This is a genomic window from Streptomyces sp. NPDC037203 (assembly GCF_055605065.1).
Window position 1 is genome coordinate 173,015 of the sequence record NZ_JBVJUC010000012.1, and the last position, 86,294, is coordinate 259,308.

An 86,294-nucleotide genomic window follows, 5' to 3' on the forward strand; every position below is an offset into this window, starting at 1 on the left:
GTCGGGGAGGTAGGCCAGCAGGTGGTGCGCGGGTTCGTCGACGGCGGCCAGCTTGACGTAGCGCAGCCGCAGGTCGCCGGCCTCCTGGTGGCGGAAGTGGCGGACCGCGGGCTGGAACCCGGTGGTCTCCCTGCGGTCGTACCAGCGCGCCGCGTCCGGGTCCGCCAGCAGTTCGGTGACGATCTCCGCGTATCGCCCGTCGTCCGGATGACGGGCCGCCTGCGCCCGGAACTGCCCCAGCAGCGCCCGTGCCTCGCCCTCCCAGTCGGCCAGCAGGCTCCGGGCGGGCGCCCAGCGGAAGACCAGCCACAGGAGGTTGCGCCGCTTGGCGGGCAGTCTGCCGGGGTCGGTCAGCAGCGCCGCGTAGCCGCGGTTCCAGGCCAGCAGGTCCCAGTGCGGGTCGAGCACCACGGCCGGGTTCGGGTCCAGGGTGCGCACCAGGGTCAGCAGGTTGCGTGAGACCCAGGTGGGCGTCCGCGCGGCGGCCGGCGCCTCCTCGGCGAAGGCCAGCACATGAGCGGTCTCGGCCGCGTCCAGCCGCAAGGCGCGGGCCACCGCCCGCAGCACCTGTTCCGAGGTGCGCACCCTGCCCTGTTCCAGCCACGCGTACCAGGAGGCGCTGATGCCCGCGAGTTCCGCGACCTCCCCGCGCCGCAGACCCGGAGTGCGGCGGCGGGACGAGCCGGGCAGCCCGAGCTGGCTGGGCGACAGCCGTTCCCGGCGGGAACGCAGGAAGGCGCCCAGCTCCTGGCGGGGTGTGCGTCCGCCGGACGGCTCCCCGGTCGCTGCTCCGTACGGCCGTCCCATCCGCCCCGTCCCCTCGCCCTCACCGCCGCTCACGTGCGCGTGCGTCCCGTGCCCCTCCAGCCAAGCCCGCCGCCGGCGGCGCGGACGCCGGACAGGCTGTCAGTGATGGTAATCGGCTGACGGATCCGGACACGTCCGGCCGGTGGTGAGCTGGAGGCACCCGCTGGAGCTGCCGGACGGCAGCAGGAAGGAGTGCTCTCATGACCGCCACCACCCCGGACCCCGTTCCGGGGACGCCACCGGCACCCGCTCCGGCCCGGTCCGGGGACGACGTGCTGCCGGGGCGGGCCCTGTGGTTGCTGCGGGCCGCCGGATTCGTCAGCAACTTCGACCGCTTCTGCATCGCCCCCATGCTGGTGCTGATCGGCCGTCAGCTCGGTGAGCCACTGCCCACGGTGGTCCTGGCGGCCAGCGGCTACTACCTGGCGTACGGGCTGATGCAGCCGGTGTGGGGGCTGGCCAGCGACCGCGTCGGCCGGGTGCGGGTGATGCGGATCTCGCTGGCGGGGGCGGCGCTGGCGGCGTTCGGCTCGGCGCTGGCGACCGGCGGACCGGAGTTGATCGCTGCCCGCGCGGTGGCCGGGGCATTCTTCGCGGCCTCCATCGCCGCCTCGCTGACCTACGTCGGCGACGTCGTCCCGGTCGCGCTGCGGCAACGCCCGCTGAGCGAGCTGATGACGGCGTTCGCGCTGGGCACGGCGGTGGCCACCGTGGTGGCGGGGGCTCTGGCGCACTGGGTGAGCTGGCGGCTGGTCTTCGCCCTGCCCGGACTGCTCGCCACCTACCTCGCGGTGGAGTTGCGGCGGTTGCCGGAGCCTCCCCGCGAACGCGCGGCGTCACTTCTCGCGCCGTTCCGCGTGGTGATGGCATCGCGCTGGCAGTGGTTCGTGATGGCGGTGGCCATGTTGGAAGGGGCCGTGCTGCTGGGCTTCCTCACCTACCTGGCGCCGGCGCTGGAGGCCCACGGTGTACCGACGGCGCTGGCGGGTGCGGTCTCCGCGCTGTACGGCGTGGGCTCGATGACGGCTGCCCAGGTGGTCAAGCGGCTGGTGGGCCGGTGGACTCCGGTACGGCTGATCGTGGTGGGCGGTGCGCAGATGGCGGTGGCGTATCTCGTCGCCGCGGGCAGTCAGTCGCCTCAAGCCCTCGTGGTGACGGCGCTGCTGCTGGGCGGCGGCTGGTCGTTCATGCACTCCACCATCCAGTCGTGGGCGACGGCCTTGTCGCCGACCGCACGGGCCACCGGCGTGGCGATGTTCGGCGTCGCCCTCTACGTCGGCAGCGCGGTCGCCAGCGGACTGGCCTCGGGCGCCGCCCAGGCCCACCACTACCGGCCGATGTTCCTGCTGGCCGCGGTCCTCGCGGTACCCCTGACCGCGGCGGCGGCCGTCGGCCGCGCGCGGTACCGCTGAAGCCCCGGCGGTGCGGTCCCCCGTACCGCACCGCCGGCAGCCGGCCCCGCCCCTCACCCCACCGACCGGCCCCCCGTCCGGTCCGGGGCGGAGGCGGGGCCCGTGCTGATCGGCTCGTCCCTCATGCGGGTGCCGACCTCGAAAGCACCTGGCGCACCTACCAGATCGAGTGGCAGCCCACGAACATCGTGTGGGCGGTCGACGGCACCACCGTCCGCACGGTGACCCGCGACGGGGCCGGTGGCGCATACCAGTGCCGGCCCTCCGTTCGGCGGCGTCCCGACACCCGGCGCCGTCACGGAGGCGGGGAGAGCGCAGTGGGCGTGTCTGCGTCGAGGGCAGCGGCGCGCAGGGCGGCTGCCACGCGGGTGACCGGCTCACTCGGCGGCTGAGGGAGACGGGCCAGGAGCAGCCGCCGTTGTTCCCGAGGGCCGCCGCGGACGGGGAGGATGCGTACGCCCGGCGGTGCGGCCGGGGCGAGGGCGGCAGGCACGGTCGTCAGTCCCAGACCGGCCGCGACGAGGTGGAGCTTGGCGAGCCAGTCACGCGCGGTGTGCGCGATGTCGGGCCGCTCGTCCAGGCCCGGCCACACACCCATCAGCCGGTCCTCGCCCGAGGAGGAGCCTGCGATCCAGCGCTGCCCGCGCAGGTCGGCCACGTCGACGAAGTCGCCGCGGGCGAGCGGGTGAGTGGCGGGCACCGCCAGACGCAGGGCCCGTTCGGTGAGAGTCTGCAGAGCGAGCGGCGGCGTCTCCGTGTCCGGCGGTCTGAACGGCGGCGCGGAGCCGAGCAGGGCCAGATCGAGACTGCCGGCCCGCAGGGCGCGCACCAGCGCCGGCGTGCTTCCCTCCCGGCCGACGACGTGCAGGTCGGGGTCTGTCCGGCGGAGGGCGGCCAGGGCCCGCGGCACCAGCACCGCGCCCGCGCTGGGGAACCATCCCAGGCGGACGGTCCCGGTCTGACCGGGCAGGCCGGACAGCTCGCGGGCGGTCGCTTCGATCTGGTCGAGCACGATCGTGGCGCGGTTCATGACGACGCGGCCGGCCGCGGTGAGCCGTACTCCCTGGCGCCGCCGCTCCAGCAACGCGGCACCCGCCGCCTGTTCGATCGCCGCGATCTGCCGGGACACCGCCGACTGCGTGTAGCCCAGCGAGGCGGCGGCCGCCGTGAAGGTTCCCTGCTCGGCTACGGCGCGGAAGACACGCAGGGCGGTCAACGACACATCCGTGAAATCCATGACGTTTACGCATACCAGATGTTCGGAACTTTCGTTGGACTCATGGATCGCGGGTTCCTAGCGTGACGTGCATGAATGCTTCGCGTATCGCCCTGGTCACGGGCGCCAACCAGGGACTCGGCCGCGCCCTCGTCGAAGGACTGGCGGCCCGCATGAACCCGGACGACCTCGTCCTGCTCACCGGCCGGAACCCCCGGAGAGTGGCGGACGCCGCACGCGAGGTCACGGAACTGCCCGGCACGCGTGCCCGAGTCGAGGGCCGGGTCCTGGACGTCACCGACACCGATGCCATCGCCCGTCTCGCCGAAGAGGTCCGGGTCGGGTTCGGCGGGGTGGACATCGTGGTCTCCAACGCGGTCGCCCGCCTGTTGCCCGATGAGCCGCAGGCGGAGCGGGCTGATGAGTTCATCGACGTCTCCAACGTCGCCACCCATGCGGTGCTGCGCTCTTTCGGCCCTGTCCTGCGGCCCGGCGGCCGGCTGCTCGTCGTGGCCAGCAGCCTGGGTACCCTCGGCCACCTCAGCCCGAGGCTGCACCACCTGTTCGACGGCGCGAGCCTCGATCAGGTCGAGTACGCCGTGGAGTCCTGGCGCAGCGCCCTCCACAGCGGCACCGCGCGGGAGGCGGGCTGGCCCGTCTGGCTGAATGTGCCCTCGAAGGTGGCCCAGGTCGCCGCCGTCCGCGCGGTCGCCGCCGACCGCCGCGAACGCGACCTCGCCTCCGGCACTCTGGTCGCGGCCGTGTGCCCCGGCATGGTCGACACCGCCACCTCGCGCCCCTGGTTCAGCGACTACCGCCAGGCCCAGTCGCCGGCCCGGGCCGCCGAGGCCGTACTCGACCTGATCTTCGCCGACCACGTCGACCCCGCCCTGTACGGCGAGCTGGTCCGCTTCGGCAAGGCCCTGCCCTGGCGCGGCGGCACGCCCCCGGTCGAACAGGACCGGATGCTCACCCCCTGACACCACCGTGACACCACCCCGTTCACTCGCTTCGCAGCACACCACCGGGAGTTCGCTTCATGGGTCCCATCACCACCCCCTTCGGTTTCTCCAGCACCGCGGCCGAAGTCTCGCAAGGCATCGACCTGACCGGCCGCCGCGCGGTGGTCACCGGTGCCTCCTCCGGCCTCGGCGCCGAGACGGCACGGGCCCTGGCCGCCACGGGCGCGGCTGTGACCCTTGCCGTCCGGGATGTCACGGCGGGCAAGCGCGTCGCCGGGGACATCACCGAGTCAACCGGCAATGAGGAGGTGCATGTCGCGCACCTGGACGTGGCCAGTCCCGCGTCCGTCGCCGCCTTCACCGCCGCGTGGCGGGGCCCGCTGCACGTCCTGGTGAACAACGCGGGTGTCATGGCCTGCCCCGAGCAGTACACCGAACAGGGCTGGGAATGGCAGTTCGCCACCAATCACCTCGGCCATTTCGCCCTCGCCACCGGCCTGCACGGCGCGCTGGCCGCCGACGGCAACGCGCGCATCGTCGTGGTGAGTTCGACGGGCCATCAGCGGTCACCCATCGTGTGGGACGACGTCGACTTCGCCTTCCGCCCCTACGACCCGTGGCTCGCCTACGGCCAGTCCAAGACCGCCAACGTCCTCTTCGCGGTCGAAGCCACCCGCCGCTGGGCCGGTGACAACATCACCGCCAACGCCCTCATGCCCGGCGCCATCTACACGAACCTGCAGCGTCACACCGGGGGACGGGGCAGCGGCAGGGTCCCCGCTCACTTGATCAAGACCGTCGAGCAGGGCGCGGCCACCTCCGTCCTCCTCGCCACCTCACCTCTCCTCGAAGGCGTCGGCGGCCGCTACTTCGTCGACTGCAACGAGACCGAGGTCGTCGACCGCCGCTCCGGCACCCTGCACGGCGTCGCCCGGTACGCCGTCGACCCGGACAACGCCCGACGCCTGTGGACCCTGTCGCAGGAACTCCTCGCCCGCACGTGCTGAGCAGCCGGCCGGACGAGTGCCGCGGGCCCTCCCCGCGGCGCTCGCCCGGAGGGGAAGCCGTCGGCAGCGTCCCGACGTGCGGTCTCTAGCGACGCGGTTGGGTGCGCAGTCCGTCGAGGACCAGCGCGAGCATCCGCGGTGCCCGGTCTTCGGGGCCGGATGCGGCGCGCCAGAGTGCGCCGGTGAGCTGGAGGAAGTCGCCGGGGTCGGCGTCCGGGCGGATGCTTCCGTCCTTCTTGCCGGCGTCGAGCAGCCGGGTGATAGGTGGGGCACGGTGCCGACGGTGCGGGTGACCTCGTCCTGGTAGACGGCCAGGACCAGCGCCTCGCGGGTGGGCGTCCGAACGGACCACGGGACCTCACCTTGCTAAGCGGAGAGCTCTCCACTACGGTATCCGGAGAGCTCTCCGCTTACTTTAGAGGGGCATCATGCGTTACATCAAGCTCGGCACCACCGGCCTGGACGTCTCACCGATCGCGATCGGGGCCATGACCTACGGCGAGCCCGACCGGGGCCATCCCGTCTGGTCGAAGGGCGAGGAGGAGGCGCGCCCGCTCATCAGGCACGCGCTGGAGGCGGGGATCAACTTCTTCGACACCGCGAACCTGTATTCGTACGGATCGAGCGAGGAGATCCTCGGCCGCGCACTCAAGGACTTCGCCGACCGCGACGAGGTGGTGATCGCCACCAAGCTCCGGCACCCCATGCGGCCCGGTCCCAACGGCCGTGGTCTGTCACGGAAGGCGGTCATGACCGAGGTCGACCACTCGCTGCGCCGGCTCGGCACGGACTACATCGACCTCTACCAGATCCACCGCAACGACCACGCCACCCCCTGGGAGGAGACGCTGGAGGCGCTCAGCGACCTCGTGCAGGCCGGCAAGGTCCGCTACCTCGGCGCCTCGTCCATGCACGCCTGGGAGTTCGCGAAGGCGCTGCACCTGCAGAGGCAGCACGGCTGGGCGCGGTTCGTGTCGATGCAGGACCACTACAACCTGCTCGCCCGCGAGGAGGAGCGGGAGATGATCCCGCTGTGCCTGGACGAGGGCATCGGCACGATCGTCTGGTCGCCGCTGGCCCGCGGCCGTCTCGCCCGCGCATGGGACGACGCCCGCTCGACGGCACGCTCCGAGACGGACGGCGCGTACGCGGACATGCTCTACTCGCCCGAACAGGAGGCGTCCAACCGCGCCATCATCGACGCGGTCGGGCAGGTCGCGGACGCCCACGGCGTCAGCCGCGCGCAGATCGCGCTCGCCTGGCTGCGCCGCCAGCCGGTCGTCACCGCACCCCTGGTCGGCGCCGGTTCCATCCGCCAGATCGACGAGGCCGTGGCCTCCCTCGACGTCGAGCTCACCGATGACGAGGTGCGCGCCCTGGAGGCGCCGTACACGCCGCGGTACGACTGGCAGGGCGTCTCCGACGAGGCCGAACTGGAGGCCATCCGCCGGCGCGTTCCCGGCATGGCCCTTTCATGAACCCCATCGTCCGCTCCGGCGCGGTCGCCCGCGCCGGAGCCCTCCTGATCCTTCTCGGCCCGCTGGTGTCCTGGCTCGCCGAGTTCATCACCGCCGCCGCATGGCAGAACCCGCCGTACTCGCCCCAGTACAACTGGGTCAGTCACCTCGGCCTGACCGGCCCGGCGCAGACCGCGTTCGGCCAGGTCGCGAACTCTCCCCTCGGCGCGGTCATGGACACCGGCTGGGTGATCTACGGCATCCTCCTGATCGTCGGCGCGTTCCTCGTGTTCGACCCGCGCAAGGGCCCCCGCCCGACCGGGATCCTGACCCTCGCCGTCCTCTCCGGCGTCGGAGTCTCGCTCGTCGGCATCTTCCAGGGCTCCCACGCCAACGTCGACAACGGCCTGATCGCGTTCCACACCGCCGGCGCGCAGGGCGTCATGCTCGCCGGCAATCCTCTCTCGGGAGGCTGGAACGGCGGCCCTTGTCGCGGCCGTAGTCGCCGGGCCGGGCGTTGTTGAGGCCAGGGGCGTATCCGCCGAACCAGAGCTGTTCGACCGCGGCACCGTCGCCGAGGTGCTCGTAGAGCACCTGGTGGCAGAAGCGGCCCTTCCCGTCCTTGAGCGGCCAGGCCCCGCCGCACCGCGCGCAAGGGGCCCTCACCCGCCGCGCTCTGCTCGACGCGGCCGCCGAGCTCCTCGACCTCGACGGCCCCGAAGCCGTCACCCTGCGCGAGATCGGCGCGCGGGCAGGCGTGACGCGGGAGCGCCATTCCGGCACTTCATGGGCAAGGTCAGCCTGCTGGATGCCGTCGCGACCGAGAGCTGGGAACGGATCGGCGACCAGATACATGCCCTGCGGGCCGACCCGGCCCTGCCGGCCTCCGGGAAGCTGTGCGGCGCTCTCCGCGCCCTCATCGGCTTCGGCCGGGACCAGCCGAACAGGTACCAGTTGTTGTTCGACCGGCCCGGGCACGGTCCGGGACAGCGCGGTGAAGGGCTCGACCCGTCATGCGCCAGCTCTGCGGGCCGGAGAGTGACCCCGCCGCAGCCGTCCACGCCTCAGAGCGCTTTCAGGACGAGTTCCTGGCCATCGTCGCCGCCCTCGTAGGGGAGCGGAACGCACGCCACTACGGAGCCCTGCTACTGGCTGGCGCCCACGGCATCGCAGACATGGAACTCAGCGGCCGCCTCGGCGAGGACACGTGGCGCACCACCGCCGACGAGCTCGTCGACACCCTCGTCTGCCTGGTCGCGGGCACTGGCGAAACGACATAGCCACGCCCAACTCCCACTCCAGCGGGCACGAGGCAGAGTCGGTGGCCGCAACTGATGAAGACCGCCCGCGCCCACGGCGCAGTCGGCCTCGCGCCAGCCGGTGCGGGGCTCTCTCTGCGTGCGCCGACACGGACCGCCCGCCGCAACGCGCGAGGCTCCCGCGCCGCCGAGAAAGGTTCGGGTCTCAACTCGCCGGTGCGGGAGCTAGTCGGTCGACCATCCTGCCGCACCCGGCCTGCCCCGCGCCCTGGTCACGTGAGCCATAATGCTCATTGACTCGCGCGGCGGTCGTCCGGTGCACATCCGTCGGCACTGCCCATGGCTACGTCACGGTCGTCGCCGACCGGGCTCGAACCCGGCTTCGTCCTCGTGGACGGGAGCTTGCCCGAACGCTCAGGAGTCGTGGATCTCGCCTGTCCCGCCGAAACGTGCCGAGAGAGGGTCAGTTGGAGTAGTAGGGGGTCAGCTCCCAGGAGTTGCCGCCTTCGTCCTCCATGCAGGCGAAGCCCACGATCGTCCCGTGGGCCTGCAGGGCGTTGCCCCAGTTGGTGCACTCCTGGAGGGGGCCCTTGCCCGGGATGTCCGCGCCCTGCCACACCGCCGCCTGAGCCATGCCGGTGGCAATGCCGGAGAACGCCAGGACGCCGGCACCGACGATTGCAGCCTTCTTGAGGTTCTTGCGCATTCTTTGCTCCAATTCCATCTGTGGGCACGTGCGCCGAATGGGCACACGGCCGCCGAACAGGGGGCCACGAGCTACCACGCGACACGCCTCGCGCCCGCTGCGGTCACGTCTCCGCGACCGCACAACACACTGGTGCGCTAAGGGGGTTACCCGAGGCATCTGCAGTTGATCACACCGGAACCCTCCAGTCCCAGGAGCCGCAAGGGCTTGTTACACACCCCTGACAAGCTGCGGGAGAACAACCCCGCAGTCCCGGGGCCGTGTTACCGGAGCCGGGGCATGCGCACGCTCCCGTGCTCGCGGAGGGGATGGCGGGGCACACTTCCTCGTGCCCCGCCATCCCCTCCGCGAGCGCCACGCCCTCCCTTATTCACGGCGCTGTTTCTCGGACCTCTGTCTGCGAGTGGGGTGTTGGGGGCAAGGTGACTGCAGGGGACGTAGGATTGACGAACGCGGAGTAGAAGCGGCTGGAGTCGGTGCTTGGGTCCGGTGCCGCTGGGCCCGGACGTCGAAGGACCCAGGCCGCCCAACGCGTTCCGGGGTCCTGTCGCCGGTCTCACCGCCGCCGCTCAGCTGTCGTCAGATGCACTGCACCCACGCGATCGGCTGGCCCTCCCTGGTGCGGCCCCAGAGCGGTTCCTCCATCGAGGTCTCGTGCCCGTCGGGCAGGACGCAGATCCGTCCCCAGCGGCCGTGCTTACCCGGACGGATCCCGTTGAGCCGGGCCGCGTCGCCCTCCGCCAAGCCCTGGTCGTAGCGGTCTTGCAAGGGCTGAAGGCGGGCCCGTAGCTTCCCAAGCTGAGAGCGCTAGTCCGATTCTCGTCACCCGCTCCAGAGAAAACCCCAGGTCAGCGGCCTGGGGCTTGTTCGTTGTTAGTCCAATTCGGGGGTGGCGTGCCCTCTGCGTGCCCTAAGTCAAGGCGGAATGGGCACAGAAGTTCCTGATCAGCCATCTCCAGGGAACATACCGATGCGTTGTCGGAGCACATGTTCAGACGAAGGCCGCTTTGGCGTACGACGGTTACCGAACCGAGTGATCAAGTTGGAGGCTCCGTTCGACTCAGGCCGTTAAAGATCAAGCTAGGCGCTCCAGTCGGGGGAGTATCGGTGACGCGATCGCGGATCACGACCAAGCTCTCTTCCGGGGATTGCCGAGGGGGCACTCGCCCGCATCCGAGCCAGGGCCGTTGACGGGGCACACCCACCCTCGTAGGGAGGTGACGATGTCGGTGGTCAGCCGGGAGCTGAGGGCTTCGACGTTGTCGAGGGGGTAGGTGTGAGTGCCTGGAAAGAGGCGCGGGGTGGCCGGTTGGCCACTGATGTCGTTCCAGCCGGCCAACGCCTCCGGGGAGATGACGGGGTCGTCCGCGCCCCCGTAGAGGGCGAGTTGGGTGTCCAGCGGTGGGCCTTGGTGAGGCGGGAATTGCAGGGCGAGCAGAAGATCGGCGAGCATCGGAATCCACGCGTTGATCAGCGCTCTGGGGTCGTGGCCGGCGTGGTCGGGCAGGCGGCCGAAGAGCTTCTCGATTCCCTCTCGGCCGCCGAGCAGGACGTCCGGCGCCTTTGCGGCGAAGTCGGGGTGGTGGGGGGCGGCCATGGCGGACAGGGCGAGGAGGGTAGGCGGGCGATGCCCCTGCCTCATGAGGCATTTGACGGTCTCATAGGCGATGAGTGACCCCACGCTGTGACCGAACACGGCATAGGGGTGGCCGTTGTCGCCCTGGCGGATGCGTTCTGCGAGGTGTTGTCCGAGGCGGTGCGGATCGGTGTGCACCGGCATGCCGGTGGCGCGTCCGCGTCCGGGCAGCTGCAGAGCGTGCACACTGACGGTGGCCGGCAGGTAGGGGATGAACGCTTGGAAGTAGGGGGCGCTCATCCCTGCGGGCGGCATGCAGTAAAGGCGAAGGAGGTGTTCGTCGCCGGTAGCCGGGTGCAGGGCGACGAAGTCCGGTTGGTCCAAGGCGGTGTCGAGACGGACCGAACCGTCCGACGGACCGGGGGCGTTCATGCGTGTTCACTCCGCTCTGGGACGGCGACCGCCTCGACACGGTCGGGGAAAGCTGGCTGCCGGATGCGTTGCAGGGCCCGCTTGGCGATGTCGGGGAGGTGGGCGGCGCCCATCAGTTCCAGGGTGGGAATGTCGCAGCCGAGGTGTTGGCGCAGCGCCGTGGAGAGTTCCAGGAACATCAGGGAGTCGATGCCGAGCAGGTCCAGACGGCAGGTGCGGTCGAGGCGGTCCACGGGGGTGTGCAGGACCGCGGCGGCGAGCTCCGCGATCTTGTCCTCGATCAAGACGATGGCCTCCCCGTCGCTCAGTGTGGCCAGTTCACTGCGCAAGGTGGTGAGACTGTCGGTGCTTTCATGCCGCTGTCGGAGCAGTGCGCCGGTCCTGGGCGCCTTAAGACGGGGCAGGACGCGGCTGATGCTGTCCCAGTCGAAGCGGCCCACTGCAACCACGGGCCCCGTGCGCGTGTCGAGAAGCCGGTCGAGCGTGGCGAGCGCGTCGGTGGCGGTGACGGGAGCCATGCCGTAGGAGGCCATTTCGTCGATGCGTGCGGTGCGGTGGACGTAACCGGCGTCTGCGATGACACCCCACTGGACGGCGAGGGCGGGGCTGCCACATCGGTGCCGGGCTCGGATCAGCGCCTCCATCGCGGCGTTGGCGGCGACGTAGGAGGCTTGCTGAATGTTGCCGTCGAGGGCGGCCACTGAACTGTAGGCGACGAAGAAGTCCGGATCGTGTCCCCCGGCGAGGGCGTCGAGTGCGTGGAGTCCGGTGATCTTGGGTGCGAGGACGGTTTCCACCTGAGTGTCGGTGGAGTCGGCCAAAGGAGCGTCGGCGAGGACCATGGCGGCGTGCACGACACCGCCCAGGCGCCGTTCCTGCAGAGCGGTGTGCACGGGATCGAGGGCGCCGGGCCGGGTGATGTCGGCGCAGTGCACGGTGACCTCGGCTCCCGCGGCGCGCAGTTCGTCAAGCAATTTCGCGGCGCCGGGCGTCCGGTTCCCTCGGCGTCCGACGAGATGGAGGTGACGGGCGCCGCGTGCGGCGAAGTGGCGGGCGGTGGCGGCCCCGTATCCTGCGAGGCCACCGGTGATGACGTAAGCGGCGTCGGCGTCGAGTGCGCTCGTGGGCTCGGAGCGGACGACCGGCGGTGGGGCGTCGAAGCTGATGACGATCTTCCCGATGTGCCGGCCGCTGTTCAGCAGACCGAAGGCCTCGCCGAAGCGGTGCGCGGGGAACGTGTGATGGGGCACCGGCCTCCAGTGGCCGGTGGTGACGGCTTCGCCGAGCCTCGTGAAGTGACGCCGCATCATAGGCGTTTGCCGATCGTGCAGGTCCAGCGTGTCCACTCCGAACAGCGAGACGTTGCGGGCCGACGGAGCAGCGGGCAGTGGATCGCCCCGCTCCATGTCCCCTCCGAGTTCGACGAAGCGCCCCTGCGGGGCGAGCAGGTGCAGGCTGCGCAGGCGGGCCTCGCCGGACAGGGAGTTGAGGACGACATCGACGCCGTGGCCGTCGGTCAGGTCTGCGATCTGCTCGGCGAAGTCCAGGGTGCGCGAGTCCAGCACGTGCTCGACACCCAGCAGGCGCAGCAGGCTCCGTTTGGCGGGGGTGCCGGCCGTGGCGATGACGCGCGCGCCGGCTCGCTGTGCGAGTTGCACGGCGGCCAACCCGACTCCCCCGGCGGCGGCGTGCACGAGGACGGTGTCGTCCTCGGTCAGGGCAGCACACTGCTGGAGGGCATGGTGTGCGGTGAGGAACGCGGTGGGCAGTGTGGTCGCCGCGGTGAATTCCATGGTGTCGGGCAGCGGTATGACGTGATCGCTGTGAGCGAGGACATGGGAGGCCAGGGCGGTGTGGGCCATGGTCGCGACGCGGTCGCCCGGTACGAGATGGGTGACACCGGGGCCGACTGCGGTGACGGTGCCCGCGCAGTCCAGGCCGAGGCCGAGGAATCCGTGGCGCCGGGAGGCAGGCAGGGAACTGTCACCGGTTGCGGTCAGCAGGTCGTGGTGGTTGAGTGCCGCGGCCGCGGTACGGATGAGCACCTCGCCTTCGGACGGGTGCAGCGCGGTGGTGGCGCGCCAGGCGAAGACGGGACGTCGTCCGGCGGTTTCGACGTGCAGTGCGTAATGGGGCTCGGACGCGGCTGTGACCTCACCGGCGGGCAGTGGTACGACACGGGTGGCGAAACGCCCATGCGGCGTGAGGACCACCTCGTCGTCGACGAGTTCCTCGGGATCGCCCGCTGCGGCCGCGCTGTCCTGCAGATGGTGCAGTTCGTGCAGGAGACGCTGGAATGTGTCGTCGTTGCCGGGTTCGGTCAGGGCGATACGACGTACGTTCAGTGAGGGGTGTTCGTTCGCCAGGCTTCGCGCGGCGCCCCACAGGGGTGCGCCATGCAGTGAGGGTGGCGGAGTGGGCGGCTGCTGACTGTCGGCATCGACGATCCAGACGCGCAGGCTCCCTTCGTGTGACCGCGCACTCCGGCTCCAGGCGCGGGTGAGATCACGCAGCGCGGCAAGCTGCCGTACGCCGTGCTCGGTGCGTTGCTGTGGACCCGTTCCGTCGGCTGGTTCGGCGAGGACGATCACATCGCTCACCGGTCGGGGTGCCTGGGCTCCGTCTGCCGCACCGGCCAGTTCGCGGGTCCAGGAGACTGCACCGCTTGCCCCCGCGACGTGGTGGACGCGGCCGTGAGGGCATTCGGCGAGCAGCGCTCGGGTAAGCCGCTGCGCCAGCGCGGTAGGGTCGCCGGCGTTAGGTGTGCTCACCAGCCAGGACCGCTGCGTCACGTCGTCGGTCTCCGTCGCAGCGGCGGACGACCGCCGCACGTCCGACGCGCCGGGAGGTATACGGTCCGTTGCCTTGTCGGGGACGGCGTGGGCGCCGCGCTCCGCGACGATGAGGGACACGTACGGCCGGTCCGCCGCGGTGTCGTCATATTGCCCGGTGCTCGTGAAGCCGCAGCCGGCGAGAAGGCCGGGCCAACGGTCGTAAGGCACCAGCGGGCCGTCTGGCCGGACACTCTGGTCGGTGGAGAGCCAGAAGGAGTCCAGCAGACCGAACACCGGTGCCAGAAGTTCCACGCTGTGAGTCTCCAGAGCGATCAGGTGGCCCCCGGCGGCGAGCAAGGTGGCCATGCCGCGCAAGGCGCGGGAGATGTCGCTCGTGGCATGCAGGATGTTCGCGGCGATGACGAGGTCGTAGGCACCTGGCTCGAAGCCTTGGGCCACGGGGTCGCTTCCTGCGTCCAGGACCTGGTGGACGAGGAAATCATAGGGGTGGAAGCGCTTCTTGGCGGCCGAGAAGAACGCGGGTGACACGTCCGTGAAGGTGTAGTGGACTCGCTCGGGCGGCAGGTGCGGCAGCAGGGCCGCGGTGGTGGCGCCGGTGCCCGCACCGACCTCGAGGATACGCAGCGGCCGGTCGGCGGGCCAGCCGTCGACGACGTTGCGGATCCAGCCGACGAGCGCATGGGTGTGCGGGGCGAAGAAGGTGCTGGCCTCGTAGAACCGCTGGACGAGGTTGTCGGAGTCGGAGAAGAGGAGCTCCAGAGGGTCGACGTCACCGGCGAGGACATCGGCGAGGCGGCCCCCGCACACACCGTAGGTGAGGATGGTGACGGACTGACCGGGAAAGTCCCCGAGCAGACGGCGGAACAGCTCCTCGGGGCGTGGCGCGGCCGGGATGCCCCAGGCGCCGGGCCCGGTGACGGTGAGGACGCCGTGGCTGACGGCCTGCGGCAGCAGGACGTCGAGAAGCTTCGCGTGCTTGGCCTTGACTCCTGCGTCGATGAGGTCGGCGAAACCGAACGAGGCGTGCTTCACAGTCGGGAGCAGATGGCGCACGGCCTGGGCCGTGAAGTGGGCGCAGACTTCGAGCAGACGCGGCTGGAGTGCGTCGCTGACCTGATGCAGCCGGCCCAGATGGGCGTCGTTCTGCCTCCTGACCAGTTCCGGCAGGGACCGCGCGGCAGGCAGTGGGCTCCGGCCAGGCTCGGGCTGGCCCGGCAGGGGGGCGGCACGTAGAACCTCGGTCAGGCTGCCCAACTCGTCGACGGACACGGTTTCGAAGCGTCGCAGCTCGCAGCCGAGCAGCTCCATGCACACGTCACCGTTGTCGTCACACACGGCGATGTCCCACAGGGCGTCGGAGTCGGTTGCGCGGGTGACGTGGGTGAAGCCGGACAAGGGCAGGGTCTGCCAGCTGCGGATGGTGGTGATGCGGGCGGGCAGGAACGGGGCGGGTCGGTCCGCGGTGAACATCAGCGGCAGGCAGGTCTGCAGGGCGCCGTCCACCAGCGTGGGGTGGGCGATGACTCCGGGCTCGGGCTGGACCGGCGCGGTGAACTCGTAGCGTCCCAAGGCTTCGTCCTGCCCGGTGTGCAGCTGTGTGACGGTCCGAAACGCCGGCCCGTAGTCGAGACCGGCCCGATGGGCGGCCGCGTAGTGCTCGAGGGCGCGATACTCGTGCCGCAGGCGGCGTTTCAGAGCGGCGATGTCCACGCGGGGCCGCTGTGGGCGCAGCAGGCTCCGCACGTCGGCGCGGGCGTGCTCGATCCAGTCCTGTTCACCCGTGCGGCTTCGGATGACGAGCCGGCCGTCCTGGGCAAGGCTGGTGGCGAGCTGGACGTCGTCCCCGTCCGCTGGGCCTGCCGGGTCGGCGCTCCAGCCGAGGGTCAGGGCGCGGCCGATGGACAGGCCGGTGATTTCGAGTGGTTCGTCATGTCGGCTCCGCGCGGCGGCCAGGGCCATTTCCACGAAGCCTGCGGCGGGCCAAACAACAGCGTCCGTGACCCGATGGTCCTCCATCCAAGCCAGCCGGTCGGCGTCCAGACGGTTCAGCCACGCTGATTCCGGCCCGGCTTGGCGAGGTCCGAGAAGGGGGTGGGCGCCGGCGGTGTCCTCGCCGGGGGCGTCTTCCCTCCACCAGGACGCGTCGCCGTTCCAGTGCCGCTCGCGCTGCCACGCCAGGGGCGGCAGGTCGGCCACCGCGCCGGGACGGGGAAAGTAACTGTCCCAGTCCACCGCTGCCCCGGCGGCGAGTACGCGCAGAACGGTCTGCTGCAGCGCGTCCGCAGTGGCGAACGTCCGGGACAGCGTGGGCACGATCACGCCGGGGTCGGAAGCGCCGGCGGTGGCACGTCGCAGATAGGCGGTCAGCACGGGGTGGGGGCCGATCTCGACCAGGACGTCGCAGGCGGCGTCCCCGGTTGCCAATGCGGTGGCGGCCTGGTGGAAGCGGACGGGGCGGCGGATATTGTCCCACCAGTACTTGGCGTCCAGGTCGTCCCCTGACGCGGCGCGGCCGGTCACCGTGGAGATCATCGGAATGCGGAAGGACCCGGAGGCGAGGGAGTGCAGTGCGCGGGCCAGCTGGTCGCGCACGGGGTCCATGGCGCTCGTGTGGAAGGCGTAGTCGAGGCGCAGGTCACGGAAGAAGACGCCGTCGGAATCCAGTGCGGTGCCAAGGGATGCAAGGTCCTCGTGCGAGCCGGCGAGGGTCACGTCCTGGTCGGAGTTGATCGCGGCGATCTCCACCCTGTCCTGCAGCTGAGCCTGTTCGAGGCGTTCCCTGGCGGCCTGTTCGCTCAGGCCCACCGCGGCCATGCCGCCCGAACCCGCGGTGGCGGCCTGTGCGAGGCTGCGGGCGGCGATGACGAGGCAGGCTTGGGCCCGGGTGAGGCCACCCGCACAGTACGCGGCGGCCACTTCCCCGACGCTGTGTCCCATGACGGCGTGCGGCTCGACCCCTCGGGCGGACAAGGCGGCGACCAGGCCCGCCTGGACGGCGAACAGCGTCGGCTGCGCGACTTCCGTACGGTCCCAGCGGGAGGCATCGGCGCAGGCCAGCTCGTCGCGCACTTTCCAGCCGAGCAGGGGCTCGAGTTCGTCGCTGACGGCTTGGACTTCAGCGGTGAACGCGGGGTCCTTATCGAGGAGTTCGGCTCCCATGCCCGCCCACTGCGAACCGTTTCCGCAGAAGACGAAGCCGATCCGGCCTCCGCTCACCAGGCGTTCGGTGGCAGTGGCGGCTTCGTGTCCTCGTGCTGCCCGGGTCAGAACTTCGGCGGCTTGGGTGGGGCCGGTCGCGAAGAAGGCCGTACTGTAGCGACGCCGGGTCCGTCGTCGGCATGCGGTGAAGGCGGCGTCGTACAGCGCCTCGGGTCCCTGCGACGAATCGGCGGCCATAGCGGCGAAGTGGTCCGCCCAGGACTCCAGGGTGACGGTCAGCGCCTGGCGCGTATGCGCGGAAACGATGACCGGAACCGGTCGCGCTGCCGTGCTGACGACTGTCGCGGCGGCGACGTCGCTCACCGCGGCGCTGCCGGCGGGCGGTGCGGCCAGGACGGCGTGCGCATTCGCGCCGCCTATGCCGAAGGAGTTGACGCCGATCACGACACGCCTGTCGCCGGGGAGTGGGCGGGCGGTGAGTACCGGCTGCAGACCGAGACCATCGAAGTCGATCTTCGGGTTGGGCGGATCGGCATGCAGAGTCCTCGGAATGGAACGCGACTTGATCACGACCAGCGACTTCAGGACTCCCGCCATCCCGGCCGCCGCTTCCATGTGCCCGAGATTGGACTTGATCGAACCGATGGGCAGCGGTGCGTCGGCACGGTGGCTGCCGAGCACCTCCCCCAACGCCGCGCACTCGACGGGGTCGCCGACCAGGGTGCCCGTGCCGTGCGCCTCCACATAGGACACGTCGCGCGGGTCGATGCCGGCGGCGGCGTACACACGGCGCAGCAGAGCAGCCTGGGTCCGTGAACTCGGTGCGGACAGACCCACGGTGCGGCCGTCGGAGTTGAGGGCGGTGGCCAGGATGACGGCATGCACCCGGTCGCCGTCGGCGAGCGCGGCGGCCAGAGGCTTCAGGACGAGCATCACGGCGCCCTCGGAGCGTACGAACCCGTCGGCCGCGGCGCCGAAGGGGTGGCAACGACCCGTCGGCGAGAGCACTCCGGCCTGCTCAAAGCCGACGAAGAGGCCCGGCGACAGCATCAGGTTCACCGCGCCTGCCAGGGCAAGTGGGCTGCGGCCGGTGCGCAGATGCTCGCACGCCTGGTGCAGCGCGGTCAGGCCGGAGGAGCAGGCGGTGTCCACGGCGCTCGACGGGCCGGTCAGATCCAGTTCGTAAGAAACGCGGTTGGCCGTGATCGACAGGAATCCGCCGGTCGTGGTGTAGGGATTGCTCGAACGCAGGCGGCGCGCCTGCAGGTCGGCGTAGTCGTGGGTGGAGACACCGGTGATGACGGCGGTTTCACTGCCGGCCAGGGCATGGATGTCCAGGGCGGCGTCGTCGAGGGCCTCGACCGCGCACTCGAGCAGCAGACGCTGCTGCGGGTCGATACGGGAGGCTTCCTTGGGAGTGATACCGAAGTACGAGGTGTCGAAACCGGTGACCTCCGGTTCGTGCAGGAAACCGCCCGCGACAGAGCGGAACTTGCCCGGTTTCTCCGGGCGACGGGCTCGATGGGCACTGATGTCGAAGCGGTCCGAGGGCATGGTGCCGACCAGGTCACCTCCTTCGGCCAGCACCTCGCCGAGCTGGTCCAGGCGGTGGATGCCGCCCGGCAGACGCAGGCCCACCCCGATCACCGCCACCGCATCAGCGGACACAGAGGCGGGGTCGCAGACGATGGAGGTGGGCGGAGAGGATGGACGGGGGTCAGCCATGGAGGCCTCCACGTAAGCGGTACAGGCTCGGGTTTCAGGGATGATGGTGAGGCGACAACAGGGCGTGTCGGGTCTGCGCTCAAGCGCCCGCGGAGGTGCCCGGACCTGGGCGGGCGGGCGTCCGCTCCCGGAGCTGTCAGACCGAGGTCTACCCGGTCGGCTGCACCGGCTTGCGGCCCCACACGGAAACGGCGTACATGCCGAGATCCATGAAGTCCGGATCGTCGATCAAGGACAGCGCCGCGTCCAACTCGTCTGCCAGAGGGGAGCTGTTCCGGGCCTGGAAGTCGCGGAGTTGGGCGAACGACAGGCGCCAGAACTCATCTGCGGGGCCGCCGTCACCGATCATCACCGGCTGCACCTCCGTGCCGCCCAAGGTGAAACCGCCGTCAGTCACCAAGGCTTGCAAGCGGCGGCCCAGGCGGAGATCGCTGCCCTGCGAGAGCCCAAGGGTGCGCTCGGCGACGTGCAGACCCTGACGCATCACCGGGTGGGGCAGGACATCGGCGGGTCCCATGTCGAGATCCTCGACCAGGAGGAGACCGCCGGGCCTCAGCCACTCAGCCATGACAGCCAACACTTGAGCGGGGTCCGCCAGATGACACAGGAGCATTCGGGCGTGGATCACGTCGAAGAAGCCGGCGGGAAAGCCGTCCTCGGTCACATCGTGGCAGAGGACGGTGATGCGCTCCTCGGTTGCCAAGTCCTCGAAGAAGCGGGTGTCGGTATCCGTCGCGGTGACGTCACCGCTCGGGCAGAACCGGGCCAGCATCCGGGCCACCGACCCGGCGCCTGCCCCGACTTCCAGGCAGCGGGCCGTGGCAGGCACACCTGCCTGTCTCAAGCAGTACTCGGTGAACGGGTCCCACAGGTCCTCCAGTGCACGCAGCCGACCCCACTCACCGGTCCTCTGATGGCCGAAAGCCCCGGCCTTGTAGCCGGGTGCCGCCTCGGACCGGAGCCGGCGCCGGGGCGTGGGTTCGAGTCGGGTCACGATGGGTCTCCGTAGCTCGAGTATGGAATGTGCTGGTCGCAGCCACTTCTTCTTGGCAGCTACGCGGACGCTCCCTCCCAGCGCACTGTGAGCTTGTCGTGTCTCGTGGTTACGGCCCGGAGCCTCTTGCGGTGCTCGCCCCCCCCCGCACTCGACCGCCTGCCGATCCCCCCCGGTTCTCGGTATCGGACGCGTGCGGCCGACCGTCACGCAGGGCGCGCTTCTTGCGTTTCCGGGGGCGGCCCACGATCCGCAGTAGATCATCACTGGCTCATGTGATCAACCCATACCAGAGTCAGCTGCGGGCGGTCATTCCGGCTCTCCGCGCCCTGCTCGCCGTGGATGTGGGCGCGGTCCGCGTGCTCATCGGCCCGGCGCACCCGTCTCCGCAGCGTCTCGCCGGTCGCCCCGGCATCTGCCGGGTCACCACCGGTGGGTCGCCAGCATGACCCGCCAGGAGCGGCAGGCCGCCGACGGCGCCTTGCTCGTGGAAGCCGCGGGCAGCGGCATACTTCCTCCAGGAGACGAAGTGGGGACCTGCCGCTGGGACTTCGTCTCCGCTCAACACGACCGGGTCCATTGAGTTCCGGAAGCCATGCCGGTTCATCGGGTTCGCCCCGTTTCACACAAGTTGTTGTCACGGTTCATCAACTCGCCTGTCACAGCGGCATCTTGATTCGACCCTCAGCGCAACGGGCCCTCCGGAAGCAGACATCCCCAAAAGCGACCACGGCTCGTCGGTTCGAGCGGGCCGGACAAGACCACTTCGCAGGAGTGCACATGCGTGTCAAGAAGATCTCCGCCCTCGCCGTGATCGTCGCCGCGGCCGGCCTGTCGCTGACCGCGTGCGGCGGCAGCGACGGTTCTGGCACGGCCGCGCAGAGCAGCACGTCGGCTTCCGCGAGCAGCTCCACAGGCGGCCAGGGCATCACCGGTGCTTCCTCCAGCACCACCAAAGGCAGCACGGGAACCACCACCAGCGGCAGCACCAGCGGCGGCAACACCGGCGCCGGCGGCGGCACAGGGAAGAAGGCCGCCGCCCGGACCGGGACCACCGCGTCGGGCGCCATGTGCAAGACCGAGCACCTCGGCTTCAGCGCCGCCTCCGCAGGAGTCAAGAACGAGATCGTCGTCAACCTGAAGAACACCGGCTCCGCCACCTGCAGCATGCACGGTTTCCCCGGCGTCCAGCTCCTCGGTGCCGACGGTCTGGGCGACAAAGGCCCCGACGCCGCCCGCACCGACACCACCGCACCCGCCGTCACCATCGCCCCCGGTGAGGAGACCCGCTTCCTCCTCCACTACATCCCCGACACCAGCGGCTCCGGCAAGACCTACACCAAGCTCGCCGTCACCCCGCCCAACGAAACCGTCCTCGACGTCATGGACCTCGACGGCCAAAACATCACCATCCCCGCCACCACCGGCAACGCCCCCGACGTCTACGTCGACCCCATCGGCTACCACACCGGCACCGGCAAGTGACTCCAGCGTCAGTCGGCAGGGCGGGGGCCTCGTCGGCACGTGTGCCGGCGCCGAGGATCCGCCGCGGGTCCGGGGGCGGTCCCCTCGGGTACGACGTCCTCCCGGCCCTTCCCCGGACTCGAGAAATTCGCCGCTGGGCACCGCGCTGGCGACCGCCCGTGACCGCGACCACCTCCTCGACCGCACCGAGGTGATCTTCAAGGTCATCGGCGATGTCCACCCCAACACGCACTTCCTCCTGTACGTCAAGTAGTAACCGGATGCCCGCGGTGACCAGGTGCTGTTCGGCCGGCGTACCGGCAGAACACCGTCGTGGCCAAGGCGTTCGGGCTTCCGGCCACCGCGACAGCGACCTTCCCGCGGTGCGGTCGTTGTGCCAGACGGCGGTCGTGAGGGCGAGGATGCGTTGCAGGACTCGGACGGCTACCCCGTTGGGGTGCGGCCTCGGTGCCTTTCGGGGTCGAGCTGTCCCTTGAAGGTCTCGTTGACCGATTCGATGACCTGCCGCAGTGGTTTGAACAGCTGTGATCCGGCCCGCTGCGGCTCGCCCTTGCAGGCTCGCGCGGCTTGTTCAACGGCTCCGGGCTCAGGCATCGTTCGGTGCCAGGAGCCGAAGGCGGCGCCGCGGAACGGGAGCCACAGCCCGCAACGTTCCGGCGCGGGCGCACACGACATCTTGTCCAACCCTTGTTCCCTGCATCTACGAAAAGCCCAACCGCAGTGCGGGCCGCGAAAGCCCGACCATAGAAAGCGACTCAGCCGTGAGTTCAGAAGCAGTAACTGCCAGCTCAACCGAAACGGCGCTCGACTGGGCCCGAGAGCGAGTCACAGCGTGTCTCGTCGATTTCCTCGACGACAAGATCCGACAGGCGATCAAGCTGGACCTCCCGCCGACCGTAGCCGAAATCGTCAAGGACTTCATCATTTCCGGAGGAAAGCGCATCCGGCCACTGATGTGCGTGGCCGGATGGCTGGCTGGCGGAAAAGAGGAAACGCCCGACACGCTGATCCAGGTCGCGGCGGCGCTTGAGCTCTACCAGGCATTCGCGTTGATTCATGACGACGTCATGGACAAGAGCGCCACGCGCCGGTCCCGCCCCACTGTCCACCGGGAGCTCGCCGACCGCTACACTGCCGCGTCCGACCCGCGGCACCTTGGCGAGAGCGTCGCCATCATGGTCGGTAACATGGCGCTGACATGGTCCGACGAGCTCCTCGCCGCCGCCGTTCCCGCCGAACGACAGGCCCCCCTGGCCGGCGTCATCAACGCGATGCGCGAGGAGATGCACTACGGCCAGTACCTCGATCTCACGAGCACCCTCGGCCCCATCGACGACCAGCGCACCTCGATGACGGTGATCCGCTATAAAACAGCCAAGTACACGATCGAACGTCCGCTGCACGTCGGAGCGATACTTGCCGGAGCGGGAACGGGACTGCTGGACGTTCTCAGCGATTTCGCGCTGCCGCTCGGCGACGCGTTCCAGCTGCGCGACGACGTACTCGGTCTGTACGGGAACCCGGCCACCACGGGTAAGCCGATATTCGACGACCTGCGCGAGGGAAAGCGCACTGTCGTTCTCGCGCTCGCCGCACGCGAGGCCACCACTTCGCAACGCGCGCTGCTCGAGCGTTGCGTGGGCGACAGCCGGCTGAATGAGCGGGACGCTCAAGACGCTCTCGACGTCATCGCCGCCACCGGCGCGGTCGCGACCGTGGAAAGCATGATCGCCGAGCGGTACGCGCAGGCGCTGGCCGTTCTGGACGCCGCGCCGATCCCGCCGTCATCCGCCAAGCACCTGCGGGCCCTTGCCGCGTTGTGCGTGGAGCGCGACGCCTGAGTACGCTCCTGCCCCGGCCATCCGTCTCCGGTCGGTGTCCGACGGACGGCAGCCGAATGGCGGTGCGGCGAGGCTGCCGCACCGTTGGTAACGTCCTTCGGAGCCCATCCCGAGCTTTCGCTGACTCCGCGTGAAGACGGCGGGAGACGCCCGAGCGCCGCGCCAGCCCGCGTCGTGCCGGGGAGGGCGGAAGGTCAGGGATTCGGGTAGCGGCCGGACTCGATCACCCATCGGGCATGCGCGGCGGTGAGGGACAGCATGGTGCCGGTGATCTCGGCCAGTCGCGGGGTCCGGCCTGCGTCCAGGGCGAGCAGGCTCCGCGCGTGCGCGCGCAGTTCGCGCACGCGCCCGCTGATGTGCTGCTCGACGAGTCGCTTTGCCTGGGCCTCGTCGCATCCCAAAGCGTGAGTCATGACGCTGACTTGGTTGTTGGGATTGCCCTCGACGGCTTCCCGTGCCGCTGACACGAGGTCGTTCCGCCACGCCGTGATCTCGTTGGAACACGTGGTCAGACAGTGCCACTGATAGGTGACGGACAACTCGACCGGGACCTCCTGACCACGGGTCGGCTCGACGAGGTCCCACATGAACATGCCGTTGGCCCACGGGCGCAGGTCGAAGTAGCCCGCGACAGTGGGTGCGTGGGCGTCACGGCGCAGTGTCGCTTCCCACTCCAGAGCCTCGCCGTGGCGAACCAGGTTGCGGACGAAACGGTCACGCCACGCCTCGGACATCCCGGCCGCGGTCCCTTGCCACAACGGCTCCACGGCGCGAGTGAGTGGATCACGCATCGCGGCCCTGTCACGTGTCAGAGCGTCCGCCAGCTCGCGGTACAGCCCTCTTACATCGTCTGGCCGGGCATCATGGCGATCGAAGCGGTCGTCGAGGGCGAAGAGTACGATCAGCCACCGGGCGACGGTGACTACGCGTTCGACCGGGGCGTCGTGATATATCCGGGCCGCGAGACGCGGGAAGTGAGCGCGCAGCAACGTCGGTTCGCTCTGCGGCGCGCACACCCCCTGCTCCACTGCCCAACGGTGAGCCTCCCGCTCGATCCGGGCGCAGTCCGCGTGGATCCGGTCCGGGGCGAGTCGTAGCTCCGCCCAGACGTCGTCGCTGACATGGCAAGTGGAAGCGCTCACGGCTTCTCACCCACTTCTTGTTCATGGTCTCCGCGCTGGCCGGGCCGACCCTACCAGCGGCGCGGCGCCTATCACGGCCGCTCCCCCCAGCTTGGCGTTTGTCCTCGGCGGGCTTGGTGTTCCTTGAAGGACCGCCACCAGCGGTCCACGTCCACCGGGGTCGCGGCGGTGGCCGAGCACCACAGCCAGACCGGTTTCCGGTCGCGATCGCCCTGCAGGCGCTCGACCCGCACCCGCGCCAACGTGCCGTGGAGGACGGGCAGTTCTCCGCCCGCGTGATCCAGCCAGAGCCGCAGCGGGTGAGGTCCCGACCGCGTCTACCATCTGTGCGTGCCGCCGTCGGCCAACACCGTCATGGTGCTCATGGAGTGGGCCTGGCCGGTCGACGGACACGTCTACCTCGACGAGGACGGCGCGCTGCGCAGCGGCTCGATGGCCGGGGAACCGGCCGTCGACTGGGTCCTGCAGGCCGGCCAGAGCGTGCGGAACGCGCTGGAGACCAACCGCAAGGTGCTGGGCACCATCGGCGTCGGCCAGGCCCTCCCCGTTCACCAGGGCACCGTCGCAGGCGAAGGCCACCTGCAGTTCCGCCGGGATCACGAGGTGACGAACGGGAGATCAACGTGCTGCACGGCACCGTGCTGCTGGAGAAGATGCGCACCGTCCCCGGCGGCACCACCCGCAGAACCCGGCGTGCCGCCCGCAACTTCGCCGAGTTCCTCGACAACACCTCCCCGATCACCGCAGTTGCTCCTGTTGACCCCATCTGGAAGGCGCTCGATGAAGCCGAGCTGACGGCCGTGGAGGTAGGCGCCGGCGTGCGGGGTGCCGGGTGCACCAGGGGCACGGCGATCATGTCGGGGCCGTGGTCGTCGCCGGGCCGGGTGTGCGCGCGTTCCACGAACGGGCGCCGGAGGTGGCCGGAGGCGTGTCCGCGGCGGCGGAGGAAGGGGCGCTTCATCGGGTGGGCTCCTGTTCGCGGGCGGGGTGGGTCCATGGGAGGGCGAGGCCGTCGTCGGCGGTGTGGGGCACGAGGTGGCCGTGCAGGTGGAACACGGTCTGTGTGGCGTCCGGGCTGCAGGAGGTGAGGTAGTTCCACTGGCCGCCCAGATGCTGGGCGAGTTCGGCGGCGCGCAGCTGCACGGTGGCGGAGACGACGGGGGCGGTCGTGAAGTCGGCGCCGTGGCCGCAGGGGAGGACCAGGAGGTGGCCGTCGGTGCAGCCGCCGCTATGGGGCACGATCGCGAGGGCGTCGCTCCACTCGTGGACGATCTCTGATGGGGCTCCGTCGTGGATGATCCGGCAGAACGGGCAGTCGAGGCGCGGGTGTTGCGGGGGACCGGCGGCCGGTTGAGGTAGTGGTGGGTGACCTGTACTTGGGCGCCGGCCTCCCGCATCCGCTGGCCGATGGCGTCGGCGATAGCGCGTGCGCGGTGGCGTCCGTACCAGCAGTTCACCAGGAGCTGGACGGGGGGCGTGCGCGGCGGCGCGCAAGGCGGTGAGTTCGTGCACGGCGTCGTTGATGATGCGGGCCGCGCCGGGGGTTTTAGGACGCGGTCGCGTACGCCTGCGTCCTGTCCGGTCTGGCGGGCGACGATGTCGGCGAGGGCAGGGTCGTCGGGCGGGTTCAGCAGGGCGTTGGTGAGGTTGATGGAGAGGACGGCGGCGCGGTGGCGGGCCGGCGGCGGGTCCTGCCAGCGGGCGCCGAAGGAGTCGATGAACACGTCGGTCGTCATGGAGCCTCCACGCTCGAAAGGGGTGGAGACGCCGGAGCGCCGCCCGGCGGAAGCGGCGGGCGGCACTCGGTGGCGTCGGGGTGCTCCCCGGTCTCGGTGATGACCGGGAATTGGTCGGTCTGTCGGGCCCTGGATGCGCTGCGCGGCGGCCGAAGCTCAGCGGGTCAGGCTGGTAGCGGCTGTCGGAGAAGCCCGTCCATGAGAAGCGGCTGCGACGGCAAGTCCGGCGGCCGCAGCACCGTCGGCAAGAGCTGTTCACCAGCGGCGCCTCCCAGGTTCGTTTAACGCTCTTCTGACGCCCTGAGCAGGGAAATCGGGAGACCGCCGCCCTAGAGTCGAGAGGCCGACCAAGTTGGTGGGACTGGAGGGGACTGGTGTCTGCACGCGCTGAGAACGCCGACGGATCGGGCGGCCATCTGCCGGGTTCCGGCACCGAGCGTGGGGAGCGGGACCGGCTGACGGTGCCGCAGGGGCTGGCGGCACTGTCGCTGGATGCTCTGGCGTCCGTGGCTTATGGGCCTGAGGCGATCGTGGTCGTGCTGGCGGTGGCCGGCAGCCGGGGCCTCGGCTACACCTTGCCGGTCACGCTGGCGATCGTGGTGCTTTTGGCCGCGCTGACGTTTTCCTACCGTCAGGTGATCGCCGCCTTCCCCGACGGTGGCGGCGCGTATGCGGTGGCCGGGCGCCACCTGGGACGGCGCCTGAGCCTGATCGCCGCCGCCTCGCTGATCATCGACTACGTGCTGAACGTCGCGGTGTCGGTCTCCGCCGGCATCGCGGCGCTCACCTCGGCCTTCCCCGCCCTGTACGGCGAACGTGTGCTGCTGTGTCTCGTGGTCCTGTTTTTGATCACCGCGGTCAACCTGTATGGGGTTGCCGAGTCGGCGAAGGTGATGATCGTCCCGACCGTGGTGTTCATCGCGGCGATCGCAGCGGTGATCCTGGGCGGCCTGCTGCGATCGCACCCGGTCGTCCAGCCCGACCATCCCACCGCTTCCTCTACTGTCCAAACGGTCGGGGTGTTGCTGCTTCTGCGCGCCTTCGCCTCCGGCTGCTCGGCCCTGACCGGGGTGGAGGCGATCGCCAATGCCGTTCCCACCTTCCGCAGCCCCCGGATCAGGCGGGCCCAGCGCACCGAGTTCGCCCTTGGCGCGCTGCTGGGCGCGATGCTGATCGGCCTGTCAGTGCTGATCGGCAAGTTCCACGTCGCGCCGAGCGGGACCAAGACCGTCCTGGCGCAGCTGGCCGAGGCATCCCTTGGCCACAACGTCGGCTTCTTCATCGTGCAGTTCTCCACCATGGTGCTGCTCGCGCTGGCAGCCAATACCTCCTTCGGTGGCATGCCCGTGCTCGCCTCGCTGCTGGCACGGGACAACCACCTGCCCCACGTCTTCGGATTGCGCGCCGACCGGCAGGTCTACCGCTACGGCGTCGTCGTCCTCGCGGCAATCGCCGCGGTCCTGCTCGTCGCAGCCCAAGGCGACACACAAAAGCTCGTGCCGGTCTTCGCCATCGGCGTCTTCATCGGCTTCACCCTCTCCCAGGCCGGCATGGTCCGACACTGGCATGAAGAAGGCAGCACCGGATGGCTCGGACGCGCGGCCCTCAACGGCCTGGGCGCGCTTCTGACCGCCGCGGCCCTGGTCATCGAAATGGTGTCCAAATTCCATGAAGGCGGCTGGCTCGTCCTCGTCGCCGTCACGGTACTGGTCATGCTGTTCGAAGCGGTGCACCACACCTACCAGCGCATCGGCACAGCCCTGCACCTCGGTGAGGTCCCCGACCGCCCGGAACATCGCCGCTCGCTCGTCGTCGTCCCGGTGGGAGCGGTCAACAAACTCACCCAGGAGGCGATCAGCGCCGCCCTCTCACTGGGTGACCAGGTGCGCGCCGTCACGGTCGTCCACCCCGAGGACCCAGAGGCGCCCTCCGCCGACGAGGTCCGCCAGGCATGGAACACCTGGCAACCCGACGTGCCGCTCACCGTCCTGCACAGCCGCACCCGGTCACTGACACGGCCGATCGTCGACCACCTGTGCGCCCTCGCCGCGGAGGACGGCCACGACCGCCTGGTGGTCCTGATCCCCGAGATGCACCTGCCCAAGCCATGGCAGCGCCTGTTGCAGAACCAGCGCGGCGCGGTCCTGGACCGCGCCATCCGCCGCAACACCGAGGCTGTCATCTGCCGCCTGCGTTTCCCCATCACACTGCCTCGCTGACTGGGGCGGTGCGATGGAGTACGACACGGTAAGGCCCGTCCGCACCTGTTGGGGCCCCGCTGCGTGGCCAGGATTTCAGACGCACAGCACCCGACGACCGCTGGCTGACGGCCTCGTGCAGCGCGTCCAGGGACAGGACCTGGGAGGCGGGCCAGGTACGCGCGGTCGTGGACTTCCCGCGCCGGACGGGCCAACCAGGACCACCAGGCTGTGCTCGGGCATCTGCGGGTAGATCAGCCCGGTCATACGGGATCTGCGAGTGAGGGCGCCGGGCGGCCCGGATGGCGCGCTGCCCGGCGTGGGCAGTGAGCAGGTGCGAGAGCTTCGCGCAGCGGCGTCAGCGGACGATCATGTGGGCGGGGTGGCCGTTCTTCATGTGGTCCACGCACTGTGGGCAGTCCTCGCGCGGAAGCACTGCGTGCACTGCCCCCAGGGGCGGGTTCGTCGCCTTCGCGCTCGCCATCAGCTCCTTGCGGGTGAAGGGCGCGGGCAGACCAGATCAGGCGCTGTCCGGCGTCGTCGGTGATCAGGGCGGCGGCCTCGTGCACGGGGCAGGAGGCATCTCCGTCGCGGTCGGGCTCGGATCTGCTCGGCACGGCGCGCGGCGGCGGTGAGCAACTGCGCCACGGCCGCGGGGAAGCCGCCGGGCGGATCGGTGTCCTCGATTGAGCTCGCGCAGGATCACGGCGAACTCCTCCTGGTCGACGTCGTCGGCGCGAAGGTCGTCCTCGATCTGCTGGAGAGAGCGCCAGCGCGGCAATGCCGGCCGCGGCGCGGACGCGTTCGATGCGCTGCGGGTCACCGGCGGGCACCGGGGCGGGTGGTGAGCCAGGCGGTGACGTCGGCGGCAGCGATGCCGATGGAGCGGTGCAGGGCCGCGTCCAGCTCCATCCACGCGCTGCCCGGCCCGGTGAGCTCCGAGGTGGCCTTGCCGTCGTCGTCGACGCGAGCGGCCTTGCAGCGCTCGATGCAGCCGGTCTTCTTCGCCAACCACAGCAGAACGGCTCCGAGGTCGATCGCGGCGTGCGTCCCGGCGTTGATGGCCGCGCCGGCGAGCAGCGCAGTCGGTGTGACGCGGTAGCCGAACGCGCGGGTAATCGCGACGGTCGTCCGAGGGCGCTGGTGGCCATGGCCGGTCGCAGGAGTCTCCGGGGTCGGCGGGCGTGCCGTCGAAGCACTCCAGGCAGGGCCCCAAGGTCTTCAGCGGGAGGCAGTGGAAGTAGCGCCGACGGCAGGTGCCGCATGTCTGGCGTGCGGTCATGCCTTGTCGAGCGCGGATTCCTTCGCGAGGGTCATCGGGCGCTTCGGCTTCGCCAGGTCGATCCGGTAGAACCACGCGAAGCGCTTGCCGCCGCGGCATTAGGTCCGGGCGACGGGCTCCTGGCCGCCGGGGCGCAGTCCCATCTCCCGCAGCTGGCGGCGGCTGGCGAGGTTGTCGCACCCGGCCTGCTCCCACCGGAAGACCGGTAAGGAGTCGTCGCCGGGGCCGTAGGGGTCGGCGTCGACCAGGTCCTGGTCCTGGTCGGCCATCACCTGCTCCAGGTACCGGGGAGTCGGCGCTGGGGCGCGGGGTAGCGGGGGTCGGGTGTGCGCGATCTCGTCCTGGAATCGGGAGCGGCGCCTATCACCGCAGTTGGTTGAATGCCTGGTCGGCGTCGGCGACGGCCTCGGGGTGGACGTCGCGTGCGGTCCTGCCGTCGGCAATCTTCTGCCAGTTGGCGCGGGCGAGCACCCGCTGGGTCGCGAGCACCTGGGCGGCCCGTACGCGCGCCTGGACGCCGTCGCCGAGGGCCCGCGCCAGCGCCTCCTCGTCCTCGAGCTGGTACTGCGCGAGCCGTCCGGCCAGGCTCGGCGTGCTGAACACCAGCCCGTGGAACGCGACCACCTGTGGATGGTCGTTGAGGCCGGTGACGGGGTCGTGGCGGTCGAGGGCGGCCCGGAAGTGCCGGTGCAGCGCCGCCACCGGCGCGATGCCGGACTCCCGGTCGCGGACCACGCGGGCCGCCTCGCCCTGATGGTCCGCGAACCGGTGCAGTACCAGGTCTTCCTTGGTGGGGAAGTACCGGAAGAGGGTCGGCTTGGAGATCTCGGCGGCCGCGGCGATGTCGTTGACCGAGACGCGGTCGAAGCCGTGCTCCAGGAACAGCGACGCGGCTGCCTCGGCGATGGCGTCGCGCGTCCGCTCCTTCTTGCGGTCCCGCAGACCCGACGGCTTGCCCATCGGACCACTGTACATCAGCGTGACTGAGTTGCTTTTTTAACCGAGTAACCATTTCATGGGCGGCATGAGTCAGACAGACAGTGCTCCTGTACTCGTGACTGGGGCGATGGGCCGGATCGGCCGCCTCGTCATCGACCAACTCCTCGACGCTGGCGTACCGGTCCGCGCCCTCACCCGCCGCCCGGAAGCCGCCGCGGTGCTGCCGCCGCAGGTCGAGGTCGTCACCGGCGATCTCACCGTGCCCGACTCCCTCGAGTCGGCCCTGAACGGCGCGGGCGTGGTCTTCCTCCTCTGGACCGCCCCACCCGCGACCGCCGCCGAGGTCGTGGCGCGGCTGGCAGTCCGGGCGCGGCGGGTCGTCCTCCTCTCCTCCCCGCACCGGACGCCGCACCCCTTCTTCCAGCAGCCCAACCCGATGGCCGCCCTGCACGCCGACCTCGAGCGCCTGATCGCCGCGACCGGCCTCGAGTCGACGGTCGTCCGACCGGGGATGTTCGCCTCGAACTGCCTGCCCTGGTGGGCACCGGCGATCCGCGCGGGCGACGTGGTCCGCTGGCCGTACGCCGCCGCCGCGACGGCACCTGTCGACGACCGCGACATCGCCGCCGTCGTGGCCCACACTCTCCATCAGGACGGACACGTCGGCGGCGACTACGTCCTGACCGGCCCCGAGTCGCTGACCCACGCCGAACAGGTCGCCGTCATCGGCGACGCCCTCGGCCGCCGCCTCGCCTTCGAGGAGATGACGCCGGACGAGTTCCGCACCCTCTCCCAGGGCGCACCCAGCGCGACCGTCGAGATGCTGCTCGCCGCCTGGCACGCGGCAGTCGGCCAACCCGCCCACGTCACCACCACGGTGTCCGACCTCCTCGGGACGGCGCCGCGAACGTTTCGCCAGTGGGCCGCCGACCACGCCAGCGCATTCGCGAAGGATTCGTAACCTCATCGGCGCGACCTGCGTCCCCAGCCTCCGCCTCCGCGGAGCCCTTGGAGGTGGCGTCACGATCTGTGACAGAGCTTCCCGGCATGCCATGTGAACTGGCCGTCCATGGGGCCCGATAACTGGCCGTACCCAGGGAATGGATCTTGACCACTGACAGACAACTCAGGCGGCGGCTGCGGATCCGTCTGAGGCGGTGACTTCGCCCCTGCTTCGTTTGCCGCTGGTGACAGGTAGCGCGCCACATCGGTGACAACCACCATGCTTCGTCCTCACTGAAGCCGCATGCCAGCAGATGCCGATGGTGACGATTATCGTGCTTCGGCTCACACATGAGCCGAAGCACGATAATCGTCACCAAGGCAGGCATGTTGTCACCAGGCTCCCCGGATGAGGCGCGCCTGGATGTGCCGTGACACGCTGGTCGGAATCTGGTCACCAGAGTCGGAACCAGTTCGGCCGGCGCCGACTAGGCTCACCTCCGACCGGGGACGTGAGAACGGTGAAAGTCACTGGGTTCGACGGAGTCCGACGTCGGAAGTGATCCGGACGTGGCTCGCCCGGACGGTGAACCGACCGCGGCTCCAGGCTCCGGCTCCCGCCGCTGACGGCCGGCCGTCAGCGGCGAGTCTCGATCCGCAGGCCGCCCGTGGTCACCCGGCGGATGTGGTCGCTCGCCAGCAGGTCGTGCGGCTGGCCGAGCTCGATCGCGCTCGCTGCGTCCAGGCGGGCCAGCTGAGCGGCCGTGAACTCGACCTTCAGGGCGCCCAGGTTCTCCTCCAGTTGGCCGGGAGTTCGGGCCCCGATCAGCGTGGTCGCCACGCCTGGGTTCTGCAGGGTCCAGGCCAGTGCGACCTGGGCCGGGGTGCGACCCAGCTCGGCGGCGACCTCCCGGGCGACCCCGGCCACGGCCAGGTTGCGCTCGGTGAGCGTGCCCAGGGCGAGGTTGAGGCCCTTGCGGGTACCGGTGGCGGTGCCGGCGCCCGTCGCGGCCACGTCGTCCCGGCCGTACTTGCCGCTGAGCACCCCGCCGCCCAGCGGTGAGTACGGGACCACGCCCAGGCCCAGTTCCCGGGCCATCGGGATCAGGTCGCGCTCCGCGGTGCGTTCGATCAGGCTGTACTCGAGCTGCAGCGCGACCAGGGGCGACCAACCGCGCAGGTCGGCGATCGCCTGCATCCGGGCCACCTGCCAGGCCGGGGTGTTGGAGATCGCCACGTACAGCACCTTGCCCTGCCGGACCAGGTCGTCCAGGCCGCGCAGGATCTCCTCGGCCGGCGTGCGGAAGTCCCAGACGTGCAGGTACAGCAGGTCGATGTAGTCGGTGGCCAGCCGCCGCAGGCTCCCCTCGACCGAGCCGAACAGGGCCTTGCGGTGACCGCCCCCGGAGTTGGGGTCGCCGGGGCGGCGCAGTGTCGAGTACTTGGTCGTCAGCACCAGGCGTTCGCGCTCCTCACGGGCGAACTCGCCCAGCAGGCGCTCGGAGCTGCCGTCGGTGTAGGTGTCAGCGGTGTCGAAGAGATTGCCGCCGAGCTCGACGTAGTGGTCGAACAGCTTGCGGGCCTCGGCGCGCTCGGCACCCCAGCCCCACTCGGTGCCGAAGGTCGCGGTACCCAGGGCCAGCGGTGAGACTCGCAGCCCCGAGCGGCCCAGCAGCCGGTAGGCGTCGAGGGTCAGTGCCATCAGGTCCTCCTGTGCTCGTGGTCCGTTGCCGGGACCGAGTCTGTGGCGGCGGCGGCCGGGGGGTAAGGGAGGGCACTTCCTGGGAAGGCCGGTCCCACCCTGGTGGTTGGACCGGTCATGACGACCCGAACCATGGACACCGCACAGGAGCTGGCCGCCTTCCTGCGGAGCAGGCGCGAAGGCCTCGACCCCGACCGGCTGGGGCTGCCGTCGCACCGGCGGCCCCGACGGACGCCGGGGCTGCGCCGGGAGGAGGTCGCCGAACTGGCAGGGGTCAGCACCGACTATGTGGTCCGTCTGGAGCAGGGCCGCGGACTGCGGCCCTCGGCAGAGGTGCTGGCGGCGCTGGCCCGGGCTCTGTGCCTGGATCCGAGCGAGCGCGACTACCTGTTCGACCTGGCCGGACGCCGCCGCCCCGGCATCACCGGTGGACTGGCCGCCGGTGCGGCGCCGTCGCTGGCCCACCTGGTCGGTGACCTGTCACCGCTGCCGGCCATGCTGCTGAACCACCGTTACGACATCCTCGCCTGGAACCCCGAAATGGCCCGGCTGCTACCGGGCTTCGAGGCTGTGCCGCCGTCACGGCGCAACGCGATGTGGCTGTGCCTGCTGCACCCGGAGATGCGCGGCTTCTACGCAGACCGGGAGCAGGTGCTGCGGGACGGGGTCGCTCACCTGCGCGCGGCATGGGCCGCGCACCCGCAGGACCGGGAACTGTCCGGCCTCATCGCCGAGTTCGTTACGCAGGACGAGGACTTCGCCCGCTTCTGGTCGAAGCGGGAGGTCGGCGTCAACGGACGCGGCCGGAAATTGCTGCGGCATCCGGTCGCCGGTGCGATCACCGTCGACTTCGAAGTCCTGCTACCGCTCCAGGATCCGGACCTGCGCCTGCTTGTCTACCGCGCCGCGGACGAGGAGAGCCGCGCGTCCCTGGACCGGCTATGCACGACTAAAGTGTCCAGGCTCCCGGGCTGAGTCGCCTTGCAGCTCAGGCCACCGGCGGACCGCCGTATCCGGAGACACCCACTATGCTTCACGCGCTGCTGGTGACATGCAGCGAGCCGCACTGGTGACAACCACTGTGCTTCACCCGCACCGAAGTCGCAGGTCGCAGGTGCCCCCGGTGACAACTATCGTGCTTCGGCTCACTGTCACTGGGCGCTTCACTTGGCGAGTGAGCGTGCGAGATGGCGACCTGAGTGGGAGTCACGGCACGGGGTTACCCCGATCTTTCTCGATCGGGCGAGTCAGGATACGAACTCGGGGTCGTTAGCCGAACATCTCCTCGTACGTCGCCGCGTCGATCACCCCGTAGGCGGGCGCTCCCCTGTCCGGCTGGATGCAGAACAGCCAGCCCTCACCGTACGGATCGCTGTTCACCAATTCAGGCTCGTCGTCCAGGGGGCTGTTCACCGCGGTCACTACGCCGCTCCTGGGGGTCTGCACGCGCATTTCGCCAGAGGTCGACTCCACAACGCTGACAGCCTCTCCGGCCATCATGTGCCTTCCGACCTCGGGAAGCTGAACAAAGACAACGTCCCCAAGCCGCTCCTGGCCGTACTCCGTGATGCCGATTCTGAACTCCGGGCCACGTTCGCTCATCCACGTGTGGTCCTTCGTGTACTTGAGGTAGGACGGAATCACGACGATGCTCCCGTAACATAAAGTGACGACTTGAGTTCAGAGTGTCATAGAAAGGAGGAGGACTTCCTGTTGATCGACGGCGTGTTCAGCAAGGACTTCCACTCCGGAACGTCGTGCGCATCCGCCAGACGCCAGCTGCGCAACAGCTGGGATTCGGATGTCATGCACGCGATGCCCTGCTCAACGCCCGTCTCCTGGCGTTGGTTACTCCCCGCCCTGCTGCCGGTCGCGCAGCCGCTTGCGGAGAGAGCGGGCGACCTCCACCGCCTGGTGTGACGGGATTGCTGAGAACTGGCGGCGGTTGCCCAGGTCCTTAAAGCCATGCGGAAGCTGGGCTTGAGTCAGCAGGCCGTCACGCAGCCGATGCCGCACGGGCGCCGAGGTGGACGGCGGGCGTGCTGATGAGCCGGCAGAACAAGCCGAGCTGGCAAGGATCGCCGTGATGGCCGCGGCCACCGCGACATGATGGGCGCGCACCCGTCTGTTCCCCCTCAGGCCGTAACCGGCCCAGCCTCTCACGTGGCGGGTGTGGACTGGGGCATCGCGTGGGGCCGATATGAGTGGGCAGCGCTGGCCCTCTCGGGTCCGGCGCTTGCTTGCTCCGGCCGCAGGCCCACCCGCAGGCTTCCCAGGGAAAGGATCCGACCATGTCTTCGTCTCCTGACGCGGTGTGGCGGCGTTGCGCCCAGTTCGGTCGTGTCGTGCTGCCCCTGATCGACCAGGAGCCGGAGCGACAAGCCAGCCGACACGACAATCTGCGGACGTGGGGTATCGACCCGGGGGGCCGGTGAGCGACTGCTTGAGACCTTCGCGGCCCTGGCCGCGCACGCCGCCCTGAGCGACGCCGCCTCACCCGCGGCAGGAATCGACGCAGTGCCCCTCAGCGCCGTCGCCGCGGCGGTAACCGGCAAGCGCGACATCGAGTTGCTCGCCGGCCTCCCGGACCGCTTCACCGACGACCGGGACCAACAAGCCGTCAGCCTCTTCCGCCTCTACGCCTATCAAGCCGACTCCTCCAGCCGCATGCTCTTTCAGCTGAGCCGCGAACTGCGCCATACCCTCACCGTGCCCGCAGACCGATCACCCACGCCATCCCCGACGTGCCCAGACCTCATCAGGCAGGCCGACGACGCCGGCCTGCCTGACTGACCAGCACGAGCCTGGAGGCGGGGATGTCTGCCCCCGGTCGCTGACGGTGCGGGGCCGGAGCAGGGCCAGGCCGTGCCCGAGCCGAGGTCGGACGGCGGGTGGTTCTCGCGATTTCGCACTCGACGCGGCGGGATCCAGCGGAGCCGGAGAGCTGATCGGGCTGCTCAACAGCTGACGAACGGCAGCGCCACCCTTGCGGTCGGGGGCCCCGATCATTTTGAAACGATTAGTAAGAGGGGCGGAAACTCCGCAGGCGGGGCGCGAGCCGATGAGACCGCGGACGGGGCGGACGGTGCCGGCGGGGCTCTGCCAGTGTCGTCGGCGCTCACTTGACCCCATCCGATGTAACAATTACTGTTACGTCCAGGGAGGTGGTCATCGTGGCGGGCAACAGCCAGCTCACCGTGGCGGCGCACGCGCTGACGTGGATCGAACTGCACCGCAGGATCGGGGACGGAACAGCGACCTCCGAAGGGGTCGCGGGCAGCGTCAACACCAACCCCGTCGTGATCCGGCGGCTACTCGGGCGGATGCGCGATGCTGGATTGGTGCACTCGCGACGAGGAGCCGACGCGGGATGGGTACTTGCCAGACCGCTTGAGGACATCACCTTGCGGGACGTCTACGAGGCGATCGAGCCCTCACCGCTGTTTGCCATGCACCGCTCGGACCCCAACCTCGGCTGTCCGGTCGGTTCCGGTATCCAGCCCGCGATGCGTCCGGTGTACGCCCGTGTCGAGGAAGCCGTTCGCGCTGAGTTGGCCCAGATCACGTTGGCCGAGGTCCTGCGGGACGTCCTGGCGTCGCGGTAACCATCGAATCGCTTCGCGCAAACCCCAGAGGTCGGCTCAGCACGCTGCCGGCGCCCCTCCTGTGACGGGCGCTGCCGGGTGGCGCCGTCATTCTGGGTCGGCCCCGACCCTCTTTATAGAACTGGAGTTCTGGTCATGGGACAGCTTGACGGAAAGACCGCCGTGGTAACCGGTGGCAACAGTGGCATCGGACTGGCCAGCGCCAAGCGCTTCGCCGCCGAGGGTGCGCATGTATTCATCACCGGGCGACGACAGGAGGCACTGGACGCCGCACTCGCCGAGATCGGCCCGAACGCCACCGCCGTCCGCAGCGACATCTCCGATCCGGCCGACATCGACCGGCTCTACGCCGCCGTCGCCGACCAGGGGCGGCGGGTGGACGTCCTGTTCGCCAACGCGGGCGGCGGTGAGTTCTCTACCCTGGAGCAAGTCACCGAGCAGCACTTCGACACCACCTTCGACACCAATGTGCGAGGCACCCTCTTCACTGTCCAGAAGGCATTGCCGCTGCTGAACGACGGTGCCTCGGTGATCCTCACCGGCTCCACCGCCGCGACCTCCGGTGGAGAGGCGTTCGGCGTCTACGCCGCGTCCAAAGCCGCCATCCGTTCGTTCTCCCGCACCTGGGCCAACGAGCTCAGGCACCGAGAGATCCGTGTCAACACCCTCGTCCCCGGCCCCATCGAGACACCCGGGAACGCCGGCCTCGCCCCCGACGCGGACGAGGCGACCAAGCTGTGGGGCTTCTTCGCGAGCCAGGTGCCCCTGGGCCGCATGGGCCGCCCCGATGAGGCAGCCGCCGCGGCGCTCTTCCTTGCCAGCGACCAGAGCAGCTTCATCACCGGTACGGAACTCTTCGTCGACGGCGGCCTCAACCAAATCTGAAGCGGGCCTCGGGCCACGAGGCGCCAGCCGGACAGGAGGCGCTCTCGCCCCTGGTCAGCGAGTTGCACCCGACCGCGGTCGGTACGCACTCCGTACGGTTTGGCCCACCCGAGTCGGCGGTGGGACGACCGGTCACTTGATTCGAGGGTCGGAGAGTGTCTGCTGCGCCCAGTGGAGTTTGAGGTCGGCTAGGACTTGTCCGGCCGGTCATGGGACTGCTTCGTGCCGAGGTCGCTGATGTGGGCATAGGGGCCCGGTGAGTGTGACGCAAGCCACGGGAACAGGGTGCCCGCCGCGGACAACTGGCGGCGTGGACTATTCACTTCACGCTCGCATCAGAGCGGGCGATCCAGAGGCGTTCCGGGAGCTGTTCCGCGCCCATGCGCAGCTCGTCTTCCGGCATGCCGTGCGGGTCTCCGGGGACTGGGCGACGGCCGAGGACGTCGTCTCGCTCACGTTCCTTGAGGTCTGGCGACTGCGCGCGAAGCTGCGGGACGAGGGTGAGACACCACGGCCCTGGGTGATGGGGATCGCCGTCAACGTGCTGCGCAACACCGCGCGGGCCGCCCGGCGGCACTCGGCCGCGCTGACCCGGCTGCCGGTCGAGGACACCGTCCCGGACTTCGTCGAGGAACTGGTGGGCCGCATGGCGGACGTCGAGGAGCTCGCTGCGGCGAGCCGTGCCCTGGCGCGTCTGCGCCGGGGTGATCGCGAGGTGTTCACGCTGTGCGTGTGGTCCGGGCTGGGCTACGCCGAGGCGGCCCAGGCGCTGGGCGTGCCCGTGGGCACGGTGCGCTCGCGGCTGTCACGCACCCGCACCCGGCTGCGCAAACTCGCCGCCGAGGAACTGGCGACGGGCCGGGGAGAACCGTACGAGCGGATGGAACCCGTTGGCGGGAGCGGACAACAACAGGGCGGCCGCACCACCGCGGCCCGGTCGGGAGAGGGGACGGACCGATGAAGCGGACACCGAGGTTCGGGGAGCCGGACCCCGCGGAATTGGCCCGCCTCCTGCCGGCACCCGGCGACCCGGAGCTGCCACGCGACCGCCACCGCCAACTCGAGGACACCTTCATGGCCCATATCCAGCGGTCCCGAAGCACCACCACCGGCCCGGCCGCCGCGCCCCGACCACCTCGCAGCCGCCTGCGCCGACCGGTACTGATCGGCGTCCCCGCCGCCCTGGCCCTCACCGGGGTGGCCGTCGTCGCCCTCAACGGCACCGGCGGCTCCGGCGGTAAGGAGCCGGCCCCGGTCGCGGCCCCCGTCGTACAGATCCAGGCGGGTTCCAACGTCGCGCTGGCCTCCACGGTCGAACACATCGCCGACGCGGCCGGCCGTGGTGCCCTGCCGACGCCCCGCCCGGACCAGTTCGTCTACATCAGGAGCGAGGTGTCGTCCACGACCACCGACGTCAACGTGGACACCAACACCTCCCGCACCTGGGTGCAGCCGCTGCACACCCGCGAGGTCTGGCTCTCGCCCGACGGGCGCAAGGGCTGGCTGGACGAGCCCGGCTACCAGCCCAAGGGGGGCACCACCCTCGACAGCGACGTCACCCGTGACTCCTACGACGAGACCAAAGCGCTGCCCGCCGATCCCGAGGTCCTGCTGAAAAAGGTCTACGCCCGCACCAACGGCGAGAGCGACCGCGACCAGCAGGCGTTCACCACCATCGGCGACATCGTGGGCGAACAACTGGTCCCCGCGCGGACCGCTGCCGCGCTCTACCGTGCCGCCGCGAAGATCCCCGGCGTCGTGGTGGTGCCGCACTCCCAGGACGCCGCCGGGCGCGACGGGATCGCGCTGGCCCGCCTTGACCCCCAGACCGGCGAACGCCTTGAGTGGATCTTCGACCGGCACACCTACGCCTACCTCGGCAGCCGCGGCGTGCAGGTCACCGCGGCCGGGGACGCCGAGCCGGGCACGGTCACCGAACGCACGGCCATACTGGGGCGGGCGGTGGTGGACGAGGAGAAGCAGCGGCCCGCCTCGCCCGGCAAGGTCTCCTGACCTTCCTCCCCCTGGCCTCATCGGGCAGTTCTCGTTCGGGGGACTGTCCGGCGGCCAGGCCGGCCGCGAGCGCGATCAGTTCCTTGGTGCAGTCCAGGCGGACGCCAAGCAGGACCAGGACGCACGAGTGGACCTGGCCGAGCCGGACCTTCGGGTGCACACCATCGGCCCACACGTAGACGAAGTCGGTCTGCGACAGGTCCCGCTGCTGGAAGGCCGCGTGGTCGTCCTGCCACTGCTTCGTCAGACGGGGCACGGTCGCGGGCGAGAGGCCGGCCGTGCCGCCGAGGAACTGCTCCAGCGCGGGCACGAAGTCGCCGGAGGGCAGTCCATGCCGTTCGCCTCGATCGCCACACTCACCCTGGTGGTCGGCGTCATGGCCATCATTCTGGGCCTGACCGAAGTCGTCCGCGCCATCAGAACGCGCGTCGAGATCGGCCAGCTGGCTTCGGGCACGGTCACCCAGCGGCGCCCTCGGCTCCACGCGCGTCCGCACCCCCAGCACTGACCGGCTGGAAACGGCGAGCGGCGTTCGGGTCAGTCGGTGGGGCGGCCCTGAGATCGGCCGGCAAGTGAAGCCGCCCGGCGGACAACGGCCCATCCCGTCGGCCGCCGTCCAGTGGCCGCGGCGCCCGGACGATGACGGGGAACCCGAACCCGCAACCTTTGGGGACTGATCCGGCACCGTACGGGAGTGGGCAGGGTGACGGCCTCGCCGTCCAGCCCGACGGGGACGACCGGGGCGTCGGCGTGGATGAGGACGTCGTCGGGTGTTGCGAGACGGGTCAGACCATGTATGTGTCCGCTTTGCAGTCTGGCGGCCGTCTCGGCCGGCGTCTCCGCCCTGGCAGCCAGTACGCCCAGGAGACCGGAGTCGAGTCGAGCCCGTCTGCCGAGTCCAGCCGGGTCGTCGATCTGGTACGGGTTGTTGCTCACCAGCACGGCGTCCGGCCGGTCCACCGTGAGTTGTCCTGCGCTTACCACCAGCTCCGGACCCTCGTGGCGGGCCAGGAACTCCGGGAGGATCCTCATCATCGTGCCGATCTTGTCCTCCCGGTAGGCCGGGTCCTGCACCAGGGCGGCATACGCTCCGAACGACACGTTGTTGACGAATGCCCGATCGCCTGCGTAGCCAAGGTCCACGCGCAGTTCGACGCCGTCCGTGAGGGCCTCCAGCGCAGCTGAGGGATCTTCACGGTCCAAGCCGAGATCCATCGCGAAATGGTTGCGCGTACCCGCCGGAATCACCAGGAAAGGCAGCTCGCTGTCCGCGGCGACCTCGGCGACAAGCGCCTGCGTGCCGTCTCCGCCGGCCACCCCGAGCAGATCCGCACCGTCATCCACCGCGCGTCGGGCGACAACCGCCAAGTCCTGCGGCTGGGAAGGGTCGACCAGGAAAACCTGGGCCCCGAACGCACGAGCTCGTTCCGCGATCTGAAACCGGCCCGCCTTGCCTCCTCCCGAACGCGGATTCACGATCAAGTAGGGCCGCCGCGCGCCGGTCACCGGCCATGACTCTCTCTCGGTCATGGTGCGTACGGCCATGCCGTGTGCGTCGGCCCGGCGCACATCACCGGCGGCAGCAGGACTGGGGCGATCACACCAGCAGCTGGTGCCGTCGCCCTCCACCGGCCCCCCAGTCCGGCGATCGAACCTGCGGCCACCGTCGCCATGACGCTTCCTCCGACATTTTCCGGCCTATGGCACCAGCTTGCGGGTCGGCGTGAGTATCGGCACCTGAGACGTACGATCACCGAAGCGCCCCGAGCCTGCCCAAGGCGGGAGCATCGACGAGGGTGTAGGCGGTGAACGCGACCGCTCCGCCGATCATGCCCTGGGCTGCCGGCGACGCGTCATGGCTGCCTTTGAACACGACGGTCAGGATCAGACTGGCCAGGGCCACCGAGGGCGCCGCTGCGAAGACGCCGGCCAGCCGTTTGGGCTGGACGGCCTCGGCCACCAGGGCGAACGCCACGACGAACAGGCCACCGGCACAGGCTTTCAGGACGATCTCCGGCAAGGACTTCATCCGAACAACGTGAGCCCGGCCCGTCGTGCAGCAATGGGCCACGCCGTCCGGCCACCTGACACCGAGCGGCTGGATCGTCCCGGCGCGCACCGCTCCAGCGCCCAGGGCCCGGTGCACCAGCGTCGTCGAGTGGTTTGCCCTCACGCGCCTACCAGTAATGGCGTCGACCGCCGACGGCGTGTCCCACGGAGCCGAGAAGGAACAGGATGAGCCCGATGACGAGCAAGACCCTCGCCCCGCCGCAGCCGGTCACATTCACGCTGACGATCGCGGCCTGTCGGGACACCCGCTTCGGGTCCGCGCTCAGCACCGACGTCGACCTCTACCCGCCGGTCGGCCCGTACACCACGCCCACCGTCTCCCTTCAGGTGCGCGAGCACGGCACCTGGGTCGACCTGCCGACCGATGTGGGCTCCTACTCGTGGAAGCTGCCGGACATCGCCGCCGGGATGCAGACCGGCGACCTGCACAGCTACCGGCTGCGCGTCGTCGAGGCGGCAGGTTCGCACGTCCGCTCGACGTCGCTTCAGGCCAACTTCGCCGCACTGACCAGCGAGGACGGCTCTGCCGGTCACCCGGCCGGCCAGGCGTACGGCAGCATCATGCTGGGTGCCACCGCCGGACCCTCGGCGCTCCCGGCGGGAGTGAGCCCACCCCCGCCGGAGGCGAGCCCGCGCCCGGCCGCCGGATCTGACCGTCACCGCGGCCGAGGATCTGGCCTGGCCCATCGCTGTGGCGGTTCCTGACGTCGGTCATGGGGCGACTGCCCGGACTGCGGGACGTCGAGACGGTGACGGCCCTGCGCCCGGTCAAGGGCGCCGCCGCCTTCTTCCCCCGTCCGCCGGAGCACGCGCCGCGGCACGCACCGCTCCGAGACGGGCCACCGCGCCCTGACGCACGGTGACCCGGTGTTTCAGCGAGCCGACTCGGGCAGCCGGTGGCGGGTGATGAACCCACTGACGATGCGAGACGTCAACACCGGGTCCTCCAGCGGCATGGCGTGGGTGAGATCGTCGACGACCAGCGTCTCGGCGTGCGGGAGGTGGGCGGCGATGGCGGTGGCGCGTGCCCGGTGAGGCGTGCCGAGCCGGTCTCCCCCGCCTGCGACGATGAGCAGCGTTGGCGCGCGTACCGCGCTCATCTGCTGTGCGCCGAACTGCCAGTCGGCGAACGCGACCGATTCCCGGGTGAAGAAGTGGCGGCTGCTGCCAACGGCTTCGCAGAGCCCCCGTTCACCGAGCCGGTCCGCCAACAGGCGGCGCACGCCCGGCCCGCACACTCCGGTGAGAAAGGTATAGAACGCCGCTTCCCATGCACCGGTTCTGGCCTCGGCGATCGCGGCCGGCATTGCCGTACTGGCGGGCTCGTCGTCCGCCCGGGGCAGCGCGGGCTCCAGGAGGACCAGCGAGGCGGCCAGATCCGGGCGGGAATGGGCCAGGTGCAGCGCGATGTCGGCCCCCGCGGAATGCCCCACCCAGTGGGCGCGCCGCACTCCCAACTCCGCCAGAACTGCGGCACACTGGGCGGCCTGCTCGGGCACGCCGGCTCCGCTCGTGCGGTCCTCGCTGCCGCCGTAGCCCGCACGGTGGATGACTATGCGCCGAAACCCCGTCAGCTCGCGCGCCAGGGGCGTGAGCCATTCGGCGCACAGCGAACCGTGCAAGAAAACAACGGGTTCGCCCTCACCGACGTCGTCGTAGACGATGGTGGCGTCGGGCAGCTCGAGTCTCATCGCCCGGCCCCCGCACCCTGGGCCGGGTCACGCAGCCCGTCGATGAAGCCGACCACCTCGGCCAAGAACCTCTCCGGCTGCTCCAGCTCGATGAGCTCGCCCGCCTCCTCGAAGACGGTGAGCGTCGCGCCCTCGATGCCGCGCACGAGCTCCTCCGACAGCGGAAGCGGCGTGCAGAAGTTGTACTCGCCGCACAACACCAGCGTGGGCTGGACGATCTCGCCGAGTCGCGTGAACGTGTCGTGCGCCGCGATCATGTCGATCCGGGCCAAGCCGATCCTCCGGTCCTCGGGGCGGGTCGGGAGCGCGGCTGCGCGATCGATCCACTCCACGACGGCCTCCGAGTGCTCACGGGTGTAGCGCGGACCGAACAGGAACAGTGAGTAGCAGGACAGCAGATCACGCCTGTCCCACTCGGCGGCGAGCCTGCGCCGCACCTCGAACTCCCGCCTGGCGAAAGCATCGAAGCGGGCAAAGGTGGAACTCAGGGTCAGCGAGCGCACCAGCTCCGGGTGGTCCAGCGCCATGTACTGCGCGATGGCGCCGCCCGTCGAGGAACCGACGACATGGACCGCACCGACGGCGAGTTCCTCGACGAGCGAGGCCATGTCCGCCGCGAGCTGCCGAGTGGTGTATCCGTCGGAGGCTCTCGTCGTGCGCCCCGTACCCCGCTGATCCGGCAGGATCACGTGGTACCTCTCGGCGAAGCGCGCAGTCTGCCTCCCCCAGCTCGCCCCCACCCCGCCCAACCCGGAGATCAGTAGAACCGGCGGGGCCTCCGGGTCCCCGTGGGTCTCGTAGTAGAGGGAGATGTCGTTCACGTGCAGAGTGCTCATACGGTTGTTCCTTGTGTCCGGCCTGATGCTGCTCCTTCGACACGAGACAAGCACTCATCCTGGACTGGACCGCTCCCGAACATCCGATCCAAGGGAAAGGCGACATTTTTCGCCGTCGATTGCAAGAAAATCGACACACGCACTGCCACCTACGACTGCCAGGGCCGGCAGAGGACCCTCGGGGCCTCCGCGAATCCGCCTGCACGCCTGCACACCTGCACGAGGCGCCGCCGAGCACACTTGCGCCGCCTGTTCGAGCATCTGCTGATGGCGCCGAACTCAATCGTTGCCGCCCTAGTCGGGTCTCGAACGGATCACAGCCACCCGTTGATGACCGCGACCAGGACGGTCGCCTTGCAGCGGACCGCGAGCTTTGACATGGATGTGCCTCGATCCCCGCTATGCCGGTGCCTGTGCAGCGCTGCTCCGCACCACCCGGCAGGGCAGCCCAGGCCGCCAGGAGCCCATCGGGGACCGCCCGGAAGCTCCGGCCTGGGGCGCTTCACCGCGCGTGGACTGGGTGCGTAGGGTACGAGCGGCCCGGGAGCGTGCGCGCCGGGCCGCACCCGGCCGCGCGGACGACGCGACCGAGGAGCCGTGGACTGGGGGGAGCGGGGATGACGGACGCGACGGACGCGGGTCGGCGTACGGACGGAGAGATCGCACCGTTGGACCGGCGGGTGTTCGCCGTCGCCGTTGTGGTCTTGGCCGTGCTGATGGTGCTGTCGCCGCGCTACGGCTTCCACATCGACGAGCTGTACTTCATGGACTGCGCTCGGCACCTCCAGGCGAGCTATGTGGACCAGCCGGCGCTGGCGCCTTTGCTGGCCCGGGTCTCGCTGTCGCTGTTCGGGGTCTCGGAGGCGGGCCTGCGGTTGTGGCCCGCGCTGGCCGCGGCGGGCACGGTGGTCGTGGGCGGGATGACCGCACGGGAGTTCGGTGGCGCGCGGCGGCCCCAGTTGCTCGCGGCGGTCGCGACCGCCACCATGCCCGTGCTCCTGGGCGGCGCGCACGTCGCCAACACCACGTCGTACGAAGTGCTGGCGTGGGCGGCGATCGCGCTCGTAGTCGTACGCATCGGCCGCACCGGCGACACGCGGTGGTGGCTCGCTACGGGAGCGCTGGTCGGCATCGGTGCGGAGTTCAACCACCTCGCGGCGATTTTCGGGGTCGTCCTGCTGGCCGCCGTACTGCTCGGGCCGGCCCGTCGGACCGCGGTCGACCGTCGGCTGCTCGCGGGCGCCGCGATAGCCGTGCTGTTCGTGCTGTCCGACCTGTGGTGGCAGTCGCGGCACGGCTGGGCGATGTTCGAGATGACGCGGGCGCTGAACGGGAAGAACGGAGGCCCGGGGAACATCCTCACCTGGATCGTGGGGCAGTTCGGCATGGCCTGTCTGGCGATGACGGTGCTGTGGGTAGCGGGCCTGCGGTTCCTGTGGCAGTCCGGCCGGCCGCTGTGGCGATGCCTTGTGACCGCGTACGCCGTGCTGTTCGTGCTGTTCGCCGTGACGACCGGAGCGCAGGTGTACTACCTGGGCGGCCTGTACGTGTGCCTGCTGGCGGCCGGGGCCGTTGGACTCGACGGGTGGCTGCACTCCCGACCAAACCGGATGCGTGGCTTGATGGTCGGAACGGCCGTCTCGACTGCGCTGCTCGCCGTGATCGTGCTGCCGGTACTGCCGCCCTCCGACGTGGCGTGGACGTACGGCATCAACTCGAATTCGGGGGAATCCCTGGGCTGGCCGCAGCTGGTGGGCACCGTGCGGCAGGTATGGACCGGGCTCCCGCCCGCGCAGCGCGCGAACGCGGTGATCTTCGCGGCGGACTACGGAGAGGCCGGCGCCATCAACGAACTCGGCCGCGGTACCGGGTTGCCCACCGCCGTGAGCGCCCACAACACGGACTGGTGGTGGGGTCCCGGCAACCCTGACGCCACGACCGCAGTGGCCGTCGCCCCCGGTCCCGACCACGCCCCCGAGTACGCCGCCCATCTGCGCCAGTACTTCCGGCACGTCCGCGTGGCCGCCACCCTCTCCAACCCCTACGGCGTGCACAACGTCGAATGGGGCGGCCACGTCTACGTCTGCACAGGCCCCCGCCGCCCTTGGGGCGAGATGTGGCCCGAACTGCGCAACTACGCGTGACACCCCCTCCCCAACGATAAGAGCCGGACGGCAGCCCCGAGCATGACCCGGTGCTACAGGTCCGTTCGCCAGAGCCATACACGAACAGGGCCCAGCAGCGGAGCAGGCTCATGCGTTCTCCACGGCCAACCGGGCGGCCTCGCCGTCCGGGGCCGGGGCCCCGGAACAGCCGCCGCCGTGAGGTAGAGCCGGGTGTCCATGTCGAGGTTCCACGTCGCCGTAGGGCCGGACGGTGGGACCAGAACAGTGGGGTCAGGCCGCACCGGGCGGGTGCGAGGGATGCCTGTCCATCCGGGTTCCCCGAGGATGTCCTGGCGCCCGATCGCTTTGGCAGGCGGTCCACCAGCACCACGAGCGATGGCGTACCCAAGTCACCGGAACTCCAGGTAATGGAGTCCGGGGCTTGGGTAGTGGCCGTGCGGCTGCGGCGTGCCAGGAGGAAAGCGCCTCCCCGGCTGCGATCAGCGCGGTCACGCCGCCGATCATCCATGGTGTGGCATCGGCTCCAGTGCGGGCGGGGGAGCCCGTCGGCGTCTTCGGCGTGGACTCCTCGCCCGCGACCGCGGGCGAGGAGCCGGCCTCCGGTGTGGGGGCCGGCCTCGGCCGAGGGTGTCGCTCCTCCGGTTCCGCTGCTCGGCTTGCCGGGGCTGGACGGGGAGGAGGTGGGCTTGTGCGTCGGCTTGTCTGAGGGGTCGGGCTTCGGGTCGGTGGCCGCCTTGGCGTTCGTGACGGTCACGGTGACCGGGCCGCCAGGGCCCGCGGTGAACGTCTTCGTCGGCTTGTAGGGGTCGTAACCGGCGGGGGCCTTGATCTCCTCGACCCAGAACGTTGTGCACTCCACCGCATGGTGGACTCCGGTCCAGGGCGCTGCAGCCGCCCGCCGAGCAGCACCGCGCAGGCCCCAAGGGTCAGCAACCCGCCGGCCAGGAAGGTGTCCCGCACGCCGGCCCACGGCAGAATCAGCCCCCCGAGCGCGGCGCCCGCCGCGATTCCGGCATTGTACGAACCCGAGTTAGACGCGAGTGCGATATCTGTGCGGCCCGGGGCACAGTGCAGCATCGCGTTCTGGGTCGCCATGAACACCGGCCCGAGCGCACCACCCATCAGCGTCAGGAACACCATCGCCGCCACCACATCGGTGCCGGCCGAGTACAGGCCGAGCATGCCCACCGCCTGCGTCGCCACAGCCGTGGTCAGCGCGGACTGCGGAAAGCGGTCGAGCAACGCACCAGTGATGCTCACACCGACCAGACAGGCAACACCGAAAGCAACGAACAGAACGCTGACCGTGCTCGGGGAGAACCCGCTCACGTAGCTCAGGAACTTGACGATGTACGTGTATCCCGTGAACGCCCCGGTGGCGGACAGAGCCCCGGCCACAAGCACCGTTGCGAACCGGCGACCGTCAGGGCTGGTCCCGTAAGCGGCGGGCTCTTCTTCCGGCCGCGAAGTCGGCAGCGTAAAGGCGATCACCACCAGAGAGACAAGTCCCAGAGCTGCCAGAGTGGCAACGGGCACCCGCCAGTCGCTCTGCTGGCCCAGCCAGGTTCCGGCAGGAACACCGAGCACCAGGGCCAGCGAACCAGCGACGGATAGCGCTCCGACCACACGCCCACGGAACTCGGGCGCGAACAGGCCCACTGCGACCGGTCCCATCACGGCCCAGAACAGCGCCTGAGCGAGCGCCGTCAGCAGCCGCGCCACGAGGAGCAGCCAGTAGGAGGTCGACAGCGCCGCACCCAGACTGGACACGACAAGCGCGGCTAGGAGTCCCGTGAGCACATGACGTCTGGGCACAGCCCGCACAAAGTGAGCGAGTGGAACAGACGCCACGGCCACTGTCACGCCATAACCGGTAACCAGAAGACCGACCGCTGACAGGGGCACCCGAATGCTCTCGGAGATGAGCTCCAAGAGTCCGACCGGCAGATTCTCCGCAGTGTTGAAGGTGAAGGCCGCCAGCATCAGGGCCACGAGCACCGCCAGCGCGTGCCATGGAGCCGATTGCCCCGTGACCGCACCGCTTCTTCCTGCCCTCACCCGTTGCGCCTGCTCGGTGGCACCGTCCATGGAGGTACCTCACCGGGCTCATCCGTCCCGGCGCAACCGAAATTCGCCTGCCAGACGTGACAAGCTCAACGGAAAGGCACGGCCCTCGGGATCGCCGACCCCGCTAGCGCAGCCCATGAGCGCCGTACCCAGCGAGGAAGCCCCCCGGAAGCGCCACCGGAGTACGGCCCTTCGCCGTGAGCCGGGCGCGGATGAACTGGGCTCAGTCCTCGTCCTGGGCTCGTCGGTAGAGCTTGGCGATGTCGTCGTCGAAGTACGCGGCGTAGGACACGTCGTCCTGGTCGCCCCCGCCCTCGTGGCCGCCCAGGACGCCGATGACCGTGCCGGTGTGGCTCTTGGGGTCGTAGTCGGCGAGCCAGGGGCTGCCGCTGGTCCCATCCTCGAGATCGGTGCACTGGATGCGCAGCTGGGTGTCGCTGAACTTCGTGGTGCGGTTCTGGCATGAGACCGGGGTGTCACGGCTGGCGGGGTAGCCGGTGATCTTGACCTTGTTGTCGAAGCCGCGGTTTATGCCGAGGGTGTTGCCGCCCAGGGCGTCCTGGATGTTCTTGCCCTCCTTTTGGTCGAGGACGAGGAAGGCGACGTCGAGGTCCTCGTCCTGCGACTTGGCCCAGCGGTCGTCTACGACCACCTTGCTGACCTTCCACAGGCCGGTGGGTTCGTCGCCGTTGCGATAGCCGGGGGCGAAGACCAGGTCGTTCAGTGGCTGTCCGGAGTCGGCGTCGAAGGCGCAGTGGGCCGCAGTGATCAGCATGTTCCGGCCCGGACTCTGCACCACGCTCGCCGTGCAGAAGTGGGCGCCCTGGTCGTCCTTTTCGAAGACCGCGCCGATCCGAGCGTTCTGCTCGGTCCTGCGGGGGGTGTACGCGGTGCCGTCCTTGGCCGGAGCCGTCGCGGAGAGGGCCTGGTCCTGGTCCTGCGGGGACTGACCCCGCTCGCCGGACTTGCCGAAACCGCTGCGCCCACTGCTTCTGGCCGTATGAGTTTCCCACGCGGTGTCGCCCACCACTGCGGCTGTCCCGATGATGACCAGCGTCAGGGGAAGGACGGCATTCCTGGCTAGTGAGCGCACAAGGTCATTATCGACGGGGGTCGGAAGTCCGGGAGGTGCTCCACGGGGAGGTTCCCGTCACATCCCACCGTCCCGAAGGCACCGGCCTGACAGCCCACACCCGCAAAGACCTGCCGTCCGGTCGCCGGCGGCCGGACGACCCGACAACGCAAGGCGGTCACGCGGGCACTCGCGGGCTGCCAGGACTTCGTGTCGGCCCAGGAGTTGCACCGGCGGAGGCCGACCGTCCGCGGACGGAGATGGAGGCGAGGAACGGCCGTGCCACTTGGATCGCGGCCCGGGCCTCCGGGGCCCAGTCCGGCCCCTGCGCGAGCGGCAACGGGGATCGCCCACCTCCTCGAAGACCTCGATGGCGGTCAGCTGACCGAAGCCGCTGAGGGAGGCAGGCCATTGATGACGGCGGAAATGGCGTCGGCGCCTATCCAGATCAGCTCCGCGCGGGCGTCGTAGGACTCGGTGGCCTTGCAGTCGAGCTGCTGGACGAGTGTCTCGATGCGGGAGGTCATGACGCGGAGTGGTCCCGGCGCCAGAAGGTGGGCAGCCACCAGCAGAGCACCGAGCGGTCGTCGGGCCACGGGGCGCGCTCCCCGGCCGCCCAGTCCTCGAAGGAATCCCGTGCCAGATCGATGGGGCGCCAGGCGGGGTCGAGGGGCTCGTCGCCGGCCGGAGGGCGGACGTACCGTCGGCCGTGTTCGGCGCAGGCGCCGAAGTCCTGGTAGTTCCGCTGGGCCTCGATCAGGGAGACCTTGTTCGCGCCGCCGCTCATGGCGGGCCAGCGGAACTGGACCCCGTCATCCTCCCAGAAGCAGACGGGGCAGATCTCGTATGAGCCGGGCATCGCGCTCAGCACGCGGTGCCCGCAGCAGGGACAGGGGTGGGAATCGCTGCCGTAAACGGCCGCCGGAAGCCAACGTATGCCGACGAGGAAACCCCAGGTCAGGGAGAGTACTCCGCCGCAGGTCAGGATCAGACTGCAGGACATTCCGGTTCAACGTGTAGTGGCAACGTATCGCGGTATCGACGCGTCGCCGATCTCGCGGACATGCGGGATCAAAGGGGCCGGCCCCCTTCGGGGCGGGCCCTTTTCCTTTTCCCGTGTCGGGACGGCTGATCCCTCGTACGCAGTTCAGCTCTTCTGCGGCGACGGCGCAGCCGCCGCCCGGCCGGGTGCCCCTACGGCAGGGCCGAGTCCGGGCACGAGTCGGTGGGCCGGGTCAGCGTCCAGCCGGTTCCGCGGACGTGGACGGTCAGGGAGGTGAGGGGGTGCCGGGTGGGGGCGGCGGAGGCCGCGAGGCGTTCGGCGCCGGTCGGGTCCGTGGGCTGGGGGGCGGGCGGCCGGGGTACGCCGGCGACCGTGCACACCAGTTGCATCAGGGCGGCCTGACTCAGGGCAGGGACGCCCGCAGGGAGCCGGACGGAGAGGGTGTCGTCGTCGACGGTCGTCACGTCCGGCGCGGCGGTCAGCCGGGGCAGTTCCGTGGTGACCGCCGGGGCCTCGCTCGTGGACGGTCCGTCGAACAGCGCGCGCACGGCGCCTTCGTAGTCCCCGGGGCCGTCTATCCCGCGCGGGTACGGCTTCGGCTCGCCGTCGTGCAGGAAGTAGACGGGGGTCATGGTGGGCGGCGGTGACTGGTGATCGGGAGCGGCCATGCCGCTTGCCGGCTGACCCGCCTCGATGACACCTGACCGGGGGACTCCGCAGGCCGCAGTCAGGAGCGCCGCGGCGAATCCGGCCAGCAGCGCGGGTATGCGCGAGCCCTTCACCGGGCTCCCCCGGCGGCTTCGTCGTCGGTGTCCGGGGAGTCGCGCCGCAGCGGGAGTTCGACCGTGAACTCCGCGCCGCCGCCGGGCAGGTTCGCCGCGCTGATGCGTCCCTGGTGCAGACGGACGTTCTCCGCCGTGATGGCCAGTCCCAGTCCGCTGCTCTCGCTCCTGGTCCGCGAGGCGCCCGCCTTGTAGAAGCGTTCGAAAATGTGCGGCATCGCTTCCTCCGTGATCCCCGGCCCGTTGTCGCTCACCTTGACGACCGCCCACGCCCCGTCCGCTCGCTCCTCCCGCTCCATGGTCAGCCGCACCGGCGCCGCCCCGTGCCGCAGCGCGTTGTCGACCAGATTGGCCATCACCACGTCGAACCGGCGTGGGTCCACACGCGTCCGGAGCACGCCCGGTCCGGGCACGCGTGTCTCCACCTGGTCCTGCCAGCTGCGTGCGGCGAGGGTGTTCGCCAGGGACTCGGCCAGGTCGAGCTCGTCCAGGTGGGGTTCGATCGCGCCTGCGTCGAAGCGGGAGATCTCCATCAGGTCCTCCACCAGTCCGCTCAGCCGGCTGGTCCCCTCACGGACGAGCCGCAGCGCGTGGCCTGTCTCCTGGTCCAGGTGGAGCGCGTTCTCGTCGAGCACGTCGGTGACCGCCGACATCGCGGCCAGCGGCGTCCGCAGTTCATGGGAGACATCGGCGACGAAGCGGCGCGCCTGGGCCTCCAGCCGGCGCAGCTCCGCCACCGACCGTTCCAGCGCGGCCGCCGTGTCGTTGAAGGACTGCGACAGATCGGCCAGTTCGTCGGAACCGCTGACCGCCAGCCGGACGTCGAGGTGCCCTTCGGCCATCCGGCGCGTCGCCCCGCGCAGCGCCCGCACGGGACGGAGCACGCCGCTCGCGGCCAGCAGCGCCAAGGCGACGGCGAGGCACAGTGCCACCAGGGTGGCGCGCTCGATGTTGCCGACCATCGCGTCGACGTACGCCTCTTCGGTGTTCTGCGGCACCACCAGGAACATCGCCATTCCCGAGAGCCTGGGCGTCTGGTCCGCGGCGGTGGTGTACGTGACCGGCATGCCGACGACGAGGAAGGAATGCCCTTGGGTGTTCACCCGCTGGAACACCGCGGCGCGCTTGGTCCGCACGGACCGCAGCAGTTCCGGGCTCAGCTTGTCGAAGTCGGCGCTCGGCGCCCAGGCGCGGTGGTCGCCGTACGTTGCCAGGATCCGCCACCCCTGTTCCGGGTTGGCGTGCAGCACCTGGTCCACCGCCGACTGGAGGTCCGAGGCGCCCGGCGCCGGGGGCGTGTAGACGGCCGCGGCGTTGACACTGGTCCGGAACTGCCGGATGACGGCGTCCTGGCTCTGCTGGAGCACCCCGGTGCGCGCGCCCCGGAAGGCGAGTGCCCCGGTGCTCAGGGCACTGACCGTGGCGACCAGGACGAAAGCCGCGATCAGGCGGGGGCGCAGGCCCCGCAGTGGAAGCGGGACGCGTGCCAGGGCCGCCCGCAGGAAGGGCACCCGCCCGGACACCGGGCCGTTCACGAGGTGCCGAAGCGGTAGCCGAAGCCGCGCACGGTCTGGATGTACCGGGGCCGGCCGGCGGGCTCACCGAGTTTGCCGCGAAGTCGCTTCACACAGGCGTCCACGAGCCGTATGTCGCCGTAGTAGCTGTGCTCCCAGACCAGTTCCAGCAGTTGCTGGCGGCTGAACACCTGGTCGGGCGAGGCCGAGAGGGTCAGCAGCAGCCGAAGCTCGGAGGGGGCGAGCGTCACGCGTTCACCGTTGTGCGTCACCACGAGTCCGGCCCGGTCGATGACCAGGTCGCCGTGCGACTCCGGCCGGGGCCGGGCGGTGTTCGAGACGGACGGGTCCTGCCTGCGCAGCACGGCCCGTATGCGCGCGTCGAGCACCCGGGCCCGCACGGGTTTGACCACGTAGTCGTCCGCGCCGGCCTCCAGCCCCACGACCACGTCGATGTCGTCCCCCTTGGCGGTCACCATGATGATCGGCACCTGGTCGCGGTCCCTGATGCGCCGGCACACGTCGAGGCCGGACATGCCGGGCAGCATGAGGTCCAGCACGACGACGTCCGGGCGGAAGGAGCCGAGGTGTTCCCAGCCCTCTTCGCCCGTTTCGGCGGCGATCACCTCATGTCCCTGATGTCGCAGGCCCAGCCGGACGGCCTCGCGTACGTCTGGGTCATCCTCGACAAGCAGAACTCGTGGCACCTCGGGAGTGTAGGCGGATACCGGCGGGTGACCGTCCGGAGGAGGGGGCCCTGGGCGGGGGCTGTTACCAAATGATCACACCGGGCCGAGGGGCCGCCCGCCGGTGGCCGGGCCTGCGGTGACGGGCACCGCCGGGAAGCCACTTCGTTACCTCTCCGTGACGATTCGCGCTCATGGCGATCATCTGAAATGGCCAGTTTGAGCTGCCATGCACGCATCTCACCGGGCCGAACGCCGCCGGCCCTCTCGCCGCCGGCGACGGCCACGCCGTCGGGGCAGGGGCTGGCCGGTCGCCGCACTGACGGTCGTCGGACTGCTCGGCTCCGCCGCCGTCCTCCTGGACGGCCGGAGCGACGCGTCGAGCGGCGCGCCGCGTCAGCGGAGCGCGGTGAGCGCTCCACCCGAGGCCCAGACCCAGAGCAAGACCAAGAACAAGAACAACAACACGGCGAAGAGGAAGACCGCTCCGCCGCCCTCCCCTTCGCCGACCGACACCGGGACCGAGGCCTCCTCGAAGGGCACCGGCGTATTCGTCACCGCGCGGGCCGGCGGCGCGAAGGTCGGCCGGGGCCCGCGTCCGCTCCGTTACGTCGTGAAGACCGAGACCGGCCTCGACCTCTCGCCGGCCCAGGCGGCCGACGAGATCGCCGGCATACTCGCCGCCCCCCAGGGCTGGACCCACAACCCGGCCTACGGGTTCCAGCTGGTGGGCGCGGGACAGCCGCACGACCTCACGGTGAGCATCGCGACGCCGGGGACGGCCGACGCCCTGTGCTGGGCGGGCATCCACCAGGACACCGGGGGCGAGTACAACTGCGAGGTCCCCGGCGGAGTCGTGGTGAACCTCAAGCGCTGGGTCGAGGGCTCGCCCACGTTCGACGGTCCGATCCATGACTACCGGGCGCTGATCATCAACCACGAGATGGGGCACTTCCTGGGCTACACGCACACCACCTGCCCCGGGCCCGGCCGCTTGGCCCCCGTGATGATGCAGCAGATCAAGGGGCTGCACGGATGCGTCGCCAACGCCTGGCCCTACGACAGGAACGGCGCCTTCGTCTCCGGGCCGAAGGTGCCGTGAGCCGTCGTGACGTCCCCGCGGGCCGCTCGCGGGGAGCCGGTCGACGCGCTGCGGTGGCGGCCCTGCCGCGGGAGCGGTCAGGTCGCAGGGGCCGCGCGAGGGACTCCCGCCACGGGGGCAGGGGAGCGAGGCCGCACGCGCTCCAGCGGTCGTGGGCGAGGACGCCGTACGCCGGACGGGGGGCCGGCCGGGGGGAAGGCGGCGGAGGTGGTGGGGTGGATCAGGCCGGGGTCGCGGCCGGCGAGGGCGAGGACCTCGCGGGCCAGGCCGTACCAGGTGGTGCGGCCGGACGCGGTGCCGTGGTAGACGCCGGCCGGGGCCGCGCGGCCCAGGCGGGCGAGGAGAACGGCCAGGTCGCGGGACCAGGTCGGCTGGCCGTGCTGGTCCATGAGTGCTTCCACGGGAACCCCCTGCCGTGCGGAGATCCGATCACCGCACCCTGCCACGGGGGCTGAAGCCGTGTCAGCGGAATGATCAGCCAGCGTGCGGTAATCGGCCAGGTCCGATGGCTTCGTGCCATTCGTCGGCAACCCGACCCCAACATCACCGAGGCCCAGCTGCATAAAGAGGTTGGGGGCGTGCTGCCGTCCCGCGGGGTGGCCGGTCGAGTGGGGGAGGTTGTTGCGACGGGTGGCGGACGGATCCGTCTGGGGAAATGAGCGGCGGGGCCCCCTGATACGCGGTACGGTGCGCCGATGTCAGAGATCAGGACGTTCCAGGTCACCTTCGACTGCGCGGAACCCGAGCGCCTCGCCCGCTTCTGGTGCGAGGTGCTGGGTTACGTCGTGCCGCCGCCGCCCGCGGGGTTCGCCACCTGGGACGATTTCAAGCGTTCGCAGTCGCCTGAGGAGCGGGATGCATGGTTCGCCTGCGTCGACCCCTCGGGTGTGGGCCCGCGACTGTACTTCCAGCGCGTCCCCGAGGGCAAGGCCGTCAAGAATCGGGTGCATCTCGATGTGCGGGTCGGCACGGGACTCGTGGGTGAGGAACGCCTCGCCGCACTCGAGGCCGAATGCAAACGGCTGATCCCGCTCGGCGCGGTCCACGTGCAAACGCTGTACGACGGCAACGACTCGTGCATCCCGATGCTGGACATCGAGGGCAACGAGTTCTGTATCGACTGAACACTGCGCGGCCCTCTGCAGTGCGGCGGAGTGTGCCGGAGTGCGGGTGGTGGGCGAAGGCTTCGGCGAGCAGCTGGTTGGCGCGCAGGGTGCGGGCGAGGACGCCGTGGACGGCCGCGTGGCTGATCTCCTGGATCAGCGGGGACGCCCTCTCGGTCTGGTCGTCTTCGTACGCCGAGACCTGGTGAAGCGGGCGGTCCGGCAGAACAGCGAGCAACTCCTCGCCCGATATGGACCGTACGCGCTGCGCTGGGACAAAGAGGAAGCGCTACGCCTTGCGCTGTGGGTGGTCACCCCCGGCGCGGCCCCGGTCACGCGTGGCGGGGATCGCTCATCCGGGTTCGCGTCGCTCCGCGGTCCGCCGCGACTCCTCGACGACGCGGCTCAGCGCCGCCACGTGTCTCTCAAGTGCCTCGCGTCCGGTCGGGGTGAGCGCGAGCCACGTGCGGGGGCGTTTGCCCACGTAGCCCTTCTTCACCTCGACGTAGCCCCGGGACTCAAGCGTGCTGACCTGCTTGGAGAGCGCGGAAGGCGACATTCCCACCGCGTCGCGCACCCATCCGAACTCGGCCCATTCCACGCCCACCAGCAGCGACACGATCGACAGCCGCGTCGGGTCGAGCAGGGCGGTGTCGAAGTCAGCGGGATCCATGGGTGGCACCGCCCAGGCCGTCCTTGCCGGCGTCGCGGAGGGCCAGGGAGGTCAGGGCTTGCCGGAGGGTGCGGCCGAAGATGATGAGCGTGGCGCCGAGCACCGCGCCCACCACGGTCCACATGTACGGGAACGGCTCGTGCGGCAGGAAGGGTGCGCCGAGGAAGCCGATCAGCACCACGGCGAGGATCGCCAGTTGGGCCAGGCGCACGAAGCGCGGGGAGAATTCGTCCTTGCGCGGACGGGTGGGCCGGCCCAGGAGGGCGCCGCCACGGGGGCTCCGCAGCATCACCACGTACGCCAGGGTGAGTGCGCCGACCGCCAGGGAGATCCCGGAGCGCACGCCCTCGCCGAAGAAGTCGGGTGCCGCCAGTTCGGCGAAGATCGCGACGCCGAACACGACGCCGACCCAGCGGGATTCCCGCTCCGAGGCATGGGCTTGGCCGCGGCGCCGCTCGATGTCGCGCAGCGCACGGGCGGCCTCGGCGGGCGGGGTCACACGCTCGGGCATGGGATACCTCCAGGTGCTTGGGCGTGCTTCAACAGAACTAGTTTCCTGTTAGGAAACTAGTTCTTGATAGTGGAATAGTCAACCGGCAGGACAGTCATGTCCTGAGCGCCATAACTGCCTAAGCTGGGCCTGAATCCGTCCTAGGGTACGGGTACGTACCCGTACCCTGGTGGGTGTAGAGAGGAGCCTGATGATGTCCGACGCCAACGTCCGCATCCCGGAGGAAGCCCGGGACCGGCTCGCCGCCATAGCGGCAGCCGAGGGAATGTCGCTGCGTGCCTACCTGGCTCGCCTCGCCGACACCCTGCTCACCCCCGCCGAGCGCGCCGAGCGCGCCGAGCAGGCCCGCGCCGCCCTTCAGGAGTGGACGGGCTACGCGCCGACCCGGGCGCAGGAGCAGGACCTCGACAGCGAGCTGGACCGCCGGCTGGCCGAGGCGGGAGCCCGGTGAGCGACGCGATGCACATCGTCCTGGACGACACCGCGATGGCCGCGGCCGGCCGCGGTAACGTCCTGGCCTCGCGGCTGATCCACCGCGCCCATGCGGAGTCCGGCTGGTACCTCTACGCCCCGGCGTGCGCGCTGGTCGAAGCCGATCGCGCCCGGCCGGGTACGGCCGAGCACCTTGCCGCGCTGCCCGGCATCACCGTCCTGGACCTCGACCTGCCCTCCGCCCTGGCAGTGGCCCAGCAGGACACCTGGGCCGCGGCACACTGCCAGTACGCTGCGCAGCCCACCCCGGACCGTCCGGGCGGGGCGCTGATCGCCACGACCGCCCCCGACCGCTGGAAGGGCGAGCCGGTGCGCGTCCTGGACCTCACCCCCTGACCATCTCCTTACGGCCTCGGGACCAACCTGGCCGGAAGCGGTACCAAGGGTGAGCAGCGTGATACCTGAGGAGCGAGGCATGGTGGGACCGCGGAGGACACAGATGGGGAAGCACAGTCCGTGACAGTGCCCTCCGCTCACCTGATACCGGTGCTGGAGGCCATCGGGGCGGCGGCCTATCTCGTGGACGAGCAGGGCCGCATCATCGCCGCGAACCGTCGTGCCGAAGGCGTGCTGGGCCGTCCTGCCGACGAGCTTGTGGGGCATGACGCTCACGATCTGCTGCACCGCGGGCCGCAGGGCCAGCAGCTGGCCCCCTCTCAGTGCGGCATGCGGCAGGTGTCCCACGCCGCAAGCCCGGCCGGGGGCGGCCGCGAGCACTTCGAAAAGGCCGACGGCTCCCTGCTGCCCGTCTTCCGGACGATCGCGCCGTACGACATCGGCGATCGGCACGTCGGCACACTCGTCATCTTCCACACCTCCGGGCATGCCTCTGGCCCCGGAGCGGGCCCGGAGCAGGCCGCGGGAACGCTGACCGCCTTCGAGCGACTCGCCCTGCTCGCCGAGACCACCACTCAGCTGACGTCCACGTTCGACACCGAGGAAGCGCTGCGCCGGCTGGTCAGCTTGGTCCTGCCGCGCCTCGCGGACTGGGCTGTCATCGACCTGATCACCGAACGCGACGAGGTGTGGCGTGCGGCCGTGGTTCAAGCTGACGGCGACGCCCTGGTCCACCACGAGGGCCTTGAAGGGCCGATGCCGCCGATCCCGGAGGAATCCCCGATGCCGCTGTCCCAGGCATTGCGGGGCGTCGCCTCCGCTCTGGCCGGCCCCGACACCTATCAGGGCTCCCCGGACTCCGGGATCACAGCAGAGCAGCACCGCCTGTTCGAAACCACCGGCATCCACTCCGCGGCCATCGCACCGCTGCGCAGCACGCGCGACGTGCTGGGAGCCCTCACGCTGGGCCGTGCCAGCCAGCCCGGCGCCTTCACCGGCGCCGACCTGGCCCTGCTGGAAGACATCGCGCGCCGCGCCGGCCTGGCCCTGGACAACGCCCGCCTCTATCAGCGCCAGCGCAAGGTCGCCGAGACCATGCAGAATCACCTGCTGCCGCAGATGCCGAGTGTGCCCGGCCTGCAGATGACCGTCCGCTACCTGCCCGCTCCCGATGCCTCACAGGTCGGCGGCGACTGGTACGACGCCTTCACGCTGCCCGACGGCGCCGCCGCCCTCGCCGTCGGAGACGTCGTCGGCCACGACCTGGAAGCTGCCGCCGGCATGGCCCAGCTGCGCAACATGCTCCGCGCCTACGCCTGGTCCCGGGAGGAGTCCACCAGCCGGATCGTCGAACGCCTCGACGATGCGATCATGCCCATCACCGACGTCACCATGGCCACCCTCGTCCTCGCCCGGGTGACCCAGAACAGTGACGGACACTGGCAGCTGTCGTGGACCATTACCGGTCACCCCCCGCCCCTGCTCATCACTCACGACGGCCTGGCCCGCTACCTCACCGACGGCCACGGCCTCCTGCTCGGCACCGGGATCCGCAGACCTCGCCCCGACGCCACCGTCCGCCTTCCCCCGGGCTGCACCCTCGTGCTGTACACCGACGGCCTCGTCGAAAGGCCCGGCCACACCCTCGACGACGGACTGAACCGCCTGCGCCAGCACGCCGCCGCCCTCGCCCACCGCCCCCTGCCGTCCTTCACCGATCAACTCCTGCACTGTGTCCAGCCACCGGGCCTCGACGACGTCGCCCTCCTCGCCCTCCGCACACCCGCCCAGGAACGGCACCAGCCCACCCCGCGGAACGGCGAATAGGCCGCACGCCCTCCCAGAGCCGTACCCGGCGACCTGTGGCCGACGACGACTCCACGCGGACCGGCGGGCTTTGCGGCCGGCCGCAGATGACGTGTGGCGGGCACAGGCTGGCCGTCTCCGCCGCGCGCGGCGCCGGGCAGGACTGGCCCTTTGCCAGGTTCGTCGGCGGCCGTTATGGGGTGGCGTTGCGGGGTAGAACGCAGAGGACTTGGACGCGGAATCCATGCCTCTGTCCACAGGCGATCCGTGAGCCCCTGGAGGTATGAGCGATCACGAGCAGCAGCAGCCAGCCCCGCGCCGCGGAAGGGTCCTGGAAGCCCTCGCGCGTGCGGAGCGGAAGGTGTTCACCCGGCCCGTGCCGAAATCCGCAAATGCTCAGGTGAGATTCCTTCTCACGCGGGTGAAGGGGTCGACGCAGGCCCTGGCGGAGCGCCTGGGTGTCTCGCGCCGCACGGTGGAGCGCTACCGAGCAGGGACGCTGACGAACCCGCAGAAGCGTCTGCGGGCCGCCTTGGTGGAGGAGACGGAATCCGAGTGGCAGCCGCAGGTCAGAGCGCAGGCACGTCAGCAGGCTTCCACCTCCAGCGGCATGATGGTGGAGGTGACGGCGTACTTCGGATTCACGTGCACGGGCAGTTCGGACGACGGCCGCGAGCGCCAGATCACCACGGCGATCTCGCCCTACTACGCGAAGCAGATCCTGGAGCTTCAGGAGGCTGGTGCGACGGAGGAGGAGCTGCATCCGATCGTCGCGGAGGCCATCACGGAGTCGTATTTCACGGAGTGGGGCACCCGCGCCGTTGGCCTGCGTGCCGATTTTACGCACGTCTCGAAAATTGAGTTCCGGTTCTGACCCGGCCGAATTCCAGACCTGCTAGAAACGTATTCGGCGGGCTGCCGCAGGAGCGCTCTGGCGGCGGCCCGCTGCCGAATCCGCACGCGAATGCGAGCCCGAAGATGACTACGCCCTGGCCGCCCCCGCGTACCGCCCGCCGCCCGCTCGCTGCCCGTGCCGCCGTACTCCGGGAGCCGGTCGACTCCGCCCTCATCGGCCGCCGCGTCGTACGGCGCCGGGCGAAGGGGATGGACACCGGCGCCGTCGCGGCGGCCCTCGAGGGCGCCCGCTTCGACGCCCGGCAGGACTCCCGCCACGAGGACCTGGCGGCCACACGGTCATCGAGTCGAAGAAGGCGATGCGCGCCCGCGGCATGAAAAGCCCCGACCGGGCCGAAGCCATCCTCCTGGCCGTGTACGAGCCGGAGCCGATCATCCGCCGCGGCGGCGGCCTCCTGGTGTAGCGGGTCTCACGAGGCGACCGAGTCCAGCACCCCAACGCCCACCGTGACGGTGTGGGGCATCTGTTTCACGGTGCCTATGCAGTGGAAGGGCTGAGCGGTACTTCTTCGCACCTTGGAGGACTTCATGCCTGAAGATTTCGAAGACGTCCCAGATCTTGAGGACGACACCATCGAGGACACCGTCGACGAGACCGAGATTGACCCCAAGGACATCGAATTGGTCATGGCCCAGGTCAATTGTTCAAGGGCGAAGGCGGTCAGGGCCTTGAAAGAGAGCAACGGCGACGTCGTCAACGCGATCATGGCGGCCGGGGAATAGCCAGCGAGTCGCGACCGCGCTCGGTCAGCTCTCGGGCCTGTCGGCGGCAACCGCCATGATGGGGGCGTGGACGACGACGTACGCGGCCGGGCGGAGCTCGCGGAGTGGGAGCGCCTCGCGCAGCTGCTCGCGGTCGCGCCGGCGGGCACCCTCTACGACCCGGACACCGACCGCAGTACGCCGCCCGCCTCTTCGACGCCCAGCAGGCCGGCGCCAGCGACCAGCAGCTCCAGGAGATCGCGGCCGAAGGGCTCAAGGAGGTCTACTTCCAGGACGACAGCCGCCGCGCCGGCAGCCTGGAAGAGGTCCGCTTCACGGACATCGAGCAGCCGTAAAGCTGCTGGCCTTGCCTGCGGGATGGCCTTGCCTGGCCCACCGTGTGCGCTGTGCTGGCGCTGGGCGGCACGCTGAGACTGGTGGTGGAACGGACCCGTCGCAGGACGCTCGTGGATGTCACCAAACGCGCGCTGGAGGGCACGCAGGTCGCTCGGCGTCAGGCGTCCGCGATCCAGTTGCCGTGGAAGCCCAGCGGTACCCGGCCGGGCAGGTGGATCCGGGCCAGCGGGTGGCCCGCGAAGTCCTGGGCCGAGAGGATCACCAGGTCGGTCGCGCCGCGGTCGGGGTCGTTCACGTAGGACAGAACGTACCCGTCGTCCTCGTCCCGCGCCCCGCGCCGCGACACGAACACCGGCTCGCTGACCGCCGCGTCCCTGGGGAAGCGGTGGAGCTGCCGGTCACCGCGCAGCATGTCGTGCTTCACCAGGTAGTTGGTGAACTTCTCGTCCGGCGGCACACCGTCGACCGTCTCGTACGCGCGCCACATCTCGGCGGCGCTCGCGGTGTAGGCGTACCGGTGCCGGCGTGAGACCAGGGCCTCGTTGATGCGGGGGAACTCCTGCGGACGGTCGTCCAGCCGGGTGCTGCGGAGCCGGCCCGCCCGCAGGTCGATGGTCCAGCGGTCGAGCGTCGGGGCGCCGGTCGCAGAGGGGCCGTCCATACCGCGGCCGGCGGCGTAGAACGGCGCGGGGAACCCGATGTACTCCACGACGACCGTGTCGCCCTGGTCGTAGGCGTTGAGGGTGTGCGAGTAGTAGACCGGGTCGATCTGGAACCAGCGGGTGGCGCCGCCGGTGCGCGGCAGCAGCCCGACCCGCATGGGGTGCCGGTCGTTCCACACGTACGGCACGATCGCGCCCGCCTCCGCGGCGGCGCCGTCGAACGTGATCGGCACGTCCACGATCACCACGTACTTCTCGGTGAGCGCGAAGTCGTGCATCATCGGCGCGTCCGCGACGGCGATCCGCGTGGTCCGCACCACCCGGCCGGTCCGGTCGATCAGGATGTGCCGGACATGGTCCCAGGTGGGGTAGTACGCGATCGCGTGCAGCTCGTCGGCCGCCGCGTCGTACTTGGTGTGCGCGGTGAAGGCGCCTTCCAGGGTGGACCGGAAGTCGTACGGGCGCACCGTGTTGAGCTCGCCGTCCAGTTCGTACGGCAGCGGCCCGCTCTCCTGCAGGGCCAGGATGCGGCCCTTGTACGGGATCACGTGCGTGTTGCACGCGAAGTCGTCCGGTGGTACCTGACCGGGATACGTCTCCCCCAGCTTCGCCGTGACCTGCGAGGAACGCACCCAGCGGTTGCGGTACCACTCCGCGCGCCCGCCGCGCAGACGGACCCCGTGCACCATTCCCTCGCCGAGCATCCAGTGGTGAGCACGGACGTCCTCCAGGTGCAGCGGGTTCGGACCGTTGCGCAGGTAGCGGCCGTCCAGGTCGCGGGGAATGCGGCCGGTCACGTCGAGGTCGAACGCGGTCAACTCCTCGGCGACGGGCGCGAAGGCCCCCTCCAGGAAGGGGGCCGCCCCGGCCATGCCGCTGCCCCCAGTCGCGGGACCGGCCTGTGCCGCAGCCGTGAGGAAACCGGGGCCGAGGCCGGTCCCGACCACGCTTCCCGCTGCCGCGACCGCGGCACCCTTGAGGAGTTTCCGCCGTGTGTGACTGGCCATCGTGCTTCCCCGCTCCCGTGTCGGTGCCCGGCGCCGTCGGCCGGACTCGTGGTGACGGGAGCAACCCTCCTCCGCGGGGGCCCATGGAGCAGTTGGCCCAAGCCCCGAATCGGGGGTGGTGCTGACACCCCGGTACGACGGCTCTCACACACCCGTGACGCCGAGACGTGAGCGGGGCGCTCGGCCCTACGCGAGGGCGGGCTGCCCCGTGCTCACGACCGGATCAGGGTCCGCGTCCGTTCGCCCACCTACGCGAAGCAAATCCTCGAACTCCAGGAGCCCGGTGCGATGACGGAGGAGCTGCATCCGGTCGTCGCGGAGGCCATCACCGAGTCGTATTTCACCGAGTGGGGTACCCGCGCCGATGGCCTGCGAGCAGATTTCACAGACGTCCAGTCCATAGAATTCCGGTTCTGACACCGCGAAATCCCAAGCCTGCTATAAACCATGCTGAGCCAAAGCAGGGCAGTTGCCACATAGGCAGGCTTTTTGTCACCTACGAGGCCCCCCGTTGGGCGCATGCCGTATCTGAGTGTCACTGCGATCCTGCGGCCACCAGGGTCGCGGTGATGGGTTCGAGGTTGGTGATCAGTTCGTCGAGTTCGGTGGAGGACAGGGCGTCGTAGGGCGGGGTGGCGAGTTCGTCAGTGAGGGCTTCGATGCGTTGCTTGGTCGCGCGGCCTGCGTCGGTGAAGTGGCCGTCGATGTCGATGAGTCCGCGTTCGCGCATGCCGCCCATGACCGCGGCCAGGCGCTCTTTCGGCAGGTGATGAATGCGTCCGAACGACTCCGGGGGGTGGATGCCCTGCTCCAGAGCGGAGAGCACGTGGGCCTCCGTGCCGCCGATGCGCGCGCCGACGAGGGCGGCGATGTGCCCGTCGCCGCGGTGCTCGCGCAACATGGTCGCGGAATGCCACAACCGGGCAACGGGGTCGCCCGGCACCTCAAGGGTGCGCATGCCGGCGTACATCACCCGGCCTTCGGTAGGGGCGCTCGTCGCGGCCTTGGTGGTCAGGTCGGCGGCGCGCACCAGGCCCGGAGACTCCGCCAGTTCGTCGCCGAGGATGCGCCGTAGGGAGGCCGCGCTGCCTCGCTCCCGCGCGGCGACGGAGGCCTCGGGCGAGATCGCCTCCCAGGCGCTGGGGATGTGCCGTGCGGCTTCCCCGTCGGCGAAGTTGTAGAAGGCTGCGTGCACGACTTGGGCCGGCACCCGTCCCAGTGGTGCGGCGCGGCTGGCGAAGTAGCCGTCCCAGTAGGTGCGGTGGCCGAGTGCGGCAAGTTCCTCGTTGCACTCGTCCGCGAGGAACGTGACCAGGCAGATCGGCTCCAGAAGCTCGAACATGCGGCGGGCGATGTGAGTCATCGGATGCAAGCGCGTCTTCCCATGAGGTTCTCCCTTTGTCAGGTGCGCCGACTTAGACCGTCCGGCACACCGAAGCTCATCGGCGGCCGAAGGGAAACAGTGCAGGCGGGTTGGCGTTTGCGTGGCTGTGTATGCGAGACCAGTCTGGTGACAGAAAGACTGCCGAATGAGCGCCTGTGCCAAGTCTGATGCCTCATGTGTGACAACTGGGTTGCCTCGGTCGTCCTCATTCACCAGCTCAGCCGGTCCCGCTGGTGACAACTCCTGAGCTTCGGCTCACTGGCGCCGGACGACGTCCGGCGCGGCGGTGCTTGCGTTCGCCCATCGAGGCCTGACTGCCTACATGGTGTCTGACGTGGGGAGGCTGCACGGGTGACGAAACGACAGCCCGCCGACCAGCCCTGCATCATCCCCCGTGATTCCGCCTGGGCCGAGGAGACCGGCTGGATTAAGGGCGTACTCAAAACCGTGGCCGCAGCCGCCTACACCGCGCAGACCCACACCGGCGACGCGGACCAGTACGTACTGCCCTCGCTGACCTACCAGATCGCCGCCGACACCCTCCACGGCATCTACGCCCAGATCAGCGACGAGTCGGCTCAGGACGGCACGAGCGTGCTCCTGCTGGTCGTGCAGGGGCACGAGCTCGAAACGCTCTGGAGCGTGCTGACCGTGCTGCGCCGCGCCCGCGCCCGCGACGGAGATACCGAGGAGCTCTACCGTCTCGTCACCGACTACGTACGGGAGAGCTCGCGCACCTTCACGGACGTGATCAGCACGCTGGAGCGCGTACTGACGCTGCTGACCCTGGACATCCCGGCCGTCCGCGACCTCGCCACGGCACTCCTCGTCAAGCAGGAACCGAGCAAGGAGCTCCGACAGGCCTACGCGCAACTGTGCGACGTCTGGCGGTCCGTGGGCATCAGCTGCTAACCCGCCGACTCCTCCGGGCCTTGATTCCGTCGAGTTGGCAGGGACGAGCGGTTTAAGGGTGCTCGACTCCCGCCGCCCCCGAGGCCGCGGCCGCGCTCGAGGACGCCCGGCTTCAGCAGCACATGGACCGCGACCGCGAGGACCTGGCCGACGATGAACGCGGCCCGGCCGAAGTCGCCGAGTGGGAGCGCATCGCGCAGCTGCTCGCTGCCACCGGCGGCGTCTACGCCCCGGCGACCGACGCCGTCGTCCAGGACGAGCTCGCCGCCGACCGGCGAGCCGCCCAAGCCGAGCAGGAGCGCCTCCAGGAGCAGCAGCTCGCCGCCCGTGCCGACGACCTCGCCGCGCTCGCCCGAGCCGGCCGACTCGACCGGACCGTGGAGACCCGGCCGGGAGACGAGGCTGCCCGCGACGTCCTGGTCCACCGGGGCGAGTTCCACCCGGTGGTCGACGGCTGGCTGGCGCAGGCCCTCGCCGACCGCTCGGGCCACTACGCCGCCCCGGCCGCGCGTATGGCGGCCGCCGGCTCGCTGCCCGCGGCGGTGCGGGCCCACGCCGCCCTGCTCGCCGCGCTCGCCCGCTCCGGCACCCCGCCCGTCGACGGCGAGCTGGGGTTCGCCGGCCGCCTCGCCCAGGCCGACCGGTGAGCCCGCGCCCCCAAGCAGCTCTGCCTGGAGTGCACCGGCCTGCACGTCTGGCCGCCGTTCTCGAACTGATCACCGGCCCCCGTCTCCGGGGCGACGACCGCCCTGGGCACGGCATAGTGCCGGGGTGACCACGACACCGGCCCGCCTGGACCTCCCCGCCCGCCGGCGCCGCCACGCGCGGCTGATCGCCGCCCTCACCCAGCTGATCGGTGCCTGCGCCGAGGCAGCGAGCGCGGTCTACCGGCCGATCGCTGCCGCACCACCCGACCAGGAGGGCGTGGAGGTGACCCTCCTGCCGTGCCTCCAGGTGAGTCTCAGCGCCGCCCCGCTGCTGGACATGGCCCGCGCCGAGGACGACGCCCGGTGGCCGGCCGCCGTGGCGCAGGAGCGGACGGCGGCCGGGCGGACCTTCGCCGCGCGCTGCGCACTGGCGGTGGCCGGGGAGGTCTTCGAGCCGGACAGCCCGCTCGGTCCGCCCGGGATGGCCGCGGCCATGGGGCTGGCGAGCGCCGGTGAGGCTGTCGCCGCTTGCTGGCGGCACGATCCGCAGGAGGCCGTCGCCCTGGTGCAGGAGCTGGTGGCCAGTGGCGAGTTCACCGAGGACGAGGTCCTGGACGACGCGGTCGATTCCGCCGTGCTGGTCGGTCTCCTGACGTTGCAGGAGGTGCGCACCGCGTCCGACCCGAGCGCGGCGGCGGAACTCTGCCTCCACGCAGTGCCCCACATCGCGCTCGCGGTCACCCTCGCCAGCGCCGACCTGGACTGACCCGGCCCGCCGGTGCGGGCTGTCCTGTGACAGCGAAACTTGACCGATTGCCATTGAAGTTGGACCACTGCACGGTTCGTGCCGTCGAACCGTGACCACCCTGGTCAGAGCGCCACTGAGCGGTGTCAGTACCTTGCTGGATGATCTGGCCATGCTGATTGCGACCAACGAGCGCGGCCACGTAGTGAAGCGTCCGTCCAAGCCTGCTATTGGGACGATGCTGGCCAACCTGCGGCGGGGGAACGCCCACATGGTCCTGGAGCGGGCGGACGAGGAGCGGCCCGGCAGCTGGTACATCCAGGTCCTGCTTCGAGAGAACAACACCTACCAGCTGGAATACCGGGACGGCGTGGCCGAGCTGCACTACCAGACGCAGACGATCTCCCAGGAGAAGGTCCTCGGGGCACTGCTCGGCTGGGCAGGCGCGAAGCCGGGCTGGCGGGACGGCTTCATGTGGAACAACATCGCCAAGCAGTTCGACCCCAACGAGCGTGAAACCCCGGAGCCGCTGGAAGTTGCGGAGCCGTCGACCGATCCGAACCGGGGCTGACCAGGGTGGTCAAGGTTCGATGGCACGAACCGTGCAGTGGTCCAACTTCAATGCAATCGCTCAAGGTTCGCTGTCACAGGACACGGGCGGCCAGACACGCCCCGTGACGTTCACCGAACGTCACGATCTGCGTGTCACGCGCCCTCTTGCCTCACCTGTCACGTCGCCGGGATGGCGCGTGACAGCACACAAACGAAAGCCCACCAATTCGGATATTCAGGCTCTGGATCGGCCCGGAACCCCTCTCGCCCTCTCCAGGTCGATTCGCGTGACAGGCGCGGCAGCGTGACAGCCCCTCCGGTGGTGATCACGCTCCGTGCGGGGGGGGGGGGGGGGGGGCTGGACGTAGAGGCACGGCCTGCCCGCGCCCAGCGCAGCGGCCACCGTCCATTCCCCAATGTGGGGCTGGCGGTCGGGGGTGGGCGCGGGGGCCGGCTGCTGGCTCATCCGGGGCTCCTGGACGGGGTGCTGGCGTGTGGCCGGGGGCACGTCGGGCAGAAGACGACAAAGGTCGAAGGCGGTGGGATTGACGTCGGCCGCCATGAGCAGCAGCGACAGCGGCTGTGCGCGCAGTCCGGTCACGGTCGCCCGGCGCTCCGGGCCGCTGCTGCTGGCGGGGTGAACAGCAGGTGGAGCCCGGCGACATCCATGAAGGGCGTAAGGGCCAGGTTCCACAGCACGTCGGTCACCTGCGGCGGCAGCGCGTCGACTGCGGCGCGCAGCGGCGGCAGGGCGTTGAAGTCGATCTCTCCGCAGGGGCGGATACGTGCGCAGGTGCCGTCGATCGTGGTGGTGATGTTCATGCGGGCTGCCCCCTTCCGGGGTCGATGAGCCCAAAGCCGAAGCCGGTGCGCGCGTCGTCGGCGCGTGAACGGAACGGGCCCCGACGCACCCGGCGAACGGCGGAGCCTCGGGGCCGCGCCGGCTACCGGTAGCCGTTCCAGTAGTTCTCGGAACCGGGGCAGAAATGGTAGGTGTTGGACGCCCAGACGGCCTGGCCGCCCTGCCACAGGACGAAGTTGCCGTCCACCTGGACGATGGCGATGGTGCCAGAGCCGTGCCAGGTGGCGGTGTTCCAGGTGACGCTCGAACCCCCGGTCGTCACGTCGATGTTGTAGGTGGCGAGGTTGCCGTCGGTCCAGAAGTCCAGATTGTGGTAATGGTTGCCCGCGTTGCCGTCGACCTGGCCGGAGGCCCACACGGCCTGTCCGGCGTTGCGCCACACCGCCGGCTGGCCGTTCGGGTAGGCATAGCCGCTGTTCCTGCAGTACAGGACGAGGTTGCCGTCGGTCTGCCAGCGCAGGTAGGTGAACGCGCTGTTGAACGTCTGCGGGGCCGCCCACTCGCTCCCGGTGCGGAGAGTGGTGGTGTGAGAGCACTGGGAGTTGGCGGGAGCGACGGACGTGCTACAGACATAACTGGTCGCGGAGGCGGAGCCGACCGGGCCCAGGGCCACCGTGCCGAGCGCGAGCGCGCTGGCCGCTGCCGCCATGGTGGCGGTTCTCTTGAGACGCATCGTCAGGTGCCTTCCTGTAGGTGACGCAGCCGAAGACGGGACGGCTGCCGCCGGCGTAGGCGCGGCTCGGCCGAGACCGACGACACCGCCGGGAGCGGTCGAGGCGGACGCAGACATGAGGTCTGCTGAGCCCCCTCCCGCGGCGCCCCGCCGGGGCACGCCAGAACCTACGACGGCTGCGGGCGGCACGGAGGACCTCGTTGCACGGTGAAGCCGCCCCTCCGGTGCTGGACCGCACAGCGAACCCTCTTATTACCTAATAAAGTCTGTGATTGCGTGCGAAGCCCTGGGTATCGTCCGGCTGAACCGCCGTCGGGCCGCTCTTCGGGGGGATGACGCATGCACGGTGATGACTCACGTGCGGACACGGTGACCGCCGAGGGGTGGTCTCGACGGGCTGACGACGTGCTGCACATGCAGCGGGCCGCCCGCAAGGGCGGCAGCGGACGGATGCTCAGATGGCTGGCCGTCCGCACCGGGACCACCGTCCTCCTGGTGGACCGCTCCGGCGCCGTGGCCTGCCCGCAACCGTCCGGCCTCGGCGACGCCGAGCGCGAACTGGTTCTGCGCGGGGTGCAGGAGACCACCCTGCGCGGGCTGAAGTCGCTGGTCATCGACCAGGAAGACCTCGGCTGCGTCGTCCTTACCCTCGACGGCCCGCCAGGCGTCCGCGTGCCTCTTCTCGCCGCCGTGGCGCCACGGCCGATGCCGCCCGACCTTCCGCTCCTGCTCGCGGACGCGACCTGCGGCCTCAGCCTGTGCTGGCAGATGGAGCACACCCGGCGGCAACAGAGCCGGCTGCGGCTCGCCGATGCCCGAACCCGCGAAGCCGTCCTGCACCTGCTGATGAACGGCCACGTAGCCGCCGCACGTCAGGTCGCGGAAGCGCTGCGGCCCCCACTGCCCGACACGGTGCGGGTCTACGTCATCGAGGGACCGCCCGCGGAGCGCGGCACGGTGGCGGACGCACTGGCCACCGTGGTCGAAGGCGCGTGGATCGTGCCGTGCCCGGTGTACGTCGACCACATGATGGTGCTCGTACCCGCCGGCACCGAGGCCCGCGCCGACGGCCGTCCGGCATGGGCCCGGCCCCCGGCCGTGACCAAGTCCTGCCGGATCGGGGTGAGCGACACCGTGCCCTTGCGCGACACCGCCACCGGTTACGCCCAGGCCTTCCACGCCCTCGCGGCCGCGCGCCATCTGACCGGACGGCACGCCTCGTTCGCGGGCCATCCGGACCTCGCTCTCACCATCGGGCCGGCCGCAGCGGCATGGGCACAGGCCTTCCTCGCCCCGCTGCACGCCCACCGCCCCCGGCGTTCCCAGGACCCGGACGGCACGGAACTGCTGGCCACGGCGGCGTCATGGCTCAACTTCTCCTCCCGCGCGACGGTCCACCTGAAGATCCACCGCAACACCCTCACGGCGCGCCTCTCCCTCGTCCAGGAGTTGCTGAGCCTCGACCTGACCCGACTCGTCGACCAAGCCGCACTGGCCCTCGCACTGCGTGCGACCACCCACCACAAGACCGGGGCCGAGGCGGGATCGCATTCCTTGGACGAACTCCTCACGCTCCCCGGCGTCGTGGCGTGGGCACAGCGACGATTCGACGCCGTACGCACACCCGACGTCCCCGTCTGCATCGAGCAGACGCTCACCACCTGGCTGCGCCTCGACGCACGCGTCGGCCCGACGGCCAACGCGCTGGCCCTCTCGACATCCGCGGTGCGCAAACGGCTGACACGGAGCGAGGTACTGCTCCAACGCTCCCTGCTCCGGTGTCCCAGCGCCGTCCACGATCAGTCGCTCGCACTACGAGCTCTCGACCTGGCGGAGCAGCAGGGGCCTGACAAGCTCCTCCTGAACCCGACCACACCGAACCCCGGGGCCGCGGACAAGCCGGCGGACGGTCCTGGTTCTCCGCTCGGCGCGGGCGCGCGGACGGCGAGGCCAGTTCTCGACATTCGGGAGTGCTGGAAGGTCTAGAGGTTGTGCCGTATGGGGTGCGGGTTAGCGGATCGGGTAGTTCGCCGGGCGGTCGGCGACCACGGTGAACAAGATCAAGGCGGCCCTGCCGGAGGAGGCTCGCCGCCACGCAATGTGGCCCCTGCCGACGACAGCGGCAGGGGCCACACTCATGTCCTTGCCCGCGACACGTCGTTGTGCGTCCGGAACCCATTGTCGGTTTCCTATGGTAGGACTCCGGTCAGGGCTCTGACCTGCGACGTTCCCCTTAGGCATACCTCACGTCCGTCACACACGCCAGCATCACTGGTGGTGTTCGTGTACGTCGACGCCGCTTTGGCGCGCTGGTGAGCCAACTGTCTGTCCCACTGTCATTGGTGCCGTACCGGCTGCCACTCTTTGAGACAACAGGTCTTTTTGCGTGTGGGGAGCGCCAACTCCCGCTGGCACACGGAGAGATCAATGGTTGGAGCCGAGCAGTACCGTCCGGCGATCTTCTGATCGCCGGACGGTGATTAGGGAGACCTCATGGGCAGCAAGCCCTCCACTGCGGCGAGCAGTACGGCCGCTATACCGACGGCGTCCGGCACCGACGCCACTGCCACGAGCACGATGGCCACCGAGACGGCGTCCTCCGTGCTTGAGACCACCTCCACGAGCGTCCGTTTCGGCATGTCGCGCGCGCTCGTGATCATCGCGTGCATCGCCACCGCGGCGATCCTCGCCCCGCCCGCCCAGAACACCCGCGACGTCCTGCTCCTCATAGCGGGCGCCGGTCTCACCGGCGCCGTAGTCGTCGTGATGGTGGTGACCGGAGGTTGCGGCACGGGAGGCCGGATCGGCCGCTTCATGCGCGCCTACTTCACCTCGGGAAACTGAGGCGACCGTTATGGGACGCCCCGAGAAGCCCGTGGACCGAACCGTTCCGGCGCGCGCGAGGCTCGCCGACTTCCTGCGTGGCCTCAAGGCCGACGCCGGCATGACCTACGAGCAGATGGCCAGGAAGACGAACGGCACGCGGTCGAAGGCGACACTCGAGCGCGCCGCCTCCGGCGCCTCGGTCCCGACCTGGGAGACCGTCCTCGCCTTCATCGCGGTCGTCACGGCGACTGAGACGTGGCTCGTGCGCATCAGCGAACCCGGCACCTGCGCATATCGGCTGTGGGTCTCCGCACGCCAGGCCACCCGGGCGCCGCACTACGTCCACAAGGCCCCCGACCCCGCCCTCATCTCCACCCCGGCCGACCTCAGCCGGGCACTGCGCGACCAGCACATATGGGCTGGCTGCCCCACCCCCGGCGGAGATGGAGCGGGCCGCTGGCCCCGGCAGGCTGCCCGCCAGCACCGCCCGCCGCATCATCAACGGTGTCACCCTGCCCGGCGACCCCTTGCAGGCGATCGCTTATCTCATGGCCTGCAACGTTCCCGTAGCCAACCTCGACCGCTGGCTCTCGGCAGCGATCCGGGCCCTCCGGCACGACAGCGCATTGAAGAGATTGAACAGGTGGAGGTACGCCAGCAAGTGGGCTCAGGTAGAAATTCGTCAGCAGCAGAAAGATGAATGGGAGAGGACTGTGTAAATGTGGCGGACTGCAAAACACCTTGCTGCGGGTTTTTATTCGGGGATGTTTCGTGTTTCAGTCACGGATCCTGATGGGCTGCCAGCGGCATCCGGGACCGCCTCGGCCCCGGGGCGGAGGAGGCCGGCTGGATGCGGGGGCCGCCTCGGCGAACCCTCCGGAAGGAGGTGCAGCGCAGCCCGGGCCATGCCCACGACTCGTGTACACGCAGGTCAGGTTGCTTGGCAGGGAGGCGTAGGTGGTTTACGCGGTGACCGGCCCCCGCCCGTGCCACAGCCCGAGCTGCGGCGCACTCGTCGTGGACCTGCGGGTCGTCGTCCAGCGAGGACGCCACGATCGCTGGCCCCGAATGCCCGAACGCTCACCGACCGCGCGCAGGTCCAGGCCCTGGAGGTGCTGCGGCAGGCCGGCACCGAGGGACTCAGCGTCAGCGCGCTCGCCGACGCCATCAAGGACCACCCCGAGTACGCCCGCGACCGCACCACGCTGCACCGCTGGGTCGCCTACGGCTACGTCGTCCGCGTTGACCGGGGCAGCGGCCAGGTCGCCTACGTCTCCGCCGAGGACCATCGCGCTGCGTAACCGACACCTGTTGCATGTCGCGTGTCGCAACACCGGAAAGGGGGCCCGTCAGAGCCCCACAGGGGGCCCGAACCGAGCCCCCTGCCCTGTTGCGACACGCGACACGCAACACCACCACACACAGAGAGTAATCACCTCATGAGGCAGCCCCGCACACCCGCAGAGTGGACGCACGTCGCCCTGGTCGCCATCCTCATGCAGCACGGCGGCTCCATCACCCTCCCCGCTGACGCCCTCGACCCCGACGCCGTCGCAGGCCCCCGAGGATGGCATGCCCTCCCCGCCGAGCGGCAGCCCGACGGCTCCCTGCGCGTCGCCGTCCAGCCCCGCCCCACCACCTCGGAAGGCGGGGTGGAGACCCGATGACGCGCCCCGACGACCCCCGCTATTCGGGCCCCGCTACCGGTCATGGTGACGAAGCCGCAGAATCCTTCCGAAACCGGGTGCAGCGACGATCTGTGACGCTGCGGGTGGATCTGGCCTTAACGTCTGCCGAGCAGTTCGGCGTATTGGAGGTCAGCGGGACTGACGACCATCTCACTGACGTCGAGATTGCCTTCATCAGGCAAATGACGAGCCGCGATGGCGGAGCGTCCATGAGGCGCGTACGGGGGAGGGACATTGGCCGTTTCTACGATGATGTAGATATGGCGTTCGGCGTGTTCGCTCTGCACGTTTCACGTCAGATGTTCCGTGACGTGAGGCATGTGCAGCAACAGAGTTCGATTTCTTCGATCGTTTACTCTGCACTATTGAGTGATGAGGCATTAGTGCCTCGTTTCAATTCTCCGCCGTCAGAGTGGCTGCCCCTGCGGACAGTCGCCGAACAGGCATCCGCAATTGGTATCGGGGTCACTTGGGGACACGACGGCGGGGGAATCGCCCTAACCGGCGCCTATGTTGGCGGACTGTTCCTGGTTAAATTCGTTGCCCCGGTTCTGACCGAGGCTGGAAGCGCTACAGCGGCTGGGGTCGGAGCAAAGATCCGATCAGCCTTCGGCCTCACACCCCCGGCCATACCATCGCCCGCAACCGATTCCCCCTCCGATGGAGACGGAGAAGAAGCCGAGAACTGACGAGCCGCCGAAAATGAACGGAGGGGCCCTGGCATTCGCCACGGCCCCTCCACTCATTTCCGGGGGATCAGTCGCGAGTCTGGTCAGGATCGGCGGAGTCCGCTCACCGGCCACAGTGGTCAGCGAGATGACCGCATGTCCCCGCGCGACGTCATTCGCCAGAGCGGATGCCGACCAGCGCTCGCGTTCTTCCTGCCGCAGCGTCACGGCCTGAGTCGTCACATGCTGTCCGGTGACCGCCCGCCGTAGCCCGTGCATCGCCCGCGTGAGGGGTTGCTCTGCCCGTACCTGCCGGTGCGTCACCGTGCGCGTCTCGACCCACCACACCCTCACCGCAGCCGATGCTGTCACCGGTTACAAGGGGCTGGGCATCAACGGGTACGAAGGCAGCGACCCTGTGCGCTGGTGCCTCGACATCATTCACCGATCCGGAATCCGGCACCACATGCAAGACCTGGTCGAAGCGGTCACGGACGCGGAGTTCGGGCTGCCCGTATCCCGCGCCGATCACCTGGACGCCATCTACCCACCAGAGACGATGAAGAACTGGATCCGCCTCGACGATGAGGCCCGGACAGGCCTCATCGAACTACGCTTCACCACCTGCAACTACGAACAACTTCAGCTGACCACCTGCGGCCCCAAGTACCAGGCGATCGCCGAAGTGGTTGAGCGGCGAGTCAACACCGCGCCCCAACGCCTCGGTCGTTCCTGAGAGCTTCCCTCCGGGTAGGCGGAGGCCGTCCAGGACTCAGCAGGTATTGCGGGACGGTCAGTCTTCGTCGGCTCGAAGCGCCAGTACGGCGCCGCCGAGTCGGACATCCCATCCTCGGCGAGCCCGCACGGCTTGGGCCCCGGCGCCCGGCCTGCCCTCGGTCAGCTGGCCGGTGGTGTTCTCGATCCACAGCAGCGCCCGCTCGACACCGGAGCGCCACCCGCGCTCCGCGCTGTCGTACCGGTCCTCGGCATCGGCGCGGATGTTCGCCGCGAGGGCCTGCAGGCCCTTCTGCAATCCCTGCCGCTTGGCCCTGCCCCTGACGCCCTGCCGGCGCTCGCCCTGCACCGGGCCGCAGGCCGCCCGGCCCACGGCCGACTCTCAGGGCAGGGACGCGACAGGGGCGGGGCAGACCGCTGGGGTGATGCCTGAGGCGCCGCATGGGGAGCGTCGCATCTGCCGTCTCTTGCCGACTCGCGCGACGGCACGTGTCGTACGAGGTGGCAGGCATGGAGGCCGGCGAGACACGGTCCTACGGCGTATGCGTGGCGGGGGAGGAGCGGAACGCCCTGCGGTAGGCACTGGGGGTGGTGTTCAGAGTGTTGCGCATGTGTTTGCGCAGGTTCGTCCCGCTGCCGAGGCCGGCTTTGGTGGCGATGTCGTCCACGGGCAGTTCGGTGGATTCCAGCAGGTGGCGCGCGTGCTTCAGGCGGGCGGAGGAGAGCCAGGCGGCGGGGGAGAGCCCGGTCTCCTGCCGGAACCGCCGGGTGAACGTCCGCACGCTCATGTGGCACTGCGCCGCGAGGTCCTTGAGGGAGAGCCGCCGGTCGAGGTGCTGCGTCATCAGCGCCCGTGCGTCGGCTGTCGAGGTCCCCGCGTCCTCGCGGACCGGGTGCTCGATGTACTGAGCCTGCCCGCCGTCCCGCATCGGCGCGACGACGTTGTACCGGGCCACGCGGTTCGCCACGGAACTGCCATGATCCTCCCGGATCAGGTGCAGGCACAGATCGATGGCCGCCGCACCGCCCGCCGAGGTCAGGATCCCGCGATCGGCGACGTACAACGGGTTGGTGTCGAGGTCGACCGTGGGGAAGAGCCGCCTGAACTGCTGGGCATAACGCCAGTGGGTCGCGGCCCGGCCGCCGTCCAGCAGGCCGGCCGCCGCGAGGACGAACGAGCCGGTGCACAAGGACACCAGCCGGGCGCGCTGCCGGGCCGCACGCAACGCCTCCGCGACACCGGCGTCCACCGCTCCCTTCTCCACCACGTCCGGGCAGCGGGTCCCCGCGACGATCACCGTGTCGGCGTGCTCCAGCAGGGACAGGTCGCCCTGCGGCGTGACGCCGTACCCGTTCACCGTCGGCACCGGCGAGCCGTCCGGGGACAGGGTGCGCACCTCGTAGGCCGCCTGTCCCGCCCGGGTCTCGACCCCGGTCAGCATCTGGGCCGGGATGCTGAGGTCGAAGGCCACCACCGGCGCGAGGGCGAGAACGGCCACATGATGAGGTGTCGCAACGGTCATGGCCCAATAGTTGCAGATGGTGGCCCCAGGGCCACTTCTGCGTCGCTGGGGATCGGCAGAGACTGAGGTCAGTTCCGCACACCAGCACCGGGCACGACCCGGTCCGCACCCGGAAGGTGGCCATCCAGCCATGCCCGTCCCCGCAGTCGACCCCGAGATCCAGACCCTGCTGGAGACCGCCGACACCGGTATCTTCCCCGTCTACGGCCTCGACGCCGTCCTCGCCGACCCCCAGCGCTACGCACTCCTGCGCGCCTACCCCGACACCCCCGCCGACGACCAGGTCACGGTGCGGGACCTGCACATCCCCGGCCCCGCAGGAGGAGACCTGCGGCTGCGCGTCTACCGGCCCGACACCACCGAAGTCCTGCCCGTGATCCTCTACATCCACGGCGGCGCCTTCACCTACGGATCCCCCGAGGCCGAGGAGGGACGCTCCCTGCGCTACGCCCGCGACGCCCGGGCCGTCGTCGTATCCGTCGACTACCGCCTCGCCCCCGAACACCCCTACCCCGCCGCGGCCGACGACGCCTACGCCGCCCTGCTCTGGATCGCCGCCAACCCAGCCGAACTCGGCGGCGACCGGGCACGCATCGCCGTTGCCGGTGGCAGCGCCGGCGGCAACATCGCCGCCTCCACCGTGCTGCGCGCCCGCGACCAGGCAGGCCCGCACATCCTCTTCCAGCTGCTGACCTACCCGGGCGTGGACGGCAGCCTGACCTCAGCCTCGGTGCGCGAGTTCACCGACACCCCCGTCCTCAACCGGGGCGCGATGGAACTGGCCTGGCAGTACTACGCCAAGGACACCCACCCCCACCCCTACGCCTCCCCGATCCGCGCCACGGACCTTGGCGCACTGCCGCCCACCTACATCGCCGTGGCGGAGATCGACCCACTGCGCGACGAGGGCCGCGACTACGCCGCACGCCTGTCCGCCGCCGGTGTCACCACCGAACTCGTCCAAGTACCCGGCGCCGTCCACGGCTTCGACATCCTCTTCCCCTCCGCCCGCATCAGCGAACGCAGCCTGGCCGACCAAGTACGCGCCCTACACGACGCCCTGCACCCCTGATCTGCGGGTTTCAGGCCCCGAGCTGATCAGCCTGGGCTGGGTCGTCACCCACCCGGTCAGCGGCGTGGGACCCAGCCGGTACGCGCTGGCCTGGCGGCGCGAGGCCGGGGGGCGTCCGCTGGTACGGGCATACGCGGAGACGTGCCGCGAGACGGTCGGGGGGTTAGGGCCTTCCGTTTGGATCAGGCCGGAGGAGCACCTGTGCAGGTGGTGCGCGCCATCGCATGATGATGTCCCATCGGCACGGCCCGCCACGCCGTACCGCAGCGGAAGCGGGGAACGGGCGCTCCGTCTGGTGGATCGGCGGCGCACATGCCCGGTGCGTCGGTCGTAGTCTGGTGTTGCTCGGGGTGAGCGGAGGTCTGCCCATGCCCCGGACGATCTGGAGCGGCGCGATCAGCTTCGGCCTGGTGACGGTGCCGATCAACGTGGTCAGCGCCACCGAGGACCACAGCATTCACTTCCACCAGTACCACCTGCCCGATCAGGGCCGGATCCGTTACCGGAAGGTGTGCGAGCTGGAGGACCGCGAGGTCCCGCAGGACGAGATCGGCAAGGGCTACGAGATCACCAAGACGCAGGTCATCCCGGTCACCGACGAGGACCTGGACAACCTGCCGCTGCCGACGGCGCGGGCGATCGAGATCGACGGCTTCGTGCCGCTGGAGTCCGTCGACCCGCTGCGGATCTCCGACGGCTACTACCTCCAGCCCGCCGGGCAGGTCGCGGCCAAGCCGTACAAGCTTCTCGTTAAGGCGCTCGGCCGCTCGGCCAAGGTGGCGGTCGCGAAGTACGCCTGGAGCGGCAGGGAGAGGCTGGGGCTGCTGCGGGTGACGGACGACGTCCTGGTTCTCCACGCGATGCGCTGGCCGGACGAGATCCGCGATCCCGCCGAGCTGCTGCCGCCGCCGGTGCAGGTGTCCGAGGCGGAGATCGAGGGCGCGCTCGCTCTGATGGACACCATGACCGTCGACCGGTTGGAGGGGCCGGAGTTCCACGACCGCTACACCGAGGCGGTCGCCGAGATCATCGAGGCCAAGCGCGAGGAGAAGCCCCTGCCTGAGGCGCCCGAGCCGGAGCAGCCGGCCCAGATCCTGGACCTGATGGCTGCCCTCCAGGAATCGGTGAGCAAGGCCAAGGCGTCCCGCGGCCAGGACGCCGGTCCGGCCGAGGTGCACGAGCTGCCGAAACCGAAGAAGACCGCGGCCAAGAAGCAGCCGCCCCGCAAGACCGCGACCAAGAAGACAGCCGCGAAGAAGACGTCAGGCAGCCGACCCCGCCGACCCCGCAGCGCCTAGACGAGTAGCTCCAAAGTGATCAGTAGTTGAACGAGCGTGACAGGCCGGCCGGGCTCGCTGTCCGCTGACGCAGCTGTGCGCTCAGTGTGGGAAGTGGTGTGGTAGTTCGGTGGTGAGCGCGGCGGCCGCGGGGGAGAGCCAGCGTCGGCGATGGCGGGCCAGTTGGACGGTGACGCCGGGGAACTGCGGGCCGGACACCTGTGTGAGGCGGCCTGCCGCGAGCGCGTCCGTGACATTGGCGCGGGCCAGCAGGCTGAGGCCGAGACCTGCGGTCACGCAGGACCTGGCGGCTTCCAGACTGCCGAAACGGGTGATCCGGGGCGGTGTGCCCTTCGCGGCGGCGAGCAGTTGTTCGATGAAGCGGTCGCTGTACGAGCAACCTTGCTCGTGCAGGAAGTAGTCCTCGCGGGCTAGCTCCGCCCAGTCGGTGGTGCTGCGGGCGGCGGCGGGGTGTTCGGGGGAGCAGACGAGCACCAGCGGCTCACGGGCAAGCGGCGTGCACTCGATGTCGCGGAAAGCCGCCTCGTCTTCCAGCAGGAGGGCAAGATCCAGCTCGCCGGTACGGAGCGCGGTGACGGCGGTTGCGGTGCCCATCGTGCGCAGGTCCACCTCGACTCCGGGGTGGCTGCGGCGCAGGGAGGCGATGACTCCCGGCAGTCGCGCGGACACCAGCGTCTCGCCGGCCGAGAGCGTCACGCGTCCGGTCACCTGACCGTCTGCGCCGCCGGCCGCGGCGGCGACCGCCCGTAGCCGGGACTCGGCCTCCAGTACTTCTTCGGTCTGCGCCAGCACCTCGCGGCCGGCGCTGGTGAGGACCACTCCGCGCGGCAGTCGGTCGAACAGGCGCAGGTCGAGTTCCTTCTCCAGCGCCTGCACGTGGGCGGTCACGGTGGACTGGACGAGGTGCAGGCGCTCTGCTGCGGCGGTGAGGTTCTCGGTCCGGGCGACGGTGGCGAAGGTGCGCAGCAGTCGGGTGTCCATGGTGTCGACGATAGCCTTTGCCATCGTGGATGGCGATGGGAATGATCAGGATCCATCGTTTGTATGGATGTCTGTGCGGTGCCACGGTAGGGGCATGAGTCAGACACACCCTGAGATCCTGCGCTACACGGCCTTCAGCACCGACTCCGCCGGCGGTAACCCGGCCGGTATCGTGCTTGACGCGACGGCGTTGGACGATGCCGCCATGCTGGCGGCCGCTGCCGAAGTCGGCTACTCGGAGACCGCGTTCGTCACCGCGGCGGACCAGGCGGCGCGCCGCTTCCGGCTGCGCTACTTCAGCCCACTTGCGGAGGTCGCCTTCTGCGGTCACGCGACCGTCGCCACCGCGGTGGCACTGGCCGAGCGGATCGGCCCCGGCCCCCTCGTCTTCGACACGCCGGTGGGTGAGATCGCCCTGGACACCTCGGTAGCGCCCGGACACTCGGTGACGGCGACGCTCACCAGCGTCCCCACCCGCTCCCGGCCGGCGGGCGAAGCGGAGGTGCACGCCTCACTGGCGGCCCTGCACTGGTCCCCGGAGGACCTTGACCCGGCGCTGCCGCCGCATGTCGCTTTCGGCGGTAACGAGCACCTGGTCCTGGCCGCGGCCACCCGCGAGCGTCTCGCGGCCCTGGACTACGACTTCGATGCTCTGGCCGAGGTGATGCGCCTTCACGGCTGGACCACCCTCCAGCTGGTCTGGCGGGAGGCCCCCGAGCTCTTCCACGCCCGCGACCCCTTCCCGATCGGCGGTGTCGTCGAGGATCCGGCCACCGGCGCCGCGGCCGCCGCCTTCGGCGGCTATCTGCGCGTCCTCGGCGCCCTCCCGCCCTCCGGTGCGTTCACCATCCGCCAGGGCGAGGATCTCGGCCGGCCCAGCCTTCTCCGGGTCGAGGCCTCCCCCAAGGACCCGCGCGTGCGAGTGAGCGGGCAGGCAGTGGCGATCGTGGACGCAAGCGCGAGCACCGGCGCGGAAGAGGCCTGAGCGAACCGGTGGCGATACACACAACGTTCGCGCGATAGAGGTCGGTTGGGGGGTGCACCGTCCACTGTCACTCACGCCGTACGCACAGTCGAGGAACTCTGCGTGCCCTGCAGGCGACTCTCCCGTAGACGAGTAGATCCGCAATTCCGCCGCGCGAAAGGAGTGAGGGTCTCAATGATCAGTTTGTGACGACCGACCTTGAGACCCTCTCGACCGCACTGTACGTGAAGATCGACGACGAGATCGGGGGAGCACGATGGATGGGTCGTCCGCCCCTGCTCAGCGACTCCGAACTCGTCTGCCTCGCGGTCGCGCAGGCGCTCCTCGGCTACCACTCCGAGGCCCGCTGGCTGCGCTACGCACGCAAGCACCTGAACGCTATGTTCCCGTATCTGCCCCAGCGCGCGGGCTACAACAAGCGACTGCGCACGGCGCTTCCACTGGTGAAGCGCATGATCCGGGAACTCGCCCGGGACAGCGACTTCTGGACCGACACGGTCTGGATCACCGACTCCACTCCGGTGCCGTGCGGCATGTCCCGTCCGACCGTCAAACGCTCGGACCTGGCAGGCTGGCCCGGCTACGGCTACTGCGCCTCCCGTGGGGCCTGCGCCTGTATCTGGTCTGCACCCCGACCGGCATGCCGATTCTGTGGGCCCTGGCCAGCCCCAAGCTCGGTGAACGCGAGGTCCTGGCGGCCATGCTCGAGGTCGATACCGAGCTAACGAGCTCGTGCACGGTAAGCGGTGAGACGTCGGGCTCCTGATCGGCGATCATGGTCATGTGGTGGGGAACGCGTATCGTGCAGCGATCATCAGCGACCGGAGAATCACGGGCCTGTCGGCTGACGTGATTGCTGAACTCGTAGCTGAGATAGGTGCGTTGTGGCATGGGCGCCACCAGGCCCGGCTCACTTCCCGCCCGCGGAAACGGGCCGTGGGCGCAGGCGCGAAGCATCGGCTGGTGTTCGTCGACCGGCTTCTGGCCACGCTCGTCCATCTTCGGCATGGGGTCACTCACGACGTGCTGGCCTGCTGGTTCGGCGTGGATCGCTCCACCATCACCAGGGCCATCGGTGAGGTACGGCCCCTGCTCGCTGAGCGAGGCTGCACCGTCAGCCCCGGCGTGCGGCTGCGGTCTCTGGCCGACGTAGTCGACCACCTCGGTGTGAGCGGGTCGACCGGCATCATTGACGGCACCGAGATCCGGGTACGCCGGCCGGCCTCCGGACGCAAGGACCGCGACAAGTTCATTTCGGGCAAGAACAAGCAGAACGCCGTCAAGTCCATGGTGGTCACGGACGGCGAGGGGCGCGTGCTGTGGTGCAGCCCGGCACGGCCCGCGAGCTGCGCCGACATCACCCACGCCCGCCAGTTAGGGCTGGTCAAGCTCCTGGCCGAGGGACCTGCGGTCGAGGTCCTCGCCGACGCCGGCTACCAGGGCCTGGGCGCCCAGACCGGCGGTCGGGTGGTGACACCACCACACCGCAAGTTCAAGAAAAACGCCCCAGACTGGTACGAGGAGATGCACGAACGACAGCGCAAGGCACACTCCTCACGCCGGATCCGGGTCGAGCACGGCATCGCCCACCTGAAGAACTGGCGAGCCCTGGCTCGCCACCTCGGAAGCCGCGAGCACATGAGCGACACGATCCAGGCCGTCGCCGGTCTGCTGTCTCACCAGCAGACCGCGGACCTGACGTCGGCACGGCAGAAGTGAACACCGAGCCCCACCGCCATCCTCGACGTCTCACCGCTTACCGTGCACGAGCTCGTTAGTCCACCGTCGAAGGATCAATTGGCCTGCGACAGGCATTGTCGGTAGGTCGGCAGCCTTCGGGCGGGGACGAGTTGGTCGGTCAGGGTCAGAACAGGGCGTCCTGGTCCGGATCGTCTCGGGGCAGCGGCCCGACGTCCTCGCCCCGCCACTTCGCCTCGAGGTGCTTGCGCCAGCCCGCCGGCGGGGGCCAGGGGACGCCCCAGTCGGCAAGCTGCTTCTTCGACCAACCGCCGTTGGGGGACTGCGCGGCGGCGACCTCGTCAGGTGAGGGCACGTAGTTGACCATGCGGCGATGCTGCCCCAGTACACGGCCCCGGCGCCATAAGAGGCCGTTTTCTCCTCAGCTGTTGCCGGATCAGGCGCACATCCTGCTGCTACTCCTGCTGCTCGGAATCCTTCTCCTGTGACGCCATGCCCATTGGCCCCACAAAGCCCCGCTCGTTTGCTCCAGGCAGGTCTGCGCCACCACATTGGTTGAGCGCGCTCGCCAACGGCAGACGTCCGATGTTCCCTCCGAAGGTGCCGGTCCCGTGTGCAGTTGCACCTTCGGCCCTTGCCCCGTTGTTCAGGTTGAAGCAGCTGTCCCCGAAGGCGGGCGAGAGAAAGTCACCGACTCCTCCGGCGAATGCAGGAGCTGCGGCGACACCGATCCCGATGGATGCCGCGGTGGCGGCGAGCACTGCGGCTGTCGTGCGTGCATGCATGCCCTGCAAACGAGGGCCGCCGTACAGAGACACGAAGTCAGCCGCCGCTGAACGGGTTGGCCGGGGTGCGCATGATCCGCCAGCTGATGCGTGGCGCGGTGGCGGCGTGGACCAGAACGACGACGGCCTGATGGCCAGCACCCACGCCCCGGTGAAGCGGGCCTGATCTGCCGCCCAGGCCCCGCCACGGACGTAACCGCCCGCCGGTCGCGAGCGCGGTCGCCACGGTGACGGTGACGCCCACCATCACGCCCAGCGCATCCCGATGGCGGACAGCAGCTCCATCCGCTCCGGGGACAGTGTGGCGGCCCGGCTGCGCTGGTTCCCGATCCATGCCCCGAGCCGGAGCTCCCGCTCCTGCTGGTCCTCGCCGTGGACGTCGACCACGATGGTCTCCACGTGCTTGCGCGGTACCCGAAGGTGTCCCTCGCGCTGGTAGAACTGCTTGGCGGCCTCGTAGTTCATCGCCCACTTGTCGGCCTGCGTACGCCGCGGGGGCGGCTTCTCGTCCTCGGCCGCGGGTGTGATGCCGAGGACCTGTTCGCACATCCACTGCTGCACGGTCGTCAGGTTGTCCCACCCGAGGCGGACCGAGCGCACCCACCGGCCGAGGTCTTCGCCTTGGTGCATGACGTCGCCGGGCTCGGTGGGCAGCGGGTGGCCGGCCTCGAGGTGGTGCCGGACGAGGTGGAAGACGCGCTGCCACTCGACGGGCCAGGCTGGGCACCAGGCGGGGTCGATGTCCTCCAGCTGTTCGCGCCGTTCGTCCGACAGTGCCCCGGCCGACGACGCGACCGGCAGGCCCTCGGCACGCCGCTGCTCGATCTCCCGCGCCCTGCGGGCGGCGGCCCGCGCGTTCTTCAGCCAGATGCCCACCCGGTAGCCCTGGAAGGTGGCATCCGTCGGGGCCAGGAGGTGCCCGTGTTCCTCGGCCCATCCGCGCGCGGCCGCGAGACCTTCCTCCCATGCGACGTCGTAGTGCGACCACACCATGCCCAGCTTCTCCAGCTGTTCGATGCGGTCCTTGTCCATGTCGTCGCGGGCGTAGAACCGCCTGGCGTCGGCGATCCACTGCCCCAGTGGGAAATCGGCGAGCGAGGCCGGCCACCCCTCGGCCTCCACCGCCTGGTCCTGGCCGCCGGGCACCCGGTACGTGAAGGGCACCTTGAGGTCGCCGTGCTCGCGGGCGTAGATGACGGCGGCCTCGATGCCGCGCCGCCAGTGCTCGTGCTCGGGGTTGAGGACCCGCAGGTTGATGAACGCGGCCAGCTGCGCCGGGTCGCGCGGCGTGCTGAACTTCAGCAGCTTCCGCGCCGGGGCCGACGGGCCGCCGGACCCGTTCTCCTCGCCACGGCTCTCCTGGCCCTGCGCGCCCTTCTGGACGGGCTTGTAGGCGCTCGGGGCCTGCTGCTCGGCGAGCTGCTCCACCACGCGGGTGTCGTGTGCTCTGAGTGCCTCTAGCAGCTTCGCCAGCCCGCCGAACGCGCGCGACGTGAGCATGTTGTCCGCTGTCTCGCCGGGGCCGAGCAGGACCGGCACCACGAGGGAGGCGACTTTGCCCTCGCCTGGGTGCATGCGTAGGGCGCGGCCGACGGCTTGGACGAGGTCGGGCATGGAGCCGCGTACGTCTGCCCAGTACACGGAGTCGCAGTTCTTGGTGTCGACGCCCTCGCCGAGCACCTTCACCGAGCCGAGGAAGCCCTTCTCCACGACGGTGCCGTCCGTGGCGATCCCGGTCGCGAACTCCCCGAGGACCCGCTGCCGGTGGAGGGGCTTGTGTTCGCCGCACAGCCAGTCCGCCCAGATCGTCTTGGGGTACAGCTCGGGGTCCGCAGCGTGCAGCCGCTTGGCGACTTCCGGGAGGCCGGCCGCGAACGCCTCGGCCTCCTTCACGACGTGGTGGAAGACCAGCGTGCGCCTAAAGCCCTCCTCCGACGACGCCTTCACCAGCGCGGTCTGGAGGGCAGCGAGCCGGGCCCCGCGGACCTCGTCCGAGCGGCCCTCAGTGCCCAGGAGCTGCGCGGCCTGGAGCTGCGTGTCGGTGATGTCCACGCACACCACCTGGTAGGGGGCACAGATCCCCCGGTCGATCGCCTCCGAGAGGGTCAGCGTGAAGCAACGCGCACCGAACGGACCGTCCGGGTCGTCCTCCATGCTCGCCACCAACTCACCCGGCGCGCCCTCGGCATCCTCGTCCAGCTGCCACAGCCGGGGCGTGGCGGTCATGTACAGCCGCCGCAGGGCGGGGACGCGGGTGTTGTCATGGACGACCGCCCATGGCTTGCCCAGCCGACCCGAAGTCCGGTGCGCCTCATCGACCACGATCAGGTCCCAGCCCGGCAGGCCGGCCTTGTGGGCGCGCTCCAGCGTGCCGAGACCGAGAGAGGCGTAGGTGGCGAACACGGTGACCTTGTCGAACGGCCGCACCCAGTCGACCAGTTCTGCCACGTCCGTGGTGTTGGGGAAGGACACGTCCTCGCCCCGCAGGGACGAAACCCCGATCATCGGGCCCGTGCGGCCGGCCTCGCGCCACGCGGCCTCGGTCTGGGTGAGCAGGTCCAGCGAGGGGACGAGCACCAGCACGCGGCCCGCACGGAGCTTCTCCGCGCTGCGGGCCGCGACCCGAGTCTTGCCGGACCCGGTGGCCATGATCACCTGAGTCCGGAGCCCCCTCTCGGGCACAAGCGATCTTGCAGGCAATTCGAGGGCACGGACCACCGCGTCAACTGCTTCCTGCTGCGCCGCCTCACGCTGATCCGTTCGGCTTGTGGTCGACATATCCGTCTGCCTTCTCCTGGGCTCTTGGCTGGGCAGTGAACGGGAAACCTGAACGTAGAGTGCACGTCACCGGCTACGGTAGACCTCACTGGAACCGGGTTATCGCCTCGAACCAGCAGAGGGGGAACATGATCGAAAAACGGCCCAGCCCCCTTAGTGGTGTTGCCATCTGAGTCCAGACCCTATCTCATGCTTCAAAATGAAGCACTCAGAACCGAGAAGACCCCTCGAACGTGGCTTAACCCTGTCACTGTCGCCTTATGACCACCCCCCCCGAAAGCAGCCTGACGGCCGGTCAACTCGCCCCCCGCACTGCCCGGTTCGACTCGTCACTCTCCCGACCACCCGTCACCCCTCCCTCTCCTTGCTGTTCCCACGGGCCGCAGGGCCCATAGGTGGGCCGCGGAGCATGACACGCCTTACCCCGTACGAGAGTTGAGGCCGCACCCCGCCCCTCCCCAGCTGCGTTTCTGGTGGCTGGAGCGCAGCGGAGGCCACCGGGGCCGGCCGAAGGCCAGCCCCGGCCCGCAACGCGGGCCGGATGCCCTGCAGTTGGCGGGGCGCGCGGAGCGCGTGCCGCCTGGCGGTGAGCGAAGCGAGCCGCAGCCGCTCACGCGGAGCGGGAGCGGCCGGGGCGCGCAGCGCCCCGGTTCGCTGCTTCGGGCGAAGCCCGAAGGGTCCCGCTCCGCGGG

General features: G+C 70.0%; 86 protein-coding genes and 4 pseudogenes (1 of these 90 cut by a window edge). 47 read left to right on the forward strand and 43 right to left on the reverse strand.

Going from position 1 to position 86,294, the window contains the following annotated elements; genetic code table 11:
* Positions 1-807: the 5' portion of a helix-turn-helix domain-containing protein gene (locus tag ACZ7EC_RS27855; RefSeq protein ID WP_471066807.1), read on the reverse strand. It extends 90 nt beyond the left edge of the window; the window shows 807 of its 897 coding nt (coding positions 1-807); the start codon lies at positions 805-807; its stop codon lies off the left edge, out of view.
* Positions 808-1,007: 200 nt separating this feature from the next.
* Between ACZ7EC_RS27855 and ACZ7EC_RS27860 the strand changes: the two genes are divergently transcribed.
* Both ACZ7EC_RS27860 and ACZ7EC_RS27865 read left to right on the forward strand, forming a co-directional pair.
* Positions 1,008-2,219 (forward strand): MFS transporter, encoded by a 1,212-nt coding sequence (locus ACZ7EC_RS27860; RefSeq protein ID WP_471066809.1) that lies wholly within the window; start codon positions 1,008-1,010, stop codon positions 2,217-2,219.
* On the forward strand, positions 2,216-2,611 hold the full coding sequence (locus ACZ7EC_RS27865; RefSeq protein ID WP_471066954.1) for a family 16 glycosylhydrolase: 396 nt from the start codon (positions 2,216-2,218) through the stop codon (positions 2,609-2,611). The genes ACZ7EC_RS27860 and ACZ7EC_RS27865 overlap by 4 nt, the downstream gene beginning before the upstream one ends.
* Here ACZ7EC_RS27865 and ACZ7EC_RS27870 read toward each other — a convergent pair.
* On the reverse strand, positions 2,515-3,456 hold the full coding sequence (locus ACZ7EC_RS27870; protein WP_471066811.1) for a LysR family transcriptional regulator: 942 nt from the start codon (positions 3,454-3,456) through the stop codon (positions 2,515-2,517). The genes ACZ7EC_RS27865 and ACZ7EC_RS27870 overlap by 97 nt on opposite strands.
* A gap of 71 nt (positions 3,457-3,527) precedes the next feature.
* Here ACZ7EC_RS27870 and ACZ7EC_RS27875 point away from each other — a divergent pair, with 71 nt between their 5' ends.
* Both ACZ7EC_RS27875 and ACZ7EC_RS27880 read left to right on the forward strand, forming a co-directional pair.
* Entirely contained in the window at positions 3,528-4,415 is an 888-nt protein-coding gene (locus ACZ7EC_RS27875) for an SDR family NAD(P)-dependent oxidoreductase (RefSeq protein ID WP_471066813.1), read from the forward strand.
* Between the two features lie 59 nt (positions 4,416-4,474).
* Positions 4,475-5,404, forward strand: coding sequence for an SDR family NAD(P)-dependent oxidoreductase (locus ACZ7EC_RS27880; protein ID WP_471066815.1), 930 nt, complete (start codon positions 4,475-4,477; stop codon positions 5,402-5,404).
* 85 nt (positions 5,405-5,489) lie between these two features.
* Here the strand turns inward: ACZ7EC_RS27880 and ACZ7EC_RS27885 are convergent, their stop codons facing one another.
* Positions 5,490-5,756: an SbtR family transcriptional regulator gene (locus tag ACZ7EC_RS27885; RefSeq protein ID WP_471066817.1), complete on the reverse strand. Its 267-nt coding sequence runs from the start codon at positions 5,754-5,756 to the stop codon at positions 5,490-5,492.
* 76 nt (positions 5,757-5,832) lie between these two features.
* On the opposite strand from ACZ7EC_RS27885, the gene ACZ7EC_RS27890 reads away from it, so the two are divergent.
* The 4 genes from ACZ7EC_RS27890 (at position 5,833) to ACZ7EC_RS27905 (ending at position 8,141) form a co-directional block, all read left to right on the forward strand.
* Positions 5,833-6,882: an aldo/keto reductase gene (locus ACZ7EC_RS27890; protein WP_471066819.1), complete on the forward strand. Its 1,050-nt coding sequence runs from the start codon at positions 5,833-5,835 to the stop codon at positions 6,880-6,882.
* The gene (locus tag ACZ7EC_RS27895) at positions 6,879-7,385 is read left to right on the forward strand and encodes a DUF998 domain-containing protein (RefSeq protein ID WP_471066821.1); all 507 of its coding nucleotides are present in this window, start codon (positions 6,879-6,881) and stop codon (positions 7,383-7,385) included. Before ACZ7EC_RS27890 ends, ACZ7EC_RS27895 begins: the two co-directional genes overlap by 4 nt.
* Before the next feature lie 98 nt (positions 7,386-7,483).
* Positions 7,484-7,903: a TetR family transcriptional regulator gene (locus ACZ7EC_RS27900; RefSeq protein ID WP_471066823.1), complete on the forward strand. Its 420-nt coding sequence runs from the start codon at positions 7,484-7,486 to the stop codon at positions 7,901-7,903.
* The gene (locus tag ACZ7EC_RS27905) at positions 7,875-8,141 is read left to right on the forward strand and encodes a WHG domain-containing protein (protein WP_471066825.1); all 267 of its coding nucleotides are present in this window, start codon (positions 7,875-7,877) and stop codon (positions 8,139-8,141) included. Before ACZ7EC_RS27900 ends, ACZ7EC_RS27905 begins: the two co-directional genes overlap by 29 nt.
* A 442-nt stretch (positions 8,142-8,583) precedes the next feature.
* On the opposite strand, the gene ACZ7EC_RS27910 is transcribed toward ACZ7EC_RS27905, so the two are convergent.
* From ACZ7EC_RS27910 to ACZ7EC_RS27930, 5 genes are all read right to left on the reverse strand, one after another.
* The gene (locus tag ACZ7EC_RS27910) at positions 8,584-8,826 is read right to left on the reverse strand and encodes a hypothetical protein (RefSeq protein ID WP_471066826.1); all 243 of its coding nucleotides are present in this window, start codon (positions 8,824-8,826) and stop codon (positions 8,584-8,586) included.
* Between the two features lie 579 nt (positions 8,827-9,405).
* Positions 9,406-9,570: a hypothetical protein gene (locus ACZ7EC_RS27915; RefSeq protein WP_471066828.1), complete on the reverse strand. Its 165-nt coding sequence runs from the start codon at positions 9,568-9,570 to the stop codon at positions 9,406-9,408.
* Positions 9,571-9,949: 379 nt separating this feature from the next.
* Entirely contained in the window at positions 9,950-10,834 is an 885-nt protein-coding gene (locus ACZ7EC_RS27920; protein WP_471066830.1) for a thioesterase II family protein, read from the reverse strand.
* Complete coding sequence (locus ACZ7EC_RS27925; protein WP_471066832.1) at positions 10,831-18,456, reverse strand: SDR family NAD(P)-dependent oxidoreductase; 7,626 nt, start codon at positions 18,454-18,456, stop codon at positions 10,831-10,833. The genes ACZ7EC_RS27920 and ACZ7EC_RS27925 overlap by 4 nt, the downstream gene beginning before the upstream one ends.
* A 205-nt stretch (positions 18,457-18,661) precedes the next feature.
* Positions 18,662-19,507 carry a methyltransferase domain-containing protein gene (locus ACZ7EC_RS27930; RefSeq protein WP_471066834.1) on the reverse strand — a complete coding sequence of 282 codons (846 nt, stop codon included), beginning with the start codon at positions 19,505-19,507 and terminating at the stop codon, positions 18,662-18,664.
* Positions 19,508-20,287: 780 nt separating this feature from the next.
* Here ACZ7EC_RS27930 and ACZ7EC_RS27935 point away from each other — a divergent pair.
* Complete coding sequence (locus tag ACZ7EC_RS27935; RefSeq protein WP_471066836.1) at positions 20,288-20,992, forward strand: DUF4232 domain-containing protein; 705 nt, start codon at positions 20,288-20,290, stop codon at positions 20,990-20,992.
* Positions 20,993-21,353: 361 nt separating this feature from the next.
* On the opposite strand, the pseudogene ACZ7EC_RS27940 reads toward ACZ7EC_RS27935, so the two are convergent.
* A pseudogene (locus tag ACZ7EC_RS27940) lies at positions 21,354-21,550 on the reverse strand (IS982 family transposase); the annotation flags it as partial.
* Positions 21,551-21,753: 203 nt separating this feature from the next.
* Here ACZ7EC_RS27940 and ACZ7EC_RS27945 point away from each other — a divergent pair.
* Entirely contained in the window at positions 21,754-22,833 is a 1,080-nt protein-coding gene (locus tag ACZ7EC_RS27945; RefSeq protein WP_471066838.1) for a polyprenyl synthetase family protein, read from the forward strand.
* A gap of 194 nt (positions 22,834-23,027) precedes the next feature.
* Here ACZ7EC_RS27945 and ACZ7EC_RS27950 read toward each other — a convergent pair whose 3' ends face one another.
* Positions 23,028-23,975 (reverse strand): terpene synthase family protein, encoded by a 948-nt coding sequence (locus ACZ7EC_RS27950; RefSeq protein WP_471066840.1) that lies wholly within the window; start codon positions 23,973-23,975, stop codon positions 23,028-23,030.
* A 330-nt stretch (positions 23,976-24,305) separates the two neighbouring features.
* On the opposite strand from ACZ7EC_RS27950, the gene ACZ7EC_RS27955 reads away from it, so the two are divergent.
* Complete coding sequence (locus ACZ7EC_RS27955) at positions 24,306-24,770, forward strand: hypothetical protein (RefSeq protein WP_471066842.1); 465 nt, start codon at positions 24,306-24,308, stop codon at positions 24,768-24,770.
* 162 nt (positions 24,771-24,932) lie between these two features.
* Here the strand turns inward: ACZ7EC_RS27955 and ACZ7EC_RS27960 are convergent, their stop codons facing one another.
* Positions 24,933-25,214, reverse strand: a complete 282-nt coding sequence (locus tag ACZ7EC_RS27960) for an HIT family protein (protein WP_471066844.1) — start codon at positions 25,212-25,214, stop codon at positions 24,933-24,935.
* Between the two features lie 871 nt (positions 25,215-26,085).
* Between ACZ7EC_RS27960 and ACZ7EC_RS27965 the strand changes: the two genes are divergently transcribed.
* On the forward strand, positions 26,086-27,930 hold the full coding sequence (locus ACZ7EC_RS27965; RefSeq protein WP_471066846.1) for an APC family permease: 1,845 nt from the start codon (positions 26,086-26,088) through the stop codon (positions 27,928-27,930).
* Positions 27,931-28,728: 798 nt separating this feature from the next.
* On the opposite strand, the gene ACZ7EC_RS27970 is transcribed toward ACZ7EC_RS27965, so the two are convergent.
* The 3 genes from ACZ7EC_RS27970 to ACZ7EC_RS27980 all read right to left on the reverse strand — a co-directional run bounded on the left by ACZ7EC_RS27970 (position 28,729) and on the right by ACZ7EC_RS27980 (position 30,151).
* Positions 28,729-28,920 (reverse strand): hypothetical protein, encoded by a 192-nt coding sequence (locus tag ACZ7EC_RS27970; protein ID WP_471066848.1) that lies wholly within the window; start codon positions 28,918-28,920, stop codon positions 28,729-28,731.
* A 369-nt stretch (positions 28,921-29,289) separates the two neighbouring features.
* Positions 29,290-29,460 (reverse strand): hypothetical protein, encoded by a 171-nt coding sequence (locus ACZ7EC_RS27975; RefSeq protein ID WP_471066850.1) that lies wholly within the window; start codon positions 29,458-29,460, stop codon positions 29,290-29,292.
* 94 nt (positions 29,461-29,554) lie between these two features.
* On the reverse strand, positions 29,555-30,151 hold the full coding sequence (locus ACZ7EC_RS27980) for a TetR/AcrR family transcriptional regulator (protein ID WP_471066852.1): 597 nt from the start codon (positions 30,149-30,151) through the stop codon (positions 29,555-29,557).
* 64 nt (positions 30,152-30,215) lie between these two features.
* Here ACZ7EC_RS27980 and ACZ7EC_RS27985 point away from each other — a divergent pair, with 64 nt between their 5' ends.
* Positions 30,216-31,091, forward strand: a complete 876-nt coding sequence (locus tag ACZ7EC_RS27985; protein WP_471066854.1) for an SDR family oxidoreductase — start codon at positions 30,216-30,218, stop codon at positions 31,089-31,091.
* Between the two features lie 618 nt (positions 31,092-31,709).
* Here ACZ7EC_RS27985 and ACZ7EC_RS27990 read toward each other — a convergent pair.
* On the reverse strand, positions 31,710-32,774 hold the full coding sequence (locus ACZ7EC_RS27990; protein WP_471066856.1) for an aldo/keto reductase: 1,065 nt from the start codon (positions 32,772-32,774) through the stop codon (positions 31,710-31,712).
* Positions 32,775-32,891: 117 nt separating this feature from the next.
* Here ACZ7EC_RS27990 and ACZ7EC_RS27995 point away from each other — a divergent pair, with 117 nt between their 5' ends.
* Positions 32,892-33,749, forward strand: coding sequence for a helix-turn-helix transcriptional regulator (locus ACZ7EC_RS27995; RefSeq protein WP_471066857.1), 858 nt, complete (start codon positions 32,892-32,894; stop codon positions 33,747-33,749).
* 294 nt (positions 33,750-34,043) lie between these two features.
* Here ACZ7EC_RS27995 and gcvH read toward each other — a convergent pair whose 3' ends face one another.
* On the reverse strand, positions 34,044-34,418 hold the full coding sequence (gene gcvH, locus ACZ7EC_RS28000; protein WP_471066859.1) for a glycine cleavage system protein GcvH: 375 nt from the start codon (positions 34,416-34,418) through the stop codon (positions 34,044-34,046).
* Between the two features lie 204 nt (positions 34,419-34,622).
* Complete coding sequence (locus ACZ7EC_RS28005; protein ID WP_471066861.1) at positions 34,623-34,874, reverse strand: hypothetical protein; 252 nt, start codon at positions 34,872-34,874, stop codon at positions 34,623-34,625.
* A 417-nt stretch (positions 34,875-35,291) separates the two neighbouring features.
* Between ACZ7EC_RS28005 and ACZ7EC_RS28010 the strand changes: the two genes are divergently transcribed.
* The 5 genes from ACZ7EC_RS28010 (at position 35,292) to ACZ7EC_RS28030 (ending at position 39,277) form a co-directional block, all read left to right on the forward strand.
* A complete protein-coding gene (locus ACZ7EC_RS28010) occupies positions 35,292-35,567 on the forward strand; it encodes a hypothetical protein (RefSeq protein ID WP_471066863.1) in 276 nt (91 codons plus the stop codon).
* A 380-nt stretch (positions 35,568-35,947) separates the two neighbouring features.
* The gene (locus ACZ7EC_RS28015; protein ID WP_471066865.1) at positions 35,948-36,379 is read left to right on the forward strand and encodes an Rrf2 family transcriptional regulator; all 432 of its coding nucleotides are present in this window, start codon (positions 35,948-35,950) and stop codon (positions 36,377-36,379) included.
* Positions 36,380-36,514: 135 nt separating this feature from the next.
* Positions 36,515-37,264, forward strand: coding sequence for a glucose 1-dehydrogenase (locus ACZ7EC_RS28020; protein ID WP_011113195.1), 750 nt, complete (start codon positions 36,515-36,517; stop codon positions 37,262-37,264).
* 310 nt (positions 37,265-37,574) lie between these two features.
* Positions 37,575-38,225, forward strand: coding sequence for an RNA polymerase sigma factor (locus tag ACZ7EC_RS28025; protein ID WP_471066867.1), 651 nt, complete (start codon positions 37,575-37,577; stop codon positions 38,223-38,225).
* Positions 38,222-39,277, forward strand: a complete 1,056-nt coding sequence (locus tag ACZ7EC_RS28030) for a CU044_5270 family protein (RefSeq protein ID WP_471066869.1) — start codon at positions 38,222-38,224, stop codon at positions 39,275-39,277. The genes ACZ7EC_RS28025 and ACZ7EC_RS28030 overlap by 4 nt, the downstream gene beginning before the upstream one ends.
* 57 nt (positions 39,278-39,334) lie before the next feature.
* On the opposite strand, the pseudogene ACZ7EC_RS28035 reads toward ACZ7EC_RS28030, so the two are convergent.
* From ACZ7EC_RS28035 to ACZ7EC_RS28050, 4 genes and pseudogenes are all read right to left on the reverse strand, one after another.
* Positions 39,335-39,611: pseudogene (locus ACZ7EC_RS28035) on the reverse strand (transposase); the annotation flags it as partial.
* A gap of 203 nt (positions 39,612-39,814) precedes the next feature.
* Positions 39,815-40,822 carry a diacylglycerol/lipid kinase family protein gene (locus tag ACZ7EC_RS28040; RefSeq protein WP_471066871.1) on the reverse strand — a complete coding sequence of 336 codons (1,008 nt, stop codon included), beginning with the start codon at positions 40,820-40,822 and terminating at the stop codon, positions 39,815-39,817.
* A 205-nt stretch (positions 40,823-41,027) separates the two neighbouring features.
* Positions 41,028-41,306: a DUF3147 family protein gene (locus ACZ7EC_RS28045; protein ID WP_471066873.1), complete on the reverse strand. Its 279-nt coding sequence runs from the start codon at positions 41,304-41,306 to the stop codon at positions 41,028-41,030.
* A 148-nt stretch (positions 41,307-41,454) separates the two neighbouring features.
* The gene (locus ACZ7EC_RS28050) at positions 41,455-41,574 is read right to left on the reverse strand and encodes a DUF6131 family protein (RefSeq protein WP_471066956.1); all 120 of its coding nucleotides are present in this window, start codon (positions 41,572-41,574) and stop codon (positions 41,455-41,457) included.
* On the opposite strand from ACZ7EC_RS28050, the gene ACZ7EC_RS28055 reads away from it, so the two are divergent.
* Positions 41,522-42,052 carry a hypothetical protein gene (locus ACZ7EC_RS28055; RefSeq protein WP_471066964.1) on the forward strand — a complete coding sequence of 177 codons (531 nt, stop codon included), beginning with the start codon at positions 41,522-41,524 and terminating at the stop codon, positions 42,050-42,052. The genes ACZ7EC_RS28050 and ACZ7EC_RS28055 overlap by 53 nt on opposite strands.
* Positions 42,053-42,219: 167 nt before the next feature.
* On the opposite strand, the gene ACZ7EC_RS28060 is transcribed toward ACZ7EC_RS28055, so the two are convergent.
* Both ACZ7EC_RS28060 and ACZ7EC_RS28065 read right to left on the reverse strand, forming a co-directional pair.
* Positions 42,220-43,038 carry an alpha/beta fold hydrolase gene (locus tag ACZ7EC_RS28060; RefSeq protein ID WP_471066874.1) on the reverse strand — a complete coding sequence of 273 codons (819 nt, stop codon included), beginning with the start codon at positions 43,036-43,038 and terminating at the stop codon, positions 42,220-42,222.
* Positions 43,035-43,874 carry an alpha/beta fold hydrolase gene (locus ACZ7EC_RS28065; protein ID WP_471066876.1) on the reverse strand — a complete coding sequence of 280 codons (840 nt, stop codon included), beginning with the start codon at positions 43,872-43,874 and terminating at the stop codon, positions 43,035-43,037. Before ACZ7EC_RS28065 ends, ACZ7EC_RS28060 begins: the two co-directional genes overlap by 4 nt.
* Before the next feature lie 617 nt (positions 43,875-44,491).
* On the opposite strand from ACZ7EC_RS28065, the gene ACZ7EC_RS28070 reads away from it, so the two are divergent.
* Positions 44,492-46,018: an ArnT family glycosyltransferase gene (locus ACZ7EC_RS28070; RefSeq protein ID WP_471066878.1), complete on the forward strand. Its 1,527-nt coding sequence runs from the start codon at positions 44,492-44,494 to the stop codon at positions 46,016-46,018.
* Positions 46,019-46,750: 732 nt separating this feature from the next.
* Here ACZ7EC_RS28070 and ACZ7EC_RS28075 read toward each other — a convergent pair.
* The 7 genes from ACZ7EC_RS28075 to ACZ7EC_RS28105 form a co-directional block, all read right to left on the reverse strand.
* Complete coding sequence (locus ACZ7EC_RS28075; protein WP_471066958.1) at positions 46,751-47,983, reverse strand: MFS transporter; 1,233 nt, start codon at positions 47,981-47,983, stop codon at positions 46,751-46,753.
* Positions 47,984-48,290: 307 nt separating this feature from the next.
* Positions 48,291-49,094: a trypsin-like serine peptidase gene (locus ACZ7EC_RS28080; protein ID WP_471066880.1), complete on the reverse strand. Its 804-nt coding sequence runs from the start codon at positions 49,092-49,094 to the stop codon at positions 48,291-48,293.
* 422 nt (positions 49,095-49,516) lie between these two features.
* Positions 49,517-49,666 (reverse strand): hypothetical protein, encoded by a 150-nt coding sequence (locus ACZ7EC_RS28085; protein WP_471066882.1) that lies wholly within the window; start codon positions 49,664-49,666, stop codon positions 49,517-49,519.
* Complete coding sequence (locus ACZ7EC_RS28090) at positions 49,663-50,100, reverse strand: CPCC family cysteine-rich protein (protein WP_471066960.1); 438 nt, start codon at positions 50,098-50,100, stop codon at positions 49,663-49,665. Before ACZ7EC_RS28090 ends, ACZ7EC_RS28085 begins: the two co-directional genes overlap by 4 nt.
* Before the next feature lie 233 nt (positions 50,101-50,333).
* Complete coding sequence (locus tag ACZ7EC_RS28095) at positions 50,334-50,810, reverse strand: GerMN domain-containing protein (protein WP_471066884.1); 477 nt, start codon at positions 50,808-50,810, stop codon at positions 50,334-50,336.
* Positions 50,811-50,920: 110 nt separating this feature from the next.
* Complete coding sequence (locus ACZ7EC_RS28100) at positions 50,921-52,459, reverse strand: sensor histidine kinase (RefSeq protein ID WP_471066886.1); 1,539 nt, start codon at positions 52,457-52,459, stop codon at positions 50,921-50,923.
* Positions 52,456-53,145, reverse strand: coding sequence for a response regulator (locus ACZ7EC_RS28105; RefSeq protein ID WP_471066888.1), 690 nt, complete (start codon positions 53,143-53,145; stop codon positions 52,456-52,458). Before ACZ7EC_RS28105 ends, ACZ7EC_RS28100 begins: the two co-directional genes overlap by 4 nt.
* Positions 53,146-53,353: 208 nt before the next feature.
* Here ACZ7EC_RS28105 and ACZ7EC_RS28110 point away from each other — a divergent pair, with 208 nt between their 5' ends.
* Positions 53,354-54,226: a DUF3152 domain-containing protein gene (locus tag ACZ7EC_RS28110; RefSeq protein WP_471066890.1), complete on the forward strand. Its 873-nt coding sequence runs from the start codon at positions 53,354-53,356 to the stop codon at positions 54,224-54,226.
* 77 nt (positions 54,227-54,303) lie between these two features.
* Here ACZ7EC_RS28110 and ACZ7EC_RS28115 read toward each other — a convergent pair whose 3' ends face one another.
* Positions 54,304-54,627 (reverse strand): sugar nucleotide-binding protein, encoded by a 324-nt coding sequence (locus ACZ7EC_RS28115; RefSeq protein ID WP_471066892.1) that lies wholly within the window; start codon positions 54,625-54,627, stop codon positions 54,304-54,306.
* A gap of 294 nt (positions 54,628-54,921) precedes the next feature.
* Between ACZ7EC_RS28115 and ACZ7EC_RS28120 the strand changes: the two genes are divergently transcribed.
* Positions 54,922-55,350 (forward strand): VOC family protein, encoded by a 429-nt coding sequence (locus ACZ7EC_RS28120; RefSeq protein ID WP_014677231.1) that lies wholly within the window; start codon positions 54,922-54,924, stop codon positions 55,348-55,350.
* A 331-nt stretch (positions 55,351-55,681) separates the two neighbouring features.
* On the opposite strand, the gene ACZ7EC_RS28125 is transcribed toward ACZ7EC_RS28120, so the two are convergent.
* Both ACZ7EC_RS28125 and ACZ7EC_RS28130 read right to left on the reverse strand, forming a co-directional pair.
* A complete protein-coding gene (locus tag ACZ7EC_RS28125; RefSeq protein WP_471066894.1) occupies positions 55,682-56,002 on the reverse strand; it encodes a winged helix-turn-helix domain-containing protein in 321 nt (106 codons plus the stop codon).
* Positions 55,989-56,513, reverse strand: a complete 525-nt coding sequence (locus tag ACZ7EC_RS28130; RefSeq protein WP_471066896.1) for a hypothetical protein — start codon at positions 56,511-56,513, stop codon at positions 55,989-55,991. Before ACZ7EC_RS28130 ends, ACZ7EC_RS28125 begins: the two co-directional genes overlap by 14 nt.
* Before the next feature lie 193 nt (positions 56,514-56,706).
* Here ACZ7EC_RS28130 and ACZ7EC_RS28135 point away from each other — a divergent pair, with 193 nt between their 5' ends.
* From ACZ7EC_RS28135 to ACZ7EC_RS28165, 7 genes and pseudogenes are all read left to right on the forward strand, one after another.
* Positions 56,707-56,964 (forward strand): hypothetical protein, encoded by a 258-nt coding sequence (locus ACZ7EC_RS28135; protein ID WP_358679765.1) that lies wholly within the window; start codon positions 56,707-56,709, stop codon positions 56,962-56,964.
* 8 nt (positions 56,965-56,972) lie between these two features.
* Positions 56,973-57,341 (forward strand): PIN domain-containing protein, encoded by a 369-nt coding sequence (locus ACZ7EC_RS28140; RefSeq protein ID WP_471066962.1) that lies wholly within the window; start codon positions 56,973-56,975, stop codon positions 57,339-57,341.
* A gap of 126 nt (positions 57,342-57,467) precedes the next feature.
* Positions 57,468-59,168 carry a PP2C family protein-serine/threonine phosphatase gene (locus ACZ7EC_RS28145; protein ID WP_471066898.1) on the forward strand — a complete coding sequence of 567 codons (1,701 nt, stop codon included), beginning with the start codon at positions 57,468-57,470 and terminating at the stop codon, positions 59,166-59,168.
* A gap of 262 nt (positions 59,169-59,430) precedes the next feature.
* The gene (tpg, locus tag ACZ7EC_RS28150) at positions 59,431-60,021 is read left to right on the forward strand and encodes a telomere-protecting terminal protein Tpg (protein WP_471066899.1); all 591 of its coding nucleotides are present in this window, start codon (positions 59,431-59,433) and stop codon (positions 60,019-60,021) included.
* A gap of 104 nt (positions 60,022-60,125) precedes the next feature.
* A complete protein-coding gene (locus ACZ7EC_RS28155; protein ID WP_471066901.1) occupies positions 60,126-60,380 on the forward strand; it encodes a hypothetical protein in 255 nt (84 codons plus the stop codon).
* Between the two features lie 210 nt (positions 60,381-60,590).
* Positions 60,591-60,785, forward strand: a complete 195-nt coding sequence (locus tag ACZ7EC_RS28160; protein ID WP_471066903.1) for a ubiquitin-like domain-containing protein — start codon at positions 60,591-60,593, stop codon at positions 60,783-60,785.
* Positions 60,786-60,955: 170 nt separating this feature from the next.
* Positions 60,956-61,120: pseudogene (locus ACZ7EC_RS28165) on the forward strand (telomere-protecting terminal protein Tpg); the annotation flags it as partial.
* Between the two features lie 158 nt (positions 61,121-61,278).
* Here ACZ7EC_RS28165 and ACZ7EC_RS28170 read toward each other — a convergent pair.
* Complete coding sequence (locus tag ACZ7EC_RS28170; RefSeq protein ID WP_471066905.1) at positions 61,279-62,790, reverse strand: carotenoid oxygenase family protein; 1,512 nt, start codon at positions 62,788-62,790, stop codon at positions 61,279-61,281.
* A 288-nt stretch (positions 62,791-63,078) separates the two neighbouring features.
* Between ACZ7EC_RS28170 and ACZ7EC_RS28175 the strand changes: the two genes are divergently transcribed.
* Positions 63,079-63,207 (forward strand): hypothetical protein, encoded by a 129-nt coding sequence (locus tag ACZ7EC_RS28175; protein ID WP_471066907.1) that lies wholly within the window; start codon positions 63,079-63,081, stop codon positions 63,205-63,207.
* A gap of 118 nt (positions 63,208-63,325) precedes the next feature.
* Here the strand turns inward: ACZ7EC_RS28175 and ACZ7EC_RS28180 are convergent, their stop codons facing one another.
* Positions 63,326-64,132, reverse strand: coding sequence for an SCO6745 family protein (locus ACZ7EC_RS28180; protein ID WP_471066909.1), 807 nt, complete (start codon positions 64,130-64,132; stop codon positions 63,326-63,328).
* A 393-nt stretch (positions 64,133-64,525) separates the two neighbouring features.
* Here ACZ7EC_RS28180 and ACZ7EC_RS28185 point away from each other — a divergent pair, with 393 nt between their 5' ends.
* The 4 genes from ACZ7EC_RS28185 to ACZ7EC_RS28200 all read left to right on the forward strand — a co-directional run bounded on the left by ACZ7EC_RS28185 (position 64,526) and on the right by ACZ7EC_RS28200 (position 67,049).
* Positions 64,526-65,086 (forward strand): hypothetical protein, encoded by a 561-nt coding sequence (locus ACZ7EC_RS28185; protein ID WP_471066911.1) that lies wholly within the window; start codon positions 64,526-64,528, stop codon positions 65,084-65,086.
* A gap of 122 nt (positions 65,087-65,208) precedes the next feature.
* On the forward strand, positions 65,209-65,733 hold the full coding sequence (locus tag ACZ7EC_RS28190) for a hypothetical protein (RefSeq protein ID WP_471066913.1): 525 nt from the start codon (positions 65,209-65,211) through the stop codon (positions 65,731-65,733).
* Between the two features lie 124 nt (positions 65,734-65,857).
* Positions 65,858-66,499, forward strand: a complete 642-nt coding sequence (locus tag ACZ7EC_RS28195) for a hypothetical protein (RefSeq protein WP_471066915.1) — start codon at positions 65,858-65,860, stop codon at positions 66,497-66,499.
* A gap of 151 nt (positions 66,500-66,650) precedes the next feature.
* A complete protein-coding gene (locus ACZ7EC_RS28200) occupies positions 66,651-67,049 on the forward strand; it encodes a hypothetical protein (protein WP_471066916.1) in 399 nt (132 codons plus the stop codon).
* A gap of 578 nt (positions 67,050-67,627) precedes the next feature.
* On the opposite strand, the gene ACZ7EC_RS28205 is transcribed toward ACZ7EC_RS28200, so the two are convergent.
* Positions 67,628-67,852, reverse strand: a complete 225-nt coding sequence (locus ACZ7EC_RS28205; RefSeq protein ID WP_471066918.1) for an STAS domain-containing protein — start codon at positions 67,850-67,852, stop codon at positions 67,628-67,630.
* 122 nt (positions 67,853-67,974) lie between these two features.
* Positions 67,975-68,565: a hypothetical protein gene (locus tag ACZ7EC_RS28210; RefSeq protein WP_471066920.1), complete on the reverse strand. Its 591-nt coding sequence runs from the start codon at positions 68,563-68,565 to the stop codon at positions 67,975-67,977.
* 339 nt (positions 68,566-68,904) lie between these two features.
* On the opposite strand from ACZ7EC_RS28210, the gene ACZ7EC_RS28215 reads away from it, so the two are divergent.
* The 7 genes from ACZ7EC_RS28215 to ACZ7EC_RS28245 all read left to right on the forward strand — a co-directional run bounded on the left by ACZ7EC_RS28215 (position 68,905) and on the right by ACZ7EC_RS28245 (position 74,483).
* Complete coding sequence (locus tag ACZ7EC_RS28215; protein WP_471066921.1) at positions 68,905-70,551, forward strand: helix-turn-helix domain-containing protein; 1,647 nt, start codon at positions 68,905-68,907, stop codon at positions 70,549-70,551.
* A gap of 507 nt (positions 70,552-71,058) precedes the next feature.
* On the forward strand, positions 71,059-71,409 hold the full coding sequence (locus ACZ7EC_RS28220; RefSeq protein WP_471066923.1) for a hypothetical protein: 351 nt from the start codon (positions 71,059-71,061) through the stop codon (positions 71,407-71,409).
* Between the two features lie 115 nt (positions 71,410-71,524).
* Positions 71,525-72,091, forward strand: coding sequence for a hypothetical protein (locus tag ACZ7EC_RS28225; RefSeq protein ID WP_471066963.1), 567 nt, complete (start codon positions 71,525-71,527; stop codon positions 72,089-72,091).
* Positions 72,092-72,503: 412 nt separating this feature from the next.
* Entirely contained in the window at positions 72,504-72,692 is a 189-nt protein-coding gene (locus ACZ7EC_RS28230) for a hypothetical protein (protein WP_471066925.1), read from the forward strand.
* Positions 72,693-72,830: 138 nt separating this feature from the next.
* Positions 72,831-73,058 carry a pRL2-19 gene (locus ACZ7EC_RS28235; protein ID WP_471066926.1) on the forward strand — a complete coding sequence of 76 codons (228 nt, stop codon included), beginning with the start codon at positions 72,831-72,833 and terminating at the stop codon, positions 73,056-73,058.
* On the forward strand, positions 73,055-73,768 hold the full coding sequence (locus ACZ7EC_RS28240) for a hypothetical protein (RefSeq protein ID WP_471066928.1): 714 nt from the start codon (positions 73,055-73,057) through the stop codon (positions 73,766-73,768). The genes ACZ7EC_RS28235 and ACZ7EC_RS28240 overlap by 4 nt, the downstream gene beginning before the upstream one ends.
* Positions 73,769-74,072: 304 nt before the next feature.
* Positions 74,073-74,483, forward strand: a complete 411-nt coding sequence (locus tag ACZ7EC_RS28245; protein ID WP_471066930.1) for a hypothetical protein — start codon at positions 74,073-74,075, stop codon at positions 74,481-74,483.
* 57 nt (positions 74,484-74,540) lie between these two features.
* Here ACZ7EC_RS28245 and ACZ7EC_RS28250 read toward each other — a convergent pair whose 3' ends face one another.
* Both ACZ7EC_RS28250 and ACZ7EC_RS28255 read right to left on the reverse strand, forming a co-directional pair.
* Positions 74,541-74,855 carry a hypothetical protein gene (locus ACZ7EC_RS28250; protein ID WP_471066932.1) on the reverse strand — a complete coding sequence of 105 codons (315 nt, stop codon included), beginning with the start codon at positions 74,853-74,855 and terminating at the stop codon, positions 74,541-74,543.
* 160 nt (positions 74,856-75,015) lie between these two features.
* The gene (locus tag ACZ7EC_RS28255) at positions 75,016-76,005 is read right to left on the reverse strand and encodes a GlxA family transcriptional regulator (RefSeq protein ID WP_471066934.1); all 990 of its coding nucleotides are present in this window, start codon (positions 76,003-76,005) and stop codon (positions 75,016-75,018) included.
* A 130-nt stretch (positions 76,006-76,135) separates the two neighbouring features.
* Here ACZ7EC_RS28255 and ACZ7EC_RS28260 point away from each other — a divergent pair, with 130 nt between their 5' ends.
* Both ACZ7EC_RS28260 and ku read left to right on the forward strand, forming a co-directional pair.
* Complete coding sequence (locus tag ACZ7EC_RS28260) at positions 76,136-77,077, forward strand: alpha/beta hydrolase (RefSeq protein ID WP_471066936.1); 942 nt, start codon at positions 76,136-76,138, stop codon at positions 77,075-77,077.
* Between the two features lie 368 nt (positions 77,078-77,445).
* Positions 77,446-78,375, forward strand: a complete 930-nt coding sequence (ku, locus tag ACZ7EC_RS28265) for a non-homologous end joining protein Ku (RefSeq protein WP_471066938.1) — start codon at positions 77,446-77,448, stop codon at positions 78,373-78,375.
* Positions 78,376-78,456: 81 nt separating this feature from the next.
* Here the strand turns inward: ku and ACZ7EC_RS28270 are convergent, their stop codons facing one another.
* A complete protein-coding gene (locus ACZ7EC_RS28270) occupies positions 78,457-79,356 on the reverse strand; it encodes a LysR family transcriptional regulator (protein ID WP_458242065.1) in 900 nt (299 codons plus the stop codon).
* A 94-nt stretch (positions 79,357-79,450) separates the two neighbouring features.
* Here ACZ7EC_RS28270 and ACZ7EC_RS28275 point away from each other — a divergent pair, with 94 nt between their 5' ends.
* From ACZ7EC_RS28275 to ACZ7EC_RS28285, 3 genes and pseudogenes are all read left to right on the forward strand, one after another.
* Positions 79,451-80,341, forward strand: a complete 891-nt coding sequence (locus ACZ7EC_RS28275; protein ID WP_471066940.1) for a PhzF family phenazine biosynthesis isomerase — start codon at positions 79,451-79,453, stop codon at positions 80,339-80,341.
* A gap of 185 nt (positions 80,342-80,526) precedes the next feature.
* A pseudogene (locus ACZ7EC_RS28280) lies at positions 80,527-81,071 on the forward strand (transposase family protein); the annotation flags it as partial.
* Between the two features lie 206 nt (positions 81,072-81,277).
* A complete protein-coding gene (locus ACZ7EC_RS28285) occupies positions 81,278-82,060 on the forward strand; it encodes a transposase (protein ID WP_471066942.1) in 783 nt (260 codons plus the stop codon).
* 145 nt (positions 82,061-82,205) lie between these two features.
* On the opposite strand, the gene ACZ7EC_RS28290 is transcribed toward ACZ7EC_RS28285, so the two are convergent.
* The 3 genes from ACZ7EC_RS28290 to ACZ7EC_RS28300 all read right to left on the reverse strand — a co-directional run bounded on the left by ACZ7EC_RS28290 (position 82,206) and on the right by ACZ7EC_RS28300 (position 85,602).
* Complete coding sequence (locus ACZ7EC_RS28290) at positions 82,206-82,406, reverse strand: hypothetical protein (RefSeq protein ID WP_471066944.1); 201 nt, start codon at positions 82,404-82,406, stop codon at positions 82,206-82,208.
* Positions 82,407-82,861: 455 nt separating this feature from the next.
* Entirely contained in the window at positions 82,862-83,071 is a 210-nt protein-coding gene (locus ACZ7EC_RS28295) for a hypothetical protein (RefSeq protein ID WP_471066945.1), read from the reverse strand.
* Positions 83,071-85,602 (reverse strand): helicase associated domain-containing protein, encoded by a 2,532-nt coding sequence (locus ACZ7EC_RS28300; RefSeq protein ID WP_471066947.1) that lies wholly within the window; start codon positions 85,600-85,602, stop codon positions 83,071-83,073. Before ACZ7EC_RS28300 ends, ACZ7EC_RS28295 begins: the two co-directional genes overlap by 1 nt.
* Positions 85,603-86,294 lie beyond the last annotated feature (692 nt).

Excerpts from the sequence above, each read along its gene's own strand:
- ACZ7EC_RS28140 (WP_471066962.1), top strand. The coding sequence starts at position 56,973 with ATGCACATCGTCCTGGACGACACCGCGATGGCCGCGGCCGGCCGCGGT.
- ACZ7EC_RS28055 (WP_471066964.1), top strand. The coding sequence starts at position 41,522 with ATGACGAGCAAGACCCTCGCCCCGCCGCAGCCGGTCACATTCACGCTG.
- ACZ7EC_RS28300 (WP_471066947.1), bottom strand. The coding sequence starts at position 85,602 with ATGTCGACCACAAGCCGAACGGATCAGCGTGAGGCGGCGCAGCAGGAA.
- ACZ7EC_RS27895 (WP_471066821.1), top strand. The coding sequence starts at position 6,879 with ATGAACCCCATCGTCCGCTCCGGCGCGGTCGCCCGCGCCGGAGCCCTC.
- ACZ7EC_RS28110 (WP_471066890.1), top strand. The coding sequence starts at position 53,354 with ATGCACGCATCTCACCGGGCCGAACGCCGCCGGCCCTCTCGCCGCCGG.
- ACZ7EC_RS28200 (WP_471066916.1), top strand. The coding sequence starts at position 66,651 with ATGCTGATTGCGACCAACGAGCGCGGCCACGTAGTGAAGCGTCCGTCC.
- ACZ7EC_RS28075 (WP_471066958.1), bottom strand. The coding sequence starts at position 47,983 with ATGCTGGCGGCCTTCACCTTCAACACTGCGGAGAATCTGCCGGTCGGA.
- ACZ7EC_RS27890 (WP_471066819.1), top strand. The coding sequence starts at position 5,833 with ATGCGTTACATCAAGCTCGGCACCACCGGCCTGGACGTCTCACCGATC.
- ACZ7EC_RS27870 (WP_471066811.1), bottom strand. The coding sequence starts at position 3,456 with ATGGATTTCACGGATGTGTCGTTGACCGCCCTGCGTGTCTTCCGCGCC.
- ACZ7EC_RS28155 (WP_471066901.1), top strand. The coding sequence starts at position 60,126 with ATGACTACGCCCTGGCCGCCCCCGCGTACCGCCCGCCGCCCGCTCGCT.
- ACZ7EC_RS28180 (WP_471066909.1), bottom strand. The coding sequence starts at position 64,132 with ATGTTCGAGCTTCTGGAGCCGATCTGCCTGGTCACGTTCCTCGCGGAC.
- ACZ7EC_RS28210 (WP_471066920.1), bottom strand. The coding sequence starts at position 68,565 with ATGCGTCTCAAGAGAACCGCCACCATGGCGGCAGCGGCCAGCGCGCTC.
- ACZ7EC_RS28235 (WP_471066926.1), top strand. The coding sequence starts at position 72,831 with ATGAGGCAGCCCCGCACACCCGCAGAGTGGACGCACGTCGCCCTGGTC.
- ACZ7EC_RS27905 (WP_471066825.1), top strand. The coding sequence starts at position 7,875 with ATGCGCCAGCTCTGCGGGCCGGAGAGTGACCCCGCCGCAGCCGTCCAC.
- ACZ7EC_RS28130 (WP_471066896.1), bottom strand. The coding sequence starts at position 56,513 with ATGCCCGAGCGTGTGACCCCGCCCGCCGAGGCCGCCCGTGCGCTGCGC.
- ACZ7EC_RS28160 (WP_471066903.1), top strand. The coding sequence starts at position 60,591 with ATGCCTGAAGATTTCGAAGACGTCCCAGATCTTGAGGACGACACCATC.
- ACZ7EC_RS28125 (WP_471066894.1), bottom strand. The coding sequence starts at position 56,002 with ATGGATCCCGCTGACTTCGACACCGCCCTGCTCGACCCGACGCGGCTG.
- ACZ7EC_RS28260 (WP_471066936.1), top strand. The coding sequence starts at position 76,136 with ATGCCCGTCCCCGCAGTCGACCCCGAGATCCAGACCCTGCTGGAGACC.
- ACZ7EC_RS28205 (WP_471066918.1), bottom strand. The coding sequence starts at position 67,852 with ATGAACATCACCACCACGATCGACGGCACCTGCGCACGTATCCGCCCC.
- ACZ7EC_RS28060 (WP_471066874.1), bottom strand. The coding sequence starts at position 43,038 with ATGAGACTCGAGCTGCCCGACGCCACCATCGTCTACGACGACGTCGGT.
- ACZ7EC_RS28065 (WP_471066876.1), bottom strand. The coding sequence starts at position 43,874 with ATGAGCACTCTGCACGTGAACGACATCTCCCTCTACTACGAGACCCAC.
- ACZ7EC_RS28215 (WP_471066921.1), top strand. The coding sequence starts at position 68,905 with ATGCACGGTGATGACTCACGTGCGGACACGGTGACCGCCGAGGGGTGG.
- ACZ7EC_RS28095 (WP_471066884.1), bottom strand. The coding sequence starts at position 50,810 with ATGGCCGCTCCCGATCACCAGTCACCGCCGCCCACCATGACCCCCGTC.
- ACZ7EC_RS28040 (WP_471066871.1), bottom strand. The coding sequence starts at position 40,822 with ATGGCCGTACGCACCATGACCGAGAGAGAGTCATGGCCGGTGACCGGC.
- ACZ7EC_RS28020 (WP_011113195.1), top strand. The coding sequence starts at position 36,515 with ATGGGACAGCTTGACGGAAAGACCGCCGTGGTAACCGGTGGCAACAGT.
- ACZ7EC_RS28255 (WP_471066934.1), bottom strand. The coding sequence starts at position 76,005 with ATGACCGTTGCGACACCTCATCATGTGGCCGTTCTCGCCCTCGCGCCG.
- ACZ7EC_RS28070 (WP_471066878.1), top strand. The coding sequence starts at position 44,492 with ATGACGGACGCGACGGACGCGGGTCGGCGTACGGACGGAGAGATCGCA.
- ACZ7EC_RS28120 (WP_014677231.1), top strand. The coding sequence starts at position 54,922 with ATGTCAGAGATCAGGACGTTCCAGGTCACCTTCGACTGCGCGGAACCC.
- ACZ7EC_RS28045 (WP_471066873.1), bottom strand. The coding sequence starts at position 41,306 with ATGAAGTCCTTGCCGGAGATCGTCCTGAAAGCCTGTGCCGGTGGCCTG.
- ACZ7EC_RS28085 (WP_471066882.1), bottom strand. The coding sequence starts at position 49,666 with ATGACCTCCCGCATCGAGACACTCGTCCAGCAGCTCGACTGCAAGGCC.
- ku (WP_471066938.1), top strand. The coding sequence starts at position 77,446 with ATGCCCCGGACGATCTGGAGCGGCGCGATCAGCTTCGGCCTGGTGACG.
- tpg (WP_471066899.1), top strand. The coding sequence starts at position 59,431 with ATGAGCGATCACGAGCAGCAGCAGCCAGCCCCGCGCCGCGGAAGGGTC.
- ACZ7EC_RS27880 (WP_471066815.1), top strand. The coding sequence starts at position 4,475 with ATGGGTCCCATCACCACCCCCTTCGGTTTCTCCAGCACCGCGGCCGAA.
- ACZ7EC_RS27995 (WP_471066857.1), top strand. The coding sequence starts at position 32,892 with ATGACGACCCGAACCATGGACACCGCACAGGAGCTGGCCGCCTTCCTG.
- ACZ7EC_RS28275 (WP_471066940.1), top strand. The coding sequence starts at position 79,451 with ATGAGTCAGACACACCCTGAGATCCTGCGCTACACGGCCTTCAGCACC.
- ACZ7EC_RS28170 (WP_471066905.1), bottom strand. The coding sequence starts at position 62,790 with ATGGCCAGTCACACACGGCGGAAACTCCTCAAGGGTGCCGCGGTCGCG.
- ACZ7EC_RS28220 (WP_471066923.1), top strand. The coding sequence starts at position 71,059 with ATGGGCAGCAAGCCCTCCACTGCGGCGAGCAGTACGGCCGCTATACCG.
- ACZ7EC_RS27935 (WP_471066836.1), top strand. The coding sequence starts at position 20,288 with ATGCGTGTCAAGAAGATCTCCGCCCTCGCCGTGATCGTCGCCGCGGCC.
- ACZ7EC_RS28270 (WP_458242065.1), bottom strand. The coding sequence starts at position 79,356 with ATGGACACCCGACTGCTGCGCACCTTCGCCACCGTCGCCCGGACCGAG.
- ACZ7EC_RS28225 (WP_471066963.1), top strand. The coding sequence starts at position 71,525 with ATGGCCAGGAAGACGAACGGCACGCGGTCGAAGGCGACACTCGAGCGC.
- ACZ7EC_RS28190 (WP_471066913.1), top strand. The coding sequence starts at position 65,209 with ATGGACCGCGACCGCGAGGACCTGGCCGACGATGAACGCGGCCCGGCC.
- ACZ7EC_RS28290 (WP_471066944.1), bottom strand. The coding sequence starts at position 82,406 with ATGGTCAACTACGTGCCCTCACCTGACGAGGTCGCCGCCGCGCAGTCC.
- ACZ7EC_RS27910 (WP_471066826.1), bottom strand. The coding sequence starts at position 8,826 with ATGCGCAAGAACCTCAAGAAGGCTGCAATCGTCGGTGCCGGCGTCCTG.
- ACZ7EC_RS27975 (WP_471066850.1), bottom strand. The coding sequence starts at position 29,460 with ATGGCCGACCAGGACCAGGACCTGGTCGACGCCGACCCCTACGGCCCC.
- ACZ7EC_RS27860 (WP_471066809.1), top strand. The coding sequence starts at position 1,008 with ATGACCGCCACCACCCCGGACCCCGTTCCGGGGACGCCACCGGCACCC.
- ACZ7EC_RS28175 (WP_471066907.1), top strand. The coding sequence starts at position 63,079 with ATGACGGAGGAGCTGCATCCGGTCGTCGCGGAGGCCATCACCGAGTCG.
- ACZ7EC_RS27980 (WP_471066852.1), bottom strand. The coding sequence starts at position 30,151 with ATGGGCAAGCCGTCGGGTCTGCGGGACCGCAAGAAGGAGCGGACGCGC.
- ACZ7EC_RS27920 (WP_471066830.1), bottom strand. The coding sequence starts at position 10,834 with ATGAACGCCCCCGGTCCGTCGGACGGTTCGGTCCGTCTCGACACCGCC.
- ACZ7EC_RS28135 (WP_358679765.1), top strand. The coding sequence starts at position 56,707 with ATGTCCGACGCCAACGTCCGCATCCCGGAGGAAGCCCGGGACCGGCTC.
- ACZ7EC_RS28295 (WP_471066945.1), bottom strand. The coding sequence starts at position 83,071 with ATGGTGGGCGTCACCGTCACCGTGGCGACCGCGCTCGCGACCGGCGGG.
- ACZ7EC_RS28240 (WP_471066928.1), top strand. The coding sequence starts at position 73,055 with ATGACGCGCCCCGACGACCCCCGCTATTCGGGCCCCGCTACCGGTCAT.
- ACZ7EC_RS27875 (WP_471066813.1), top strand. The coding sequence starts at position 3,528 with ATGAATGCTTCGCGTATCGCCCTGGTCACGGGCGCCAACCAGGGACTC.
- ACZ7EC_RS27990 (WP_471066856.1), bottom strand. The coding sequence starts at position 32,774 with ATGGCACTGACCCTCGACGCCTACCGGCTGCTGGGCCGCTCGGGGCTG.
- ACZ7EC_RS28030 (WP_471066869.1), top strand. The coding sequence starts at position 38,222 with ATGAAGCGGACACCGAGGTTCGGGGAGCCGGACCCCGCGGAATTGGCC.
- ACZ7EC_RS27985 (WP_471066854.1), top strand. The coding sequence starts at position 30,216 with ATGAGTCAGACAGACAGTGCTCCTGTACTCGTGACTGGGGCGATGGGC.